The organism is Mesobacillus maritimus (assembly GCF_044803185.1).
Taxonomy (GTDB): Bacteria; Bacillota; Bacilli; order Bacillales; family Cytobacillaceae; genus Mesobacillus_B; species Mesobacillus_B maritimus_B.
Window position 1 is genome coordinate 5,535,666 of record NZ_CP085225.1, and the last position, 115,343, is coordinate 5,651,008.

General features: G+C 41.2%; 98 protein-coding genes and 1 riboswitch (2 of these 99 cut by a window edge). Of the genes, 28 read left to right on the forward strand and 70 right to left on the reverse strand.

The annotated features are described in order from the left end of the window. Both LG336_RS26580 and LG336_RS26585 read right to left on the reverse strand, forming a co-directional pair. Positions 1-705, reverse strand: partial view of a class II fructose-bisphosphate aldolase gene (locus LG336_RS26580; RefSeq protein ID WP_404330477.1) — the 5' portion only. 153 nt of this gene lie to the left of the window's left edge; only the first 705 of its 858 coding nucleotides appear in the window; the start codon lies at positions 703-705; the stop codon falls past the left edge of the window. Between the two features lie 293 nt (positions 706-998). Further along, on the reverse strand, positions 999-1,367 hold the full coding sequence (locus tag LG336_RS26585) for a response regulator (RefSeq protein ID WP_404330478.1): 369 nt from the start codon (positions 1,365-1,367) through the stop codon (positions 999-1,001). A gap of 168 nt (positions 1,368-1,535) precedes the next feature. Here LG336_RS26585 and LG336_RS26590 point away from each other — a divergent pair, with 168 nt between their 5' ends. Further along, the gene (locus LG336_RS26590) at positions 1,536-2,069 is read left to right on the forward strand and encodes a DUF2529 domain-containing protein (protein ID WP_404330479.1); all 534 of its coding nucleotides are present in this window, start codon (positions 1,536-1,538) and stop codon (positions 2,067-2,069) included. A gap of 80 nt (positions 2,070-2,149) precedes the next feature. Here LG336_RS26590 and LG336_RS26595 read toward each other — a convergent pair whose 3' ends face one another. The 11 genes from LG336_RS26595 to LG336_RS26645 all read right to left on the reverse strand — a co-directional run bounded on the left by LG336_RS26595 (position 2,150) and on the right by LG336_RS26645 (position 17,033). Continuing rightward, on the reverse strand, positions 2,150-2,398 hold the full coding sequence (locus LG336_RS26595; protein ID WP_404330480.1) for a hypothetical protein: 249 nt from the start codon (positions 2,396-2,398) through the stop codon (positions 2,150-2,152). A gap of 74 nt (positions 2,399-2,472) precedes the next feature. Continuing rightward, positions 2,473-4,074 (reverse strand): CTP synthase, encoded by a 1,602-nt coding sequence (locus LG336_RS26600; protein ID WP_404330481.1) that lies wholly within the window; start codon positions 4,072-4,074, stop codon positions 2,473-2,475. A gap of 305 nt (positions 4,075-4,379) precedes the next feature. Then, positions 4,380-4,937, reverse strand: coding sequence for a DNA-directed RNA polymerase subunit delta (gene rpoE / locus LG336_RS26605; RefSeq protein WP_404330482.1), 558 nt, complete (start codon positions 4,935-4,937; stop codon positions 4,380-4,382). A gap of 152 nt (positions 4,938-5,089) precedes the next feature. After that, complete coding sequence (locus LG336_RS26610; RefSeq protein WP_404330483.1) at positions 5,090-5,254, reverse strand: hypothetical protein; 165 nt, start codon at positions 5,252-5,254, stop codon at positions 5,090-5,092. A 130-nt stretch (positions 5,255-5,384) separates the two neighbouring features. Beyond that, the gene (icmF, locus tag LG336_RS26615; RefSeq protein WP_404330484.1) at positions 5,385-8,642 is read right to left on the reverse strand and encodes a fused isobutyryl-CoA mutase/GTPase IcmF; all 3,258 of its coding nucleotides are present in this window, start codon (positions 8,640-8,642) and stop codon (positions 5,385-5,387) included. Beyond that, the gene (locus tag LG336_RS26620) at positions 8,639-9,289 is read right to left on the reverse strand and encodes a TetR/AcrR family transcriptional regulator (RefSeq protein ID WP_404330485.1); all 651 of its coding nucleotides are present in this window, start codon (positions 9,287-9,289) and stop codon (positions 8,639-8,641) included. The genes icmF and LG336_RS26620 overlap by 4 nt, the downstream gene beginning before the upstream one ends. 289 nt (positions 9,290-9,578) lie before the next feature. Further along, positions 9,579-10,718 carry an acyl-CoA dehydrogenase gene (locus tag LG336_RS26625; protein WP_404330486.1) on the reverse strand — a complete coding sequence of 380 codons (1,140 nt, stop codon included), beginning with the start codon at positions 10,716-10,718 and terminating at the stop codon, positions 9,579-9,581. Positions 10,719-10,757: 39 nt separating this feature from the next. Then, positions 10,758-11,888, reverse strand: a complete 1,131-nt coding sequence (locus LG336_RS26630; protein WP_404330487.1) for an acyl-CoA dehydrogenase — start codon at positions 11,886-11,888, stop codon at positions 10,758-10,760. A gap of 30 nt (positions 11,889-11,918) precedes the next feature. After that, entirely contained in the window at positions 11,919-12,764 is an 846-nt protein-coding gene (locus LG336_RS26635) for a 3-hydroxybutyryl-CoA dehydrogenase (protein ID WP_404330488.1), read from the reverse strand. A 718-nt stretch (positions 12,765-13,482) separates the two neighbouring features. After that, a complete protein-coding gene (locus tag LG336_RS26640; protein WP_404330489.1) occupies positions 13,483-14,667 on the reverse strand; it encodes an acetyl-CoA C-acetyltransferase in 1,185 nt (394 codons plus the stop codon). Between the two features lie 254 nt (positions 14,668-14,921). Continuing rightward, on the reverse strand, positions 14,922-17,033 hold the full coding sequence (locus tag LG336_RS26645; RefSeq protein WP_404330490.1) for a heterodisulfide reductase-related iron-sulfur binding cluster: 2,112 nt from the start codon (positions 17,031-17,033) through the stop codon (positions 14,922-14,924). Between the two features lie 259 nt (positions 17,034-17,292). Between LG336_RS26645 and cls the strand changes: the two genes are divergently transcribed. Next, positions 17,293-18,492, forward strand: a complete 1,200-nt coding sequence (gene cls / locus LG336_RS26650; protein WP_404330491.1) for a cardiolipin synthase — start codon at positions 17,293-17,295, stop codon at positions 18,490-18,492. Positions 18,493-18,504: 12 nt separating this feature from the next. Further along, a complete protein-coding gene (uvsE, locus tag LG336_RS26655; protein ID WP_404330492.1) occupies positions 18,505-19,461 on the forward strand; it encodes a UV DNA damage repair endonuclease UvsE in 957 nt (318 codons plus the stop codon). A gap of 415 nt (positions 19,462-19,876) precedes the next feature. On the opposite strand, the gene argS is transcribed toward uvsE, so the two are convergent. From argS to speE, 4 genes are all read right to left on the reverse strand, one after another. Further along, entirely contained in the window at positions 19,877-21,547 is a 1,671-nt protein-coding gene (gene argS / locus LG336_RS26660; protein ID WP_404330493.1) for an arginine--tRNA ligase, read from the reverse strand. Continuing rightward, positions 21,544-21,945, reverse strand: a complete 402-nt coding sequence (locus LG336_RS26665; RefSeq protein WP_404330494.1) for a DUF1934 domain-containing protein — start codon at positions 21,943-21,945, stop codon at positions 21,544-21,546. The genes argS and LG336_RS26665 overlap by 4 nt, the downstream gene beginning before the upstream one ends. A gap of 131 nt (positions 21,946-22,076) precedes the next feature. After that, positions 22,077-22,949, reverse strand: coding sequence for an agmatinase (gene speB, locus LG336_RS26670; protein WP_404330495.1), 873 nt, complete (start codon positions 22,947-22,949; stop codon positions 22,077-22,079). A 241-nt stretch (positions 22,950-23,190) separates the two neighbouring features. Continuing rightward, complete coding sequence (gene speE, locus LG336_RS26675; RefSeq protein WP_404330496.1) at positions 23,191-24,018, reverse strand: spermidine synthase; 828 nt, start codon at positions 24,016-24,018, stop codon at positions 23,191-23,193. A 366-nt stretch (positions 24,019-24,384) separates the two neighbouring features. On the opposite strand from speE, the gene LG336_RS26680 reads away from it, so the two are divergent. Next, positions 24,385-26,457: a transglycosylase domain-containing protein gene (locus LG336_RS26680; RefSeq protein ID WP_404330497.1), complete on the forward strand. Its 2,073-nt coding sequence runs from the start codon at positions 24,385-24,387 to the stop codon at positions 26,455-26,457. A gap of 188 nt (positions 26,458-26,645) precedes the next feature. On the opposite strand, the gene LG336_RS26685 is transcribed toward LG336_RS26680, so the two are convergent. Continuing rightward, a complete protein-coding gene (locus LG336_RS26685; RefSeq protein WP_404330498.1) occupies positions 26,646-27,158 on the reverse strand; it encodes a YwhD family protein in 513 nt (170 codons plus the stop codon). Positions 27,159-27,170: 12 nt separating this feature from the next. Continuing rightward, positions 27,171-27,824 (reverse strand): site-2 protease family protein, encoded by a 654-nt coding sequence (locus LG336_RS26690; RefSeq protein WP_404330499.1) that lies wholly within the window; start codon positions 27,822-27,824, stop codon positions 27,171-27,173. Positions 27,825-28,000: 176 nt separating this feature from the next. Between LG336_RS26690 and LG336_RS26695 the strand changes: the two genes are divergently transcribed. Continuing rightward, positions 28,001-28,183, forward strand: a complete 183-nt coding sequence (locus LG336_RS26695) for a 2-hydroxymuconate tautomerase (protein ID WP_404330500.1) — start codon at positions 28,001-28,003, stop codon at positions 28,181-28,183. A gap of 296 nt (positions 28,184-28,479) precedes the next feature. Here the strand turns inward: LG336_RS26695 and LG336_RS26700 are convergent, their stop codons facing one another. From LG336_RS26700 to LG336_RS26710, 3 genes are all read right to left on the reverse strand, one after another. After that, entirely contained in the window at positions 28,480-28,989 is a 510-nt protein-coding gene (locus tag LG336_RS26700; protein ID WP_404330501.1) for a YwgA family protein, read from the reverse strand. A 45-nt stretch (positions 28,990-29,034) separates the two neighbouring features. After that, positions 29,035-30,309, reverse strand: a complete 1,275-nt coding sequence (locus tag LG336_RS26705) for an HD domain-containing protein (RefSeq protein WP_404330502.1) — start codon at positions 30,307-30,309, stop codon at positions 29,035-29,037. A gap of 246 nt (positions 30,310-30,555) precedes the next feature. Further along, positions 30,556-30,777, reverse strand: coding sequence for a DUF1450 domain-containing protein (locus LG336_RS26710; RefSeq protein ID WP_404330503.1), 222 nt, complete (start codon positions 30,775-30,777; stop codon positions 30,556-30,558). 468 nt (positions 30,778-31,245) lie between these two features. Here LG336_RS26710 and LG336_RS26715 point away from each other — a divergent pair, with 468 nt between their 5' ends. Then, entirely contained in the window at positions 31,246-32,226 is a 981-nt protein-coding gene (locus LG336_RS26715; protein ID WP_404330504.1) for an RsfA family transcriptional regulator, read from the forward strand. A gap of 255 nt (positions 32,227-32,481) precedes the next feature. On the opposite strand, the gene LG336_RS26720 is transcribed toward LG336_RS26715, so the two are convergent. After that, the gene (locus tag LG336_RS26720; RefSeq protein WP_404330505.1) at positions 32,482-33,327 is read right to left on the reverse strand and encodes a biotin/lipoate A/B protein ligase family protein; all 846 of its coding nucleotides are present in this window, start codon (positions 33,325-33,327) and stop codon (positions 32,482-32,484) included. A gap of 320 nt (positions 33,328-33,647) precedes the next feature. Next, on the reverse strand, positions 33,648-34,625 hold the full coding sequence (gene pta / locus LG336_RS26725) for a phosphate acetyltransferase (protein WP_404330506.1): 978 nt from the start codon (positions 34,623-34,625) through the stop codon (positions 33,648-33,650). A 276-nt stretch (positions 34,626-34,901) separates the two neighbouring features. Between pta and hemQ the strand changes: the two genes are divergently transcribed. After that, a complete protein-coding gene (gene hemQ / locus LG336_RS26730) occupies positions 34,902-35,651 on the forward strand; it encodes a hydrogen peroxide-dependent heme synthase (RefSeq protein ID WP_404330507.1) in 750 nt (249 codons plus the stop codon). 183 nt (positions 35,652-35,834) lie between these two features. Then, entirely contained in the window at positions 35,835-36,365 is a 531-nt protein-coding gene (gene gerQ, locus LG336_RS26735) for a spore coat protein GerQ (protein WP_404330508.1), read from the forward strand. A gap of 62 nt (positions 36,366-36,427) precedes the next feature. Here gerQ and LG336_RS26740 read toward each other — a convergent pair whose 3' ends face one another. From LG336_RS26740 to fdhD, 14 genes are all read right to left on the reverse strand, one after another. After that, positions 36,428-36,799: a DUF423 domain-containing protein gene (locus tag LG336_RS26740; protein ID WP_404330509.1), complete on the reverse strand. Its 372-nt coding sequence runs from the start codon at positions 36,797-36,799 to the stop codon at positions 36,428-36,430. A 248-nt stretch (positions 36,800-37,047) separates the two neighbouring features. Then, the gene (locus LG336_RS26745) at positions 37,048-37,371 is read right to left on the reverse strand and encodes a YwdI family protein (protein WP_404330510.1); all 324 of its coding nucleotides are present in this window, start codon (positions 37,369-37,371) and stop codon (positions 37,048-37,050) included. A 143-nt stretch (positions 37,372-37,514) separates the two neighbouring features. Next, on the reverse strand, positions 37,515-38,186 hold the full coding sequence (locus LG336_RS26750; RefSeq protein WP_404330511.1) for a uracil-DNA glycosylase: 672 nt from the start codon (positions 38,184-38,186) through the stop codon (positions 37,515-37,517). 709 nt (positions 38,187-38,895) lie between these two features. Then, a complete protein-coding gene (locus tag LG336_RS26755) occupies positions 38,896-39,915 on the reverse strand; it encodes a thiazole biosynthesis adenylyltransferase ThiF (RefSeq protein WP_404330512.1) in 1,020 nt (339 codons plus the stop codon). A gap of 63 nt (positions 39,916-39,978) precedes the next feature. Beyond that, on the reverse strand, positions 39,979-40,212 hold the full coding sequence (gene moaD / locus LG336_RS26760) for a molybdopterin converting factor subunit 1 (protein WP_404330513.1): 234 nt from the start codon (positions 40,210-40,212) through the stop codon (positions 39,979-39,981). Beyond that, positions 40,205-40,669: a molybdenum cofactor biosynthesis protein MoaE gene (locus tag LG336_RS26765; RefSeq protein WP_404330514.1), complete on the reverse strand. Its 465-nt coding sequence runs from the start codon at positions 40,667-40,669 to the stop codon at positions 40,205-40,207. The genes moaD and LG336_RS26765 overlap by 8 nt, the downstream gene beginning before the upstream one ends. 38 nt (positions 40,670-40,707) lie before the next feature. After that, positions 40,708-42,627, reverse strand: a complete 1,920-nt coding sequence (locus LG336_RS26770) for a molybdopterin biosynthesis protein (RefSeq protein ID WP_404330515.1) — start codon at positions 42,625-42,627, stop codon at positions 40,708-40,710. Between the two features lie 15 nt (positions 42,628-42,642). After that, a complete protein-coding gene (gene glp / locus LG336_RS26775) occupies positions 42,643-43,875 on the reverse strand; it encodes a gephyrin-like molybdotransferase Glp (protein ID WP_404330516.1) in 1,233 nt (410 codons plus the stop codon). 42 nt (positions 43,876-43,917) lie between these two features. Then, positions 43,918-44,517, reverse strand: a complete 600-nt coding sequence (locus tag LG336_RS26780) for a molybdenum cofactor guanylyltransferase (RefSeq protein ID WP_404330517.1) — start codon at positions 44,515-44,517, stop codon at positions 43,918-43,920. Positions 44,518-44,734: 217 nt separating this feature from the next. Next, on the reverse strand, positions 44,735-45,544 hold the full coding sequence (locus LG336_RS26785; protein ID WP_404330518.1) for a formate dehydrogenase accessory protein FdhE: 810 nt from the start codon (positions 45,542-45,544) through the stop codon (positions 44,735-44,737). A gap of 214 nt (positions 45,545-45,758) precedes the next feature. Beyond that, positions 45,759-46,463, reverse strand: coding sequence for a formate dehydrogenase subunit gamma (locus LG336_RS26790; RefSeq protein WP_404330519.1), 705 nt, complete (start codon positions 46,461-46,463; stop codon positions 45,759-45,761). Continuing rightward, a complete protein-coding gene (locus LG336_RS26795) occupies positions 46,456-47,289 on the reverse strand; it encodes a 4Fe-4S dicluster domain-containing protein (RefSeq protein ID WP_404330520.1) in 834 nt (277 codons plus the stop codon). The genes LG336_RS26790 and LG336_RS26795 overlap by 8 nt, the downstream gene beginning before the upstream one ends. Further along, positions 47,289-50,258 carry a formate dehydrogenase-N subunit alpha gene (fdnG, locus tag LG336_RS26800; RefSeq protein ID WP_404333295.1) on the reverse strand — a complete coding sequence of 990 codons (2,970 nt, stop codon included), beginning with the start codon at positions 50,256-50,258 and terminating at the stop codon, positions 47,289-47,291. The genes LG336_RS26795 and fdnG overlap by 1 nt, the downstream gene beginning before the upstream one ends. Before the next feature lie 113 nt (positions 50,259-50,371). Beyond that, positions 50,372-51,166 (reverse strand): formate dehydrogenase accessory sulfurtransferase FdhD, encoded by a 795-nt coding sequence (gene fdhD, locus LG336_RS26805; protein ID WP_404330521.1) that lies wholly within the window; start codon positions 51,164-51,166, stop codon positions 50,372-50,374. A gap of 740 nt (positions 51,167-51,906) precedes the next feature. Between fdhD and pdxK the strand changes: the two genes are divergently transcribed. The 10 genes from pdxK to LG336_RS26855 all read left to right on the forward strand — a co-directional run bounded on the left by pdxK (position 51,907) and on the right by LG336_RS26855 (position 61,172). After that, complete coding sequence (gene pdxK, locus LG336_RS26810; RefSeq protein WP_404330522.1) at positions 51,907-52,728, forward strand: pyridoxine/pyridoxal/pyridoxamine kinase; 822 nt, start codon at positions 51,907-51,909, stop codon at positions 52,726-52,728. A gap of 51 nt (positions 52,729-52,779) precedes the next feature. Beyond that, on the forward strand, positions 52,780-53,127 hold the full coding sequence (locus tag LG336_RS26815; RefSeq protein WP_404330523.1) for a YojF family protein: 348 nt from the start codon (positions 52,780-52,782) through the stop codon (positions 53,125-53,127). Positions 53,128-53,195: 68 nt separating this feature from the next. Then, positions 53,196-53,861, forward strand: coding sequence for a bacillithiol biosynthesis deacetylase BshB2 (bshB2, locus tag LG336_RS26820; protein WP_404330524.1), 666 nt, complete (start codon positions 53,196-53,198; stop codon positions 53,859-53,861). A 182-nt stretch (positions 53,862-54,043) separates the two neighbouring features. Beyond that, complete coding sequence (locus tag LG336_RS26825; protein WP_404330525.1) at positions 54,044-54,508, forward strand: c-type cytochrome; 465 nt, start codon at positions 54,044-54,046, stop codon at positions 54,506-54,508. A 61-nt stretch (positions 54,509-54,569) separates the two neighbouring features. Further along, on the forward strand, positions 54,570-56,444 hold the full coding sequence (nosZ, locus tag LG336_RS26830; RefSeq protein WP_404330526.1) for a Sec-dependent nitrous-oxide reductase: 1,875 nt from the start codon (positions 54,570-54,572) through the stop codon (positions 56,442-56,444). Positions 56,445-56,916: 472 nt separating this feature from the next. Continuing rightward, positions 56,917-57,483 carry a hypothetical protein gene (locus LG336_RS26835; RefSeq protein WP_404330527.1) on the forward strand — a complete coding sequence of 189 codons (567 nt, stop codon included), beginning with the start codon at positions 56,917-56,919 and terminating at the stop codon, positions 57,481-57,483. Further along, a complete protein-coding gene (nosD, locus tag LG336_RS26840; RefSeq protein WP_404330528.1) occupies positions 57,480-58,805 on the forward strand; it encodes a nitrous oxide reductase family maturation protein NosD in 1,326 nt (441 codons plus the stop codon). Before LG336_RS26835 ends, nosD begins: the two co-directional genes overlap by 4 nt. Continuing rightward, the gene (locus LG336_RS26845) at positions 58,802-59,599 is read left to right on the forward strand and encodes an ABC transporter permease (protein WP_404330529.1); all 798 of its coding nucleotides are present in this window, start codon (positions 58,802-58,804) and stop codon (positions 59,597-59,599) included. Before nosD ends, LG336_RS26845 begins: the two co-directional genes overlap by 4 nt. Continuing rightward, positions 59,596-60,267, forward strand: coding sequence for an ABC transporter ATP-binding protein (locus LG336_RS26850; RefSeq protein WP_404330530.1), 672 nt, complete (start codon positions 59,596-59,598; stop codon positions 60,265-60,267). The genes LG336_RS26845 and LG336_RS26850 overlap by 4 nt, the downstream gene beginning before the upstream one ends. A gap of 2 nt (positions 60,268-60,269) precedes the next feature. After that, positions 60,270-61,172, forward strand: coding sequence for a FixH family protein (locus LG336_RS26855; protein ID WP_404330531.1), 903 nt, complete (start codon positions 60,270-60,272; stop codon positions 61,170-61,172). A gap of 388 nt (positions 61,173-61,560) precedes the next feature. On the opposite strand, the gene LG336_RS26860 is transcribed toward LG336_RS26855, so the two are convergent. The 3 genes from LG336_RS26860 to LG336_RS26870 form a co-directional block, all read right to left on the reverse strand. Further along, the gene (locus LG336_RS26860) at positions 61,561-62,655 is read right to left on the reverse strand and encodes a PQQ-dependent sugar dehydrogenase (RefSeq protein WP_404333296.1); all 1,095 of its coding nucleotides are present in this window, start codon (positions 62,653-62,655) and stop codon (positions 61,561-61,563) included. A gap of 53 nt (positions 62,656-62,708) precedes the next feature. Next, a complete protein-coding gene (locus LG336_RS26865) occupies positions 62,709-63,563 on the reverse strand; it encodes a Cof-type HAD-IIB family hydrolase (protein WP_404330532.1) in 855 nt (284 codons plus the stop codon). Between the two features lie 111 nt (positions 63,564-63,674). Then, the gene (locus LG336_RS26870; protein WP_404330533.1) at positions 63,675-64,346 is read right to left on the reverse strand and encodes a DNA alkylation repair protein; all 672 of its coding nucleotides are present in this window, start codon (positions 64,344-64,346) and stop codon (positions 63,675-63,677) included. A 459-nt stretch (positions 64,347-64,805) separates the two neighbouring features. On the opposite strand from LG336_RS26870, the gene LG336_RS26875 reads away from it, so the two are divergent. Further along, on the forward strand, positions 64,806-66,167 hold the full coding sequence (locus LG336_RS26875) for a YjiH family protein (RefSeq protein WP_404330534.1): 1,362 nt from the start codon (positions 64,806-64,808) through the stop codon (positions 66,165-66,167). A gap of 39 nt (positions 66,168-66,206) precedes the next feature. Here the strand turns inward: LG336_RS26875 and LG336_RS26880 are convergent, their stop codons facing one another. Together LG336_RS26880 and ybaK are read right to left on the reverse strand one after the other, a co-directional pair. Next, positions 66,207-67,298, reverse strand: a complete 1,092-nt coding sequence (locus LG336_RS26880; RefSeq protein WP_404330535.1) for a PRK06851 family protein — start codon at positions 67,296-67,298, stop codon at positions 66,207-66,209. A 124-nt stretch (positions 67,299-67,422) separates the two neighbouring features. Beyond that, on the reverse strand, positions 67,423-67,899 hold the full coding sequence (gene ybaK / locus LG336_RS26885; RefSeq protein ID WP_404330536.1) for a Cys-tRNA(Pro) deacylase: 477 nt from the start codon (positions 67,897-67,899) through the stop codon (positions 67,423-67,425). Between the two features lie 144 nt (positions 67,900-68,043). On the opposite strand from ybaK, the gene LG336_RS26890 reads away from it, so the two are divergent. Continuing rightward, entirely contained in the window at positions 68,044-69,576 is a 1,533-nt protein-coding gene (locus LG336_RS26890; protein ID WP_404330537.1) for an FAD-dependent oxidoreductase, read from the forward strand. A gap of 537 nt (positions 69,577-70,113) precedes the next feature. On the opposite strand, the gene LG336_RS26895 is transcribed toward LG336_RS26890, so the two are convergent. After that, complete coding sequence (locus LG336_RS26895; protein ID WP_404330538.1) at positions 70,114-71,028, reverse strand: NAD(P)/FAD-dependent oxidoreductase; 915 nt, start codon at positions 71,026-71,028, stop codon at positions 70,114-70,116. Between the two features lie 244 nt (positions 71,029-71,272). Next, positions 71,273-73,417, reverse strand: a complete 2,145-nt coding sequence (locus LG336_RS26900; RefSeq protein ID WP_404330539.1) for a choice-of-anchor J domain-containing protein — start codon at positions 73,415-73,417, stop codon at positions 71,273-71,275. Between the two features lie 362 nt (positions 73,418-73,779). Here LG336_RS26900 and pepT point away from each other — a divergent pair, with 362 nt between their 5' ends. Next, positions 73,780-75,012 carry a peptidase T gene (gene pepT / locus LG336_RS26905; RefSeq protein ID WP_404330540.1) on the forward strand — a complete coding sequence of 411 codons (1,233 nt, stop codon included), beginning with the start codon at positions 73,780-73,782 and terminating at the stop codon, positions 75,010-75,012. Between the two features lie 240 nt (positions 75,013-75,252). On the opposite strand, the gene LG336_RS26910 is transcribed toward pepT, so the two are convergent. The 3 genes from LG336_RS26910 to LG336_RS26920 are packed head-to-tail and all read right to left on the reverse strand — an operon-like array spanning position 75,253 to position 79,012. Further along, on the reverse strand, positions 75,253-76,080 hold the full coding sequence (locus tag LG336_RS26910) for an undecaprenyl-diphosphate phosphatase (protein ID WP_404330541.1): 828 nt from the start codon (positions 76,078-76,080) through the stop codon (positions 75,253-75,255). A gap of 42 nt (positions 76,081-76,122) precedes the next feature. Further along, on the reverse strand, positions 76,123-78,342 hold the full coding sequence (locus LG336_RS26915) for a histidine kinase dimerization/phospho-acceptor domain-containing protein (RefSeq protein WP_404330542.1): 2,220 nt from the start codon (positions 78,340-78,342) through the stop codon (positions 76,123-76,125). Next, positions 78,320-79,012, reverse strand: coding sequence for a response regulator transcription factor (locus LG336_RS26920; protein WP_404330543.1), 693 nt, complete (start codon positions 79,010-79,012; stop codon positions 78,320-78,322). The genes LG336_RS26915 and LG336_RS26920 overlap by 23 nt, the downstream gene beginning before the upstream one ends. 552 nt (positions 79,013-79,564) lie before the next feature. Between LG336_RS26920 and LG336_RS26925 the strand changes: the two genes are divergently transcribed. Then, positions 79,565-80,578, forward strand: coding sequence for a DUF1646 family protein (locus tag LG336_RS26925; RefSeq protein WP_404330544.1), 1,014 nt, complete (start codon positions 79,565-79,567; stop codon positions 80,576-80,578). 102 nt (positions 80,579-80,680) lie between these two features. Here the strand turns inward: LG336_RS26925 and LG336_RS26930 are convergent, their stop codons facing one another. Continuing rightward, entirely contained in the window at positions 80,681-81,595 is a 915-nt protein-coding gene (locus LG336_RS26930) for a LysR family transcriptional regulator (protein WP_404330545.1), read from the reverse strand. A gap of 171 nt (positions 81,596-81,766) precedes the next feature. On the opposite strand from LG336_RS26930, the gene gdhA reads away from it, so the two are divergent. Further along, complete coding sequence (gene gdhA, locus LG336_RS26935) at positions 81,767-83,146, forward strand: NADP-specific glutamate dehydrogenase (RefSeq protein ID WP_404333297.1); 1,380 nt, start codon at positions 81,767-81,769, stop codon at positions 83,144-83,146. 50 nt (positions 83,147-83,196) lie between these two features. Here gdhA and LG336_RS26940 read toward each other — a convergent pair whose 3' ends face one another. The 3 genes from LG336_RS26940 to LG336_RS26950 form a co-directional block, all read right to left on the reverse strand. Further along, positions 83,197-84,387 (reverse strand): class I SAM-dependent rRNA methyltransferase, encoded by a 1,191-nt coding sequence (locus LG336_RS26940; protein WP_404330546.1) that lies wholly within the window; start codon positions 84,385-84,387, stop codon positions 83,197-83,199. 569 nt (positions 84,388-84,956) lie between these two features. Continuing rightward, positions 84,957-85,541 (reverse strand): hypothetical protein, encoded by a 585-nt coding sequence (locus LG336_RS26945; protein WP_404330547.1) that lies wholly within the window; start codon positions 85,539-85,541, stop codon positions 84,957-84,959. 17 nt (positions 85,542-85,558) lie between these two features. Beyond that, complete coding sequence (locus LG336_RS26950; protein ID WP_404330548.1) at positions 85,559-86,746, reverse strand: hypothetical protein; 1,188 nt, start codon at positions 86,744-86,746, stop codon at positions 85,559-85,561. A 488-nt stretch (positions 86,747-87,234) separates the two neighbouring features. On the opposite strand from LG336_RS26950, the gene LG336_RS26955 reads away from it, so the two are divergent. After that, the gene (locus LG336_RS26955; RefSeq protein ID WP_404330549.1) at positions 87,235-87,987 is read left to right on the forward strand and encodes a DUF4230 domain-containing protein; all 753 of its coding nucleotides are present in this window, start codon (positions 87,235-87,237) and stop codon (positions 87,985-87,987) included. Between the two features lie 54 nt (positions 87,988-88,041). On the opposite strand, the gene LG336_RS26960 is transcribed toward LG336_RS26955, so the two are convergent. The 5 genes from LG336_RS26960 to LG336_RS26980 form a co-directional block, all read right to left on the reverse strand. After that, the gene (locus LG336_RS26960; protein WP_404330550.1) at positions 88,042-88,764 is read right to left on the reverse strand and encodes a Crp/Fnr family transcriptional regulator; all 723 of its coding nucleotides are present in this window, start codon (positions 88,762-88,764) and stop codon (positions 88,042-88,044) included. A 163-nt stretch (positions 88,765-88,927) separates the two neighbouring features. After that, a complete protein-coding gene (gene rd / locus LG336_RS26965; protein ID WP_404330551.1) occupies positions 88,928-89,092 on the reverse strand; it encodes a rubredoxin in 165 nt (54 codons plus the stop codon). Positions 89,093-89,110: 18 nt separating this feature from the next. Next, positions 89,111-90,334, reverse strand: coding sequence for an NAD(P)/FAD-dependent oxidoreductase (locus LG336_RS26970; protein ID WP_404330552.1), 1,224 nt, complete (start codon positions 90,332-90,334; stop codon positions 89,111-89,113). 238 nt (positions 90,335-90,572) lie between these two features. After that, positions 90,573-91,802 (reverse strand): FprA family A-type flavoprotein, encoded by a 1,230-nt coding sequence (locus LG336_RS26975; RefSeq protein ID WP_404330553.1) that lies wholly within the window; start codon positions 91,800-91,802, stop codon positions 90,573-90,575. Positions 91,803-92,264: 462 nt separating this feature from the next. Continuing rightward, entirely contained in the window at positions 92,265-93,593 is a 1,329-nt protein-coding gene (locus LG336_RS26980; RefSeq protein ID WP_404330554.1) for a Na+/H+ antiporter NhaC family protein, read from the reverse strand. Positions 93,594-93,898: 305 nt separating this feature from the next. Then, positions 93,899-94,008: riboswitch (SAM riboswitch) on the reverse strand. A gap of 262 nt (positions 94,009-94,270) precedes the next feature. On the opposite strand from LG336_RS26980, the gene LG336_RS26985 reads away from it, so the two are divergent. Then, positions 94,271-95,443, forward strand: coding sequence for an MFS transporter (locus LG336_RS26985; protein ID WP_404330555.1), 1,173 nt, complete (start codon positions 94,271-94,273; stop codon positions 95,441-95,443). A 138-nt stretch (positions 95,444-95,581) separates the two neighbouring features. On the opposite strand, the gene LG336_RS26990 is transcribed toward LG336_RS26985, so the two are convergent. Beyond that, positions 95,582-96,913 (reverse strand): hypothetical protein, encoded by a 1,332-nt coding sequence (locus LG336_RS26990; RefSeq protein WP_404330556.1) that lies wholly within the window; start codon positions 96,911-96,913, stop codon positions 95,582-95,584. A 394-nt stretch (positions 96,914-97,307) separates the two neighbouring features. Between LG336_RS26990 and LG336_RS26995 the strand changes: the two genes are divergently transcribed. Both LG336_RS26995 and LG336_RS27000 read left to right on the forward strand, forming a co-directional pair. Continuing rightward, positions 97,308-98,507: a lysophospholipid acyltransferase family protein gene (locus LG336_RS26995; RefSeq protein ID WP_404330557.1), complete on the forward strand. Its 1,200-nt coding sequence runs from the start codon at positions 97,308-97,310 to the stop codon at positions 98,505-98,507. After that, complete coding sequence (locus tag LG336_RS27000; protein ID WP_404330558.1) at positions 98,500-99,867, forward strand: S-layer homology domain-containing protein; 1,368 nt, start codon at positions 98,500-98,502, stop codon at positions 99,865-99,867. The genes LG336_RS26995 and LG336_RS27000 overlap by 8 nt, the downstream gene beginning before the upstream one ends. A 349-nt stretch (positions 99,868-100,216) precedes the next feature. Here LG336_RS27000 and LG336_RS27005 read toward each other — a convergent pair whose 3' ends face one another. The 7 genes from LG336_RS27005 to LG336_RS27035 form a co-directional block, all read right to left on the reverse strand. After that, positions 100,217-101,890: a transposase gene (locus LG336_RS27005; protein ID WP_404328761.1), complete on the reverse strand. Its 1,674-nt coding sequence runs from the start codon at positions 101,888-101,890 to the stop codon at positions 100,217-100,219. Positions 101,891-102,191: 301 nt separating this feature from the next. After that, entirely contained in the window at positions 102,192-103,364 is a 1,173-nt protein-coding gene (locus tag LG336_RS27010) for a TraB/GumN family protein (RefSeq protein ID WP_404330559.1), read from the reverse strand. Between the two features lie 400 nt (positions 103,365-103,764). Then, on the reverse strand, positions 103,765-104,700 hold the full coding sequence (locus LG336_RS27015) for an ABC transporter ATP-binding protein (protein ID WP_404333298.1): 936 nt from the start codon (positions 104,698-104,700) through the stop codon (positions 103,765-103,767). Beyond that, entirely contained in the window at positions 104,700-105,749 is a 1,050-nt protein-coding gene (locus LG336_RS27020; protein ID WP_404330560.1) for an ABC transporter ATP-binding protein, read from the reverse strand. The genes LG336_RS27015 and LG336_RS27020 overlap by 1 nt, the downstream gene beginning before the upstream one ends. Before the next feature lie 16 nt (positions 105,750-105,765). Next, entirely contained in the window at positions 105,766-106,920 is a 1,155-nt protein-coding gene (gene opp3C / locus LG336_RS27025) for an oligopeptide ABC transporter permease (protein ID WP_404330561.1), read from the reverse strand. Position 106,921: 1 nt separating this feature from the next. Then, entirely contained in the window at positions 106,922-107,851 is a 930-nt protein-coding gene (gene opp3b, locus LG336_RS27030) for an oligopeptide ABC transporter permease (protein WP_404330562.1), read from the reverse strand. 171 nt (positions 107,852-108,022) lie between these two features. After that, positions 108,023-109,702, reverse strand: a complete 1,680-nt coding sequence (locus LG336_RS27035; RefSeq protein ID WP_404330563.1) for an ABC transporter substrate-binding protein — start codon at positions 109,700-109,702, stop codon at positions 108,023-108,025. 344 nt (positions 109,703-110,046) lie between these two features. On the opposite strand from LG336_RS27035, the gene LG336_RS27040 reads away from it, so the two are divergent. Then, positions 110,047-110,418, forward strand: coding sequence for a DUF3899 domain-containing protein (locus tag LG336_RS27040; RefSeq protein ID WP_404330564.1), 372 nt, complete (start codon positions 110,047-110,049; stop codon positions 110,416-110,418). A 139-nt stretch (positions 110,419-110,557) separates the two neighbouring features. On the opposite strand, the gene LG336_RS27045 is transcribed toward LG336_RS27040, so the two are convergent. From LG336_RS27045 to LG336_RS27065, 5 genes are all read right to left on the reverse strand, one after another. Then, positions 110,558-110,959 (reverse strand): ectoine synthase, encoded by a 402-nt coding sequence (locus tag LG336_RS27045; protein ID WP_404330565.1) that lies wholly within the window; start codon positions 110,957-110,959, stop codon positions 110,558-110,560. 13 nt (positions 110,960-110,972) lie between these two features. After that, positions 110,973-112,253 (reverse strand): diaminobutyrate--2-oxoglutarate transaminase, encoded by a 1,281-nt coding sequence (ectB, locus tag LG336_RS27050; RefSeq protein WP_404330566.1) that lies wholly within the window; start codon positions 112,251-112,253, stop codon positions 110,973-110,975. Positions 112,254-112,328: 75 nt separating this feature from the next. Continuing rightward, positions 112,329-112,838, reverse strand: a complete 510-nt coding sequence (gene ectA / locus LG336_RS27055) for a diaminobutyrate acetyltransferase (protein ID WP_404330567.1) — start codon at positions 112,836-112,838, stop codon at positions 112,329-112,331. A 314-nt stretch (positions 112,839-113,152) separates the two neighbouring features. Beyond that, positions 113,153-114,733 carry a BCCT family transporter gene (locus LG336_RS27060; RefSeq protein ID WP_404330568.1) on the reverse strand — a complete coding sequence of 527 codons (1,581 nt, stop codon included), beginning with the start codon at positions 114,731-114,733 and terminating at the stop codon, positions 113,153-113,155. Between the two features lie 103 nt (positions 114,734-114,836). Then, a protein-coding gene (locus LG336_RS27065) for a GNAT family N-acetyltransferase (protein WP_404330569.1) crosses the window boundary here: on the reverse strand, positions 114,837-115,343 show its 3' portion. It continues 177 nt past the right edge of the window; only the last 507 of its 684 coding nucleotides appear in the window; its start codon lies off the right edge, out of view — the gene reads right to left on this strand; the stop codon is at positions 114,837-114,839.

The following is a 115,343-nucleotide window of genomic DNA, read 5'->3' on the forward strand; positions in this document are numbered from 1 at the left end:
TTCAGTGTTTACGTTAATTTTAGCTGTACCGAAAGAAATAGATTTTGTAATATCAGCAGTCGGGATTCCAGTTCCTCCATGAAGAACCAATGGTACACCTGCTACCTTATTAATTTCATCCATTTCTTTGAAGCCAAGGTTTGGTTCACCTTTGTATGGACCATGTACAGAACCAAGTGCAGGAGCAAGGCAATCGATGCCTGTACGTTCTACAAGTTCTTTACATTCGTTAACGTCTGCATAGATAACACCTTCTGCGATAACGTCATCTTCTTGGCCACCAACAGTTCCAAGTTCTGCTTCAACTGAAACACCCTTTGAGTGAGCGTATTCAACAACTTTTTTAGTTGTTTCTACGTTTTGTTCGAAAGGATCATGAGATGCATCAATCATGACAGATGTAAAACCAGCGTCAATTGCTGCCTTACATTTGTCAAAGCTTGAACCATGGTCAAGGTGAATTGCAACTGGAACAGTCACATTGTAATCTTCAAGAAGACCTTCAACCATTTTTACAACGGTTTTAAAACCGCCCATATATCTAGCTGCACCTTCGGATACCCCAAGGATAACTGGAGATTTTTCTTCCTCCGCCGCTTGAAGAATCGCTTGCGTAAATTCAAGGTTATTTAGGTTAAATTGACCAACTGCATAACCTTCCGCATTTGCTTTTTTGAGCATTTCTGTCATTGAAACTAAAGGCATATGATTTTCCTCCTTTATTAGATCGTCTGACTAAGACTACCATTTTAAGGTTACCCTCTATCTTCTTGAATATGTATATGGAGTCGAATGTGTCATGATCTTGTGGAATTCATTAGTTATCATACCAAAACATCATCAGAAATACCATGAAACATGCTGAGTTTTTGCAGGTTTTACAAAAAAGACACAAGCAAGCGCTACCACTATTTTTACTAATCTGACAAAAGGGGCATTTAATCAAAAACCCGCTCATTTATGCTTGAGCGGGTTCTGTTTTTTATGTATGAAAATGATTACTGTGCTACCTGTGCATATTTTTTCACAGCTACACGAATATCATCAATGTCGAATGGCTTGGCAAAATGAGTCAAAGCTCCTAGATCCATCGCTTGCTGGATCATATCCAATTCTCCATACGCTGTCATTATAATGACACGAATGTCTTCATCAATGACTTTCATTCTTTTTAAAATTTCAATTCCATCCATGCCTGGAATTTTCATATCAAGTAAAACAAGATCTGGCGAGTGCTCCTTTACGATTTCAAGCGCTTGTACGCCATTGGCCGCTTGAAATGTATCATAGCCCTCTTTTTGCAGCACTTCGTTAAGCAAGATGCGAATTCCAAACTGATCGTCAACAATCAAGATTTTTTGTTTCATGCCGCTTCCTCCAAGTTCTTTTTAAGTAAGTATGTATTAAAATTTCATAGTTAAAGTATTTATTTCGCTTTCTTTTTTAAAAATCCTTCTCTGTCTCATAAAACTTTCTTGAACTGATTTTACCTTCTGCCCTTTTAAGCTTATAATCACTAGTTGGAGGCGATATTCTTGTTAAAAATGTTTTCAACTCAGCTAAGCGGATTATTCAAGAGGCTTCAGGAGAAAGAAGAATTTTCAATTGAAGACGGTGCAAGACTTCTTGCCCAAGCTGCCGCTGGCGAAGGTGTCATCTATCTTTACGGTGCCGGTGAGATGGGCGCTGTTCCCCTTGAAGCCGTTCATGGTGTCGAACCATTAAAAGGTGCCGCACTCTTACAGGCAAGTCAGATTTCTGAGGTAACCTCAGCTGACAGAGTTTTAATTGTTACGCGTCACTCGAATGATTCAGAAGCCGTTAAACTTGCACAGGACCTTCAAAATCGGGGGCTATCCTTTGTGGCCATCAGCTCAGCCATTAATAGCGGCGATGAACCAGGACTCGACACATTAGCGGATGTGCATATTGATCTTAAAATAACAAAAGGCATGCTGCCAGATGAGTTTGGCAATCGTTTCGGACAACCTACCTCAATGGCCGCCTTATTTGTTTATTATGGCTTAAAGTTTACCATTGATGAGATCATGGCGGAATACGAAGAATGAAGATTACCTCCTTTTTTAGGAGGTTTTTTTTATTGGTCTTCTTGCCTTGCTTCTTAAGTTCGGGCAAATGAGACAGTATCTCAGTTCCCATACTTCCCCTTATTCCTTGAGAATGGGCATTGAAACAGCTGCTCAGTTCCCCATACTTCCCCTTCCACCTTGAGTATGGGCATTGAAACAGCTGCTCTGTTCACATACTTCCCCTTCCACCTTGAGTATGGGCATTGAAACAGCTGCTCAGTTCCCATACTTCCCCTTCCACCTTGAGTATGGGCATTGAAACAGCTACTCAGTCCCCATACTTCCCCTTCCACCTTGAGTATGGGCATCGAAGCACCCTCTCCCCCAAAAAAAAAAAGAAGAACAACCTATCGATCTCGGTCATCCTTCTTTAAACAATTAATTAATGTCTATTTTTAAATGAAGCTTCCACAAAGTCTCTGAATAGCGGCTGTGGACGAGTTGGTCTTGACTTGAATTCTGGGTGGAATTGACAAGCTACGAACCAAGGGTGGTCTTGAATTTCCACAATCTCAACAAGGCGGCCATCTGGGCTTGTCCCTGAGAAAATAAATCCAGCTTCTTCTAGTTGCTCACGATATTCATTATTGAACTCGTAACGGTGACGGTGGCGTTCGTAAACAACCGTTTCACCGTATGCTTGAGCAGCTTTTGAGCCTTCAGTCAATTTACATGGATATAGTCCAAGACGTAATGTTCCGCCTAGGTCTTCGATATCCTTTTGTTCTGGTAAAAGGTCAATCACTGGATAAGGTGTATCTGGTTGGATTTCTGCAGAGTGTGCACCTTCCATTTTTACTGCATTTCGCGCAAATTCAACGGAAGCAAGCTGCATGCCTAGGCAGATACCAAAGAATGGCACCAACTGCTCACGTGCATATTGAGTCGCAAATAATTTCCCGTCAATCCCACGATCACCAAAGCCACCAGGAACAAGAATGCCATCGACGCCTTTCAGCAATTCTCCAACATTTTCAGCTGTTACATCTTCAGAATTAACCCACTTGATATCAATATCGCTATCAAAAGCGTAACCAGCGTGGCGTAATGACTCGACAACAGAAATATACGCATCTTGAAGCTCAACATATTTCCCAACAAGAGCAATCTTAGTTGTATGCTTCAGATTCGTTACCTTCTCAACAAGCTGTTTCCACTCATCCATATCGGCATCTGTGCACTGCAATTGCAAATGATTGCAAACGATTTGGTCTAACCCTTGACTCTGAAGGTCAAGTGGAATGGAGTATAATGTTTCCGCATCTTGACACTCGATTACGGCTTCTTTCTCAATATCGCAGAACAAAGCAATTTTATCTTTCATGTCTTGAGAAATTGGTCTTTCCGTACGTAAAACAATTGCATTTGGTTGAATCCCTAAGCTACGAAGTTCTTTTACACTATGCTGTGTTGGCTTCGTTTTTAACTCACCAGCAGCCTTAATGTAAGGAACAAGCGTACAATGGATGTACATCACATTGCGGTTACCAATATCGCTTTTGATTTGGCGAATCGCTTCAAGGAATGGAAGTGACTCGATGTCCCCAACCGTTCCACCGATTTCTGTGATAACAACATCCGCATGAGTTTCTTTCCCGGCACGGAATACTTTGTCTTTGATTTCATTAGTAATATGAGGAATGACCTGAACCGTTCCTCCTAGATAATCCCCACGACGTTCCTTCTTAAGAACCGTTGAGTACACTTTCCCTGTTGTTACGTTGGAATATTTATTTAAGTTGATATCAATAAAGCGCTCATAATGGCCTAAGTCAAGGTCTGTTTCCGCACCGTCATCCGTTACGAATACTTCCCCATGCTGATAAGGGCTCATTGTTCCTGGATCCACATTGATATATGGATCAAACTTTTGAATCGTTACTTTTAGTCCTCTGTTTTTGAGCAAACGGCCCAGGGAAGCTGCGGTAATCCCTTTCCCTAGTGACGAGACAACCCCGCCTGTTACGAAAATATACTTTGTCATGATGGTCCCCCTCTTTTCCATATAGCTTGCTCTATATGGAGCGATTTCATTGATTTTAGTAGCTAGCAATTCCTATAAAAAATTGGATGAGTATCGTTTTTATCTTCCATAAGGCTCTTTTCATATCCTATTTTGTCCCCAAAAGCAACAAAATTTGAGAAAAGAGCCTCCCATAAAAACAAAAAAAAACGCCCCACATACATAAGTATGGGGAGCGCTTCTTGGCTTAATTAATAAGACCGTTCCTTTTTTAAGGAGCCCAAAAACGATTCTACAGGCGCCTGTAGAAAAAGTCAAGCAGTTCCTTACAGCTTTTCTTCTTCGTCTAGGTCTTCCTCTTCATCGTCATCATCTAGCTCATCTTCATCCAACTCGAGCTCGTCTTCATCCTCAACAATGTCATCATCATCGAAGTCTTCATCGTCGTCATCATCATCATCGTCATCGAAGTCATCGTCATCATCGAGGAGATCATCGTCATCTTCTTCAAAATCATCGAATACATCTTCGTCATCGATTTCATCAAAGCCTTCGACCTCATCGACAGCCGCTTTCTTCGCCTTTTTCTTACGTGGCTTAATCGGAGTTACCGTGTCTTCTTCCGCCTGGTCCACTGGATACCAAACGCGAAGGCCCCAACGGTTATCCCCTATACCTAGGAAACGACCATCCAAATTTAAGTCTGTATAAAATTGAATCATTTTCTCGCTAGATTCTGCTTTATTCAGCTTTAGCATTTTAAGTACATCTGTTACTAATTCCTCGAAAGAAACCGCTTGTTTCTTTTCTTGCAAAAGTTCAAATGCTATTTCAATCCAAGATGTTTCTTTCAATTCATCCATTGTGTACTGATTTAAACTCAACACTTGCACTTCCTTTCTCTATTCATACTCTTACAGAGTTAGAAATCCGAAATATGGAAAATCTCCCAAAAGCATATTCTTCATTATAAACAAATTCATCCTGTTTATGCTAGCTAAATCTATTGTCCTTACGCTTTTTTATGCTGGCCTTTCTATCTTTCCTCTTTGCTTCCCCTTTTTTTAAAAAGAATAACAGATAGAGCGAAACAAAAAATCGACAATAAGAAGAAAGAAATAGCGCCAAGTTGCATCTGATATAAGGTATATAATATGACAATGGCCACAATCGCTCCAATTACGGTTAACAAGACTCTCACAACTTCACTTCCCAATAGGAATTCAAAAATATGTATCGTTTTTATTATATATGATTCACTCTACTTAATTAAGTCAGTTTCCCCTACTCCCTAAAAAAAAGGCCTGTAAGAATCTACAAGCCCATTTCTTTTACATATTTCGACGATATTGACCGCCTACTTCATATAGAGCCCTCGTAATTTGGCCAAGGCTAGCATATTTAACGGTTTCCATTAGCTCAGCAAAAACGTTGCCACCGTTGACCGCCGTTTGCTTTAAGCGATCAAGCGCTTCCTCACTTTGATCCTTATTTTTACCCTTAAACAGATTAAGATTGGAAATTTGCAACTCTTTCTCTTCTTTTGTCGCACGTGCTAGTTCCATATTGTCCACATCTTCCTCAGAAGGAGGATTCGGGTTCAAATATGTGTTCACGCCGATGATTGGAAGTTCCCCTGTATGCTTTTTCATTTCATAAAACATTGACTCATCCTGAATCTTGCCTCGTTGATACTGTGTTTCCATGGCCCCAAGCACACCACCGCGATCATTGATCCGCTCAAACTCTTGAAGGACCGCTTCCTCCACAAGGTCTGTCAGCTCCTCAATGACAAACGACCCTTGCAGTGGATTTTCATTCTTTGTTAATCCATGCTCCTTCGTGATAATCATTTGAATCGCCATCGCGCGACGAACGGAATCTTCCGTTGGCGTGGTAATCGCCTCATCATAAGCATTCGTATGAAGCGAGTTACAATTATCATGCAACGCCATTAACGCCTGCAGCGTAGTACGGATATCATTAAAATCAATTTCCTGAGCATGCAGCGAGCGTCCACTCGTCTGAACATGGTACTTTAACTTTTGACTTCGCTCATTGGCGCCATATTTATTTTTCATCACCGTTGCCCAAATGCGCCGTGCCACCCGGCCAATTACGGTATACTCCGGATCTAGTCCGTTCGAGAAGAAGAAACTTAAATTAGGCGCAAAATCATCAATGTGCATGCCACGACTCAAGTAATACTCAACATAGGTAAATCCATTCGACAACGTAAACGCCAACTGCGAAATCGGATTTGCCCCAGCTTCAGCGATATGGTAGCCAGAAATTGAAACTGAATAATAGTTGCGCACCTTATAATCGATAAAGTACTGCTGGATATCGCCCATCATTCGTAAAGCAAACTCAGTTGAGAAGATACACGTATTTTGGCCTTGGTCTTCTTTTAAAATATCCGCTTGAACCGTCCCACGAACGGTACTCAACGTCCAAGCTTTGACTTCGACATACTCCTCGTCTGTCAGCGACCGGCCAAGTTCGGCCTCCTTTTTATCAACCTGCTGTTGGACGGCAGTATTCATAAACATCGCAAGGATGATCGGCGCCGGGCCATTAATCGTCATCGAAACAGATGTCGACGGTGCACACAAATCAAAGCCATCATACAGCTTTTTCATATCGTCGAGTGTACATACATTCACGCCACTTTCTCCAACTTTGCCATAAATATCTGGGCGATAATCCGGGTCTTCACCATAAAGCGTGACCGAATCAAACGCCGTGCTCAAACGCTTTGCAGAATCATCCTTAGACAGATAGTGAAACCTGCGATTTGTTCTTTCCGGGGTGCCCTCCCCAGCAAATTGCCGCTTCGGGTCTTCCCCTTCACGCTTAAACGGAAACACTCCGGCAGTATATGGGAAGGAACCGGGAACATTTTCAAGATACACCCAGCGTAAAATCTCACCGTAATCCTTATAACGCGGCAGACTCACCTTTGGAATCGATAGCCCCGAGAGACTTGTCGTCCGCAGCTCGGTAACAATTTCCTTATCCCGAATTTTTGTGACAAAACGGTCGGCTGCATACTTTTCTTTTAAAGCAGCCCATCCAGTTAAAATCTTTCTTGATTCAGCTGATAGTTTTTCTTCAAGCCCAGCTTTTATCTGTTCAAGTGAAGCAATTGCGGCCGCATCGGTGCCCTGCTCCTTCATCGCTTCGATGGCCCCTTCGACTTGGAACAGACGGCGAGCAATCTCAGCTTGCTCCGTCGCATGGCGATGGTGACCGCGTACCGCCTCGGTAATCTCTCGTAAATAATAGCGACGATCATTTGGAATAATGATATTTTGCTTTTCTACTAACGCTTTCGTTGTGAAGCTTGTCGTCCAATCGGTTCCGACTGCCTGGTTGATTTTATCAACAAGCGCGGCAAACAAAGCATTCGTACCTGGATCATTGAACTGGCTAGCAATTGTTCCGTAAACCGGCATGCTGTCTAGGTCCTGATTAAATAAGAGATGACTGCGCTGATATTGCTTTTGAACTTGACGCAATGCATCTTCAGAGCCTTTGCGCTCAAACTTATTGATGACAATTAAATCAGCAAAATCAATCATATCAATCTTCTCTAATTGCGATGGAGCACCAAATTCGCTTGTCATTATATACATTGAAACATCGCTAACATCAGTAATGCCCGCGTCCCCTTGCCCAATTCCACTTGTTTCAACAATGATTAGGTCAAACCCAGATGATTTCGTGACCTGAATCGCATCTTGAATTGCGAGCGATAACTCTGACCGTGCTTTCCGCGTTGCCAAGCTGCGCATAAAGACACGTGGTGAGAAAATCGCATTCATCCGGATTCGGTCGCCAAGTAAGGCCCCACCGGTTTTTTGTTTGGTCGGGTCGACCGATAAAATCGCTACTCGTTTTTCAGGAATTTCATTTAGAAACCTTCTGATTAACTCATCCGTAAGCGAACTTTTCCCAGCTCCACCTGTTCCGGTAATCCCAACAACAGGTACGTCCTTGCTGAAGGATTTTACCTTTTCAAGCACAGCTTCGACTGACGCGGCCGTTTCCTTGTTTTCGCCATTCGGTTTCACGCCAACCTGCTGTTCTGCGAGCGTTATCAATTTTGCGACCGTCAAGACATCGCCCTTCGATAATTTGTCTAGCTCTTGAGCAATCTCGGGTCCAACTGTTGGAAAGTCACATTCCTTCAGCATTTGCTGAATCATGCCCTCAAGGCCAAGCAACCGGCCATCCTCTGGAGAAAAAATGCGAGCAATCCCGTAATCATGTAGTTCTTTTATTTCCCTTGGAATGATGACGCCGCCTCCTCCGCCATAAATGCGAATATGGCCAGCACCACGTTCCTGAAGCAAGTCATACATATATTTAAAGTACTCTACATGTCCACCTTGATAAGAGGAAATCGCGATTCCTTGGACATCCTCTTGAATCGCAGCATTCACCACTTCTTCCACTGAGCGGTTATGTCCTAGATGAATAACCTCGGCGCCATTGGCCTGCAGGATACGCCGCATGATATTGATTGACGCATCATGTCCATCAAAAAGACTTGAAGCTGTTACAAAGCGAATATGGTTCTTCATTTCTCTCCCCCTGTTCCTTGATTGACTTTCCCTTGGACCCCGTAAAAGAGCAACTCTAGCTGCAGGTCTATATACTCTTCAAGCGTATATACCTTTTGTAAAGCCCAGCGCCGGAATCCCCACATCTGCCCTTCAACAAAGAGATTATGAGCGAACAGCTTGATTTGTTTTTCATCTAAATCGAGCTCGCCATTTTGCACACAGTTCTCAATAACGTTCTCAAACAGGCCAACCATCTGGATTTCCTTGTTTAACACATAAGGAAGTGCATCCTTGCTGAGCGATTTCGCTTCCTGATACATGACTAGCACTTCCTCTTGCATTTCAGCCATCTCGCGGAAGTAATAGGCAATGCTGAGCTTTAGGCTCTCAACCGTGCCCTGGTTCGTGTCAAGATCTTCTTGTAACCGATCGCGAATTTGGTCATACATTCTGTCAACAACAAGGTAGAGAATATCTTCCTTCTTGCGGATATATTCATAAAGCGTCCCAATGCTAAACCCAGCTGCACGTGCAATCTCCCGCGTCGTCGTCCGGTGAAACCCCTTTTGTTTAAAAAGCGTAACGGCTCCTTTGATCATCTGGTCCCGCCGCTTTTCCACTAGGCGCTCATCTTTTACAGAGGCCTGAACTTCCCTCCGATCCATTTTCTCCCCCCTTGCCTTGCAACCTTGCTTACCCTTTGTTTAAATTACCAATCCCATGAATGGGCGGGATTGGTCACTTTGAACCCGTCAATGTGACCACTTCTTTGATTTCGATTACAGTTTGGTCACATTGAAGGAGTAAATTAGAAAGTACCCACTTAAAAAAGTAGATGAAACCGAATTACCCTAAAAAATCATCCAGATAAAACCAATTTATAAGGCCGTATTTATTTATATTTAATATCGTACATTAACACAGCCTTAAAATAACAAACCGCCGAGCGCAGTTTTACTTCGTCAACATTCTAGAGATAACTAGACGTTGAACTTCCTGTGTGCCTTCATAGATCTGCGTGATTTTAGCATCGCGCATGAAGCGCTCCACTGGGTATTCTTTTGTATAGCCGTAGCCACCGAAGACTTGAACCGCTTCTGTTGTTACCTTCATGGCCGTATCTCCGGCAAGAAGCTTCGACATCGCTGATTCTTTTCCGTATGGAAGCCCCTTAGATTCAAGCCATGCTGCTTGATAAGTCAAAAGTCTTGATGCTTCTACTTGTGTTGCCATATCTGCTAGTTTAAAACCAACTCCCTGTTGCTGGGCAATTGGTTTGCCAAACTGAACGCGTTCCTTCGCATAATCAACCGCTGCATCTAAGGCACCTTGAGCAATTCCAACTGCCTGAGCAGCAATCCCGTTTCGTCCACCATCAAGCGTCATCATGGCAATTTTAAAGCCTTCGCCTTCTTCTCCAAGGACATTCTCCTTCGGCACACGGCAATCTTCGAAAATGATTTCAGTTGTTGGCGAGGAACGAATGCCCATTTTCTTTTCCTTCTTACCTACAGAAAACCCTGGGAAGTCGCTTTCAACGATAAACGCAGTGGTTCCCTTATGCTTGCTTTCAGGATCGGTTAACGCGAACACAACATAGATATCGGCTTCGCCACCATTGGTGATAAAAATTTTCGAGCCATTGAGCACATAATCGTCACCATCACGGCGTGCAATTGTTCTCATCGCTCCAGCATCCGAACCACTACCAGGCTCTGTTAATCCGTATGCGCCCATCTTCTTCCCTTGGGCCATTGGCTTTAAATATTTCTGCTTTTGTTCTTCGTTTCCGAACGTGTAAATCGGCCATCCAGCAAGTGAAGTGTGGGCAGACAGAGTTACGCCTGTTGAAGCACAAACGCGTGAAAGCTCCTCAACTGCGATACAATATGCTAGGTAATCACTACCGATTCCACCGTATTGTTCTGGCCATGGAATCCCTGTTAACCCAAGCTCCGCCATCTTTTCAAAAATTCCGCGATCAAAGCGCTCTTCCTCATCACGCTCCGCTGCCGTAGGGGCAACCTCATTGCGCGCAAAGTCACGTACCATTTTACGAATCATTTCATGTTCTTCTGATAGTTTAAAATTCATGATTATTTCCTCCAATGTGGTCAGTATTATTTTCTAGACTCATAAATGCTTACTAATAACAATCCTCTGTATCTCACTGGTTCCTTCGTAGATTTCGGTTACTTTGGCGTCGCGGAAGTAACGTTCGACTGGGTAGTCTTTTGTGTAGCCGTAGCCGCCAAAGACTTGGATTGCTTCTGTTGTTACGTCAACGCCGGTTTTCGAGGCAAATAGTTTTGCCATAGATGCCTCTTTGCCGCATTTCTCGCCATTCTGACGTAAATGTGCTGCTCGATAGATTAATAGTTTTGAAGCTTCAACAGCCGTGGCCATATCCGCTAGTTTAAAGCCGACTCCCTGGTGCATCGCAATTGGTTTTCCGAATTGCTTTCGTTCCTGGGCATAAGCTGTGGATGCTTCAAGGGCCGCTCCGGCAATCCCCAGTGCCTGGGCCGCAATTCCAATCCGCCCAACATCAAGATTGGCTAACGCAATTTTAAAACCTTCTCCTTCAGCTCCAAGCCTATTTTCTAGTGGAACTCTCATATCTTCAAACGTTAGCTGGACCGTTTTTGACCCATTCAATCCCATCTTATGTTCATTTTTGCCAATCACGAGACCTGGGGTATTTTTATCAACAATAAATGCCGTTATCCCCTTTGAGCCTGCGTTCGGGTTTGTGGAGGCAAAGACGATATAGGTATCCGCTTCTCCCCCATTTGTGATAAACACCTTCGAGCCGTTAAGGATATAGTCCCCGCCCTGTTTGACGGCACGGGTCTTCAGGCTAGCTGCATCTGAACCGGCGCTCGGTTCAGTGAGACAAAAAGCTCCGAGGTACTCCCCACTGGCCAACTTTGGAATGTACTTTTGCTTTTGCTCTTCCGTTCCGAAGTAAAGAATTGGATTGGTGCCAACCGATGTATGAACGGATAAAATCACGCCTAGCGTCGCGCTGACTTTTGAAATCTCTTCAATGGCAATAATATAAGAAGTGAAATCCATTCCTGAACCACCGTACTCTTCAGGAATGGGAATGCCCATTAAACCAAGCTCCCCCATCTTCTGGAGAATGCTTTTAGGGAACTCTCCTGCTTCCATTCGTTCGACAAAGGGAGCAACTTCCTTCTCCGCAAAATCCTGCACCATTTTCCTCATCATCTCTTGCTCTTCAGTAAATCTCAGGTTCATCAAGAACCCCTCCTTGATGTCAACTTTCAGTTATTCGTAAACATAAAAGCCACGACCTGATTTCTTCCCTAGCCAGCCTGCTTTTACATACTTACGAAGCAATGGACATGGTCGGTATTTCGGGTCACCAAAGCCGTCATACAAGGTCTCCATGATATAGAGGCAAGTATCAAGTCCGATAAAATCAGCCAGTGTTAACGGCCCCATCGGATGGTTCATGCCAAGCTTCATCACTTCATCAATCGATTCCTTCGTAGCAACGCCCTCATACAAGGTGTAGATGGCTTCATTGATCATCGGCATTAAAATTCGATTCGCAACGAATCCTGGAAAATCTTCGACCTCTACCGGTACCTTACCAATCTTTTTAGTGATGTCTTCAATCGTTTGATAGACTTCATCAGCTGTCGCCAACCCGCGGATAATTTCCACCAACTTCATCACTGGCACTGGATTCATAAAATGCATGCCAATGACCTTTTCCGGACGATTGGTCGCCGCAGCAATCTCTGTTATCGGCAACGAAGAAGTGTTAGAAGCAAGAATTGTATGTTCCGGTGCAATCGCATCAAGCTGAGCGAAGATTTTTGTTTTGATCTCCATATTCTCAACAGCCGCCTCAATCACAAGGTCCACACCTTCTGCATCCTGAAGCGTAGTAGACCGGGTAATTCTCGCAAGAATCTCATCTTTCTGCTCTGCTGTTAATTTATTTTTATCCACCTGACGCGATAGATTTTTATTAATCACAGCTAGCCCGCGCTCAACAAAATCTGTCTTTAAGTCATTTAATACAATGTTGTACCCAGCTTGTGCACAAACCTGGGCAATCCCTGAACCCATTTGCCCCGCACCAATCACCATAATTTTTTGCATGTACGTACCTCCTGTTTTTTTAATTTCTATTAAACAACTAGTAGGTTCTATTAGTAGAAATACCAAGTCTATTCACGTATTTCTGCCTTCTATTCGCGCATTTCCTACTTCTATTCGCGTAAATCACAGGTCTATTCTCACAATCCTGACTCTATTCACGCGATTTCACACTCTATTCACAGACCCGCATTCTATTCTCGTATTTCTTCCTTTTATTCACGCAAATCACAAGTCTATTCTCACATTCCTTGACTCTATTCACGTGATTTCATACTCTATTCTCAGGCCCGCATTCTATTCACGTATTTTCCACTTCTATTCACGCAAATCACAAGTCTATTCTCACATTCCTTGACTCTATTCACGTGATTTCATACTCTATTCTCAGGCCCGCATTCTATTCACGTATTTTCCACTTCTATTCACGCAAATCACAGGTCTATTCTCACATTCCTTGACTCTATTCACGCGATTTCCCGCTCTATTCTCAGACCCGCATTCTATTCACGTATTTCTCACTTCTATTCACGCAAATCACGGGCCTATTCTCACATTCCTTGACTCTATTCACGCGATTTCCTTCTCTATTCTCAGGCCCGCATTCTATTCTCGTATTTCTCACTTCTATTCACGCAAATCACGGGCCTATTCTCACATTCCTTGACTCTATTCACGCGATTTCCTTCTCTATTCTCAAACCTACTCTAATCCCAACCTCTTACCGGGGAACTTCAATCATCACGGCATCTCCTTGACCGCCGCCTGAGCAGATTGCCGCAATCCCGATTCCGCCACCGCGACGCTTCAGCTCGTTCATGAGAGTTAAAATAATTCTTGTGCCGCTAGCGCCAATTGGATGTCCGAGAGCGACCGCACCCCCATTGACATTTATTTTATCGGCATCTAATCCTGCAATTTGGCTACTTGCTAGCGCCACCGCAGCAAACGCCTCGTTAATTTCAAACAAATCGATTTCCTCGACAGACTTCCCTGACTTCTTCAACAACTCATTGATGACCATTCCAGGTGTTTTCGGGAAGTCCTTTGCTTCCGTTGCAATTGCTGCGTGAGCTAGAATCACCGCATCCGCTTTCCTACCTTCACGAGCCGCACGTTCTTCACTCATCAGCACAAGGGCCGCTGCTCCATCATTGACGCCCGGGGCATTGCCGGCAGTAATCTTTCCCTCATGATTAAAAACAGGCTTCAATTTGCTGAGACCTTCAATCGAAGTATCCCGACGAGGTGCCTCATCTTGATCAACAACAATTGGATTTCCTCTGCGCTGCGGAACCTCAACAGGTACAATTTCTTCTGCCAACGTTCCAGATTCAATCGCAGCAAGCGCCTTTTGGTGGCTTCTCAATGCCCATTGGTCCTGCTCTTCTCGGCTAATCTCCATCTCGGTAGCGACGCCGTTTCCGTAGGTTCCCATGTGAACACCGGTAAACGAACAAGTTAAGCCATCATGAATCATCAAATCCTTGACTTGCCCATCGCCCATCCTTAAGCCCCAACGTGCTTTTGGTAAAATGTATGGGGCATTGCTCATCGATTCCATTCCCCCGGCAACCACGACTTCTTCTTCACCAGAGCGGATCAATAAATCTCCCAATGTAACACTACGCATACCTGAAGCACATACTTTGTTCACGAGTTCGGTTTTAACCTCCCACGGGATCCCTGCGTTTCGAGCAGCTTGACGTGAAGGAAGCTGTCCCTGTCCACCTTGGAGAACATTCCCGAGAATGACTTCTCCCACTTCGTTTGGTTCAACTCCTGCTCGTTTTAATGCTTCTTTGATGGCAAAGCCACCAAGCTCAGATGCTGTAAAGCTACTTAAGCCTCCACCTAATTTGCCAAAAGGTGTTCTTGCTCCTGCCAAAATAACTGTCTTCCCCATCTATCTCGCCCCTTTATTTAAAGTTAGAAACTGTTAAATCAAAAAATAACAAGACAACCGACTGAACGCTCGCTCAAGTCCAGTCCGTACTGAACTTACTCCCATCCCCCAACGGTGTAAGCGCTTTAACCAGAATGATAAAAACAAACACCCATACAATTTTATGAGATTCAGCGACGAAACATTCCGTCGCTGAATTCTTAGCTGTACAGGTGAGTGAATAATCTACGATGATCTTCTATCAAACTAGTATTTTACGATGCTTGTTGCTCCTTTTCCCCAAACACGGATTTTTCAAGGAGTTCCGCTACATCATAAGTTCCAACGGTTTCTTCTACTTCCTTCGCCTTCGTACCATCAGACAACATCGTCAAGCAGTATGGACATCCAGAAGAGATAACCGTTGGATTAACCGCAAGTGCCTGCTCTGTACGGGAAACATTGATGCGGTGGCCTGTTTCTTCTTCCATCCACATTAATCCTCCACCCGCACCACAGCACATTGCGTCTTCACGGTTACGCTCGATTTCCTTCAGGTTCACCCCAGGAATCGCCTTCATGATATCACGCGGTGCATCGTACACTTCGTTGTAACGACCAAGGTAACATGAATCATGGAACGCAATCGTTTCATCGACCGAGTGCTTCGGTACAAGCTTGCCTTCTTTTACAAGCTCAGCCAGTAACTCGGTATGGTGATAAACTTCGGCTTCAAAGCCAAAATCAGGATACTCGTTTTTAAAGATGTTGTACGCATGCGGATCGATTGTGACGATTTTCTTGACTTCGGCCTTTTCAAATTCCGCAATATTATTAGTAGCTAACTCTTGGAACAAGAACTCGTTTCCAAGACGTCTTGGCGTGTCGCCTGAGTTCTTTTCCTTGTTTCCTAAAATCGCAAACTTAACGCCCGCTTCATTTAAAAGCTTCGCAAAGCTGAGCGCAATCTTTTGGCTACGGTTGTCAAAGGCACCCATTGAGCCAACCCAGAATAAGTATTCAAATTCCTCGCCAGATTTCTTCATTTCTTTCACTGTTGGTACGACAACATCGTCGCGAAGGTCGCGCCATTTTTCTTTCTCTTTACGGTTCAAGCCCCATGGATTTCCTTGACGCTCGATGTTTGTCATCGCCCGTTGTGCATCAGCATCCATTTTTCCTTCGGTTAACACTAGGTAACGACGAAGGTCAATAATTTTATCAACATGCTCGTTCATAACCGGACATTGGTCTTCGCAGTTACGGCATGTCGTACAAGCCCAAATTTCTTCCTCAGTGATAACATCGCCAATCAAGCTTGGTGAGTAAGCAAGGCTAGCCGCTGCTTCCTCTGCTCCAGCACCAGTACCTGCAAGTGCAAGCTGATTTCCAGTTGTATTCGAAAACGCAAAAGTCGGTACCCATGGTTGCTTCGAAGTAACCGCTGCCCCATGGTTTGTTAAGTGATCACGCATTTTTAGAATTAAGTCCATTGGCGACAGCATTTTACCTGTGCCTGTTGCCGGACACATATTTGTACATCGCCCACATTCCACACAAGCATAGAAGTCAATCATCTGCTCCTGCGTGAAGTCTGTGATCTTCCCTACCCCAAAGCTTTCTTGTGTTTCATCTTCAAAATCAATCTTACTTGGCTTTGCAGCTGGCCCTACACGTGTAAAATACACGTTCGCTGGTCCAGCAAGTAAGTGAGCGTGCTTTCCTTGTGGTACATAGACTAAGAACGTTAAAAGGAAAAGCAAGTGAGCCCACCATGCAATGTAAAAGATTGCAATGGCACCTGTCTCAGGCAGCCATGAAAACGCAACTGCAATGAGCGATGCCACTGGCTCTGACCATGTTGCTGCATGACCGTGCCAGATTAAGCTCATTCCGTTCCCAAGAAGAACAGAAAGCATTAAGCCTCCGATAAAAATAAGAACAAGACCATTTTTAATTCCGCGCTTCAAGCGGACAAGTTGTTCAATATAACGACGATAATAAGCCCAAACAACGGCCACAAGAATCGTCAGCGTGACAATTTCCTGGAAGAACGTGAACCCAGGATATAGTGGTCCTAGTGGTAGATGTGCTTCCGGCTTAATTCCTTTGATAATAAAATCAATTGCCCCAAACTGGACGAGGATAAAGCCGTAGAAGAACATAACGTGAATAATCCCGCTCTTCTTGTCTTTCATTAATTTCTTCTGGCCAAAGACCATGACCCAAATTCTGTCCCAACGCTCTTTTACGTGATCATTGAACTCAGATTTCTTTCCTAGCTTGATGTACTCAATTCTGGTTTTGACCACATACAGAAACAAGCTGACAGCGTAAGCGATTACAATTATCGTTGCAATCAGGTTAACCCATAATAGACCGTTCATAATTTACTTCTACCCCCTTCAGTAAATTTTTTTAAATGAGCGAGCGCTCATTCGAAGAAAATTTTAAACCGATAAAATTTTCAGAATATACCTGTACCTCCATTATAATATGAGTGAGCATTCAGTCAACGATTTTTCACAAATTTTTTACTTTGTTTGTATATTTGGGAAAAACGTCATAGATATTCTATTTTCGGAAAAACTATAGGGTACTCGCGATAAAGCTTCGCGAAAAATTACATAAAGGAGCCGGATTGTTGTGGAGATTGTTTATTGGATCATTATCCTGTTCATCGGACTTACCCTACTGCTGGCACTGGACTTTTCTATCGGGAGGAAACGGCATTTAGCTCAAATCAATAAGCAAAAATTCCCTATCAGAAAGAGTCAGCTATCGATCTTCACCAATGGGCCCGACTTGTTTGAAGATTATTTTAAACAGCTGAAGCAAGCAAAAAAGCATATCCATGTTCTATTTTACATCGTAAAGGATGACTCCTTTAGTCAGGAGTTTCTTGACATTTTAATAAAAAAAGCACAAGCAGGCGTGGAGGTTCGCCTTCTTGTCGACTGGGTTGGGGGCACCATTTCCCGTAAATATAAGAAGAAGTTAAAAGAAGCAGGTGTCGCGCTAGTCCACAGTCAAACCCCAAAGCTTCCTTTTTTGTTTTACACTTCGCAAGTTAGAAACCACCGGAAAATTTCAGTGATTGATGGGAAAATTGGCTATACGGGTGGCTATAATATCGGGAAGGAATACAACAACCAAGATAAAAAACTGTGTCCCTGGCGTGATTATCATTTGAAAATTTCAGGTGAAGGCGTTCAGGATCTTCAAAGGGAATTTCTTTTAGACTGGAAAAAAGCCGCTAAAATTGACCTATTACAAAACCAAATTTATTTTCCTTCTTTACCAAAAGGGGAAATTTGTCACCAGTTCATCCCGTCAGAAGGCAATCTCCTTGAAGAAACCTTGTATGATTTAATTAACAAGGCAGAGAAATCAATCATCATCGGAACACCGTATTTTATTCCAAGTGAAAGTATCTTTAATCAATTATTAAGGGCGATTGACCGCGGGGTCTCCTTAACCCTTCTTGTTCCCTTCGAAGCGGACCATGCGCTTGTAAAAGAAGCGTCCTTTACGTATTTACGGAAGCTGCTTAAAAAGGGTGCAGAAGTCCATCAATATAAAAAGGGGTTTTATCACGCAAAGGTACTCGTGATTGACGATAAGCTTTGTGATTTAGGAACGGCCAATTTTGATAAGCGCAGCATGTTCCTAAACTTTGAACTCAATTGCTTGATCTACAACCAGGATGTTATCCGCCAGGTGAAAACGATTTTGTCCCAGGACCTACTCGACTCCGAGCAGGTCAGTCTCTCAGACCTTAACAGCTTCAATCCCTTTAGAAGTCTAAAAGAGCGCGCAGCACAAACCGTTTCTTACTTTCTCTGAAAGGAGATTGAGATGATTATACGTTTCGGCTATGTCTCAACAGCCATTTCTCTTTGGGAGGCGTCCCCATCAAGGACCCTTACCTTTACTCGATACAGCAAAATGACGGAAACAGAGCGAATGGACAAGTTAATGTCCCTCACTTACCTAAATTTAGAAAGCACAGAAAGAATGATTCACTATAATATTGCGCATGAAATTCCGTTGTACCGGTTTTCCAGCTCGATTGCCCCACTTGCCACCCATCCTGAAGTTCTTTGGGACTTTGTCACGCCTTTTAAGGAGAAGTGGCAGGAAATTGGGCGGCTTGTAAAGGCGAGGGGCTTACGGACGAGCTTTCATCCGAACCAGTTCACTTTGTTTACCTCCCCTCGCCCTGAGGTTTCCGACAACGCCGTCATTGATATGGAGTACCATTATCGAATGCTTGAAGCGATGGGCTTGGAAAAGGAAGGTGTCATCAATATCCATATTGGTGGCGCCTATGGGAATAAGGAAGAGACCATTGTTCGTTTCCATGAAAATTTGCGCAAGCTTCCCCTTCCTATTAAAAACCGGATGACGCTTGAAAATGATGACAAGACGTACAATACAGAGGAAACGTTGCTCACCTGTCAAAAGGAAGACGTTCCGTTTGTATTTGATTATCATCACCATATGGCGAACCTTTGTGAAAAGCCGCTAGAAGAGCTCCTTCCAGCAGGGTTTGCCACTTGGGAGCGAATCGGCATGAGACCGAAGATTCATATCTCTTCTCCTAAAACGGAAAAGGCTTTTCGTTCCCATGCGGATCATGTTGACTCGGAGTTTATTAAGCCCCTAATCGAAGTGCTGCGCGGGATTGGTCAAGATGTCGATTTCATGATTGAAGCAAAACGAAAAGACCAAGCAGCACTAGCCTTGGTCGAAGATTTAAGTAAAATTCGTGGCGTGAAACGGATCGGTGGGGCGACGTTAGAGTGGAAATGACTTATGGGGGATGATTTATTCCCCAACAGGGAATAAATACCATACCCTGTATGGTAACTGTCTTAAATTCTAATCTGCTTCGACCCTAATTTAACTATAAACCCACAAATAAGCGCCTTTCCGTATCAAAACCTAATGACTTATACTAGAAAAAGACTTTGGGGGTGGGTATTTTCAGTTTAATATCAGCTTTGAATCGTCTTTTAAACGTCTAAATACCCTCACATATGCCGCTTTTCCTGAAAAAAGGTAATTATATTCCCTGTTATGTGCATTATATTCCCCGTTAGAGACGTTTTATTCCCTGTACGGGAATAAATACCACACGGCACCGTATCCACCAACAAAAAAGGTGCCTGACCCCCAGTTCATTAACGCATTACCGTACCGGGGGTCAGGCACCTTTACTATTTTGTTACATTTTTTCCGGAGCAGAAACCCCAATTAAGTCTAACGCATTCTTCAAGCTGATTTGAACGGACTTAATCAGTCCTAAACGTGCTGCTGTACGCTCTTTTTGCTCGGCATCTAATACTTTTTCAGCATTATAGAAGCTGTGGAACGCTGATGCCAATTCAAAGATGTAGTTGGTCACACGATGTGGCACACGTTTTTGTGCTGCTTCGGCAACCGCTTGTGGGAACTCGCCTAATTTCTTCAATAGGTCGACTTCCTTTTCAGCACCAACTAAGCTAAAGTCAGCATTAACGTCGACCGCAAGGCCTTGTTCTTCTGCCTGACGTAAGATACTGCAAATCCGTGCATGGGCATACTGCGCATAATAAACTGGATTATCATTCGACTGAGACACAGCAAGGTCAAGGTCAAAGTCCATATGCGTATCAGAGCTTCTCATCGCAAAGAAGTAACGAGTCGCATCGAGGCCGACCTCATCGATCAAATCACGCATTGTAACAGCCTTCCCTGTCCGTTTGCTCATCTTCATTTTCTCGCCGTTTTTATAAAGCTGAACCATTTGGATAATCTCAACCTCTAGCGTATCCCCTTCATAACCAAGAGCTTGGATTGCCGCTTTCATCCGTGGAATATAGCCATGGTGGTCTGCACCCCAAATGTTAATCAACTTTTCAAAACCACGCTTTAACTTATCCTGGTGGTACGCAATATCCGGCAACAAGTACGTAAATGAACCATCTTGTTTAATTAACACCCGGTCTTTGTCATCGCCAAATGTAGTCGAGCGGAACCAAGTTGCTCCGTCTTCTTCATAGATATGGCCTTTCTCCTTCAACACCTCAAGTGCCTTTTCAATTTTCCCGTTTTGATAAAGCGATGTTTCTGAGAACCAGACATCAAAGCCCACACGGAACGCTGCTAAGTCCTGCTTTAACTTTTCTAACTCATATTCCAAGCCATATTGGCGGAATGCATCAAAGCGCTCTTTGTCGCTCATTTTCGCAAATTTATCGCCATGCTCTTCTGCGAGTTTCTTCCCGATGCCAATGATATCAACACCATGATAACCGTCTGCTGGCATTTCACGCTCTTCCCCAAGTGCTTGGAAATAACGCGCTTCAACCGATAGAGCTAAGTTATTAATCTGGTTTCCAGCATCATTAATGTAATACTCACGAGAGACATCATAGCCTGCTTTAGCTAGTACATTGCTTAACGAGTCACCTACTGCTGCACCACGAGCATGTCCAAGATGCAAATCACCGGTCGGATTGGCTGATACAAACTCAACCTGGACTTTCTCGCCATTGCCAACCGTTGATTCTCCGTAACGATCACCCGCATTAAGGATTGTTGGAATTAAATCGGTTAAATAACTATTATTCATATAAAAATTGATAAAACCTGGTCCGGCAATTTCAATTTTTTCAATTGATGCTTTGTTTTTATCAAAGCTTTCAACGAGTTCTTCCGCAATTTTACGTGGTGCTTTTTTAGCTACACGTGCTAATTGCATCGCCATATTTGTTGCATAGTCGCCATGAGCCTTGTCCTTCGGCAGCTCAAGAACAGCATCAGGAATTTGTGCTTCCTCCGCAAGACCTGCTTTGATAACGGCCGCTTTGATTTCTTCTTTTAATTTGGTTTGAACTTGTTCTACGACGTTCATTCCGATACCTCCTCGTAATTGATGTTCATATGATATGTACCTGCATAGGATCCTTGGATACTAAGATCGTAGCGAACCTCTACTTGGCCTTCACCGATGGTCACGTTCTTCGTATCAGCCTCTGTCAGCATTAAGCCTTGGTCAGTACTGAAGGTCCCAGGTGTTTTTTTATTCGTGATAAAATGAAGCCGCATATCGACCGCGCCTTTTCTAAGAATCAGCACTTCCCCATTCTTAAGCTTTACAGTCGTATGAATAGTCCCTTCAGGCATCATTTCATCGTATTGAAGATATGTACTATCTCCTTTTTCAGAATAGCGGCCAAAAGCCGTCAACTCAAAAGGCTCTTTATTGATCACTGTTTTTACTTTTACCTTAACAGGAATTTGCGCAGACACCGACACCCATCCTTACTTATACTATTATAACTTTCAAGTATAGATATTGTAGGAGAAAATCGCAAGAACTTACCAACCAAAAAAGAGCTGACCAAGCTAGCCAGCTCTCTTTCCTATTTTAGTCAGATTGGTTATTTTACAAACCCTAACATCATTTCGCGAATCAGCTTGCTTGCTGTATTGGCTGTTTGCTCTGAATGATCGTAAATCGGAGCGACTTCGACAAGGTCGGCACCCACTACGTTTACCTCTGAACGAGCAATCTCATGGATTGAAGCGAGTAGCTCTTTGGACGTGATTCCACCAGCATCCACGGTTCCTGTTCCTGGTGCATGAGCGGGGTCCAAAACATCGATATCAATGGTTACATATACGGGACGACCGGCAAGCTTAGGAAGCATTTCCTTTAATGGTTCAAGCACTTCAAACTTGCTAATATGCATGCCAACTTCCTTCGCCCAATCGAACTCTTCCTTCATCCCAGAACGGATTCCAAACGAGTAAACATTTTCCGGTCCGATATGCTCGGCAATTTTACGGATCGGTGTGGAATGAGAAAGTGGCTCGCCTTCATAGTGCTCACGCAAATCGGTGTGGGCATCCATATGGATAATCGCCAGGTCCTTGTATTTTGCCGCCATCGCTTTCATCACTGGCCAGGAAACAAGATGCTCGCCTCCCATGCCAAGTGGGAACTTGTCCTCTGCTAAAAGTTTGCCTACGTATTCTTCAATTAAATCAATGCTCTTTTGCGGATTTCCAAATGGCAATGGAATATCACCAGCATCATAGTATTTCACATCAAATAACTCACGGTCGAGGTACGCACTGTACTCTTCTAGTCCGATCGAGACTTCACGAATTCTTGCCGGACCAAAACGAGACCCCGGACGGTAGCTCACTGTCCAGTCCATCGGCATGCCGTAAAGGACCACTTTACTTTCATTATAATCCGGGTTTGCCCCAATAAACACATTTCCCGAATAAGCTTCATCAAAACGCATGTATAACCCCTCTTTTCTTCTATCTAGGCTCTTTTCTCAAACTTTGTTGCTTGGATACAAAATAGGATGGATTTAGCTTTGTTTCACTGTAAAATAGCTTTTTAATTTTGAGAAAAGAGCTTGCAAACTTACTATAACGTACAAAATAGTTAAAATCGGCTTTAGGTAGTAAAAATCGGCTTTAAGATTTTTACAATTTTAACAACAAACATTACGATTACAGCCTCTATCTGGTAAGCCTTTATTTCACTAAATCGCTAACGAACTTTGGCAGCACGAAAGCGGCTTTGTGTAGTTCTTTTGTATAGTATTTTGTTTCGATCTCATGGAAACGGTCGTCGCTCACTTCAAGTGGGTCATGTTTCTTTGACCCAATCGTGAACGCCCATAGTCCACTTGGATATGTTGGAATGTTTGCCACATAAAGACGAGTGATTGGGAAGATTTCTTTTACATCCTTTTGCACATTGCGAATCAGGTCCGCCTTAAACCATGGGTTATCTGACTGTGCCACAAAGATGCCATCTTCTTTAAGCGCCTTTGAGATGCCTGCATAAAAACCTTTCGTAAACAGGTTTACCGCTGGTCCAACAGGCTCTGTGCTGTCCACCATAATCACATCATACTCATTATCGCTTTCCGCAATATGCATGAACCCGTCGCCAACTTGGACGTCTACGCGTGGGTCGTCTAATTTACCAGCGATTTCAGGTAAAAATTTCTTAGAGTACTCGATCACTTTGCCATCGATATCAACCAGGGTAGCTTTTTTTACCTGTGGGTGCTTAAGGACTTCACGAATGACGCCTCCATCACCACCGCCAACGACTAGGACATTCTCAGGGTTCGGATGCGTGAACAACGGCACATGGGCCACCATTTCATGGTACACGAACTCATCTTTAATGGAGGTCATCACCATGTCATCGAGTAGCAACATATTGCCCCACTCTTCTGTTTCGATCATATCAAGCTTTTGAAAATCGGTTTGCTCTGTATGTAAGGTTCGGTTCACCTTCATTGTAATCCCGAAGTGATCTGTTTGCTTTTCTGTAAACCAAATACCCATATGGTTCATCCTTCCTTTCAATAAAAAATAGCGTAACTAGACATATTTTTTATAATTCCCCAAGAAGCAGGTAAAAACACAAACACCAGAAAAGTATAGTTGAATCTTTCAAAAATGCAAGTAAAATTTGTGTTATTAGCGGGATTGTCAATGTTAACTTTATCCAGTAGGTTTATCTGTACTATTAATTATTAAATAATGGCAGGTATATAGGTTTAAAATGTCTGAAATGATTTCATAATGGTTAATAGAGTAATTTTGGGTTCTGGTAAACATAGATGTTGATTTGCGCTCCAATCAACCTTGGATATAATCAACAACTCCATTTTAACCAAAGACAATATTTAATAAAGGGGGGAACATGCGATGGAGATCATGACTGACCAACGGTTTCGTAAGACGGCAAGGGTTTTTAGAGCGTTTGTTTTTATTGGCATGATTGTGGCGGCCTTCTTATTTCTTATCTATTTTTCGATTATTGGCTATGCCAAGATACTCGGCCCCCCACCACTTGCTGTGCCCCAGTCGACGATCTATATGGCGGATGATGGGACCGTTATCGGTGAAAGCCATACCGGTCAAAAAAGGTACTGGGTCCCACTAAAGGACATCTCGCCAGACCTTGTCAAAGCGACCATTAGCATTGAAGATCGAAATTTTTATGAGCATAGAGGATTCGACTACAAACGAATTGTTGGTGCAGTCCTTGCCGATATAAAAGCCATGGCGAAGGTGCAGGGAGCAAGTACCATCACCCAGCAGTACGCCCGAAACCTATACCTTAGTCACGATAAAACATGGAAGCGCAAGCTAACCGAAGCCTTTTATACGCTTCGACTTGAAATGAATTATAGTAAAAATGAAATTCTTGAAGGCTATTTAAATACGATTTACTACGGCAGTGGCGCTTATGGTGTTCAAACTGCTAGTCAGTATTATTTTGGCAAGGATGCTCGCGACTTAACCCTTGGCGAAGCGTCCATGCTAGCTGGCATTCCGAAGGGCCCAAGCTATTACTCACCATTAGCCAATGAAGAAAGAGCAAATAGCAGGCAGGAAACGATTTTAAGAGCGATGGAAACAAAAGGTTACATTGATAACGCTGAGGCAAAAGAGGCTACTACAGAAAAGCTAACGCTAGTTGGGAAGCACCCTACTGGGTCACTTGGGCAGGCACCTTATTTCCAGGATGCCGTCCAAAACGAGCTAAAATATAGCCTCAATCTAGACGAGCGAACCATCAAGCTTGGCGGATTAAAAGTGTATACGACCCTTGATTTAAAGCAACAGCAACTAGCGGAAGAGATGGTGGCGAAGTACATTGCAGAGGATTCAACGATTCAAACGGGCTTTATCGCCATGGATCCAAAATCTGGCCATGTTAAAGCGATGGTTGGTGGCAGAGATTATGAGCAAAGTCCCTTCAACCGCGCCATTCAAGCGGTAAGGCAGCCTGGTTCCACCATCAAACCGCTTCTCTACTATGCGGCACTTGAGCATGGTTTTACACCGACGACAACGATGAGAAGTGAGCTTACCACTTTCCGGTTTGATGATGGACATTCTGAGTATACACCTCATAATTTTAATAATAAGTATGCGAATGATGAAATTACGATGGCACAAGCTCTCGCAGTATCCGATAATGTCTTTGCCGTAAAAACACACTTGTTTCTTGGACAGGATATTCTTGTTGATACCATGAAAAGGTTCGGCATTTCAACGAAAATGGCCCAGGTCCCTTCCCTTGCCCTTGGAACATCTGGAGTAAGGGTGGTCGAAATGGCCACAGCCTACAGCATGTTTGCGAATGGTGGAAAATATGTCGAGCCTGTGCTCATTGAACGGGTGGAAAGTCATAATGGTGAGGTCATTTATGAGCATGAGGATAAAGGAGAGCAAATTTTAAAACCCGACCTAGCCTCAGTAATGAATCATATGATGACGGGGATGTTTGATCCTAAACTCAATGGCTATACATCCGTAACGGGTAGCACCATGACCGATGAAATTAGTCGACCCTATGCCGGTAAATCCGGGTCAACGAATACTGATAGCTGGATGATTGGGTACACCCCACAACTCGTTTCCGCCGTCTGGACAGGCTACGACAAAGGGAAACCAATCGAAAAGTCTAATGAGAAGGCTTTTAGTAAAAATGTCTGGGTTAACTTTATGGAAAAGGCACATGAGGATGTGCCCGCGACTAATTTTAAAACAGCCAAAGGAACCATTGGGGTGTTTATTAACCCGGAGAATGGTAAAATTGCTACCGCAAACTGCCCGGTAAAACGACTGACTTATTTTAAAGACGGCACCGAGCCTCAGGAATACTGCACCGATCATCTTGATGAAGGCGAGCCGTTGCAAAAACATGAACCCGAACGAGAGGAAAAGTCAGAGAAAAAACCTTGGTATAAGCGAATATTTGGGCTTTAAAATTTGAAGTAGAAACATAGCTCAACCCCTTCATACTTTATTAGCTAAGCAACAAAGTTTGAGAAAAGAGCCTAAAAAGAAAAAACCCCGGAATCAATAAAGATTCCGGGGTTTTTCCTGTCCTAGCAACGTGTGTACAACGTTGAATACTAGTTTACACTGGAATTTTCTAGAACGCAACAAATATATTACGAAGTTTGCAGGTCGGTTTTTAATTTCTCAGGAGACCGCTCCCACATGCCTGGATCATGATTTTTTAAATAATTAGCCAGAATTTGCTTTGAGGTATCATCCATATGATCAACGATTATATGGCGTTTGATTGACTTATCTAAACGGTTCACATGTTCCGGCAAGGATTTGTAACCACGACGAATCTCACGGTTAACCGTCATATCACAAGCTGTCACGCCTGCGTAATAAGGACCTTCTTCTGCGCGGTCCATCGTTACCCAAACAAGCCAATAAAGCTTTGCGTCAGGTACCTCGTCACGGTTTGGCAAGAATTTGATTCCCTTCTCCACCACACTACGCGCATGCATTGCGCCAACATCGACGGTAGCCTCGCCTGCCTCGACATCCACTATCACCGGCGATACATTATCCAAAGTCAAGCTCCCTTTGCCAAACCCTTTATGATTGTCCATCGGATCTGCCTTGATAATATTAAAGCCGATATTTTTCTTCTTCTTTTCTTCCATAAAATTACCCTCCTACCTTAAAAACAATTGTAAAAAGAATTCACTCAATCCACCTAGTATAAACGGAATGACGGTGTTAAACAGTGGTGAAATTGTATACTGATCAAGCGGCGTAATGACCAGGATTAAAAAAATGATAATCCCGTAATTTTCATACTGCGTAAGCTTTGCCCTAACATCCGCAGGTGCCAAATCCTCAATGATTCGGTACCCATCCAGTGGCGGAAATGGAAGCAAGTTAAACACGAATAATACAGTGTTTAAATAAACAAAGATGTTGATGAACTCTGTAGCAACGTCTGGCAAAGTTGGCCCTAAACCTGCAGCAAGTAATCCATACCATATCGCTAAGGCAACAATAACCAACAACAAATTGCTCAGTGGCCCAGCAACCGATACCAAAATCCCTGCCAGCCGTGGATTCTTAAAAAAGAACCGATTCACCGGTACCGGCCTTGCCCAACCAAATCCCGCAATAAAGATAAGAATCGTCCCTAGTGGGTCCAAATGCTTCAGCGGATTCAAGGTTAGCCGTCCCTGCCTTGCTGCCGTTTGATCGCCAAATTTATAGGCCACAAACGCATGAGCAAACTCGTGCAGCGTAAACGCAATCACCAACGTAATCGCAACATAGATAAATTGATCTAATGAATAAGCAAGACCCACATTCTTTAACCCCTTTTTTCGCGATTAATGGTTTTCCCCATTGATGGATTACATATAGTTCAAATAGATGCTTCAAGTATACCTTATTTTTTTATAAAATTAAAAACCCCTGAGCTTGCACATTTAGTGGAATTATGGAAAACTCAAAACATGACTATGTTGAAGGAGGAACGAACATGCCATATGTGACAGTAGAGATGCTACCAGGACGCACCGACGAACAGAAAAAGGCCCTCGTTGAAAAAGTAACAGAAGCCGTCAGCGAAACAACCGGCGCACCAAAAGAAAAAGTCGTCGTTTTTATTGAAGAATTACGCCCTGACCATTACGGCGTAGGCGGAAAACGCTTAAGCGATTAATAGTTGTTTGTATAAATGGATGAAAAGCTGGCCCTTGAGGTCGGTTTTTTATTTTATCGCAAGTAGTGGTCGGTCTATCTACACAAATGGACGGTCTATCTACACGATTTCCATTTCTATCGACAAACTTAAGCTTTCTATCTACAAACACTCCAGTTGCTCCGGCTCTATCTACACAAATAACCTCTCTATCGACAAACTTGGACGGTCTATCTACACGATTTCCATTTCTATCAACAAACTTGCCCCTACTATCTCAACCACCTCAACCCCATAAAAAAACCAGCCCTGTGCACTTAGCACTGACTGGTTCGTTCTTTTAACATCTCAATATATTGATAGGCATTAGCAAATTCGTCGTCGGTGAATTTTTGACTTTTCTTTACTGTTTGGACTTTTTCTTTCACTTCGTCCTTTGGGAGATTATCAAAATATAAAATCGTTGAGACGAGTTCAAGGAATCTGGCATTTTGCGTATTGATGTCCGTCAGACAATCGCCGAGTGTAGGCATGTCCACATTGTTGACACCAAGAAACTCTTTGCCATCCTCCGTTAACGTATAGCGGTACTGGTAATAGCCGCCCTTTTTCTCTTTCACTTCGTTCAGAAAACCCATATTGCACAGTTCTTCCACCCTGAGCGTCAGCTCCTCGGAATATGGCCCGTAAAAATGGAACTGAAACCTTTCCTGAAACGGAAAATTCATCTTTTTCGCAATATAAATCATTTTTTGCAGCTTCTTCCGTCCAATGACTTCCCCAGAAAGCGCAATTGCGTGAATGATTTTTGCATGATCTTTTAACAAAACGATTCAACTCCTGTTTCAAAAGTTCCTTTCTACCAATGGCTATCATTCAAGAAGCTTTAGAATCTCCTCATTCTTCCCAATAAGATCGGCAGGATAATATAATTTATGGTCGGTCCTTCGCTTGCCGGAGATAGCGTCCACAATATCTGACTCCCTTGAAAGCTCCCGAAGCTCGCCACTTTTCATTAATAAATGAATCGGAAGGCGTTCTTCCTCTTCTCCGGGTCGATAAAAATCGTACGGCAAATCAGATGATGAATCGACGACCAAGTAATACTCAGGGTCAATTCCCGCTTCTTCAAAAAGCTGTGATAATTTTGCCAGTTTTTTATATTCCTTGGCTGGGTCAAACTCGACATATTTAAAAAGATTCCGGTTGATGAAACGTGAGCATAGATCTTTCAGGACTTCATCGTCTTCTTCCTGCCACATCTGGAAATAATAGAGAACAATTCCTTCATCTAATTTTAAATAGTCTTCTAGCTTCACATCCTCTTTAAAAAAGGAATAAAAATGGAGCGGCATATGTTTGAAGGCATAGTTTTGCTCATAGAGGTGCTTTGCTCGGTGAAGGATTTTCGTCAAGATGACTTCCGCGCTCCGGGTTACCGGATGGAAATAGACTTGCCAATACATCTGATAGCGACTCATGATGTAATCCTCAACGGCGTGCATGCCGCTTTGCTTAAAGACGACCTGATCCTCTCTAGGCCGCATTACCCTAAGGATCCGCTCCATATCAAAATGTCCATAACTAACTCCAGTATAATAAGCGTCCCTTTGTAGGTAATCCATGCGGTCAGCATCAATCTGACTAGAAATCAAACTCACGACAAGCTTGTTTTCATAGGTCTTATCAATGACCTCCGCCACCTTTTTCGGAAAATCAGGTGAAATCCGTGACAATACTTGATTCACTTCTGTTTTTCCAAGGATAATCGCTTTTGTAAAATCCTCATGATCGAGTTCAAATACTTTTTCAAAGGAATGTGAGTACGGACCATGGCCCAAATCATGAAGAAGTGCGGCGCATAGGCTTAGCATTCTTTCCTCTTGATTCCATTCCGGGCGTCCAACGAACACCGTATCCACGATGCGACGAACAATTTCATAGACGCCAAGCGAGTGGTTAAAACGACTATGCTCGGCACCATGGAAGGTCAAAAAGGTCGTTCCTAATTGCTTAATTCGCCGTAACCGCTGAAATTCCTTTGTCCCAACCAGGTCCCATATGACCTGATCTTGGACATGAATATAGCGGTGGACTGGGTCTTTAAACACTTTTTCTTCGTTTAGTTTCTCCGCCGAATAGTCCATTGCTTCCCTTCTCTCACGAATAACATGTTTCTATTATAGCCCGTTTCCTTCGTCAAATCATCCCAAAATCCTACAAAACCTCACAAATTTCTCCATATTTTGGGCAAATAAACATAAACTAGGTAATAACCTTTGGGAAAAATAAAAATCACCATAATCTATAATTGCTAGACTTAGGTAAAAATAAAAAGTCACCTTTATGCAAATGGCCTAAAGATGACTCTATTACGATGTGATTGCCTTATATCATTTTAATTTTTTATCAATTTTCTCCATTAGTTCATCTTCAGTGAGTGCTGCGACGGGACGATTGTTGACAAAAGCAAAGGTTTTCTTTCGGCCAGGTCCACAATAGGATTGGCACCCAATCTCTATCTTTGCTTCTGGGTCTTTCCCTTTTAATAGAGGGATAAGTGTTTTTAGGTTTACGGCCTGACAATCGTCGCAAACTCGAAATTCGTTTGCCATTGTTGACAACCCTTTCTATATTAGAAGTTCGATTTCCTGTTATTTAAAGAATCTTTTTTATAAAAATAGGAAAGTATAAAAGTTTTAACTTAGGATAGTTGTCCAGCTCCAGCGCCCTAGCGGCTAGTGTCCTTCGCTCTCCGAGTAAAAATCGGCTTTTAGATTTTTACCGCCCTACGATTGCGTCAACATCGAATCACTATCGTTCTTCGTGTTTCCTTTATCTCATTTGGAGCGCTCCAGGCCATACGCCGCTGAACAGGGCGCTTGCGCTTTTCTTTTTTACTAAATGGTATTTTACCTCTTCCCACCCACGATTGCAACTTGGGAAATTTTAACCGTTTCTATGAAAAAATGGAAAAAATCTACTATCCTTTTAATCAGGAATGTATAAACCTTTTAAAAATCGGACATCCTTTGACTAGAAGTGCAATCATTTTAATGATTTTTAAAGGGAGTTGAAGAAATATGAAAGTTCGCCAGGACGCCTGGACGGAGGAAAACGATTTAATGCTTGCTGAAACCGTATTAAGACATGTTCGCGAAGGAAGTACACAGCTGAATGCCTTTGAGGAAGTTGGGGACAAGCTCGACCGTACTTCAGCTGCATGTGGATTTAGGTGGAATGCGGTTGTCCGCCATCAATATGAAAAAGCGTTACAACTCGCAAAAAAGCAGCGTAAACAGCGCCAAAGAATTCTCGGAAAAGATCAGGGTGGCAAGAAAAAACTACTATATTCCCCACCGGTTCCATCTTTTGATGATCTTGGAATCCAAGCTAATATGGAAATGTCTAGTGAAATAACACCTGAGGTGCACACTGCACAAGGAGATTCACCACAACCTTTTAATACGCTAAACACACTAGAAATGCAAGATACCTATGGTTTAGATGGATTACATGATTTGCTTTTAAAAGATTCGGATACTGAAAACACTGAGTCTAAAGGAGTCTCAGAATCTCCTGATTTTAACGAAGAGATTAATCAAACGGATGATACAGAGGCTACACAAGTTGAAACAGTTGGACATGAGGAACCAATAAAGCCAACACAAACCGTGCCACAAACGAACATCCCAGCACAACCAGTCCAACAGCAACAGATGACAAGGCCTACACAATCTGTACCTGCAAATGGACTAACCCTTGGTCATGTTATTGCCTACTTGCAAAATTTAAATAGTACAAACTTTAGCGCTGATATCTATAAGAGCGAGAATGAAAGATTAATGCGTGAAATTATGACGCTTAGGAAAGAAAACGATGAGCTCAAGGGGAAAGTGAAAAAGCTCGAGGCCAATGCGAATACAATGCAGGAAGATTACGAGACACTTATGAAAATCATGAACCGTGCCCGTAAACTCGTCTTATTTGATGAAGATGAAGAACGCCCTGCAACAAAGTTCAAAATGGATCGCAACGGCAATCTTGAAAAAGTCGCTGAATAATCGGGAGTTGAAACAGGCAACAAAATCCTTTCATAAGGCAGGCCGTAAACCAAGAACGTGGTTTACGGCCTGTTTTTATATAAAGATTAGAAAGTATAACAGTCTTAACTTAGAAAATTGTCCAGCTCCAGCGGCTAGCGACTAGTGTCCTTCGCTCTTCTCCCTGCGATAAGTCAACATCGAATCGCTAACGCTCTTCGTGTTTCCTTTATCTCAGTCGAAGGGCTCCAGGCCATACGTCGCTGAACGAGCCGCTTACGCTTTTCTTACAAGAAATTTACCGTTTCGTTCAACGATGCGATCATAATAATGGGTAAATAGTTCAAACTCCTCCGGCTGCAATTGGCCAGTTAGGATTTCATCGCTATTTTGATGTAAAAACGTTAAAAACCGGAGCATAACATCCTGAATCGAAATGGGAAGATCAAGCAATTCAGTAAGTGACGACATCACCTCTGGCTTCACTTCAGGATAAAGGAATTTTGTGTTTTCTCCATTTCTAGCCTGCTCGTAAAAATTCCTGATGACCTCGGCGCGTTCACTGCCACTGCCTGTTACGCAAAGATAAATTTGCACGGCCACCCCTTTTTTCAAACGCCTCTGTGAGATTCCTGCAAACTTCTTGCCCCCAATGCTCAAATCATAACTCCCAGGACAATAGGAGCCTACGATTTCTCGGGCGTCTATTTCTATAGCAAAATCGGAAAACATCTTTTTTATCAACAGCCACATGGCATCGTAGCCACGATTTATATCAATGCCCTTTTCTACTTCCGGTAAAATTAATGAAAGGTTGAGCACACCCTCATCTAATACGACGGCCAATCCACCAGAGTTACGGACGATATATTGATACCCTTGCTCTTCAAGGTAATCTAAACCTTTCTGCAAATACGGGAGCTTTGTATCCTGGATTCCCAGTACCACTGTTTGATGATGTACCCAAGACCTCGCCACTGCTGACGACTTCCCCGTCCCCACCGACTCACAAAGCGTGTCATCCGTTGCAAACGATTGAAGAGCATGAAAATGCGGCCCAATTGCTGACTGGTCAATCAGTCTCCAACGACTTTGACGCAATAATTGAAGCGCCTCATCCATTTGTAATTTCTCCTTTTTTATCAAGGCTGTTTTCGTAAAGAGTGTTGTTAAAATTGTAAAAATCTTAAAACCGATTTTTACTACCTAAAGTCGATTTTAACGCAAGATAAGCCATTTTGTACGTTATAGTCAGTTTGCAAGCTCTTTTCTCATTATTAATTAGCTAATTTGCCAAGAGCAACAAAGTTTGAGAAAAGAGCCATTATCAACATTCACTTGGCTATTATAGCATTTTCTATTGGGTTTGAAATTCCACCAATCATATAAAAAGAACCGGTTTCCCCTAATCATCGAAACCGGCTCGAACAAAGATTTAGTTTTTACTCTGCCAGTGCTTGTCCTGCTGTGATTAAGGCTAGTTTATAAACATCTTCCTCGCTACAGCCGCGGGAAAGATCGTTTACTGGGCGGTTTAAGCCTTGAAGGATTGGTCCCACTGCTTCGAAGTTTCCAAGGCGTTGGGCAATTTTGTAGCCGATATTTCCTGCCTCTAAGCTTGGGAAAACAAATACATTTGCATCGCCTTTGATTACGGAATCTGGGGCCTTTTTCTCTGCTACCGATGGAACGAATGCCGCATCAAACTGAAATTCTCCGTCTAACACAAGCTCAGGTTCACGTTCTTGAGCGACTGCAACCGCTGTTGAAACCTTGTCCGTTTCTGGTGAAACCGCTGAACCCTTTGTAGAAAAGCTTAGCATCGCAACGCGTGGCTCAATATCAAACATTCTTGCTGTTTTCGCACTTTCGATTGCAATTTCTGCAAGATCTTGGCTATCTGGTGCAATGTTAATCGCACAATCAGCAAACACATATTTCTCATCTTCGCGAACCATAATGAAGACACCAGAAGTTTTGCGAACGCCTTCCTTTGTCTTAATGATTTGTAACGCCGGTCTTACTGTGTCGGCAGTCGAGTGTGCGGCTCCACTCACAAGTCCGTCCGCACGATTGGTATGTACAAGCATGGTTCCAAAGTAGTTTTCATCAAGTAGAATTTTACGTGCTTGCTCTTCGGTTGCTTTGCCTTTCCGTCTTTCCACAAAAGAAGCAACAAGCTCATCCATCATTGCAAAATTATTCGGGTCATAGATCTCCACTGAATCAAGAGCTACTCCTAGTCCACTTGCCTTGGATTGAATTTCTTCGATATTTCCTACTAAAATGGGTGTAAGTACTCCATCTGCAGCTAAACGACCGGCTGCTGATAAAATTCTTTCATCTAAACCCTCAGGAAAAACGATGCGTAAATTTTTTCCGCTTAGTCTTTCTTTTAAGCCAGTAAATAAATCGCTCATATGAATCCTCCTCTTTAACCTTTACTTCCCTAGCATACTTTACCCTACTAAAAATTCAAGGATGTTACCGCTTCCAACAAAGAAGTTTCTCTTTTGCCAATTTTTAAATAAAGCTAAGACATAACCATCATCATTATTTGCATCTGCCTGCTAAAATATCCCGACTTTTCCTAGTCTATACCAAAACAAATACTCAGGAAGGTGTTATCCGAGTATTGTATGGCAAAACTGTGATATAGTATTGTTGTAAATTATCGATTTTTAGGAGTGAGATAAATGAGTGAAGCAGCACAAACGCTCGATGGTTGGTATTGCCTACATGATTTCCGCACAATCGATTGGACTACTTGGAAAATGACGCCTAGTGATGAGCGCCAGGCAGCCATTAATGAATTCCACGGACTTGTTGAGAAATGGAACAAGACTCAAGCTGAGCAACAAGGTAGTCATGCCCTTTATACCATTGTCGGACAAAAGGCTGATTTTATGATGATGATTCTTCGCCCAACAATGGAAGAGCTAAATGAAATTGAAACCGAATTCAATAAATCAAAACTAGCTGAATATACAGTTCCAGCTCATTCATATGTTTCGGTTGTTGAATTGAGTAACTATCTTGCTGGTGAAGGTGGAGACCCTTACCAGAATCCACATGTTCGTGCACGTCTATATCCTGAGCTTCCACAGGCAAAGCATGTTTGTTTCTATCCAATGGACAAGCGTCGTCAAGGAAATGATAACTGGTACATGCTTTCAATGGAAGATCGTAAAAAGTTGATGTACAGCCACGGCATGATTGGCCGTCAATATGCAGGTAAAGTGAAGCAAATTATCACGGGATCTGTTGGTTTTGACGATTATGAGTGGGGCGTTACTTTGTTTGCCGATGATGTTCTTCAATTTAAAAAGCTTGTTTATGAAATGCGCTTTGACGAAGTGAGTGCACGTTACGGTGAATTTGGTGCCTTCTTTGTAGGAAATCTTCTTGATATTGATCGTGTTGAATCGTTTCTTGATGTAAAATAAGTACCCTACCCTATAGTGCCCACTATAGGGTATTTTTTTATCATCGGCCCCTACTATTGCAAAAGGCTCGAGAGGATTGTTCTCAATACTTTTTGTCATAAATCCGTCCTCCCCTCATAAAGTTGAAATAGTGAGGCTTCTAAATTTTTTCGTGACTATTATTTTCATTCGGGAGGGAAAAGAATGAGTCAATCGAATTATCCATATTACAATCAAACGTATCCTCAGGCCTATATACCTTACGCAGGGGCAAATGGTCAGAGTCGTCAAGGTTATCCAACACAGGCGAACAACGGTTATCCGTATAGTCAGCCCGGGCAAACAGCACAGCCGCAAATGAACGGTGGCATGGCCGGGGCACAACCGACAACGCCACCACCACAGGGAGTTTTCCCATCAGCCAACGGAACAGGCGTCCAAGTGCCAGGTATGCTTCCAGCTGAGCAATCCTATATTGAAAACATCCTTCGTCTTAATAAAGGAAAGCTCGCAACAGTTTACATGAGCTTTGATGCGAGTCAAGAATGGAATTCCAAGATTTTCAAAGGCATTATCGAAGCTGCCGGAAGAGATCATATCATCCTTAGCGACCCACAAACAGGCATGCGTTTTCTCCTACTAATGGTTTACTTGGATTATATCACGTTTGATGAAGAGCTTGAGTATGACTATCCCTTTGGTGGAGCTGGGTTAGCTGCCTATCCTCCAAGGTAAAAAGAAAAGCAACAATAACTATAAAAGGAGCTCTGCTGATTCATGCAGAGCTCCTTTTTGTTTTACATATATCTAACAGCCGCAATGATGAGCAATACCCAGGCAACAAGGAAGGATACTCCTCCCAAAGGAGTAATGGCGCCAAGAACACTAATTTGCGTTAAGGTTAAGACGTACAAACTACCTGAAAAAAGAATAATCCCGATTAACATCAACCACCCGGACCAGCTAAGCAATGAGGTTGCTGGAATGTTCCCCAGTAAAATTCCAATAATTAGAATTCCCACTGCATGGAACATCTGATAGGTCACACCTGTTTGCCAGGTTTCCAAATATTTTGCTGGTACTTTCCCTTCTAAGCCATGCGCACCAAAAGCTCCCAGTGCAACAGCAAGAAAAGCATTCACTGCTCCAATAATAATAAAGAGTTTCATAATGTTTTCTCCCCTCACATTTTTATTTCTAGGCTCTTTTCTCAAACTTTGTTGCTCTTGAATATAAAATAGGTTGGTTGAAGCTTTGTTTCACTACAGAATAGCCTTTAAATTATGAGAAAAGAGCGTGCAAACTTCCTATAACGTACAAAATAGCTTATCTTGCGTTAAAATCGGCTTTAGGTAGTAAAAATCGGTTTTAAGATTTTTACAATTTTAACAACCATCTTTACGAAAACAGCCTATTTCTAAAAATCTAATAAAGAATCTCCGTTAGCCCCATCATCCATTTCAATTTTTTTTGATTGAGTCGTTGCTTGAGGTTGCGGTTGTTGGTACGGTACATGTGTCGGTGTAACTACGGAACTATGTATTGGCGGCGTAGACATTGTCTGGCTCTGCGGCAGGGTTGGTTGCACTCCTCCCCCATTCCGTGGTTCGTCCAGCACCAACTCGCATAAAGTTTTGAGAGAATGAATTCGCTCTCTCAATGCAGACTCTGCCCCGGCCTCTCTTGCACCTTTTAATTCTGTCTCCATTTTTAAAAGTAATTTTTGTAGCGATATATTCACGTTTTCACCACGCTTTAAAAGTTGTCATTTCTCGATACCATTCTACCTTAGTTCAACGATTTTTACACGAAACATGAAACATTAATTGTCTGTTCCACGTGGAACATGTCGAAGGAAACCTATTATGAAACAGCCTCGGTCGTTTATACCTGCCAATCTATCTCTTTTCCACCTTTGGATCGGAGGTACTCATTGATGTGCGAAAAATGATGATTACCAAAAAAGCCTCTATTAGCAGATAGTGGACTAGGATGCACAGATGTAAGGATGAAATGCCTTTGTTGATCAATCAAGTTCATCTTGGATTGCGCTGGTTTTCCCCAGAGTAGGAAAATAACTGGTTCCTCTCGATCGTTTAATAGCGAAATTATTCTATCTGTTAACACTTCCCAGCCCTGCCTTTTATGAGAGTGGGCTTCCCCTTCTCGTACGGTTAGTACAGTATTTAATAGCAAAACACCTTGGTCTGCCCACTTCGTTAAATAGCCATGATTTGGGATGCTGCAACCAACATCGTTTTGGAGCTCTTTAAAAACATTTCGTAACGAAGGCGGGATTTTGATTCCTGGTTTTACAGAAAAGCTTAATCCATGTGCTTGCCCAGGACCATGGTATGGATCTTGTCCAAGTAGAACAACCTTTACATCGTCATAATCTGTATGAATCAATGCATTAAAAATATCCTCTTTTCTAGGATGAACGGTTTGTTCCGCATACTCCTTGTCGAGAAATTTCTTTAATTGCAGGAAGTAGTCTTTGTTAAACTCGTCCTTAAGGAGCTCGCCCCATTTATTGTGTAATCTTTCTTGGTACATCCCTATCTTCCTTTCAATCTATGATTGCTAGTTGATTTCCGCTATCTTGTTCCAATGGGAACAAGGAATGGTTGATTTCCGTTCCAGGCGCTTGCTTTCCGCGGCTTAATTTAAATCTATTTTAGCAGAATGGCTGTGTTACTTGGGTGTTGATTATCGAAACTCCTCAACAGATAAAAAATACCATATTTAAAAAATAAAGGGTTCTCTTTTACGGTGCCAAACAACAAATTTCACGATAAATATAGTGCTATATCGCAACGATTTTAGCGCTTCATTTTTTGTTGTACTGTCAACATTTAGGGAGAATTAGCATGGCAAATCGGAAGTAAATGCTAAACTGCTAAATTAAGAAGGCTTGTCCTTAATTGAATAACAAGCAAAAGTAAAATAAGCGGAGATTTTTCCGTTATTTGCAGAATGGAGCTCTTTTCGGAGGATATAAGGGGAGATTTTTCCGTTATTCAATTAAAAACCCTCCATTTTCACGTTTTTCGAGTTAATAGCGGGAGTTTCTCCGCTTATTTAAGCTAATTTCAATGCCTTTTACTAAATAAGTGGAATTTTTCCCTCTATTATCGTTGAGTGTCACTGAAGGCAAGTAGGAAAAACGAAAAGAGCAGGGCAAATCCCAATATGGTTGCCCTGCTTTTTTGCTTTTTACACCTCAAATGAGAACACCGTCCATCTTAAATGAGGTATTTACTATTTATCCTAGTAATCGACTATACAAGCTCTTGGCTTGGGCGATGTCTTTTGTTCCATGAATGAGCGCACGGCCATCTTGGAAGAGAACAAAACGGTTGGTATCCATCTCTGCAGATAGTAGGTATGGATTTCCCTTTACTACATATCCTAGTGCTTTTAGTTTCCCAGCCATATCTTTTAAGTCGACCCCTTCTGAATGAGGTGGCCGAATTTGAACGGTGTCTCGTCCGCATAAGACGCTGGTTTTTGTCATATTTTCAGCGTTGAGGTACGGGTATTCCCGATGTTCACCACATGATAGACAGCCAGGGTCCTTAGCGCGTGACATCTTCATACTCGAATATTGATTTCTCCATAAATCAAAACTAACGAACGAAGTTCTCACAGCTTCCCAATCTTCAACAAGGATTTTCAAGGCTTCTGCGGTTTGATGAGCAATCACCATTTGTGCGGCAGGCCCGATAATCCCGCCCGTATCGCAGGTCATTCCTTGTATTGGAATTGCTTTTAACAAGCAATTTAAGCATGGAGTCTGCCCTGGGACAATCGTAAAGCTCATCCCAAAACTAGCTACGCAGGCTCCATAAATCCATGGGATTTCAAACTTTTGAGAAATATCATTAATGGCCATTCTCGTTTCGAAATTGTCTGTTGAGTCGATAATTAAGTCCACATCTCCAGCAAGTTCAGTCAACTTTTCGGGTGTTGCATCCCCAATAATCGAGCGAATTTCGACTCCTGAGTTGATCGCCTTCAATCTTTTTTCTGCGGCAGCAGCTTTCGGAAGCTTTTCCGCCACATCTTCTTCGGTATATAATTGTTGACGCTGAAGATTGCTCGCTTCAACATAATCTCGGTCAACAATCGTCAGCCTTCCAACCCCAGCCCGCGTCATGACTTCGGCATTGCCGGAACCTAAGGCACCAGCACCAATAATCAATACATGCTTGGTACTGATTTTTTCCTGGCCGTTCTTGCCAATCGGAGGAAATAAGGTCTGGCGTGAATATCTATCTGACATCGGAGATTCCTCCCAATTATAAAAGTAATCTAAGCATACTGATAAAGAAAAAACACGGAGACATCAGCCTCCGCTTACTGGTGGAATAAAGGCTATGACGTCTCCATCCTTAATCACTTCATCATTTGGGGCAAATTCTTCATTGATTGCTGTCATCGCGGTATCAAGTTTTTGCACCTTATATTGTTCAGCCACTAGTGTTTTCACTTCTGCTACAGTTTTCCCTGTGGCATCAATTGTGACCGATTCTTCCCCTACTTCATCACGTAAGTGGGCGAAAAACAAAATCTTATTCATTCAAATCACCCTCCTCTGGTTTTCCACTTGGATAGGCCACGGTCTCAAGCTGGTTTCCAATCCATTCTTGTCCGTCTTCCCAATGTTCTTTTTTCCAGATTGGCACGATTTCTTTAATCCGTTCAATTGCATATCGATTGGCTTCATATGAATCCGCACGGTGTGGCGTCGATACGGCAATGACTACTGCAACATCGGTAATATCAAGCTTGCCAACACGGTGAGTGATGGCCACCTCGGCCCCTTCCCAGCGTTCCTTGATTTCCTTGCCAATCTGCTCCAACTTTTTAACGGCCATCGGTTCATAGGCCTCGTAAATGAGATAAAGGGTTTTCTTTCCCTTCGTTAACTCTCTAACCGTTCCAATGAAAGTGTTAATGGCACCGGCTTCTCGTTGAACAACTTTATCAATAACCGATTGAATGTCAATCGGATCTTTTGCGATTTCATACATCATTTTGTTCACCTCAAGGTTCTGATTAAAACATTGCATTGTTACAAAAATACAGATTCGGCGTGACTTACGACTTTGTATCCACCAATTTTATCGACTTCTGCCTTAAAGGCTTCTGATTGAATAACAGCTTGGAGCCAACGCCCTTTCTCGCTCTCGAAAAAGTTCTTCGTCATCAACAGGTCATACGATTCATCGGCTACAGGAATAAACTCAAGGTTCATTGATTTCGCTGCTGGGTAAATCCCTAGCCCCACTGCCCTTTCGTTTCCTTTTACTTCGGCAGCAACACTTAAATGGGAGAACATTTCACGGTCATACCCGTTGATTTGTTCCGGAGTTATCCCTTCTTCTTTTAAAAGTAAATCAAATAAGATCCTCGTTCCTGCACCCTTTTGACGGTTAGCATAATCGGCTTGTGATTCCACTAAGTCGGCAACTCCAGTCACTTCTAAAGGATTCCCCTGAGGCACAATCCATCCTTGAGTCCTTTTTAAAAATGGATACAGGACGACGTCTTGCCCTGCCAGAAGTTTTTTCACATACGAAACATTATATTCCTTTGTTTCAGGGTCTAGCAAATGAATGCCCGCTACGTGAGCTTCCCCTTTTCTAATTGCCATGACACCAGCCATGCTTCCTACATGGGAAGATACAATTTTCATGTCAGTCCGCTCTCTTTTGAGCTGGGAAGAAAGCAAATCAATCGTCATATCATGACTTCCAGAAAAAACAATCGCGCTCTTGATTTCTTCCAATGGACGGAGCAATTCTATTTCTACCGTATCGCCTTGCTCATATCCAAGTAACTCCGGAGGAATCACAAGCAGACCATCTGCTCGTACAAGTGACATAGTTACCCCGGCTGCTCTTGTTAAGGGATTGGCAATAAATTGGCCATTCACATAGCCGATATTCATTCGGATAAAGTCCTCTGCACCCATTGTTGAGACAAGCCGACGACCTAGCTTCACCTCAACGGTTTGCCTTTTCGGAACAGGAACCTGTAAATATTGACAAACAAGTGGTCTAACAAACCATTCAAGAGCCAAATAAGCAGATACTGGATATCCAGGAACGCCAACAACAATTTTTCCATTAATTTCACCAAGAATGACTGGCTTTCCAGGTCTTGTTGCGACTCCATGAGTAAAAACAGTTCCTAGTTCAGCAATAATATGAACGGTATAATCCTTTGACCCTGCGGATGACCCCGCATTTATGACAACGATGTCTGAAGTCTCAACTGCATCTACAAGGGCTTTTTTAATATTTTCAGGCTCATCCCTCACGATTTCTTTTAACTCTGGGTTTCCGCCCCATTCTTTTATATAATTGGCAAATACAGTGCCATTAAATTCAATGATTTTCCCAGCAGCTAACGAGGAGTCTGCTTGAATTAATTCATTTCCAGTTGGAATGATGGTCACCAATGGTTTCTTTGCTACCGGAACCTCTGTAATTTGCGCTGCTAACAGGGCACCTAAATCAGCCGGTCTTAACTTGTGACCCTGAGGGAACAGCATTTCTTCCTGAACAATATCTTCGCCAATCGGACGAATATGCTGCCAAGGTGTTGCCGGTTCGATGATTTCAATCGTATCGTCATCGAGGATCTGGACATTTTCAATCATAATGACTGCATTAAACTGTTGCGGAATCGCATTGCCTGTATCCACATAGACAAATTGCTCTCCTCTTTTTAAGTGAAGCGGTCTCTGTTCATGAGCTTCATACGTTTCTTCCGCATTGACAGCAACCCCATCCATTGCTGAGGCGTGGTAATGTGGCATTGAAACATTTGCAAAGATTGGTTCAGCCGTAATCCTGCCTAAAGCATCGCTTATTGGGATGAGTTCGGTTTCAGGCGACAAGCTTGCATAGTCAAGAATTTCCCGCAACGCCTCGGCCCTTGGCTTGTCCTCCAAGTAAATTTTCCGTTGGTATCTCTTTTCATCCATGATTTAAGCTCCCCCTTATTTCGATGCTAGAACAGGTACGTATTCTCCCTGCGAGATTCCTTCTTTTTCTGAACTAATCTCAACAATTCCGTCGCTTTTAACAAGAGTAGTAATCAACCCAGATTTCCCGATAATTGGCTCTGCCCACCATTCGCCTTCTTTCATAGACAAACGAACACGAATATAATCGGAACGTCCTGGTGAGGAGGCAATGTTTTTTGTAATGCGAGCAAAAATACGCTCTGGCTTCGGTTGTGATTGTTCCCCTTGCAATTTCTTGATGATTTTTTCACCAAACAATCTAAAAATGATCATCGCGGAAGCCGGATGTCCAGGCAGCCCAATAACAGGTTTTCCTTCGGCCACAGCTAAAATTGTCGGTTTCCCAGGTTTGATACTGATTCCATGAACAAACACGCCAGGGTCTCCAAGGGACTGAATCACCTCAGTCGTATAATCCTTCGCTCCGACTGAACTGCCTCCAGATAAAATTAAGATGTCTGCCTGCTCGTAAAGCTCGCGGGCCTTCGCAGCAAACACCTCGTAATCATCAGTGGTAATACCCCCATAGATCACTTCAACGCCCCATTCGCGCGCAAGACCAGAGACAGTCAGGTAATTGATATCGCGAATTTGACCAATCTCCAAACTCTCCGTATCATATGGAACAATTTCATCTCCGGTTGACAGATAAGCTGCTTTGATTGGACGGTATACACTTACCTTCGAAATACCAAGAGAAGCAAGCGCACCAATTTCTTGAGGACGGAGCTTTGTACCTGCTTCAAGCAGTATTTCTCCGGCCTTGATATCCTCCCCAGTGCGAATAACATTTTCACCGGGGGCTATTTGTTTATATGTATTTAATAAGCCACTTATTTCCTCACAATGCTCAATCATTAAAACACTATCACTACCGGGCGGAAGCATTCCTCCTGTAGGGACATAAATTGCTTCTCCACGTGATAGAGGCTTTGTTGCCGCTTCACCCATTTTGACTTCGCCTGTTACCGTTAAAAACCCAGGCATCGACTCAGATGAACCATAAGTATCCTTCGCTACAACTGCATATCCATCGACTGTTGAGCGATCAAATCCAGGAACATTCTCACCCGCTGCCACAGGTTCGGCAAGAATGCAGTGAAGAGCCTCTTTAAGAGCGCAGACGGACACCTCCCTGACCTTAGCTATGTTTTCCTCAATTAAGGCAAAGGTTTCCTCTACTGTTTTCACTTTAAAGAATTGCATCTCCACTCCACCCTTTCTTCTGACGAACCTTGTAGTCTAGTGTTATTCCCCTTTTTCCACTCGTTGTTTTGCTTCTTCGTATTCTTCTGGAACATTCATATTAAAAAAGATTTCTTCCAAGCTTCCATCACTGTAGACTTGTAAATCATTATCGTCTAGGTAGCGGACATTGAGTTTGTCCAATAAATGAATCACGCGCAAGCGGTCTTCCTTTAAACAGGCTTCAATCTCTGGAACAATCCTCTTTTGATAAGCTGCGAATAATGGATGCTGTTTTTCCCCTATCACCGGGATAATCGCATCATAGTGCTTTAAGTTTTGAACAAGCGTGGATGCAAGCTCAGCCGAAACAAAAGGCATGTCGCAGGCAACCACAATATTTTCTTCATAATCCGAGGCCATTAATCCAGCATGAATGCCAGCAAGGGGTCCCTTGCCAGGAAATTCATCTGAAACTGATTTGAGATTTAGAAACTCATAGGATTCTGGATCATTTGTGACTAAAATAATATCATCAAACAGAGATTTCAATTCGTCTCTGATTCTTTCTATATTGGTTTTATCGTTAAATGGAAGAAGTGCTTTGTTCTTCCCCATTCTGCTTGATTTACCGCCTGATAAAATAATGGCTCCGGCTTTCATCAACAGCACCTTCTTTTTGGTAAACTTGGCCGTTGATTTCCGTTCCAGGCACTTCGCTTTCCGCGGGCAGTCCGGGAGCCCCCTCGTCACTATCGCTCCCACGGGGTCTCCCTAGGCCTTGCACTCCCGCAGGAGTCTTCGTGCCTTCCACTCCAATCAACGGGTTGAAAAAATCAAAATATGCTTTACCAAACCCTCTATTTGAAAAGTATTCAATCTAATTAGATTCACTATTCCCTGCTACTGCTTTGTAACCCTTTTCTTGTGCGATGAAGTCAAGATGAATGGTGTTTAAGTCAAGGATAGCAGAAGAAGGCTTAGAAATGAATTGTCTTGTGTCAATTACTTTTAAATAGCCTTGGCATTTATCGCAAACTTGCAGTTGAGAAGTCGCATCTCCTTCGATTGTTAAATAGTGAATGGTGTTTGAATCTTCGTTTCCACAGTGGGAACATTCTACTCTTTTTTCTGGCCAATGAGCATGACAGCGTGGACAATGGATTACTTTTTTGCCGTTCCCTTCTAGTTGAGCTAAGCGAACTGGTTCTCCACAAACTGGGCAGCCTGCACCATGGACCGCATGTGAAATCTCAGGCTGAAGCACTTCTGCTGTTAGCTGCAGGTAAGGGCGTAATGCTGTCTCTGCTAAAAATTGAGGGATCCATTCTTCTACTTCATTCTCTTGTGCAAAACTAACAAAGTAAAATTGATTAAACGAAAATGCTTCATCAATCCATCGAATTGCTGACTCCTCATTTAGTAATTCACTAATCTTAGTCAAGTTTCCTTCTAATTCAGGATTATTCTTTTTAATTAGCTTATTTATCTCATCTATCCACTGTAAGAATAGGGGAATTTCAAAATCAATAGCCGTCAAGGCAGCCGCTGGCACTCCTGCGTTCATTGCAGCCTTATCCAGGTTTGGCTTAATAATATCTGGATTGAGGCTTTGCTTCCACTGTTCCTGTAACTTAACAATTTCTTTCTGTAGGTTTGTATATTCCTTTGAAACAACGGATTTTTTCATTCTTGCTACACCTCTTTCAAATGTAAAAACTATTTATAGTGTTTCTTTTACAATTCTCTTCTTAATAAATTCAATATTTACTATTTCTAGGGTTCGAGTTTCTACCTACTCTATGGATTTCTTTTTAAAGGAATGGCTGTCCTGTTACAGACAGCCATTTTGTTCTATTTGTTTATTGATTATTGCTTTGGCTAGTCGCCTCCGCTTTTCTAGTTTAAGCACCTTTTTTCTTTTTCTTTGGATCATCTAAGTCAGGGAAGTTGCCTTTCTTAACTTCTTCGTCATACCAGTCACCATAGTGGCTCTTTGCCCACCATGCTGGTACCTTTCCTGTAATAACACCAGTGCCGCCAGGTCTTGAGTGCTTATGAATGACACTGAGGTAGATATGTCCAATGATAACGGCAAAGCCTAGTCCAAATCCTACGTTGTGCCCGAAATATGCCCACTGTACGACTGCTTTCGGGAATACATCTGGGAACCACATTGGGAAACCTGATCCAATCAATAGAATCGCACAGAAGATTTGAATTAGTGAGTTAATCTTTTCACCAGCATTGAAGAAAGATTGTTTAACATGGTCAAATTTAAATCCGAATAATTCTTTTACAAAGTTACTGAAAAAAGCAATATCGCGTTTTTTCCATGTAATAAGCTCTCTCATCCAAAGGAAGAACCCTTTATGATCAAAAATCAACCAAATAAAGGTAGGTGTGATAAACATGACAGCTAGAACTCGGTGTGCGAGACGCGCCCCTTCTGGCCCACCCATTAACGGATACATCCAGTTAAAAAAATCTGTATACATCGGCAATGCCGTGATGTATAAGCCAAAGAATGAAATTGCATTAATAGCATGTGCCCAAACAAATGCCTTGGAGAAACGTCTTACTTGAACCTGCTCATTCTTCTTACTCATGGTCTTCACCTCCATCATCATGAGGGCCTACTTTGCCATCTTTGTCGAAAAACTTATTGGCAACAAAGGCACCTGCAAGGGCCATTGTGACACCACCAACCATTAACTTACCAATTGGCTGTGCATAGTCTTTCCAAAGAACTGCAGAAGTTGGTACTTTAGGTTTTTCAGGCATTCCATAAACCGATGGCTTTTCAGCTAATACATAAATGGTATGCGTTCCGCCAACCCCTTGTGGATTATAGACATTTGCATTAGGGTAGCGTTCTTTGATTTCCTTCACACGTTGTTCTGCCTTTTTGATGATTGCATCCTTTTCGCCAAATTCCATTGCACCTGTGTGGCAAGTTGTTACACAAGCTGGCTGTAAGCCTTCATCAATTCGATCTGTACACATCGTACACTTGTGAGCTTTACGGTATTCCTTACCGTTTTCATCCTTATAAGTCTTTAACTGAACAACATCGAATGGACAGTTTTGGACGCAATATCCACAGCCGACACATGTGTCTTGGTCAATAACCACTGCACCAGTGTCCGTGTAGCTAATCGCATTTTCTGGACATACCTTTTCACATGCTGCATCTGCACAATGGTAGCAGGATGAATGACGGAAGAGATAATCTAGGTTGCCTTGTGAATTTTCATGTTCAACAAATGTAAGGACATTCCATGTATCAGCTGATACATTAGCATGAGATTGCATCGTTCCTAAGAAATCCTGTGGTTCTGCCGGAAGGTCATTCCAGTTTTTACAGGCGACCATACAAGCACGACAACCATCACATTTGGTAACATCGACGTATTTTACATATTCAACAGCCATTAGTCAGCCCTCCTTACATTGCAGAGGAATGCCTTATATTCCGGAATGGTTGTGTTTGCATCCCCAATATGAGGTGTTAAGCGGTTTGCTGTATCCCCTGTTGCAAATCCTTTATAACCAAAGTGCCAAGGCATCCCAATATGGTGGACCTTTTGACCCTGGATGGTATAAGGCTTAAAGCGCTTCGTTACCATTGCGTGGGCTTCAATCTCACCACGCGCAGTGCTGACAATGACCATATCCTTATTTTTAATCCCTTTTTCTTTGGCAAGTTCTTCACTTATTTCAACAAACATGTGACCAACTAATTCAGAAAGCCATTCTTGGTTACGAGTCATCGAACCAGATTGCCAGTGCTCACTTACACGATATGTTGTTGCCACAATTGGGAAGTCTTTGTACTCTCCCTTAAGGTTAAAATCACCTTCGTGAATTTCAACTGCTGGGTTTAACTCCACGCTTGAAAATGCATTTGCAACTGGACTTTCAAACGGCTCGTAGTGTTCTGGAAGTGGTCCTTCATTCATACCAGCAAATAATCCACCTACGCCATCTTTAATCATAATGAACGGCTTATTTCCACCCTCATCAGATGGTGCTTTCGTCGGAACAAAGTCAGGTACGTCATAGCCAACCCAGCTCTTTTGTACGGTATCCCACCAGATTACCTTCTTGTCCTCACTCCATGGCTTGCCATTTAAATCAGCAGAAGCACGGTTGTAAAGGATACGGCGGTTTGCAGGCCATGCAAATGACCAGTTTAGGAAGTTTCCGCCACCAGTATCTTTGTTATCACGATTCTTTGAACGGTTCTTCCCTTCCTCTGGATAGAAGCCTGAATAAATCCAGTTACCAGATGCAGTTGTTCCGTCATCTTTAAGAGCACCAAATCCTGGAAGTAGCTTTCCTGTTGCTAAGTCATAGCCATTAATTTCCTTACAAACAAGGTCAATATCTGGATGATCCTTGCCATAATCCCAAGTTAGGGCATTAATAGGCTTAGCGGCAGGAGTATTTTCATTTTTATATAAGTCTTTAATTTCAAGCATTAAATGGTTAATAATTTCGAGGTCAGCAAGGGATTGTCCTTTTGGGTCAATCGCCTTCCAACGATATTGCATCCAGCGTGACGAGTTTGAAACACTTCCTTCTTTTTCATAGGAAGATGCTGCCGGTAAGAAGAATACTTCTGTTCCAATTGTAGAAGGGTCGCTACCTGCCTCTTTTTGCCAGAATGCAGATGACTCTGTCTCCCATAAGTCAACAGCGACTAACCACTTCAAGTTGCCAAGTGCTTCTTTCTCTTTCCCAGCATTCGGTCCACCTACTACAGGGTTTGTTCCAAACAAGAATGCTCCCTCAAGATCGCCATTGTACATCGCTTTAAATAGATTAATATGCGAGTAGTTTTTATTTCCTTTTGGTAGATAGTCATAAAGGAAGTCATTGTCTTTCGTTGCTCTATCGCCGTACCAAGACTTCAGCATGCTGACAAGGAACTTCGGCTTGTTGCTCCAGTATCCTGAAGGTGGTGTTTCGTTTTCATTATAAGCAGCAAGGTCCTTATGCTGATCTTTAGCCACTGGCATACCCACATACCCTGGAAGGATATGATATAAAAGGGCAAAGTCAGTTGACCCCTGTACGTTTGACTCTCCACGCATCGCATTGATTCCGCCACCAGGAAGACCAATATTCCCTAACAACAACTGAATAATACCGAATGCGCGTACATTTTCTGATCCAACTGTATGCTGAGTGGTTCCCATCGCATACATAATCGTCCCTGATTTACCAACCTGCCCTGTCGAACAGAAAGTCTCACAAACTTTCAAGTAGTCTTCTTTTGATGTACCCGTTACACTCGTAACTGTATCAACATCGTAACGCTCATAGTGCTTCTTCATAATTTGGAAGACACAGCGAGGATGCTGTAGTGTTTTATCCTCTTTCGGTGTGCCATCTTCGTTTGTTTCAAATGCCCATGATGCTCTGTCATACTTTCTAGTAGCTTCATCATAGCCGCTGAATAAACCATCATCAAACTTATAATCTTCTTTTACAATGAATGATGCGTTTGTATAGTTAACCACATAATCCTTATGGTAGAGTTCGTTATCCATTGCATATTTGATCATGCCGCCCATAAAGGCAATATCCGTACCTGAACGAAGCTGAGCATAAACATCTGCTTTAGAAGATGTTCTTGTAAAGCGCGGGTCAACAGAAAGAATCTTCGCTCCTCTTTCCTTTGCTTTTGTCAGCCATCTAAAGGAAATAGGATGGTTCTCTGCAGGGTTTCCCCCCATAATTAAAGCGACGTCAGTATTTTGCAAATCGCTCCAATGGTTTGTCATTGCTCCACGTCCCACTGTAGGTGCCAGACCGGCAACCGTAGAACTGTGTCATATTCGTGCCTGATGCTCTAAGTAGGTAACACCAAGCCCTCTCATCATTTTCACGAGTAAATAGCACTCTTCATTATCAAGCGCTGCTCCACCTAAACTAGCAATCTTTTCTGTTTTATTTGTAATGAATCCCGCCTCTTTTTCAATGAACGAGCTATCACGGGTTTCTTTTACACGCTTGGCAATATTTTTATACATCCAGTCCCAATCTTTTTCTTCCCATTTATCGCTTCCTGGGGCACGGTACATTGGCTTTTCAACACGTTTTTCAGATGTGTAAACCTGTCTAATTGTAGTTCCCTTACTACAAAGTGTACCTTCGTTTATTGGACTATCCGGGTCACCTTCTGTATAAACCACGGTTTTGTCGTCTGTGTGTACCAAGATGCCGCATCCTACACCACAAAATGCGCAAATGGTTGGTGTTACTTTTGTTTTAGCAATTTTAAATTCCTTTGTTGAAGCTTTTACTTCTTTTTCATTGAAGCCTAGCTCCACAACGGCTAAAGTTGCTGCTGCTGCACCCGACAATTTTAAAAACTGTCGACGATTCAGGTTGATTTCAACCATTTCTCTCTCTCCTTCCCAAATTTAACTAGAACAGCCCTTATCCCTAGGTATCCCTTAATTTGTTAACGGTCGCGTATTTTCTATAGAACGCTTCCGCTTGTTTCTTAATTGAAAATAGTGAGAACCTCACCCCTTTCAATTGGTTTACTTGTACCAGTTGAACCAGAAACATCGTCATAGACTCTTCCGGTAGATGTATAGACTGTTGCCATTTTGCCTCTTAAATAACCAACAACCTCAATATTGAGGAATCTTGCTAACTGGACTGCTTGCTTAGTAGCCGCTGTCCGAGAACCGATTACAGCGAAACCAAATCTTGCTGTTTTTGAGAGCATTTCATATGAAACCCTACCGGTCGTGAGTAAAACGAGCCGTTCAGGTTGCAAGCGCTTTCTAAGTGCGTGGCCAATAATTTTATCGACAGCGTTATGTCGACCTATGTCTTCACGAACGGATATACTGCCGTCCTCGTGAATGATACAGGCACCATGCATGCCGCCCGTTTCTAAATATAAAGGTGTGTTCTGCGCAAACTCGCTACGCTTTTTTAATAGATAGCTAAGCGCAAATTTCTCATGAGACCTTATCTTTTGAAAGTTTTTTACATCTGTCATTGAAAAGAAGGTTACCCCTCGGCCGCAACCTGCAGTGTAATGCTTCTTTTTAGAAAACATCTGTTCAGGATCAAAATCATTATTCAAAGAAACGTGTATCGTTCCTGTACCTTCCTTCACGATGACAGCATCAACTTCATCTGCACTGTCAATCAATCCCTCCGAAAAGAGATAACCATAAGCCCAATCCTCTAAATCCTGGTTTGTTAACTGAAAAACAGCAATTTCGTACCCATTAACAACAAGTGTAATTGGGTATTCATCAGGACACCCCTTCTTGAGCATTCTCATCACCCCTTAAGATTTGCCTTTTCCTCACAGGATCTGTAAGCCGGTAAACTACATTCCCTTTGTATTTTAGAAACAATGAAGTTTAGAAGCTGTTAAAATTATCACAGTTCCAAAATTTCCTTGATTTAGACCAAAGAAAAAAAGATTCTATTACTCTATAATTCCAATTTACAGGAAATCCAGCTAGAGCCGTTGTCCGAATTGTTACAATCCCATTTCAAAACTTTGTCTTTTCTGTGTAGGTAAATGTTGGATGGCCTTTTGCGGATTCCTTGGAAATTAAGGGGAGAATGTCGAAATACATTGTTTATCGTACTGGAATTACATGAAGTTTTCAGTTACATTTATCACCACCTTTTAAAATATAAGGGGACAACCACCTTGACTTTTTTGACATTTTAGTTCCCTCGTGCAACAAAACCGTCTTTCTTTGTATACAGATAAACGAATGGTATAATCGTAAAATAGAACAACAGGCTATACATATGAAGGCTGTTTTCGTAAAAATTGTTGTTAAAATTGTAAAAATCTTAAAGCCGATTTTTACTACTTAAAGCCGATTTTAACGCAAGATAAGCTATTTCGTACGTAATAGGATGTTTGCAAGCTCTTTTCTCATAATTAAAAGGCTACTTTGTAGTGGAACAAAGCTTAATCCAATCTATTTTGTACCCAAGAGCAACAAAGTTTGAGAAAAGAGCCCATATGAAAGAACTCCAAGGAGGAATAATGGCATGACATTGAAAAAAGTTTTAACCATTGCAGGCTCTGATTCTAGTGGCGGAGCTGGAATTCAAGCTGACCTCAAGACCTTCCAAGAACTTGGTGTATATGGAATGACTGCCTTAACAACAGTTGTGACCATGGATCCAAATGGTTGGCACCATGGTGTCTTCCCTCAATCAGTTGATTTAGTGGAAAAGCAACTTGAAACGATTCTCTCTGTCGGCATCGATTCAATGAAAACAGGGATGCTTGGCTCTGTAGATATTATTGAGTTAACCGCACGCAAAATAGATGAGCATGGGTTGGATAAAGTCGTCATCGACCCAGTAATGGTTTGTAAAGGCGAAGATGAAGTGCTTCAGCCAGAAAATACGGATGCGATGAGAGAACTGCTTCTCCCACGTGCTACTGTTGTAACACCGAACTTATTTGAAGCATGGCAGCTTGCGCAGACTGGTCCAATTAAAACAATCGAAGATATGAAGGAAGCAGCTGCGAAAATTCATGACCTCGGTGCTAAATATGTAATGATCAAAGGCGGTAGCAAGCTACAGCATGAAAAAGCGGTCGATTTAATGTATGACGGGAAAGAATTCCGCTTATTTGAATCCGAGAAATTTGATACCACCTACACACATGGGGCGGGCTGCACATTCGCTGCAGCGATTGCGGCAGGACTTGGAAAAGGTTTGCCGGCTGAAGAAGCATTTACTGTTGCCAAAGACTTTGTTTCGGAAGCCATTAAACATGGCTTCAAGCTGAATGAATACGTCGGTCCAGTTATGCATGGTGCCTATACCCGCTATGGGGCCGGCCGCACGGCGAAGTAGGAAGCATAATACGTAGGCTTTTATTATTGTAGCCGGAAGGAGGAGTGAACGATGGATCCAGTGAATATGAAGACGGTCCAGGATGCTCTTGAAGGCTTTCTGGATACAGAAGTGTATGTCCATCTTGAAACCACAAATGGAGCATATGCATCGCATCATAATGAACAGTTTTTTTCTGCTGGTGCTTATATCCGCAACGCGAAATTAACTTATGAGCGTGCCAAAATCACAGGCGCCGGGCCGTATCGAGTTGGATTAAAGATCCCGTTCGGATGGGTCTATGCAGAAGGCATTACCCATTATGAACAAGATGATAAAGGAAGACTTTTACTTGCAGGCCATGATTATGACGGCAAATTAGCAGTGGCCCTCCAGATTAGCAAAACACCGTTCGAATAAGAAAAGCGCAAGCGTCTCGTTCAGCGGAATGACCTGGTGCATTTAATAAAAAGGAGCGTGGAAAGCAGTTGGAAAAAGAACGACAAGTACTGGTTGTATTTCCTCATCCAGATGATGAGGCATTCGGCGTATCTGGCACGATTGCCTCACACGTCAATATGGGGACACCTGTTACATATGCCTGCCTAACTCTTGGTGAGATGGGTCGAAATATGGGCAACCCACCATTTGCAAATAGAGAGACACTCCCTAGCATTCGTAAGTACGAATTAAAGGAATCTGCCAGAGTCCTAGGAATTTCTGATTTACGTATGCTAGGCTATCGGGACAAAACAATCGAATTTGAAGACCCCGATAAGCTTACAAAAGAAATATCTGACATGATTGAAGAACTCAATCCTTCGCTTATCATCAGCTTCTATCCTGGCTACTCTGTCCATCCGGACCATGATGCAACCGGTGCGGCTGTTGTCAGTGCGGTAGAAAAGCTGCCGGTTGAAAAACGACCAAAGTTACATCTTGTCGCCTTTTCAAATAATTGCGTCGAAGAACTCGGTGAGGCTGACATCGTTCACGATGTCAGTGCAGTTGCAGACCAAAAGTTTGATTCCATTAAAGCCCACCAGTCCCAGACTCAACTCATGATGGCTGGCATGGCTGAAGGGTTAAAAAACCAAGATCCTGAGGTTATGGCTAGACTGAACTACGAGCGTTTTTGGACATATAAATATTAAAAAAAGTGCCTGACCCCGTTGCATTACTGCAACAAAGGGTCAGGCCTTTTTTTGTTTCTCTGTTCTTCTCCTCTTCACAAACCTTTCACAAAACCGCCTTAAAAGTGTGAGGCAAATCACATTTCCACTTCCTTTCCAAGCGTTACGATGAACTTGTAAATTCATCAAAAGGGGGAAAGAGAATGCCAAATTCTGTTGCTAGCTTTATCATTTGTACGATTCTTGGGTTTGGAATTGGATTCGCAGGATTTCAACTGGCTGGAAAAGATGACGTCGCTTCGACCGATACTCGAACTGAAACCGCAACCAATACTGAGTCCACGGACAATACACCTGCAGAAGACGGTTCAGGTGAGGAAGCCGAACAGCCAACTACTGAGTCTGTTGTTTCTGCAAACAGCGAAATCTTAAATACAAAAGGATGCTTATCTTGCCACTCTGTTTCTTCATTAGATTTAGAGGGCGGAGCAACTGGACCAGATTTATCCCAAGCCTTCACCGGTGTTGAAGGAAAACATGGCAAGCCACTTAATGAGTTTTTAAAAGAACCAACCTCAGCCGTTATGTCTAGTGTCATCAGCGGAAGCCCTTTGACAGACGAAGAAATACAACAACTGGTTGATGCACTTCAAGAAGCTGCTGAATAAGGGTTTACTCCTTTTCAACAGCTAAATTATAAAAAACAAAACTAATAAGGTGGTGCAATGTATGAAGAAATGGATTCCTCCCGTTGCTGGGCTCGTAACTGGATTGCTAGCGGCGACTGTCTTTTTTGCCGACTTCTCTCCAGAAAAAACGACACAAGTAACAGCCGACAACGACAGCAATAACAAAAGCAATGCCGAAAAAGTGTATGTCCCTTTTGGGGAAAAAGATGAATACTATTTGATGGCCTCTGGTGGACACTCTGGTCAAATGTTTATATACGGTGTTCCATCGATGCGTCATATTCGTACTGTTCCTGTTTTCTCACCTGACTCTGCGACAGGCTATGGCTTTGACAATCATACTAAAGAGTTAATGGGTGACTTTACATGGGGCGACCTTCATCACCCTGCCCTATCCGAAACAAATGGTGATTATGATGGAAAATACTTATTTGCTACCGATGTTGCGAACAGTCGCGCAGCAGTCATGAATTTAGAAACGTTTACAACAAAAGACATCATTAATGTTCCAAATACTAGTGGGCCACACTGTGCTGCATTTGTAACGGAAAATACTGAGTATATGTTCTTGCCTACTCGTTTTGCCGTTCCAATTGGAAGTGAGTATGCTTCATTAGACGATTATAGTGAACAATACCGCGGAGTTATGTCCGCTGTTACTTTTGATGAAGAAAAAGAAAAATTAAACGTAGCTTACCAGGTTGCCCTTCCACCTTGGTCCTACGACTTATCTGACGCTGGAAAAGGAATATCTAGTGACTGGGCAGTTATTACAACTTATAACACAGAAGAAGCAACAACTAATCTAGAAATCAACGCGTCCCAAGCAGACCGTGACTACATCATTTTAATCAACTGGAAAGAGCTTGAGCAAAAAGTAAAAGATGGCGATTATGATGAAGTAACAGGACAAAAAATGATCTTCCCTGAAAAGCATAAAGGCGGCATTTATCTCATCCCTGTTGCCAAATCTCCTCATGGTGTCGACGTTACTCCGGATGGTTCCCGCTTTATTGCATCTGGAAAACTGGCACCAGCGATGACTGTCTTCTCATTTGAAAAAGCGTTCGAAGCAATTAAAAATCAAGACTTTGCAGGCGAACGCAACGGCATTCCGATTGTAAAATACGAATCCGTTATGGAAAGAGAAGTAAACCCTGAAAATGCTCTTGGACCGCTTCATACCCAATTCGATGACAAAGGAATGGCCTACACAACAATGTTCATTTCTTCTGAAATCGTGAAATGGGATCCGAACACTGGTGAAACATTAGACCGCGTAGCTGTTCAGTATTCTCCTGGGCACGCCGTTGCTGCTGAAGGTGACACCGTCGCACCAGATGGAAAATACATTATTGCCCTTAATAAAATTGCCAAAGATAGTTACCTATCTGTTGGACCATCTCACCCAGAGTCTATGCAGTTGATTGACCTACGTGGCGACAAGATGGAAGTGATTCAATCAGCACCTGTGAACCCAGAGCCACACTATGCCCAGTTAATTAAGGCAGATAAAATTAACACCATCTCTGTCTATGACAAGGATGAAAGCAATCCATATGCTGTTTATAACCAAAAAGACGCTAGAATTGAACGTAAAGGCAATGAAGTTCATGTATACGGAATTGCCATGAGATCTAAGTTCATCTTTGATGCAAAAGCAGAACGTCCTGACGTCATCGAAGTCAATAAAGGCGATAAAGTGTTCATTCACCTTACAAACACTGACTTTGACCAAGATATCACTCATGGTTTTGCGATTAATCAATACGACTTGAATATGGAAGTACAACCGGGCCAAACAAATACCATTGAATTCACTGCAGATAAAGCTGGTACCTTCCCACTTTACTGTACGAACTTCTGCTCTGCCCTGCACCAGGAAATGTCAGGATACTTCCTAGTAAAACCATAAAGACGACTTGAAATAAGTCTGTTTTTGTAAAGGTTATTGTTAAAATCCTAAAGCCGATTTTAACGCGGATAATGCTTTTAGTGCGTTAATAGTAAGTTTGCAAGCTCTTTCTCATAATCTAAAATTTTTTCAGCGAAAACAGGCTAGGACAACTTTTATATTTTCTCCGAAAGAAACAAAGGTTGAGAAAAGAGCCTTGGATAATAAAATGGAGGGGGATCAACAATGTGCTTGATGCCCTCTTCCTTTTAAGAAGGCTGATTTCGTTAAAATTGTTGTTAAAATTGTATAAAATCTTAAAGCCGATTTTAATGCAGAATCACCTATTTTGTGCGACATTACTAAGTTTGCAGCTCTTTTCTCATATGCTAAAGCTACCTTTCAATGAAAAACATGGTATTGGATCTCTATTTAAGTCCTGAAAGCAACAATGCTTGAGAAAAGAGACTTTAGAAAAGAGGCGTATAGAACGATGAAAGGAAAACAACTTTCACTTGTATCTTCAATTTTAATTGTTCTTGCTGCTTTGCTCATCTTCGCTTCCCTTCTCTTCCCATGGTGGAAAATGGAGTTTTGGGCACCACAGTATCCTGAAGGCCTAGATATCATTGTCTATCCAGACAAGCTCGAGGGAGACATTGATAATATAAATGCATTAAATCACTATATTGGCATGAAGAACTTTAGTGAAGAAAACTTTCCAGAATTGCAATTTCTGAAGTATCTCATTGCCGGATTAGCGATCATTGTATTGTCTGCCGCATTCGTACGAAGAAAAGCTTACTTATACGTAGTCCTAGGACTGTTTGTAGTCGGTGGCGCTTTGGGCGTCTGGGACTTAAAACGCTGGCTAAAAGATTTCGGTACCAACTTAGATCCAATGGCACCAATCGAAATGGCTCCTTTTGTTCCACCCATGTTTGGGGAAAATATTGTAGCCAATTTCACTACTTATAGCTCTTTACAGACAGGTTCCTATCTAGTCGTTGCAGCTTTTATCTTAGTACTTATTCCATTATGGAAGGATCGAAAAAGATGAAAAAAATCCTGAGCCTGCTATTTCTGTTTGCCTTCATTCTTGGTCCCTGCAGGCCAGGAGCAACAGAAAACCTACAATCTATCATTGATGAGGCTTCTGCTGGAGCCACCGTTCAACTTGAAAATAAAACCTATGAGGGCAACATCGTCATAGAGAAACCCATTCATCTCATAGGCAAAGCGGGCACCACGATTAAAGGAGACGGCACAGGCAATGTTATCTCCGTTCGAGCAGAGGGTGTAACCCTTGAAAATATGAACGTAGAGAACGGTAGCATGGACCGTAATAGTTCCGAAGAATATGCAGCCGTAAAAGTTTATACCAATGGCAATACTCTTCGACAGCTTACAATAAAAGACTCTTTTCATGGGATTTACTTAAGCAAAGCCCATAATAATACGATTGACCAGGTGCAGGTCCATGGCAAGGGTGATGGAGAAATTGCCGGTCAAGGGAACGGACTGCACATCTATTATTCAAATCAAAATACCATAAGCAATAATGAAATCGAAGGTAACCGTGATGGGATGTTCTTCGATTATGCAGACGGCAATGTGGTGCTAAACAATAAAATTAGTAAAACCAGATACGGTCTACACTTTATGTATTCAAACGAAAATGAATTTAAAAACAACATATTCACCTTTAATACAGGTGGAGCAGCCATCATGCATTCCAGTGGACTTACGCTCGAAGAAAACCAATTTATTTTTAATTATGGCCATCGTTCCTTTGGTCTTCTGCTACTATCCGCGAACGATAATCAAATTGAAAACAACACTTTCTACATGAACCAAAGAGGGTTGTATATAGATCAAGCTACAAGAAACATGATTCGTCATAATAAAATTTATCAAAACCAAATCGGCATTGAACTTTGGGCAAGTTCAAATGACCAGATTTTCACTGAAAATACGATTTCCGAAAATACATTACCCGCCGTCACACTTGGCGGGACTGGGAACAATACTTGGAGCATGGATGGGATTGGCAACGACTGGGGTAGCACCATCCCTATGCTAGACCTTGATCAAAACAGCATTGGAGATCATTCAGCCATTTACCAATCTTCCCTTTACGAGCTGATTGAGGACCAGGAACTTACCTATCTATTTCTAAAAAGCCCGGCGATTACTATCTATGAGAAAATGAATCAACTTCTAAACAATAGTAAAACGATGTTTGAAGACGAGCATCCTTTAATCAGTAGCCAGGAAAAACAAGGATTTCTATGGCCCGTCACCCTCCTACTGTTAGGTATGCTAGTCCTTGTAAAATTTAGATCCCTAAAAAACATCATACAAGGGAGAAATTCACGATGAATTATATATGGAAGGAATGGAAGGAAAGTATACGAAGCAAAGGTCTATGGCTTTCATTGGGAATCATTATCATTGTATCCTTGCTCATGCTATCAAGATCTTCAGGACTCGGTTTTGACCAAGGCTTTTATATTTTACTCATCAATCTGTTTGAGGGGCTAATCTATTTTATCCCCATCCTTTGCCTTTTTCTCGGAGCCTTTTCGATTTTTCAAGAGAAAGAGCAGAAAACCCTTGTGATGCTTTTAACCAGACAAGAAAGCACTCTATCCTTTTTATTAAAAAAGAGTATAGCTATCCAAGCCGTACTCCTTGTGCCTATCTTTATCTGGTTTTTTATCTACCTAATTCCATTAAAAGTAAGCTTTGTCGTTGACTTTAGTCATTATTTTCTATTTGTGGTAGCCTTGATTGGCTTTATGTTGGTATTCACCCAGATCGGTGTGTTCATCGGGAGCATCAGTCGCTCAAGAATGCAAATAACCGGAATTGCGGTAGTGGTTTGGTTTTATTTCTTCTTCCTGCATGATTTTATGCTACTATCCATCCTTCCTACCATTACGCATGACAATGTACAACTATTCTCTGTAGCCTACTTTCTAAACCCGATTCAGGCAGTAAGGATGTTCTTAGAATCAGGGCTTGGTTTGTATTCCTTTGGAAACATGTCCCGACTGCTAGAATCATTCATGTGGTTATCCCCTCCTGTTTTCTTTGGGATCAACCTACTATTTTGGATGGGCATTTCGTTTACTTTAGCAGTACTTCTCCATCGTAAGGAGGGCTTTGAATGATTGACGTTCTTAACTTAACTCAATCTTTTGGTAAAAAAACCGTGTTAAATCAAGTATCCCTTACCGTAAATGAAAATGAGGTTTGTGCACTGGTGGGTCGTAATGGTGCTGGAAAGAGTACCTTCATTAGTAGCCTTCTTGGTCTTTTACCAGTTAAAACAGGCACGATAAAAATAAATGGCAAGGAACGTAGTAAAAAACAGCCGTGGAGGAATGAAATTGCCTATTTACCTGAGAAATTTATGCTTTATCCATCCTTAAGTGGCTATGAAAATATGCTATTTTTTGCTAAAGCTGGCGGCAAAGGGATGGCCGATGACGAAAAGATTCAAGAGCTATTAACATCTGTCCGACTCTGGGATGACAAAGATGCTCAAATTAAAGGCTATTCTAAAGGGATGCTCCAGCGTCTAGGGCTAGCCATTACCCTTTACCAAGATTCAGACATTATTATTCTCGATGAACCAACTAGTGGGATCGATCCAATTGGACGAAATGAAATTCTAGATATTTTAAAGAGTCTTACAAATAAAACCATTCTCTTATCCTCTCACCACCTTGATGAGATTAGACAGCTTTGTACCCATGTAGCTTATTTGGATGAAGGAAAAATCACGAAATATCCAGTTGAAGAATTTGTAAAGCTTCAGCATTTGGGAGGAATATAAACATGAACAAGTGGACAATATTTGGGTTTTTCATGCTAGTTTTACTTCTTTCAGCCTGCAGTAGCAAGCCAAGCTTGGAAGTTGAAGTGACAAAGGAACCAGCGTTTCTAAAGGAAAAAGCGTCTACAATTGAAATACAGATAACAGAAGATGCAGAACCAGTGAAAGGATTAGAAGTGACCGCTGAGTTAGCCATGGTCGAAATGGATCACGGAACATTTAAAGTTACATTAGAGGAAATTGCTGATGGAAAATATGCTGGGTCTGCTGAATTCCCTATGGCTGGCAAGTGGGAATCTGTATTTTTACTAGAAAAGGACGGCCAAGAGACCGAAAAAGTGATTGAGATAGATGTCGAAAAAGCCGCCGGTGTTGCTTCAATTAACGGTGAATGGATAACCGAGGAAGACGTTGAGTTTTACCGTTTTATCAATAACCTCCATATCGAAATGGCACGTGAAACAGATAAACAAAAATACACTGGTACAGAGCTTGAAGAGGCGTTGGCATATTGGGATACACAAGAAGAAATGAATGAAAACCAAAACATGCTGGTTGCGCAAATTATTCGTTTAAGAGCAATGGCCATGCTTGGGGAAGAAAAGGGTCATCAAGCAACTGAAGCCGAAATCAACAATGAAATTGAAAAAGTACGCAGTCAATATGAAAAGTCAGAAGCTGCTAAAAACATGATTGAGGAATACGGTGCAGAAAAGTTCTGGAAATACCAAGAAGCTCAGTACGGAAGAATTGTCCTAACGCAAAAGGTGCAAGCTGATGTGATTGAGTTAGTGAAGAAGGACTCACCAGAAGCAAGTGACCAAGAAGTTCAATTTACGGCAGAAAAAAAGTATGAGGAATTACTTGTTTCACAGGTAGATTCGCTAGAGATTGAGCTTTTATAAGCTGTGGAAGGACAAAAGGCCCCTCTTTATTTAATCTCTATAAATTAAGAAGGCTTTGCTTTATTGGGTAACTAGCGAAAGGCAAATAAGGGGAGTTTTTCCCGTTAAATGCAAAATGGAGTGCATTTCGGGGGAAATAAGGGGAGTTTTTCCACTTATGCATATAAAATCCACCCGTTTTTCTCGTTTTTCGAGTCAATAAGGGGAATTTCTCCCTTTATTTAAGCTATTTTAAATGCTATTTACGAAATAAGGGGAATTCTACCTTTATTATTTTTTAAGTGTCAATGAAGGTAAGCAATAATACCAATAAAAGCAGGGCAAACCCCATATATGGTTGCCCTGCTTTTACTATTTGCACCTCAAAAAATTACCTACACGGCTGCCACTATTCAGCTAATGTTGAAAGTGAAACCTGATACAGCTTATCATCATTTTCCTGAGGTACCCCGCGGCCATCGGTATTATTGCTCACAAAAAACAACTGGTTACCCTCTAAGAAGACATCACGGATCCGTCCTAAACCGGTGACGACTTCCCTTGTTTCCATCGTCTCCAAGTTAAACTCCCGTACCGCATTCCCTCTCAGAGTCGCCACATAGATCTTCCCATTCGAAATGACCATCCCTGATGGAGCCCATGTATCGGTGCCGGAATGAAATAATGGTGATTCCATCCCTTCTTGCTTGTCATCTCCAATAATCACTGGCCATCCATAGTTTTTCCCTGGTTCAATTATATTGATTTCATCATGTGCATTAGGCCCATGCTCACTCGCATACATCGTTCCATCTTTAGACCAATTCAGCCCTTGAGGATTCCGGTGACCATAGCTAAATACATAGGAGTCCTTAAAAGGGTTATCGTTCGGAACCGTGCCATCCTGGTTAAGCCTCAGGATTTTCCCATTTAATTTATCCAAGTCTTGAGCTAGCTCAGGTTCTGCTGCATCCCCCGCGGTTGCATACAACTTCCCATCAGGCCCAAAGGTTAATCTTCCACCGTGATGAACATTTCCACTAGGAATTTTATCTAACAGGAGCTTTGTTTCCCGCCACTGATTACCTTCCAAGGTTAACTCAATGATTCGGTTATACTGCCCATTATCCTGATACGTATAGTAACCAAAGGCTTTTCCTGTTTCTTGAAAATCAGGGGCTAAAACAAACCCGAGTAACCCAGCCTCAGACGCACCGGCAAGTGGCTTTTCAAGAACCACCTCTTGCCTCGTTTGTTTGCCTTCCTCCACTTTTACAATAGATCCCTCTCGTTCACTGATGTAAAAGGTATCATCTGTTTTATTGACTGCCCAAGGAACCTTGAGGTCCTGAGCTATAATCTGCAGCTCCAATTGGCGAGACGCCGTTTCCTTATCCTCAACGGGTTGTGGGTCATCCGGAGAATGGCTTTCATTTTCATTTCCCTCATTTGAACATCCCCATAAGAGGAGCCCTACCAAGAGAAACATTAACCACTTTTTCAACATTTCTACCATCCTTTCCTCACTCGAGGCGAACGGTGTTTACTCTTAAGCTGTTATAGTACTTCCAATATCGCCTGTGCTACGCCACTCTCATCGTTCGTCGCCGTCACGACATCGCACTCCATTTGAATTTCAAATGAAGCGTTGCCCATCGCAACCGCTCTTCCGGCACGAGCAAACATAGACAAATCATTTTCATTATCGCCAATTGCCATTGTCTCAGACATTTCAATGCCTCTTGCTGACGCAAAGGCTTCTAGAGCCACACCCTTTTGAGCCTGTTCACTTGTAATCTCAATATTCATGTAGCCTGATGAACTAACTGCAAGTCCCTCAACCTTCTTAAGGGCTTCTTTCCCACTTGCTTGTTCTTTTTCATTCATAGAAAAAGCTAAAAACTTATAAATTTGATAATCATCCTTTTCAAAGACATGATCATAGCTGTCCACTACATGAACAAGGCCCTTTTCAAATCTTTCCTTTGCCCCACTTACGATTAATTCCATAGGAGCTTCTGGATTTGCGCTAGTAAAAATATCAATAATGGCGGAAATTCCTTTATCCTCGTTATCCGTATAGGTTCCTTGATTGGTGTAAATCTCAAAATAAATCCCTTGGTCTCTTAAAATATGAGCCACTTCTCTAACTAGATCTTTCGATAAAGGGTTTGAGCTAATCAGTTCGCCTTCCTTAGAGCGTACCTCAGCACCATTCACACAGATTACTGGGCATTCAATTTCGGCTTCCTTTAACACAAATTGCGCTTCTGCGTATGAGCGGCCAGTGGCCACCACGAATTCCACTCCCTGCTCCTGAGCTTTTAAAATGGCTGCCTTATTCTCGTCGGTAATCTTTTGATACGCATTCAATAACGTTCCATCCATGTCAGATGCGATGCATTTAATCATATTGCCACCCCTGTCCAATTTCGCTACCTATATAGGTTTATTATGTGTCATTCTACCATGTATTTCTAAGGAAAGCGCAAGCCCCCTGCTCAGCCGCAGTTGGTCTATGGCTTATTTTGGAATGTACTTACTTCCTTCTCGTACACTTAATGGTGCGAGAGAGGTTGATTGGATAAACTGCTTTACAGACTGGGGATCGGTTTTTGAATATTCCCGAAGTGCCCAGCCAATGCCTTTTTGAATGAAAAACTCTTTGCTATCGGCATTTAATTTTATGTACTTATAAAGCAAGTCTTCCTTGGTCTTGTCCTTGTATCTAAGCTGATGGATAATCGCTGTTCTTCTTAACCACATATCCTCTGACACCGCCCACTTGTCTACTAACTCCTCAATGAGCTCAGGGTGATTTGCGATAATCGTTCCAGCTGGATGCTGCGCGAGCATGTCAACCGTGTCCCACCATGATTTTGTGGTAATTAGTTTTTCTATATGGAAAATATGATGCTTCTCCAACTTTTTTAGGAATTTCGCTACATAATCTAATCCGAGCAATTGGAATTCTCTCTCCGGCTGCTCCCATAACGCTAATACAAACTCCTCGTTAAAAGGTTCCCTCAAAATCCCTGTTTCTTGGAAAAACAACTTTTCAATCTCTCTTCTCACAGGTGTTTTTATTCCAAAGAAGCTAAAATGACCCCTTAAGTAGCGACTCATCTGTTCCGCATTTTCAGCATTGGCCTTGTCCGTCAGTCTTTGTCTTAAGTCATTAATAAGAGTTTGCATCCATCTCTTCCTCTAAATTGGTATTTTCTTTCTGTCTTATTTTAGCATTAATGGCACTGATAGGATAAATTATTGTCTTTTTATGGAGATAGTACCGGTAGGAACTTTCGTGTTTGTTTAGCTATTGCAAGTTTGTAGTTAGAATCGGGTTTTGTGTAGATAGAATACAAATTTGTGTAGATAGAATCGGAATTTGCGTAGATGGACCAGCCTTGATTGTAGATAGCGCGACTTTTTATGTAGATATAAACCTAATTTGCGTAGATAGACCAACTGCGCCTATATTTTAGAAAATCATAAAAATATTTCATTGAATTACCTCGTTAAAACCCGTTTATTTCGAATCACCCAGGAAATAATATACGGAATAATCAGTTTGGGAAAACCAGTTGGCAAAACCATAGTAGTGAATTAAAATAAACAAGGTTTAATAAATATGTAATAGAGGATGAGTGAGAATTGGAACAAGCATTACAAAATAAACAATCACGAAAGAACTTTTTAATCTTTTTTCTGCCTTCTCTGCTCGGAATCTTTTTGTTTATGGTTCCGATCTCTTATAAAGACAACATTACCATTCCCATTGCGGTCCTTGCTGGCTGGGTACAAGAACTTCTTGGCGACTTTCTACCACAAATTATGACTGTGATTATTATCTTGACCCTGTTGGGAACGATCTTAGCAAAAACGATTCGACCTGAAATTATGAACCGTAATCTATTTTTAAAAACGCTGTTTGATGTGCCATTAATATGGTTTATCGCACGCATTCTAGGCGCAATCTTCGCCATTTTAGTTTTATTCCAATGGGGACCAGAGGCGATTTGGTCGGAAAATACAGGTGGCTTGCTTTTATATGACCTCCTCCCTGTCCTATTTGCCGTTTTCTTATTTGCTGGCTTATTTTTGCCCCTCTTATTAAACTTCGGTCTTCTTGAACTGTTCGGTACCATGCTTACGAAAGTAATGAGGCCTGTGTTCAAGCTACCTGGGCGCTCGTCAATCGACTGCATTGCGTCATGGCTTGGAGATGGAACAATTGGAGTATTGCTAACAAGCAAACAATATGAAGAGGGTTTTTATACAAAACGGGAAGCAGCGGTTATTGGAACATCCTTTTCCGTCGTCTCAATCACCTTTAGCTTAGTGGTGATTTCACAGGTTGGCCTCGCCCATATGTTTGCCCCTTTCTACCTGACTGTTACTGTTGCTGGTTTCCTTGCAGCCATTATCATCCCAAGAATACCACCACTCTCGCGGAAGCCAGATACGTATTATATTGAGAAATCTGTGCAGTACACGGAAGATAGGCTCCCGCCAGGGTATTCTTCATTTTCTTGGGGCATGACTCAAGCTCTTGAAAAGGCAGGAAAAAGCCGTGGTCTTCGTGATTTCTTCACTTCTGGTGTAAAAAATATTCTCGATATGTGGATGGGCGTTGCACCAATTGTCATGGCGCTTGGAACACTCGCATTAATCGTGGCCGAATACACCCCGTTGTTTCAATGGCTTGGGCTGCCGTTTATTCCGCTTCTCGAGGTAATGCAGGTGCCTGAAGCAAAAGCAGCTTCTGAGACACTTGTTGTTGGCTTTGCGGATATGTTTTTACCATCCGTCATTGGCGCAAGCATTGAAAGTGAAATGACGAGGTTTATCATTGCCTCGGTCTCCGTTACACAGTTGATTTATATGTCTGAGGTAGGCGGTTTGTTGTTAGGGTCAAAGATACCTGTTTCTTTTTGGGAACTATTTATCATTTTCCTACAGCGAACATTAATTACTCTCCCAATTGTTGTTCTAGCAGCACATATCATTTTTTAACCAAAGAGAGCACTCCCGCTGAGTGCTCTCTTCGTTTATTTAGTTTTCAGCTAGCTTTTTGATTTCTTCATTTAACTCCGCTGTAATCTCATCAATCTTTGGATAATCCATTGCTTCAATATAGATTTGCTCTAGTTCATCATGAAGGTTCTTGGCTTGAGCAAGAGATGCAATCGCATGATTCATATAGTCTCGATACCTTTTGGAAACATCCTTAATTTCCGCTTCATATTTCTCATCGGTACCAGGTGCAATAATCGTCCCATACATGTCAATCACTCGGTCATTGACTCTCTCTGGAAAGTATTCATGGGGAGCAGTACTATCAAAAATGGCAAACCCTAGTTCCCTGACAATGATCATATCGAGGCTGTGTGGATCAAATCCACAGTGATAGACTTCCGTATCAAAGCCTCTTCTTTCTGCTTCTGCAGCAATTTTTTTCAGCATTGTTGACTTCCCTGAGCCTGGACGGCCCTTAATTAAGTACCGTACAGCCAAGCCTGAGGTTAGATTTGGAACAAAGTCAACCGCGCCTTTTGGGGTTGCAGCTCCTAGGTAACGATGCCTCACATCGGCTTTTTTATTCAAACTCTTGTCTTCAAAGAGTTTTCCGAGTAACTCCTCTGTAAAGGTATTCGCTTTATCAAAATCCATATTTTCAATATAGATTTTCTCCCACTCATCATGAACCCGAAGTGCTTCACCAAATAACGTATATGCTCCGGTGAATGCGGCGCTCATTTCTGTTGAAATTTTTTCAATCTGTTCTTTTTTTGCTTGTAGCTTTGCTGAATCCCAGGCAACACCGAGGTTTACGTACTCCTCCACCGCTCCCGGTAATTTAGGCTCGATGACATGAGGGGCGGTTCCGTCCACAATACCGAATCCAAGCGACCGAATGATCACACCGTCAATGGAATCATTATCCGACGAGCAGTGTAAATATTCGATATCATAGCCCTTCTCATTCCATTCCTTGCCGAGCTTTTTCATCAACGAAGATTTCCCCGTACCTGGGCCACCCTTTAAAATAAACAAACGCGAGAGTCCTTCTAAATTAGATTCATATAAACTATAAAAGCCGCGGGCCGTGTTCCCTCCAGCATAGTAATTAAGCACCTTTCCCATCTAAACACTCCTTCCGGCAGCAACAAATTTTGCTTTCACATGTAGCCTATGCTTTTTACGTATCTTGGGTGAATGCCTATTGCTTACTAGACAACCACAAACAAGCCCATGTTTTGGGAGGAAGTTACTTTCTTATATCGACAAACCGAGCATCGATTACTAGTTGTAAATCGCTTGGTGCCAACTCAATCTGGTAGCCGATTTTCCCTGCACTCACCACGATTGTTTGAAGGGTTTCTGCTTCGCTGTCAATAAACGTGGGATACTGTTTCTTCATTCCAAGAGGCGAGCACCCACCACGGATATAGCCTGTATACTTTTGGATATCCTTAACGGGCAGCATCTCAACCTTCTTTTCTCCAGAAGCTTTTGCTGCCTTCTTCAAGTCTAGCTCCGCTTCTACCCCGATAATAAAAACGTACAAATCCTTGGAGGTCCCCTGAGCAACCAACGTTTTGTATACTTCCTTCGGCTCCTTGTTGATCTTCGTTGCAACGGAAACCCCGTCAATCTTTCCATCTTTATTGTCATAAGTATGCATGGTATAAGCAATCTTTTTTTGATCAAGAAGCCGCATTGCATTCGTTTTAATTCCTGCCATTTCTGCTTCCTCCAATTGGTATTTCCTTCATTTTACCGATAAGACTTCCCTTCGAGCAACCAATGACTTGTGATGAAAGTCAGGATTATTTTTATTTTAAAGGGAAAAATACGGTTATTATTGTACATTTAGGAGGATTTGCTTATGACGAGTAATTCAATGCCCCAATTTCCTGAAGCATATTGGCTTGGGAGTGCCGAACTTCCAACCTTCCCGAAATTACAGGAGGATATCAGTACAGAGGTTGCGGTTATTGGTGGAGGGATGACTGGGATCACCTCTGCTTATCTCCTCGCCAAGGAGGGAAAGAAAGTGGTCCTCCTTGAAGCTGGACGCATTCTAACTGGAACCACTGGACATACGACCGCAAAGGTGACCGCACAGCATGGAATTGTTTATGATGAACTCCTCAACCACTTTGGCAAAGAGCAGACACAACTTTATTATCAAGCGAATGATGAGGCTCTGCAATTTATTCGAACCCTAGTAAATGAGCAAAAAATTGATTGTGATTTTTCTAATCAAGATGCTTATATCTACACGAATTCTCAACAAGAAATGCAGAAGCTAATCAAAGAATATGATGCCTATGAAAAGTTAGACATTAAGGGTCGTGAATATAAAACGTCAATTCCACTACCGGTCGATCATAAAGCAGCCATCGTGATGAAAAACCAAGCCCAATTCCATCCTTTAAAATATTTAAAACACCTTGTCGAGGAAATTACCAAAATGGGTGGCCAAATTTATGAGAATACGACCGCTGTTGATATTGAAGAAGGAAATGAACCAAAAGTAACAACAAGAGATGGCCATAAGGTCAGCTGTCAGCACATGATTGTTAGCTCTCACTATCCTTTTTATGATATTAAAGGATTTTACTTTTCTAGGCTGTCGATTTCAAGATCCTATATCCTGGCTGTTAAAACTGAGAAGGACTTTCCTGAAGGCATGTACATCACCGCTGAGCAGCCGACCCGGTCTTTACGCTATACCGAAATGAATGGGGAAAAGCTTGTTCTATTCGGAGGAGATCGTCATAAGACGGGTCATGATAAAAACACACACCAGCATTATGAAGCACTTGAAGCATTTGCAGCAGAGAACTTTGGAATAAAAGAAATCCCTTATCGCTGGTCAGCCCAGGATCCTGCAACCTTGGACAAGGTACCATATGTCGGCAACTATTCCGCAACACTATCAAATATCTATGTGGCAACCGGTTATCGTAAATGGGGAATGACCAATAGTACGACTGCTGCACGGTTAATGACCGACTTGATTTTAGAAAGGGATAATCCGTATAAGGATTTGTTCGATCCAAGTCGATTTAAAGCAGATCCGGATGTTAAAAAATTTCTATCTGTTAACAGCCATGTTGCCAAGCATTTCATAAAGGGGAAAATGGAGCAACCCACTACGCAACCTGACGACTTGAAAAACAACGAAGGGGCTACCGTCATGGTCAATGGTGAGCGCGCAGGGGCTTATCGGGATGAACATGGCAAGCTTCACCTTGTCGATACAACCTGTACGCATATGGGCTGTGAGCTTGAATGGAACAATGGCGACCGTTCTTGGGATTGTCCATGCCACGGCTCACGTTTTTCCTACAAAGGCGAAGTCATGGAAGGACCTGCTGAAACACCGTTAAAGCGGATTTCAGAGAATGGGTGATGTTCATCTTTGAGGGAGTCTCTATTTGACCGTTCTGGCCTTTTGGGACAGACTTCGGGCAATTAGAAGCCCTCTATTTGATCGTTCCAGCTTTTCAGGACGGACTTCGGGTAATTAGAAGCCCCCTATTTGACCGTTCTAGCTGTTTGAGACAGACTTCGGGTAATTAGAAGCCCCCTATTTGACCGTTCCAGCTTTTCAGGACGGATTTCGGGTAATTAGAAGCCCTCTATTTGACCGTTCCAGCTTTTCAGGATGGATTTCGGGCAATTAGAAGCCCCCTATTTGACCGTTCTAGCTGTTTGAGACGGACTTCGGGTAATTAGAAGCCCCCTATTTGACCGTTCCAGCTTTTCAGGACGGATTTCGGGTAATTAGAAGCCCTCTATTTGACCGTTCCAGCTTTTCAGGACGGACTTCGGGTAATTAGAAGCCCTCTATTTGACCGTTCCAGCTTTTCGGGACGGACTTCGGGCAATTAGGCTCTTTGCTCTTTCCTTTGGTCTGTCATAATAAAAAAAATCCCGTGATCAGTTATTAACCACGGGATTTTTCCTGTTCTTCCAGTAATGTTTTATGTATCCAAATGGCTGCCTGCGAGCCATCGCCCATTGCGATTGTAACTTGTTCCGAATGAGCTACGACATCTCCTGCCGCCCAGACATGTTCGACATTCGTCATCTTCGTACGGGGATCAACTAAAATATGTTTATTTTCATGAAGTTCAACCCCTAGCTGCCGTGCGAGTTGTGACTTCACCTCATTGCCGCCAAAGGCAACAAAACCACGCTCTGCTTTCAATTGTTCTCCATTCTCTAGCTTAAGCCCTTTGAAGTCTGGACCATCTGTCAAGACGCTTTCAATTGGCGTATTAATAACATCAATCTTATTTTCCTTTAACTCTAATAAGAGTTCCTCATCTACTTCCTTCTGTTCGTGATTCACATAGACAATCTGACTTGTCCAATAGGAAAGTGTCAAAGCCATATTGGCACCCGTATTGCCGGATCCCATTACAATCGTCTTTCGCTCTGAAACTTCATATCCATCACAATCCGGGCAAACATACACACTGATTCCAAGACAAGGGTGAAGTTCGGGAAACGGCGGAATTCGGTCGACAATCCCCGTTGAAAGAAGCAAACGCTTCGCACCAAAATGCTCTCCACTCTCCGTTTTTACCATAAAACCATCTAGAGTCTTTTCAACTGCCACCGCACGGTCAGCCGCAAACTGTACCCCAAGGCTTCTCGCATGCTCTTGACCAATGCGTCGCAACTCTGGGCCACTAACGCCATGGGGATATCCCAAGACATTATGGTAGCTCTGACAAATGGTTGACCGCCCGTCATTTGCATCAATGACAAGAACCCTATGCTTATACCGGCCGAGCTGAATCGCCGCCTGCAGGCCAGCAATTCCACCTCCGATAATGATGCAATCGTAAAGCAAACTAGTCACCTTCCTATTCAATATGCTAGTGTTTACCTTCATTTCAATTATTTTGATTATGATTCGCTTAGTGAGAGGATTTATACAGAATTATTAGGATGAATTTAGATTAAAACTCCTCTTAGTCTTTGTGTATTGCTTTTATTAGACATCAAATCTTACTCACTTTTTTTCAACCATTTTCAATAATTATTTTCATAAAAAAACTGCGTCCCTATTATAGGACGCAGCATATTCTTTCTTATTATTCTTGATTAGGTTTTTGCTTAGCGTTTGTTTCTTTTAATTCCACTTCATAGGTGAAATCAACTGAATTCTTCTGGTCAGCTGGTGCTGCATAAGAAGTAATCATGTAGTTCTTGCCGTCTTGGAAGAGTTGGCGTAGTTGTAGCGCATCCTCTTCTGTTACATCAAATGGGTCCACTGTGATTACCTTATAATTTGTTTTCGCACCTTTCTTATTGCCAACTTCTTTTTCATTGATGAAGGTAACAGTGTACTCAACATACTCACCAAGGACCTCATTCAGCGACTTAAATACTTCTACAGAGCTGCCGTCATTACTATAACCGATTTCTGGAATCTTTATATTATCCACGAACCAGCCTGTATCATTATAGCCCCAGTCCGTTAAGTAACGGAACGAAATGAGTACGTTTTGACCAGCATATTCGCTTAAATCAAAGCTTTCATTACTCCACTCTTTCACATTTCCTGTGAATCCAGGTACATTTTCTTTAATCTTTGGATACCCTTCTTCCACTACATCAGAACGTGTATTTTCATTTTCTAGGCTTGACCAAGTTTGTCCATTATCTGTAGAAACCTGAACTACCCCGAAGTCCCAACTCTCTTCAATATCAAGATAATGATCGAAGTTTAAAGTAGCAGAATCAACATTGCTTAAATCGGCTTCAAGAATTAAATGGTTGTCCGCTTCGTCTCCCGCATTTCCCCATAATACCTTGTTGTTTTCATCTGTAGGGTCTGCAACAGACTCCCACTGAGTTCCTAAGAAATCAACACCATCAAAAGAGATTCCTCTGATTTTATCTTGGAAATCAAGTACCTTGAAGTCACCGCCCCATGCTGGAACGCCCTCTTTTTCAAACTTTAATGCACCCTCAAAGTCTACTGTTTTACCACGGTCTGTAGTTTTTCCATCCACAGTCACAGGAAGTTTCCGTAAATCAACGGTATCAATATCGTATACTCCACCGCCCACACGGTCACTATCAATAGCAAGAGCTGTAATGAAGTTTTGATAAACCTCTGTAAAAGTCATATCAATATTATGCTTGGTAAAAGTTTCTTCAATGCTATCAATACTGTTTGTTTCGTTTAACGCTAAATCACGGATAAACTCTTGACCATATTTATCATTTAGATAAATCGTAAATAATTGAACTTGACCATAGTCAGCAATCGTTTCCGGACCAGTTTTTGCACTGTAATGATCATCCCAAAGTGTTAATGAATTTTCTGGATGATCTAGATAGAAATTAATTGAACGATCATCATATCCGTAACCACCTAAGTACTCAGAGAAAGTTGACATCCCTTCATTAATCCATGTTTCTTCATCTCCATCATTATCCGCATGAATCAAGTGCTGAAGCTCATGAATGGTTGTCCCAAAAAAAGTGCTCTCAAGACGTGTTTCCCAGCTATTTGTGTCAATGGTAATGATGTTACGGTCTGTATAGTTTTCTAGTGTTTGCCAGAAGAACCCGGCTACGAAGAATGGATAACTAGGATCATTATAATTTTCATCTTGAATATTATCTACAAGCATGATGACTTTGTCACTGCCTTCGTAATATCCTTTAGGGACATTTCCCCACTCTGCTAGAAGTGACTGAGAGCCATCTAGTGCATCAGGCGTACCAAAAAATTCTGTTGCTTTAGGATATATATTGCTATCAAACTCATTACGAAGCTTGTCCACCTGTTCTTGAGTGACAACATGTGCTGGTCTGGGATCGCCTTCCTTAAACCCTAAATCATTAGCTACCCAAATCTCAACATTTTCACCAACACTACGTAGGGTAAATGGTTTAAACTTTAAATTTCTATTAAGAAAGGATTTCGTCCCACCATCATATGTAAATGTACTATTAGATGTTTTCGGATCGGTGACTCCCTCTTCACTAAAGTTAATCCCCTTAGCCTGCTCCTTTATTGAAGCCTCAGCCTGCTTCAAAAACTCCTCATCCTGAGCAAGTCGATTCAACTGCCCATCAATATCAACACGATCGCCATATCGCTCAACATCCCAATTTGCTGTTGTTGCTGCCTCTGCTTTTTGAAGAGGTACTACTGTAGGTGCAAGCAAGGATAATGCTAATGCCCCTGTGGAAAGAATGGATAATAATTTCTTTTTGTTCATCGTTGTTCTCCTTTCGAGTTCCGAAGTAAAGTAAACAAATCGTAACATATACAATATTCAGAAAACAGTGACGATATACCTATATTTTTTCCATGTTGATTCTACAAAATCACTAGATTTTCTCCAAAAACCTTCGTTTTACTGTCAGAATTAAGTCCGATTTAACCCTAACAAGGCAACTCGGGATAATTAGAGCAAGTCTTTTGCCCTACACCCTCGACAATCTCCCCTATAACTCATTAAGAAAAGCTCGAAAGATTTATTAAAGAATTTTTTCTGACTGAACCTTACCTTTCCTGTACTGATACAAATGATTTCTTTGTGATAAACTATCCCTATCAATTATTGGGAGTGGATAACGCATGAGAGCAGAAATCATGGAAAGATTTATTTCCTATGTAAAAGTAGATACTCAATCTGATGAAAGCAGCGAGACCTGTCCTTCGACACCAGGTCAGTTGGTCTTAGCGAACCAGTTAGTAGAAGAATTAAAATCCATTGGCATGGAAGATGTCACAATCGATGAAAATGGTTATGTAATGGCTACTCTTCCGGCAAACACTACGAAAGATGTCCCAACTATTGGATTTTTAGCTCATGTTGATACCGCGACAGATTTTACAGGAAAAAACGTCAACCCTCAGACCATAGAGAACTATGATGGAACCGACATTACTCTAAATGAAAGCCAGCAAATCATTCTTTCAACAAAAGAGTTCCCTGAGCTTCCACAATACAAAGGGCATACTCTAATCACGACAGACGGAACAACACTCCTGGGTGCTGACAACAAAGCAGGTGTTGCTGAAATCATGACAGCAATGAACTATTTGATTCAGCATCCCGAAATCAAACATGGCCGCATTCGCGTTGCGTTTACTCCAGATGAGGAAATTGGCAGAGGTCCTCATCGCTTCGATGTTAAAGCCTTTGATGCTACATACGCTTATACAATGGATGGCGGACCGCTTGGGGAGCTTGAATATGAAAGCTTCAATGCTGCAGCTGCCAAAATTACCATAAAGGGAAAAAACGTTCACCCTGGGACAGCAAAGGGCAAAATGGTTAACTCTGCAAAAATTGCGATGGAATTAAACAGTCGTCTACCTGTTGAGGAAGCACCTGAACATACAGAGGGATATGAGGGGTTCTATCATCTCATTTCGTTTCATGGGGATGTTGAAGAAACAAAGTTAGCTTACATCATTCGTGACCATGATCGTGAAAAGTTTGAAGATCGAAAGGCGACCATTGCATCCATTGTGGATGACCTGCAAAAAGTCTATGGTCAAGACCGCATTATTCTTGAAATGAACGATCAATATTACAATATGAAAGATAAAATTGAACCGGTTAAGCATATCGTTGACCTTGCGCATGAGGCAATGGTGAACCTCGGCATTCAACCAATCGTCAAACCAATTCGCGGTGGTACAGACGGTTCCCAGCTTAGCTATATGGGACTACCTACACCGAATGTTTTTACCGGCGGAGAAAACTATCACGGCCGCTACGAATATATTTCCGTTGATAATATGGAAAAGGCGGTTAACGTCATTCTTGAAATTGCCAAGCTATACGAAGCTAAGGCATAAGAAAAGGGCTGGCTCAAATGGAACATAACCATTCGAGTCAGCCTTTTCAATTGGCTGTTTTCGTAAAGATTGTTGTTAAAATCCTAAAGCCGATTTTAACGCAAGATAAGTTATTTTGTACGTTATAGTAAGTATGCAAGCTCTTTTCTCTTATTAAAATGATATTTTTTAGAGAAACAAAGGCTCATCCATCCTATTTTGTATCCAAAAGCAACAAAGTTTGAGAAAAGAGCCTTTCAATTAGAAATAAAAGATATAAATAAGCAAAGCTAGTACGATTCTATATATTGCAAAGGGAATCAGCTTTATTTTATTAATCAACTTTAAAAAGAATCGAATGGAAACCATCGCAAAAACAAAGGCTGTGATAAAACCTACTATAAAGAATGGCAACGCCTCAATCGTAAAGTACTGCCAGTTTTTTAATAGGGATAGGAAGCTTGCCCCAGCCATAATTGGTACCGCCATGATAAAGGTAAAATCTGAAGCCGCACGGTGACTCATTCCAAGCAAGACTCCTCCAGAAATGGTCGAGCCCGATCGGGAAAAGCCCGGCCATAGTGAGAAACACTGGATCAATCCAACAGTAAACGCTTGTTTATAGCTAATCTGATCGACTGTTTCAACGGTTGGGATTTTCTTGCGAAATAAATCAGCAAAAATCATAAAAATTGCCCCAATGACCAATCCTATTATCACCGTAGAAAGAGAGAATAAGTGCTCATCAATATAATCTTCAAATAGCACCCCAAGAATTCCCGCTGGGAGCAACCCTACAATCACTTGGGTTAACTTTAAACGTCCTTCCTTGCACTCTGTCTTTTTTGCACCCAACCCTAACATTTCTATAAATCGTTTTCTAAAAATAATGACGACCGCTAAAATCGAACCTAGTTGGATGACGACCTTGAAGGTATTTGCTGCATATTTCCCAAGGAATTCCTTGGACTGAAGCCACATATCGTCAACAATGATCATATGACCGGTTGAAGAAACCGGGGCAAACTCTGTTAACCCCTCTACCATTCCAAGAATAATGGCTTTTATTATATCTAATAACTCAATCATTAGGCGTTTCTACCTCATTCACTCTATTCTAATGGTGCAAATCTACTGAATGCTTTTTAATATAATCGTCACTTTAAACAAGTCCCCATCAACACCAATGTCCATCTCCCCTTCATGGAGGTCTACAATCGATTTTGCAATCGCCAATCCAAGGCCGGAACCCTCTGTATTCCGGGACTCATCACCACGTTTGAACCGTTCATACAGCTCTTCCACATTCTCACTTAATTCATATTTGGTGACATTTTTAAAAGTAATGCTGGCCTCACCATCATTCTGTTTTAAGGTGATAAAGATACGTGTGTTTTCTAAAGAATACTTGAGTATATTCCCAATAAGATTATCAAACACTCTCCATAGTTTCTGCCCATCTACCATAGCATAAACTGGCTTATCTGGAGTTGCAATACGCAATTGTAATCCTGCGTTCTCAAGTGCTCCATTGTGCTCAGCCAACGCCTGCTGTAGCAATTGAACAAGGTCCACCTTTTCTTTCACAAGTTCTACACTGCCACTCGCCATTTTGGAAGCCTCAAACAAGTCATCAATTAATACCTTCAACCGCTGGGACTTTCGATCAATGATTTCAATATAGGCCGCACGGTCGGCCTCACTCAAATCTGGCGTCTTTAAAAGCTCACTATACGTGATAATCGACGTCAACGGCGTACGCAAATCATGGCTGACGTTTGTGATTAATTCTGTTTTTAATCGTTCACTTTTGGCTTGTTCGGTTTTCGACTTCTTTACCCCATGCTTAAGAATATTGATATTCCCAGCAAGCTTGGCAAGCACAGACTTCCCTTTTACAGGTAGGTCCGCTCCCATTTTACCTCCCGCCAATTCATTGGTATTCTCAACTATTTTATTAAAATAGCCCGTGAATTTTAACAAGGCCATAAGTGAAAAAATGCCTGCTATCACAAGAACGCCAAAGACTAATATAAAAGCGGGTTGAATGATGGTGATAATCGTAGTAGCTCCTAGTAAAAAGACACCACTTAATAGAATAAGCATTTGAACCCCAATGCTGCGGTTTAAAAAGACTTCTTTCAACAGCGAGTAAAGCTTACTTATCAGGCTTTTTTTCCACTCTAATTGAAGCTGTTCTGAATTTTTCCACTGCGGATCTACCCCATCTTGCCAATCTCTTAAAAGCCATTTTCCTTGGAAGAATAATGTAAGCATAAGAAAACTGGCCAATACCATGGCAATGAAAATCTCTCCAAATTTAAAGTAAAGAATCGCGTCATTTATTAAAAAGAAACTTATCAATACAAAAATCGCTGTTAATCCTGTTAAAATGGCTCTGATATCAATAGGAACCCGGCTATAATAGTGGACCAGTTTTCTTTCTAACTCCACCGGCATGCTTGCCCATCCTCTTAAAAACCAGCTTAGTAAAAGCGCAACTAAACTAGTAGCGGCAAATATAAGCATCCCTGTTTGTCGTTGTTCGTAATCTTTAGACCAACTTGTTACAACACTGTTCGCTGTTTTTGATTTTGGTACTCCAATGACACCTTCAAAGGTCTGTCCTTTATATACCTGTAAAATCACATCATTATAATCGCCATACACATAGTGCTCTTCACCAGTTAGATAGCCAGTGTCCTTGCTAGGGTAATACTGAATGAAATTCGTATTTTGTTTATTGAGAAGCCCCTCAACAGGCTTATCCTGCAACCCTGCTAGGTTCGTAATCACTTCTCCACTCTCAGTATTTTTTAAATAATAACGAAATGAGTCCTTGTATTGGAGAAATTGACTACGATACTCTTCTACATTTCGAAAATACTCATCTACTTGCTCTTCCTTCTCTTTTACAATCTTGTCCCGCACATGGTCGTCGTCCTTAAAATTTTCAGTAATGTCGGCGATTTTTTCGTCACGTTCTGCTCGGTAGACATCCGCTAACTCTTCGTTTGCACCTTCTGCTTCTTCAATCTTATAACGATACTGTTCTTCGATATTGACAATCTGGCTAGCTAGGTCCCCATAGCGTGTGCGATGTTCTTCAATCTCTTCGGCACTAACCGTTATCGCTTTTTTCACCTCTTCTTTAGGTAGATTCTTTAATTCAAAGAGAGCTAAGAGGTCGACAAATTGATAATATTCCTGCCGAAACTCGTCGGTATTATAATAATTTTTGAAGTATTTACCACCTGAAACAACCGTCGTAAAAACGCCACTAATCCCATATGTAAACAAGCATACTACCGCAATTAGTTTTAAGATTTTATTTCTCGATTTTGTAGCCAATTCCCCATACCACCTTTAAATACCTTGGATTTTTCGGATCAATTTCGATTTTTTCGCGGATTTTTCGAATATGGACCGCAACCGTGTTTTCTGCATTGATGCCAGGCTCTTTCCATACGCGTTCATAGATTTCATCAATCGAGAACACGCGCCCTGCATTTTTCATTAACAATTCAACGATGCGATATTCAATCGGTGTTAACTTGACCACATCGCCATTGACGGTTATTTCCTTTGCAGTAGGGTCAATCGTCAGTCCGTGTAAATCAATGACCTTGTTGCCCCCTTCAAATGTCCCTAAGGTCACATATCTTCTTAACTGTGACTTTACCCGAGCAATTAATTCAAGTGGATTAAAGGGCTTGGTCACATAATCGTCTGCTCCCACCTGGAGGCCGAGGATTTTATCGGTATCTTCACTTTTGGCACTTAGCATGATGATGGGAATATTTTTTTCTTCGCGAATTTTAAAAGCGGTTGATATCCCGTCCAAACGTGGCATCATGATGTCGAGCACAATCAGATGAATCGTTTGTTCATTTAGAACTTCAATTGCCTCAATCCCATCCTTTGCCTTTACAACTGTGATTCCCTCATTCTTAAGGTAAATCTCAATCGCATCGCGAATTTCCTTATCATCATCCACTACTAGAACCTTATATGTAACCATGTTCCACTCTCCTGTCATCAACCTTGTCTTTATTTTAAACAGTAAATCTTAATGAAAGGTGACCATTTTTCTTAAGACTTTCTTAAGATTGGTAGGTTGTTTTTAAAAGAGGCTGTTGATTTCCGCTCCAGGCACGAGCGGTTTGCGGGCAGTCCGGGAGCCTGGCCAGCTCCAATCAACCTTGTTAAAATCATCAATTTACATTAACACAGCCATTCGAGAATAAAACGATCCAAGGAAATGATTGGTGACCCTTCTCCTTCATTTACACCCTAGATAGGGCTCCAAGAGCACCTATTGGTTACCCTTCTCATGCTTTTCTACCCTAGTTAGAGTTCCAAGACAGCTTATTGGTGACCCTTCTTCCTTGTTTGCACCCCAGTTAGGGTTCCAATGCGCCTGGTCATTCCCACCCTCGTTAGGGCACCAAAAAGCCCAGAAACCAAAAAATCAGCTAAAGGTCCCAATTATTAATTTTCACCCTTTAGAGTGATTTTTTGTACAAGTCTTTAATAGGATAGGTTATACATCAAACTGTAAAGGATTTGGAGCATGATGGGGTTATTAATAATTTTAGTGTTGGTCTTGTTTTTGCCGTTCACTGTACAAAAGGTTGAGCGGAATTTAGAGGTTTTTTTATTTGTTATGGGGGTTGCGGCGGCAACAGTCAGTGGAATTATGGATGCAGATTTAATGAGAAAGGCACTTGTCGATCCTATTAAGATTACCATTGCTGTTTTGATTGCTGGACTCCTCACGAAATGGCTGCATGTCCAGCTTGAAAAATCCATTCAAGCCTTGAACAGGGCATTATCTCCACGCGTTTTTGCTGGCTTAACTGTTATCGTCTTAGGACTTGTATCAAGTTTAATCACGGCCATTATTGCGGCCATTATTTTGGTGATTATCGTAAATGGTCTCCCACTGAATCGTCAATCTCGTGTTCGCTTTACCATCATTGCTTGCTTCTCGATTGGCCTCGGGGCGGCGTTAACGCCGATTGGGGAACCGTTATCGACCATCACTGTCGGAAAACTAAATCAAGACTTCTTTTATTTATTAAAGCTAATCGGTCCAGAGGTCTTCACCGCAATAGTAGTGTTCGGGATTTTAACCATGTTTTTCGTGAATCCTCGGAAGAATGCAAAAGGGTTGGATATGGACCAACACCCGGAAAGTTACAAGCAAATATTATTCCGCTCGATAAAGATTTATCTATTTGTTATGGGGTTAACCTTTCTCGGAAATGGATTTGAGCCTTTTATTACAACCTATATTCTTGATTTGCATCCAACCATCTTATATTGGATCAATATGATTTCGGCCATTTTAGACAATGCCACGCTCGCTGCTGCCGAGATTAGTCCGGCAATGGAGTCAGACACCATTCAAGTGATTTTGCTCGGACTGCTTATTAGTGGCGGAATGCTCATTCCAGGAAACATCCCTAATATCATCGCTGCAGGAAAATTGAATATCACCACTAAAGAATGGGCTCAGTTCGCTGTACCACTTGGCTTAAACACAATGGCCATTTATTTTCTTGTATTATTTGTTTTTTATTAGACGTTATTAAACGAGGCAATTGATTGATTTCCACTCCAGACACTTTGTGTTCTTTAGGACAGTCGGGAGCCCCTCGTTATAAAAAGGGGCTTTACATATCAATCAAAAGAGGTCAATTTGAAATTGGTTTATTTTTGCAAACAACTCCTGAATAAACTCATAAAAAACCACTTCCGTCGGAAGAAGTTTTCGTTCACTCGGAATGATGATTCCAACCGTACGGCTTATATTTGGCTTAACCAACTTTTTCTTCACTGTTAACCGCGGCAAACTATCTATTAAAGTAATTTCCGGGATGAGGGCGATTCCAAGACCTGCAGAAACCAGACCTTTAATTGCATCAATATCCTTCCCCTCAAAGCTTACAGTAGGTTTAAAGCCTTGCTGCTTACAAGCATCCACAATCATATCGTGTAAAATAAATCCTTTAGGAAATAGAATAAATGAATCATTTCGTAGCTGGTTTAACTCGATATGTGGAAGCTCAGCTAAAGGGTGGTTAGTGGGTAGTAGGGCAACGATTTTTTCAGTAAACAATGTCTTCCCCGTGACTTTTTTCTCATGTTTTGGCACTGGACCTATTAGAGCTAAATCAAATTCTCCTTTCACCACACCTTCAACTAACTCATGATAGGAACCTTGATTCAACTCAAATTTTACATTTGGATACTGTTCACGAAAGGCTGAAATAGTGGTCGGTAACGTATATGCAGCTAGACTACTTGGAAAACCTATCCGAATGGTTCCACGCTCAGGGTCAAGATAGTCCTTAATTTCACCCTTGGCATTATCAATAACTTTTTTTGCTTGTTCCATATGCTCCAAAAAACTCCTGCCAATCGCCGTCAAGCGCACATTTCTTCCCTCTCGAATGAATAACTCAACCCCAAGTTCGGCTTCAAGATTAAAGATTTGTCTACTCACCGCAGACTGAGCGACATGTAAATTTAGAGCGGCCTCCGTCACATGCTCACGCTTTGCTACTTCGATAAAATATTCAATTTGTCTTAGCTCCATTTGTTCCCACCTCTCAGCTAATTATCTCACATTGGCATTGTTTTCATCTATTATTTATATTGATTAGGGTAAAAAATAGTTTTATAATTCAGCATATTAAAACACTAAAAAGTTCCCTACTGGATTTCACATATACTTTTTATAAAACAAGGGAGGAAGACCTATATGGCAATGATGATCAACAATACCTCAACACCCGAAATCCTAGCTGCTAAAAATTATGTAAATGAAGTATATGAAGCAGTCAAAAAACGCAACCCTCATGAGTATGAATTCCACCAGGCAGCAAAGGAAATCTTTGATTCACTTATTCCTATTTTCGCCAAATATCCAAAATATATCGAACACAATATTTTAGAAAGAATTTCAGAGCCTGAGCGAATGATTACCTTCCGTGTTCCATGGGTAGATGACCAAGGTAATGTTCAAGTAAACCGTGGTTTTCGTGTGCAATTCAGCAGTTCCATTGGACCCTATAAAGGCGGCCTACGCTTTCACCCCTCTGTTAATGCCAGTATCATTAAATTCCTAGGATTTGAACAGGTCTTTAAAAACTCTTTAACAGGCTTGCCAATTGGCGGCGGAAAAGGTGGCTCTGACTTTGACCCGAAAGGCAAATCTGATGGAGAAGTCATGCGCTTTACCCAAAGCTTTATGAGCGAACTATATCGCCACATTGGCCAAGATATCGATGTTCCTGCAGGAGATATCGGTGTTGGTGCGCGTGAAATCGGCTACCTATTTGGTCAATACAAGAAAATTCGTGGTGGCTATGAAGCTGGAATTTTAACAGGTAAAGCACCTATTTACGGCGGTAGCCCAGCACGTCCTGAAGCTACTGGCTACGGTACTGTTTATTTTGTTGAAGAGATGCTTGCTGATAAAGGCGTGGGCTTTAAGGACAGCACAGTCGTCGTTTCCGGTTCTGGAAATGTCTCTATCTATGCGATCGAAAAGGCCTATCAATTAGGAGCAAAGGTTATCGCTTGTAGTGACTCAAATGGCTATGTGTACGATCCTAATGGCATCAAACTTGATACTGTTAAGCGATTAAAGGAAATTGAAAGAAGACGTATTAGTGACTACGTACTCGAGCACCCAGAGGCAGAGTATTATGAAGGTTGCACCGGAATCTGGTCTATCCCTTGCGATATCGCCTTACCATGTGCGACGCAAAATGAAATTGACGAAGCTTCCGCTAAGACATTAGTTGAAAATGGTGTAAAAGCGATTGGTGAGGGCGCTAATATGCCGTCAACTTTGGAAGCGATTGATGTATTCCTTGATAACAAAGTACTATTCGGACCAGCCAAAGCTGCGAATGCTGGTGGTGTAGCTGTTTCAGCACTTGAGATGTCACAGAATAGCATGAGAATGACTTGGACATTCGAAGAAGTCGATGAAAAGCTACAGAGCATCATGAAAAACATTTACCAAAACAGCGTGCAAGCTGCTGAAGAGTTTGGCCAACCTGATAACCTTGTAATGGGTGCAAATATCGCTGGTTTCATCAAAGTAGCTGACGCTATGATCGCTCAAGGAGTTATTTAAATTTAAAAAATAAAGGGTGGAATCCAATCGGATTCCACCTTTTTGCTTTCTTATCCATGTTTCTTAATAAAACAGACCTTTAAATAATCCCCTTCAGGAAAGGCGTTAATCGTCCTAAAATCATCTGGTAGGGAAAACTCCTCTACGAGACTATACTGTTCATTGCTTTCTTTAAAGGCCGTTTTAATAAAACCTTTAAACTTCTTCATATCGAAGTTACTAGCATTGGTAGAAGCAACTATGACGCCGTTTTTCTCCGTAATCGCAATCGCCTCTTTTAGCAAGTCTTTATAGTCCTTCTCAGCACTAAAAACAAATTTCTTTGAGCGCGCAAAGCTTGGCGGATCAAGAATAACCATATCAAACTTAAGATTTTTCTTTGAGGCATATTTAAAGTATTTGAAAACATCCATGACAAGGATATCGTGTTTCTGGTCATCCAATCCATTGATTTGGAACTGTTCTTGCGTTTTTGGAAGGCTGCGATTGGCCAGGTCTACACTTGTTGTTTTTGCGGCACCGCCTAAGGATGCAGCGACCGAGAAGGCGCCCGTATAGGAGAAGGTATTAAGCACCGTCTTCCCCTTGGCATATTGGTCACGAATCGTCCTTCTAACGTCCCTCTGGTCCAGGAAGACGCCCACCATAGCACTTTCATTTAGATAAACCGCATAGTTGATCCCATTTTCCTTTACAATGACAGGGAATTCTCCTCGCTCACCAGTAACAAAGTCATCTTCTTCAATGTATTGACCTTTCGTATCAAAGCGTTTTTTCTGATAAATCGCTTTAAATTCCACTAATTCTTTTAATGCATCAATAATTGAATCCTTAAAGCTGTAAATCCCTTGGCTGTACCAATGAATCAGATAATAGCCAGCGAAGTTTTCAATGGTAACTCCACCAATGCCATCGCCTTCTCCATTAAAAATTCGAAAAGCCGTTGTATCTGGATTATCGTACAAATGCTGTCTCCGTTTAATCGCTTCTTGAAGCTTTTGCTTAAAGAAATGCCGATCAAACTGATCCTGTTCATTTCTACTTAATACCCAGCCAAAGCCTTTATTTTGTTTCCCGTAATAGCCTTTGGCTAAAAACTGCTTCCGTTCATCAACTAGCCTCACGATTGACCCTTCTTCTTGCACATCACTTAAATTTAGTATGGCATCCTTAAAAATGAGCGGATATCCATTTTTGAATCTGTTCACATATTTTGATTTAACTGTTAAACGATATTCCATTTGTTCCGTCCAATCTTATAGATTTTACTTGCCATTATACCGCTTTAAGAGGATATCTCCAACTTCGGCAGTTGTTCAAAAATCGACCACCTATTTTAAAACTAACGGGTTCAGATTTCGAATAAAATGATATTTTACTAGCAGGGGGTCTGAGAGGCAAATAAATGAAGCAGACAGTCTTTCTTATCCTTAATTGAGTTACCTCTGATTGTTTAATAAGGGGAGTTTTTCCCGTTAACCTGCAAAATAGAGCTTGGTTCGGGGGATATAAGGGGAGTTTTTCCCGCTAAAGCAAGGTAAGAGGGTCCATTTTCATGTTTTTCAAGTACATAGGGGGAATTTTTCCCGCTATTTACTCTATTTTTCGTGCTATTTCGTCGATAACGGGAATTTCTCCCCTTATTTTTAGTAGTTTATTTGCTGGCAATTCCTGAAGGTTAGGAAATCGCTAACCGGTGCTGATCTTGGAATAAAAAATGCTTGGAGCCAATGTCTCCAAGCATTTTTCTTTTCTGATTTACTTGCCAGATTGCTTTTTAACTTTGGTGCGAATTACTATGCGAATAATCCTACTTATTCATATTTGCCAAAAAACCACCAAGGAGGTCATCGGCGTCTTCGTCCTCTTGATTGGATTCATCTACTGAAGATGCTTGTTCTTGTAACGCTGACTCCCAATCAAAGTCCATCAGATCGTCCTCAAAGGTATCTGGCTTGGTCTCAACTGTTTTGGATACTTCTTCTACCTCAGCAGGCACCTGCTCCTCCTGGAACTCCTCCTGAAGGTATAAGGCCTCATCTATGTCGAGCGCCTTACTATTCAAAGTAGCAAGGATTGCAGCCGCCCTTACTGGGTCAGCAAGCAGTTGATAGACAATCGTGCCTAACATCGCTTCAGAATGGGAATGCTTCAGCCAGTTTCGTTGTTCCTTACTTAGTTGCTTTGGAAGGGGAATCGTAACGGTTTCTTTTTCTTTAGCAATGGTGTTTCCGACGCCTTCAATAGCAAATTCAGCTATCTTACTAGAAAAGTTTCTCTTTTCCTTTTCCTTAAGCCTCTGTAACTGCTTTAAGATGTGGTCAGGGGTATCGGAAGGGAGGCGGAAAGTAATCGCCTGCCCCCTCTGGATGTTTGTCATTCCCTTTTTATCCATGAAATCACCTTATCATCTTACTTATTTGAAGATTGCTTTACAGGTTCTTTGGCTGGCTTATTTGCCTTCTCTGTTTTACGGACAAAATCAGAGATTAATTTGTAGTAAGCATTTGCCATCATCCAAATGCTTTCCTTCTCATCTTCAAAGAACTCAATGTTGTAGCCATCTAGATTATTATTAAGCGTCTTGAGGTACTCCTTAAGGACCATAGAACCGCCGCCAACAAAGTAGCAAATCTCTGTTTGTGAGTTCTTTTGCCAAACATTTCGTAAATGACGGTATTGCTTCTTCGCCAAGTCTACTAAAATCCGATCAGTAATGTCATGAACACTTGTGCGGCTACCTCTTACCATAATATGGTTGCGGTCATTCTTCCTTGTGATAATGTCAACAACGTCACGACGGCTATCTAACTCAACCCCATGCTTTGATCTAATTTCTTCTCTAATCGCCTCTAAAGCCTCAGCTACACCAAGGTTAAAGCCCTGTGCTTTATCATCATCCACATTACGACTTTTAATGACAGCGATATCTGTAGATAATCCACCAATATCCTGAATAAGTATGTTTTTATCAATTAAATCACGGTTAATGATGTTTAAATCATTGTCCATTACTAGATTAATATAAGCAGCAAAACCCTCTGGGTAGACTTTTACTTGGTCAAACTTAATATTTACCTTTAAACCTTGATATTTAGGGGTAACTAGAAACTCTACCTGATGGACAGATCCTAGAAGCTGCGAACGGTAGCCCACATCTTTTCCTTCTTTGACTTCACGTAATGGAAGACCTGTTCCTAATGTATAGTTCGCATCTACTACATTATTATTTCTTTTAAAAATAGAAGCATTTTCTTCGCGAACAGCATCCAGTGCTAGAGTGGCAAAAAGCATAACAAGCGTTTGGTCTTCTTCGGACTTACTGCTTCCTGGATCTAGTTCACTAGCATTATCACTTTTCGTAGCCAAGTCCCCTACACGGTAAATGACGTTGTTATCCATTAGGGCAGGGGAGTGTACTCTTATATGAATTCCGTCAAGTGGATTCTTCTCATTTAAATCTTCAATTCCAATAACTGGACGGTCTGCAGTATCTCTCGCAATCACATTCGGTATGTAAAGCTCATAATCTAATTTTCCAAACACTGCTTTAACAGCATCATTTCCAACGTCAACAGCACAAATTCTACTAGTACTCATTTTATCAATCCTCTCAAAATATTAATTTCTAATATTTACAGATTATAGCAAGATATCCAATTGGTCAATCCTACTTTAGTTGTATACATTTTTGTATACAATTAGTACAAAAGTGTATACATGTACACAAAAGTGTACACATCCCTGTATAACAACATGTATACACTTTTGTATACTTGTAAACATCATTGTATACACAATGTTTACATTTTGTTTACAAGTATACATTATTGTTTACATCTTCATTTTTTCCTATTTATTTACATATCCCTCCTCTGTAGTCCCCTCCCCTACTTCCCACTATAACCGGACCGAATCACCAAAAAACAGTTTCTTTACACGGCATTACTTACTTATAGTAATAGCTCTGTTCATATAATAGATTACCCTTAAAGAACTCCACTCCTCTTTCTATAATTGATTAGGGTTTTTTATCGAATCTTTTGTTATGATGTCTATATAAGTCGTTTTATTGGGGGACCTACATCATGAGCAATAAAAAAGAGTTTAGGAGAGCCACTCGATTATCAGAACATGAGGCTCAGAAGGGCATTCATGAAACGGCCGCTACTATAGCACTGGAGAATAATAGAAAGCGCCCTCCCCTCTTCCTCTTCTTTAGGCTAAAACTGATTATACGTATGGTCTCCATTGTGATGATTCTTTTACTTATTAGTGGTATAGGAGTTTTTACATACACAAAGCTCTTTGCGGGAAGTACCCTTAAGACTGAAAGCTTTAGCATGATTGAAAGTGTCCGAGATTTAGCTACACTCGCTACTGCTGAGGCACAAGTTACAACTGTCCTTAAAGTAGAAGATAATAAGATATTTAATAAAGAGATCAGTGTTAATATACCCGGAACGAAGCGGACACTACTGCTAATCGTCCCTGCTACTGTATTAGCCGGTGTAGATTTGCAGCAGCTGTCTGCCAAAAATATAGTTATAAATGAGGAAGCTAAAGAAATCTCCCTGAAAATTCCTCATGCCCAATTTATACAAGAGCCCACCATACAGATGGACAAGGTTCAAACCTACTCGGAAGAAGGGCTCTTTCGAAGTGAAGTTCAGTGGGATGAGGGCTTTGACCTTGCTGCAAAAGCCAAACAACAAATAGAGCTAGAGGCAATCGATTTAGGAGTATTAACTAGAGCAGAGGAAAGTGCGGTTCAAGTACTCAGCTCCTTCTTTGAACAACTAGGTTATCGCTCTATTATAGAATTCGATAGACTTCCATAAAAAAGACAAGCAGTCCCCTATCAATCAGGAAACTACTTGTCTTTTTCATTATGTCTATTTGATATATTCCATTAAAGAATACTCGTCTCTTACAAGGATTTGTTTATTTCCCACTATGGAGATTAACTCTAAGTCTTCGAATTTACTGAGTTTACGACTAATTGTTTCCCTCGTAACCCCTACATAGCTAGCAATTTCCTCACGTGTTATTGGTAACTGAATCAGTATTCCTTCTTTATCCTTTACGCCAAACTTTTGGCAGTACTCCAAAATCATTTGTGCAATCCGAACTTCTGGATCCTTTGTAGCTAAGTTTTGCGCCAAATTTTCTGTATGTGCTAGTCTTTTTGTTACTTCTTTTAGTAATTTTATGGCAATATCGGGATGTGCGGCCATAATCCGATCAATATCCTCTTTCGTTAACACACATATTTCTGTCTCCTCGATGGCGTATGCCGTAAAATTATTGGCTTCCTCCGCATTGAAAAGGTTCATTTCTCCGAAGAAATCCCCACAAGTCATGATATCAAGGATTTGTTCTTTCCCATTCACCGTGAATTTTGACCTTTTTACCTGGCCTTTATTAATAATAAATAGTTTGTCTGACTTTGCCCCTTCGTGTATGAGTGCTTGGCCCTTCTTAAACTGTCTATGGCTGATCATCTTTGTTACTTTTAAAATTTCTTTACCAGATAACGAAGCAAAAATAGGTACCTTCTTAGCACAAGGCCCACTATCACTATATTGATCACATCGTGTACAACTATGCTCTGTCATTTTTATCACCCAATAAGAAATTATTTTTTTGTATTAGTTTCCTTACTAAAAATATAGCATTGTGCACGGTGGTCTGGAGTGACTTAAATCACCTCAGCTACATGCACATCCCTTCAGCAAACAAAGAAGTGCTAAACCGTTAAGTTCAGCACTTCTACATCCTTTATTCTTTTACTTTTTCAAAGTGAGTGGTATCTTCGCCGCACATTGGGCAAACCCAGTCTTCTGGCAGGTCTTCAAATGCTGTGCCCGCTTCTACATCTTCATCAGGGTCTCCGATTGCTGGGTCATAGATATAGCCGCATGGTTTACAAATGTATTTTTTCATTTTCATTTCCTCCTAAAATTATGCTAATACTGATTGTCTTTCTTTCACTTCTGTCATTAATTCTGCGATTGATCGGTTGTTCAAGTCGATTCCCTCTATAGATACCTCGTTTTCAATAGCATTTTTATATGGCATAGAAGCAACAACTCCTTCGAAAGAAATGACTCCGACGATTTTGTTGTCTTTAATAAAGAGTCTTGTATACCTTTCAGTTCCCTCTTCTTCTACCATGCTTGTATCACATTGTTCTTCATCTACTAAACCGATTGAGAACAAAGGCAAATCGAAGGCATTGAAAACAGTTAGGGGAATGGTTTTTTGGTATGCTATAGACTCAGTTGAAGCCATATTGTTTCCTGCTGCTTTCCCCTGATCCATCGCTCTGCCCCAAAGACCTTCTACTTCCCCATTTAGCTCAGTTACATCCCCTGCGGCAAAAACATTTGGAACACTTGTTTCCATTTTGTCATTCACGATAATTCCGCGATTTGTTTCCATTTCCGTATCCTTCACCAAATCAAGATTCGGAATCACACCGATTGAGTAAATGACACTATCACATGCAATTGTTGTTTCACCAGCGATCGCACCCTCTACCTTCTCTTCACCTATGATTTGATCTATCCCTGTCCCTAAATAGACTTTGATGCCAAGTTCTTCAATTCGATTTTTTAACAACTGGCTAGTCTTTTCATCTAGCTGTCTAGCCATTAACCTTGGCGCAGCTTCAACAATTGTTACTTTCTTCCCAGCTTGATGGAGAGACCAAGCGGTTTCTAACCCTTGTATCCCGCCCCCAATATTAACAACGCTTTCCTTGTCAGAGATGAACGTTTTGAAGGCTTCTGCCTCTTGCATTTCACGGATGGTAAACACGCCAGGCTTGTCTACCCCTTCAATCGGTAGTTTCCTATTCTTTGCCCCGGTACAGATAAGAAGCTTATCGTATGCAAAAATATCTCCATCTGCAGTCGTAATGACATAGTCGTCGGTATCTATTTTTACAATCGCCTTATTTAATAGCTCAATCTGTTGTGTCACATACCATTTTTCCTTTTTAAGCAACACCTTTGGGCTTGTTAAGTCAGAAAATAAGTCTTTTGATAGTTTAATTCTGTTATAAGGCATAGAGGATTCTGATCCAAAGATTAGAATCTTCCCTTCCTTGTCGTGGTCACGAATCGCCTTTGCTGCATTTACTGCGGCGACACCGGAGCCTATTATACAGTACGTTTTTGCCATTTCTCGCATCTCCTTCTATTAAGGCTGTTTTCGTAAAGTTTGTTGTTAAAATTGTAAAAATCTTAAAACCGATTATTACTACCTAAAGCCGATTTTAACGCAAGGAAAGCTATTCTGTGCTTCACACCTTAGTTTGCAGCTCTTTTCTCAAACCCTAAAACTATTTTTTAATGAAGAACATGGCATTAAAGTTCTATTTAAGCTCTGTAAACAACAAGGTTTGAGAAAATAGCCTTTATTAAACAGCACTTAGTAATAAATCAGCGACAAAGGTTGCAGAATGCTCAATTTTCTTAAGTTGCTCATCTTTAGGTGAGAAACGAACGCGAACTGGGAATTCTACATGTGTCATACCGGTTGTTTTAATGACATGAGAAGTGCTCTGCACATTCATATTTGTTTGCATGAGATAGTCTTGGATGACTTCAATTGCTTCACCACTCCAGCCATATGAACCAAAGGCTGCACCAATTTTCCCCTCAAGATCCATCTCAACCAGGTCTTTTAGGACCTCTTCTAAGTTACCGATCATGTCAGCATATTTTGTGGAACTTCCGATAAAGACTGCATCTGCTTCTTTAATGCTCGCGAGTATGTCGCTTTTTTCACATTTATCAGCATTAAAAACGGTTGCTTGTATATTATTTTCCTCAAAAATACGTTGAAGGTGATTTGCAACCTTTTTCGTATTGCTTCTGATGGTTGTATAAACAATTGTTACTTTTTTATCGTTCACATTGTCGGCACTCATCGTTGCATAAAGACCGATATACTTTTGAATTTCATCACGTAAAATATAACCGTGTGATGGAGCAATCATTTGAACATCTAAGCCTTCTAAAGCATTAATTAGTGTTCTTACATATCTACGGTGTGGGTGAATAATCGCATTGTAGTAGCCGATAAAGTCATCGGTAATATCAAAGCCAGCTTGGTCAGCAAAAATTTCTGTATTTGCCACATGCGTACTGAAAATATCACATGGGAAAAGAATTTTATCTTCTACGCAATAGGTAATCATCGTTTCTTCCGTATGGAGATAGGGTGTTTCCTTAAACAATAAGGTTTTCCCACCGATATCAAGGGTATCTCCGTCTTTTACTACAAGAAACTCACGGTTATGCATTTTGTACATTTCTTTCAGTTCCCCAACAGCTGGCTCTGTGCAGACGATAATGGCATTTGTAGCTCTTCCTGCAAGTGCAGCCATACCGCCTGAATGGTCAGGCTCTGTGTGGTTTATGACGATATAGTGGAGCTCAGTTGGATCAATGAGTTCGCTTAAATGCTCAACAAATTCACGGCCAAATTCCATATCCACTGTATCAATTAAGGTTGGTTTTTCTGTTTTTAGTAAATACGCATTATAGGTAGTACCTTTTGCTAAAATTAGTCGGTGGAAAGGAACTTCACGGGTATCGTTTTTTCCTACTAAGTACGTATTTTCAGCTAGTGTAATGTGGTTCATCTATTTTTTCCTCCAGTTGATTGGTTATATGTTTTTTCCATCTGAGACCATCCTATAACATCCGCTACATTCAAATAAGGATTTGAATCACAGTTTAAAAAAAGATTAGCTTTGAAAAGGGAGTTGATTTCCGCTCCAGGCACGAGCGGTTCGCGGGCAGTCCGGAAGCCTGGCCAGCTCCAGCGCCTAGCCCCTCGAGTCGCTTCGGTCCGTCAGTTGAAGTCAAAGAACGACTTCATCTGCCGGCCCTCCAGCGCTTGTCGGGGCTGAACAGGGCGCTTCCGCTTTTCTATCTCCTCGTCGCTTCGCTCCTGCGGAGTCTCCCTTGGCCTTGCACTCCCGCAGGAGTCTTCGTGCCTTCCGCTCCAATCAACAGTTTGCCAATCAACTTCTTTTTATTTAAACAATAGAAAAAGTAAAAAAACACCTGACCATCATTAAAGATGATCAGGTGTTTTTTGGTTAGGACACTTGAGAATTTAGAGATTTAGCCTGTTTAGCAGTTTTACTAGTAAATTTCGGATACCCTATTAAGATAGCAATGATTCCACATATTCCGATTAAGATTGGATAGTAGGAGTATTGTAAAACTGCGATTGGTGAGATTCCGGCAACCGCAGTGGCCGCAAGGATTTGACCTCCATAAGGAATCAACCCTTGTACACTACATGAAAAGATATCTAAAATACTTGATGATTTGCGGGGGTCAATATCGTATCGGTCCGCAATATCCTTTGCTAAGGGACCAGTAATGATAATCGCAATTGTGTTATTAGCCGTAGATAAATCTGTTAGACCAACTAAGCCAGCAATCCCGAACTCTGCCCCTTTTTTTGTTTTAATTTTACTTGTTGCTAGATGTAGCAAGTAATCGATGCCGCCATTATGCTTAATCACTTCAACCATTCCAGCAATGAGGATCGCAAGAAAGGCAATCTCATACATCCCTGCCATTCCATCCCCAATACTTTGAACAACGCCCATCAGCTTATAGCTACCATCCACTAATCCTACAGCTCCCGCAAATACAATCCCTAATGCAAGAACAAGAAAGACGTTGATTCCAATCAGCGCTGTCACAATCACCAATAAATACGGCAAAATCTTTACCCAGCTAAACTCATACTGGGCAATTTGAGCACTTTCGCCCATTGTTAATACACCTAAAAGCACACAAGTAATGACGGCTGCAGGTAAAACAATCCAAAAATTGACTTTAAATTTATCCTTCATCTGCGTATTTTGCGAACGCACAGCAGAAATGGTTGTATCGGAAATAAACGATAGATTATCTCCAAACATTGCTCCCCCAATTACTGCTGCCATTGAAAGCGCCAAGGAAATATCCGTTTGTTCGCTAATCCCGACACCAATCGGGGCCAGAGCCACAATCGTTCCCATAGATGTTCCCATTGATAAAGAAATAAAGCAGGCTATCACGAACATTCCGACCATAAGTAAATTTTGTGGCACAACGGATAATGCTAAGTTAACAGTCGAATCCACTGCACCCATTCCTTTAGCTGTTGCTGAAAAGGCTCCGGCTAATAAGAATATAACAACCATTAGCATCACATTACCGTTCCCGGCACCTCGACAAAAGATATCTACTTTATGCGCAAAAGACTCTTTCGGGTTCATAGCAAGAGCAACTGCCGCTGAAATCGCAATGGCTACAATCACAGGAAATGCATAAAAGTCCCCTGTTACCAATCCTGTTCCAATAAATAAAACTAAAAAGACCGCAAACGGCAGTAACGCCCATGCATTTCCTTTTCTCTCCACTCCCATGATGATTCCTCCTAGTATTGACTTATGATAGTGGCCTTTATATAAGGCTGTTTTCGTAAAGATTGTTGTTAAAATTGTAAAAATCTTAAAGCCGATTTTAACGCAAGATAAGCTATTTGGTACGTGATAAGAAGTTTGCGCGCTCTTTTCTCATTATTAAAAGGGTACTTTGTAGTGAAACAAATCTTAATCTAACCGAATTTGTATCCGAGAGCAACAAAGTTTGAGAAAAGAGCCTTATAAAGCAAAAAGACCCCTTCCTAAAACAGACAAGAAGAGGTCTTAATCATATCGATTAAACACTCTTCTTATCTTTCAAACATTTCTGCTTGCTGGATTTGGCACAGCAACTCAACACTTGAGTTCCGCTGCCGAGATATCATAGGGCCAGTCCCTCCATCTCTCTGGATAAGAAGATTATTAGATTATTATGGTTATTGAACATTTGATAGATTACCGTATTTTTGCTAGGAAAGCAAGCAAAACTTTACCACAGGTAAAAACCAATTTTTAGGAACTCCTGATTTTTTTCAGCTTAATGCTCGGTATAAGCAACCTTAGTTGTGTATAATGAAGTTCATAAAGCATTCTTTTAACATACAGCTATTATTGCTTATTGTAAAAAAATAGAGTGACTATTAAATGATATCGTTAGATAAACTGGAGTGAATGTACATATGGAAACAAAAAAGACATTACCCATTCTTTTCGCGGTTATGTTTCTTGTCATGGTTGGTTTTGGAATTATCATCCCAGTACTTCCATTTTATGCTGAGGAGATCGGGGCTTCTCCCACACAATTGGGTTTATTAATGGCGGTTTATTCCATCATGCAGCTTCTATTTGCGCCTGTTTGGGGAAGAATCTCTGATAAGATTGGCCGGAAGCCTGTGATTATGATCGGGATACTTGGTCTTTCTCTTTCCTTCTTTATGATGGCTTTTTCCACAGAGCTATGGATGCTCTTTGCGGCAAGGATCATTGGTGGAATCTTGTCCTCAGCAAATATGCCGACCGTCATGGCCTATGTAGCAGATGTAACCTCGCTAGAAGACCGTGGAAAAGGGATGGGGATCATAGGGGCGGCAACAGGGCTTGGATTTATTTTCGGACCAGCTATTGGGGGTATATTCTCAGAACAAAGTTTACATATTCCCTTTTATCTTGCTGGTGGCTCATCCTTACTAACGTTCTTCTTTGTGATGTTCGTTTTAAAAGAATCCTTGACGTCAGAACAGCGGAAAGCCCATGAAACAAATAAAAGGCAATCTATTACCGCAGCTTTAAAGGGGCCGAATTCCATTTTGTTTTTCCTGCAATTATTTGTAACACTATCTTTAGCAGGCCTTGAAGCCACATATGCTTACTTTGCTGCCGCAACAGCGGGGCTAGAAGCCGTACAGCTTGGTTATATTTTTATGATTATGGGATTAGCTCAGGCAGTTGTCCAAGGTGGTTTAGTTGGCAAACTGACGAAGAGATTTGGGGAAGGCTTTGTCATTCAGTTAGGAATCTTTATTTCGGCCGTAGGCTTTAGTCTTATTTTATTTACAAAAAACTTTTTTACTGCTGCTCTCTTCTTAACGATATTTGGGATTGGGAATGGGCTTATTCGCCCTGGTGTCTCTTCCCTTCTAACTAAAACATCCTCTGCGGGACATGGCAGTGTAACAGGACTTCTGTCCTCATTCGATTCGCTTGGTCGAATCATTGGTCCTCCGCTTGGAGGCTTACTCTTTTCTATCACGATAGGTTTACCTTATTTGATCGGAATGTTTTTATCCATTGTTGCTTTCTTGTTCTATCAAATATACAAAGTTCGGATAAGAAATGTTCAAGTTGAGAATTAGGAAAAGGAAGCAGGTTTGAGTCTGCTTCCTTTTTTATATATGGTTATGGAATTTGCCCGTAAAACCACGTGGGCTTGCCCCGTGGAGTAAGTCAGGTAAAACGTGATTATTGGTAAACAACAATAGCCATTAAGAAATCTATGCAATAAAGGATATAAACGCGATTCCGATAATAGCTATAATGGATAGATGGAGTCCGTTCGTATTGATTCCTAAGCGAAACCCAGATATCCCCGAAAAGCGACTTATCATCAGGTTTAAACCTGAGAACGGGCTTAAAGCTGCTGAAAGGACCCAAGTAAGCAATAAGAGCATCACTAAGCTTATATCCGTCATTCCTAGCTCCTCTGCCTTTAACTGCATCGCTAACGCGCCAATGACGGCAATCTGGTGAATCCCGATATACGTTATGCTAAGAACAATCAGCAGAACAGCACCCGCAAATAAAAAGAAAGACTCGTTCGCAAGGCCAGTAAGAAGGGAGCTCACTTTATTTGCAAAACTTGTGCCTTGTAAAGCAAATGCCAACATCCCTGCGCTCATAAAAAGGGTAATTTCATTATTCATTATTGGGACGGTACGATCGCGAAAATCGATTAATAGGGGACGCATTTTCTTTCGATTCACGGGTTTCAACGCATTTACAACTGGAACCGTTACGGAAATGAGACAAACAATGACGATCATTGACCAGCTCGTTAACTTTTCAATCGTCAAACAAATACTCATAAGCAGGATAACGAAAAGACCCAGCTTAACCAAACGATTCTGGTGTTGCCTATCTATTGTCCCACCGGAACTTGCTTCGTAATCGATTGGATTCCGTTTCTCCCATAAGGCAAATAGAAGATTCCCGACAACTAACAACATGATTGACAAACCTAATCCGTACAAAATATATTCACTAAAAGGCACATTTAAATAATGGAGGACCAACGAAACAGAGGCAAAATAAGGTGACCACGTCAATGCAGTGGTAAAACCAACAAGATAGCCTTTTGCAGACATTGCTGATGGAAGCTTTAGTTCTTCGATAAACTCATTTAGAATCCTGACAGAGGCAAGGTTCAAGATAGGACTCAGAAAGAACAAGGTTCCAGTCATCCCCGCGTATAGTTTTCTTGGTTGATGCAAAAATCGGTGCAGCAAACTTGAGACAGCCTCAAAATACCCACCAGTTTTAAGCGGAATGGATAATAGCGGTGCTAATGTAATTAAACAAATTAGCGGGAGAATCAAAAAGATTCCTTGATTAACCCCACCAAAACCAGTTCCTTTACTCCACTCCATAATAAGCCCTGTGGTCATCATCAAGATTCCTAATAACCGTGGAAAACGGTCGGCATTAACGGCACTCCCAATAAAGGCTAGCAAAGCCATTATGAACACAACATATTGTAGCCACTGTACTTGAGCAAAATATTGTATGATGAATAAGGCACACATCCCCAAAATCAAGTAACTTCTCATCTCACTTCTCCTCCAAAAACCCACCTTAATCTCTTTATATTCATCGTAAGTCCAAAACCTAAGCTTTACAATTGATTTGTTTAAAAAAGGCTGTTTTCGTAAAGATTGTTGTTAAAATTGTAAAAATTTTAAAGTCGATTTTTACTACCTAATGCCGATTTTAACGCAAGATAAGCTATTTCGTACGTTATAGGTAAGTTTCCACGCTCTTTTCTCATTATTAAAAGGCTAATTTGTAGTGAACCAAGTTAAATCCAACCTATTTTTATCCAAGAGCAACAAAGTTTGAGAAAAGAGCCTAAAAAAACACTAAAACAAAAACCGCCCTCATAGATGGCTGTCTTTATGGTATAACTAAGGTATTCATGAAATTTTTTATACTAGGAGTGCAATCATGAGCATTGAACAAAAGCCGGGTAAAATGATGACTTCCTTCCTGTTATCCATGATTCGTACCTACCTCAATCGTCGTTCGAAGATTGTCATTGAGCGCAACGATACGATAAATTTACAACCACCCTATATCATTCTGTCAAATCATGTAACCAACTGGGATCCACTTTATCTTAATTTGTTTGTAAAAGAACCTATATCCTTTGTTGCGGGTGATTCCTTGTTTCGGAACCCCCTATTAAAAAGAGTATTGGATTATACAGGGGCCATTCCTAAAACGAAGTTTAAAAGCGATACACGGACAATTCGTAGTATGAGGAAGGCGGTAAAACATAATCGGGTAATCGGGCTGTTTCCTGAGGGAAACAGGAATTGGGATGGCAACACTGAACCCCTCACGCCTGCAACCGCAAAGTTAATTAAAATGTTGAATGTTCCTGTTATCATTGCGACCATTTCTGGCGGGCATCTTAGCCATCCTAGATGGGCTGTTGATCATCGTAAGGGTCTAATATCCATTTCATTCGTTAAGAAGTGGGATAAAGTAGAACTAACCAATGAAACTCCTGAGACCATTCACCAGATGCTTACAGAAGCACTTGCCCATGATGAAATGAAATGGCAGGCAGAAAAACAGATTCCTTTTATTGGAGCTAATCTAGCACACTATTTAGAACGTTATCTATTTGTTTGCCCGCATTGTGAGCATCTAGGTCAACTTGAGTCTAACAATCAACTGTTTCACTGTAAAAACTGTGAATATACTGTTCGTTATACTCCCTTTGGGACCTTTGAAGAGGGAAAGCACCCTTTGCATTTTCTCACTCCATCTGCATGGAATAAATGGCAATTAGAGTGGCTAGAGGCTAGGATGTCTGAATCGACCTATACGTTTTCCTTAAAAGACCATGTAAAACTCTTTTCAGCGGATACTGACCAACCTTTCGCTTTTATCTGCCAAGGAAACCTGAATTGGACTGAAGGTGGGATGACCCTTGTCTCAGATGAAGGCAAATCGTATTCCTTTGCTTTTAAGGATCTTGAGGGAGTGAATATTCATCTCCACCATCATCTTGAGTTTTTTACTGATCATAAGCAATATCAAATTGAATTCTATCAGCCTAGAACGTCAGCCTATAAATGGCTTCAAGTCATAAAGACCTCAATACTATTAGATATTAGGAGCGCTAATAATGAATGATACATGGGCCATTATTTTGGATTTTTCTCTATTATCCTTGTTGATGGTCATTGCTGCTATTTTAAAAGCAAGGATACCCTTTTTAAGAAAACTTATTGTTCCTACCTCGATGATTGCCGGCTTCCTCGGCTTAATGTTAGGCTCAGAAATCCTAGGATGGATTTCCTTTGATGTAGATTTGTTAGGAAACTTAGTCTATCACTTAATGGGCATCGGCTTTATCGCTCTTTCTTTAAAAGAACGCAATGTTCAAAGTAGTCCTGCCATTATGAACTCTGGAATGCTAATCGTTTCCACTTATTTGATTCAAGGCTTAGTTGGCTTTGGTCTCTTATTGTTATTAGGGATCTCTCTTTACCCTGAATTATTTCCAGGCGTGGGCTTGCTTCTGCCACTTGGGTTTGGTCAAGGTCCAGGGCAGGCTTACTCCATTGGAACTCAGTGGGAAAAACTTGGACTTGAGGGTGGGGGGAATCTTGGATTAACCATTGCGGGTATCGGTTTCATATGGGCAACTGTTGTAGGAATCATTCTTATGAACTTTTTAGTTCGAGGAGGAAAATTCAAACAAGAGTTTGCTAGACCTAATAAAGAGAATCAACTCTTATTAGAAAAAATGGAGCCGGATGAAATTCCTTTGAGCGATGCCATTGATAAACTTACCTATCAAATTGCCTTAATAGGTACCATCTATCTTGTCACTTACTTAACGCTATTTGGTGTAGAAAAAATCCTGACCCCTTTAGGAACCTACGGGGTTACATTGGCTCAACTGCTTATTGGTTTCCACTTCATCATCGGCAGCCTATATGCCGTCCTTTTTAGGATGATTCTTAATAAATGGCAAGCTGCTGGATTTACATTAGAGCATTCTCCTAATAATCATTTATTACAACGGATTTCAGGTTTTTCCTTTGACTATATGATTGCTGCATCTATTTCAGCGATTTCTATCTATGCTCTTGGTGAATATTTAGTACCTATTTTACTGTTAACAACTGCGGGTGGTGTCATAACGATTGGCTTTTTACTGTGGATTGTTCCCCGCGTGTTTCCTGAGGACAGGTTGACAAATGTACTTGGCTTTTATGGAATGCTCACAGGAACCATTTCAACAGGCCTAGCCCTTGTAAAAGCTGTAGACCCGAAATTTCAATCCAATACAACGGAAAACTTGGTGACCGGTAGTGCATCCGCCATTCTGTTTGGCTTTGTTTTATTATTGATATTGAATATTCCTGTTGTCGGTTTTATCCAAAACGAACCGATAATGTATGTTTATACCTTCTTCATATTGCTCGTTTACTTTCTTCTTCTCCTTGCTTTATTGCTTTATAGAACTAGGATGAAGGCAGGATGAGCATATGAACTAATGCCTTTTCTTTTAAGGGGAACAGGTAAAATAGCATAGCAATTCACATAAGAAAAAGCAGGGCAACCATATTGGAATTTGCCCTGCTTTTAACGTTCTTCCTACTTTCCTTCTTTGACTCTTAACAATAATAGGGGGAAGAATTCCCCTTAATTAGTTAATTTCCTTAAAAATAACTTAAATAAAGGGAGATATGAGACCGTCGATTAAGTTGTAGTTTATATCGCTTCTAACCCTTATTTCACATACTTTGTGAATTTCAATGGATTTTTTCACAAACTTTCATTGATTTTTATGTATTATTCCTTTCAAAGGCCTTCTACTTGTCCTGATTTTCCTAATTTGGGCAGACGGAGGCCTTCGCCCGTTTTTCGTATTTTTTGTAACGATAAATGGGCTGGATGGGTTCAGCTATTTTCTTTACCATAATTTTCACATTGATCACCATCGCCGTTAATTTGGACGTGATCCTTAATGATTCTCGCCCTCTTGTTCTTGGTTTCCTGAGTCCATGATGGTTGGCAGCTTCATGATTCGTTCTTTCCACATCGTATCGAGCCCTTAATGCACTCTTTCCAGCTTCGGTTAGATTATAGGATTTTCCTTGTTCCATGATTTCATAAAAATCACTGATAAAGACGGTTCGACCTTTTTTATTGGTCGTACATTGTTCAAATAGTGGGCAAGTTTGACAAGTTTTCTCTTCGAATTTGAATTGATGGCCTTGACTAGGGTTATTTCGCACTTTTATAGAAGTCGAGTACCCTTGAGGACAGGTGACCTCGTCCAATTTTGCATCATAAACAAACCAATCGCTTTCTAACAAACCCGTTGGGTTTGTATATTTTTGTATAGGAGCGGTCAGTAAAATCTGCATCTCTTGTATTTTCTGACGATTTTCACCTGTGCCATAGGACGTATCACCGATAAGTTGTTTTGGTACTATCCCGTGATAATCGATCACTTCCTCCACCATCGGGGCAAGACGTTCTCCATCCCACTCGTTCCCTGGAATGGGTTCAGTATTCAAGATTAATCCGTTCTCTCTTGACTCTATGACTTGGACTTTATCTCCGGTAAATTTCAAGGATCTTGATTTGTATCCACTCCGGACATCTGGATCATAGGCACTTCGGATCCGATCTTGTGGTTTTTCTTTTTTGGATAATTCTTGGTATTGAAGTGGTTCCTGTTCGGCACCTTCGGGCTTATCTGGATCAATCGGTTTGGTGTTCTCTTGTAAAATTTGATAGAGGATGGCTTGAAGCTCCAAACAACGAAGCTGCTGTTTTGCATTCCCCCATGTCCAGAATAAAGGTTTTACCTTTTCGCTTTCTAGCCAATGTAACAGACTATAGGCTTCCACCACCAGGCGGCTAAATAAGACCAATCGATCCTTTTCAGGAGTTCGCTCGGAGAGTCGTTTCAGAAAGCTGTTGAGCGCACAGTCTTGTAAAAGTGAGGTATACAATTTCGGATATGTACGTTTGATGTGTTGAACAAGTTGAAGGATTCCTTGTTGGATTAAACGGTAAGCCCCCACCTTCGCAATGTTCGCATACGTATGGAAGGAATCAATAAGCCAGCGATCATTTTCTTTCCCCCATAGCCCTTTGGCCAAAGCTTGGGAAAGAACATGGTGATGACAGGCATCAAAAATGGCAGAACCCATACGATCTCGGTCGAGTCCTAAAGTACTATGATCGAATCCGTTAAAAGATACAGGTACTCCCAAAAAACGTTTTAAATGGAGATGATAAAGTATGGCCTCTTCCATTTCACGATCAGAGTAATTGTGATAGCGTTGCGCAAAATGAATCTTTAATTTTAAGGAAGGAGCATAAGGACGTTGTCCTTGGGGGGAATACAAGGGTGCACAGAGTTGATCTGCAAAGGAAAAGTCAACCACTTGTTCGACTCTGCTCCAGAAAGGATGTGGAGGAACTGAAGAGAAGACTTCATAATCTGAAAAGGTTAACTGACCAAATGTTTTATATTGAATGTGCGCCATCACGATCACTCCATACATAAGATATATCTAAATTTTACCGTACATATGGAATGAGGTGATGAGTAAATTAAAGGATTTTGAAAAAGTTTGTGAAGAAGGAGATTTTTTTAGTTAATCGACGGTCTCGATATTCCCCCTATTCACTCAAAAAACGAGAAAAAGGGGGGATTTTTATATCATAAGCGGAAAAACTCCCCTTATTTCCCCTAAAACGAACTCCATTTTGCATTTAACGGGAGAATCTCCACTTATTTTACTTTTGCTAGTTATTCAATCAGCATCTAAAAAATCAGCCTTGAGATTATAGGTTTTCAAAAAACAGACGAATAACATCTGCTCCCCCAATAAAGGTACCTAATGAACTTCCTAGGTTTGCAAGAACAACTACAAGTAACACACGTGTGACTTTGTTTTGCCAAAATCCCTTCACGCTAAAGACATCCTCCGTAAGGGTTTCAAAATCTTTAACACTCGGACGACGCATATAGGCTTGGACAGCACCAGCAAACCAGCCTGCTGCGAGCAAAGGGTTTAAGGAGGTAATCGGCGCAGCAATAAAGGCTGTTAAAACCGCTAACGGGTGACCAAAGGCAATAGCGGTCCCAATGGCTGATAACGATCCATTCCATATTAACCAGCTAATCGCCTGTTGGTAGCCTGCAGATGGGTTCGCAATAAACGTATAGGCAATGATAAGCAAAATCAAAATAGGAATCGACCATCCTATGATTTTCGGTGCTTTTGACTTTGGTGGTAGCTTTGTTAAGCTAGCTAAGTCATGGTCTTTCTTAATTTCCTCTTTGATGCCAGGAACATGTGCAGCCCCTAAAACGGCAACTATCTTTTCGCCTGGAGCTTCCTTTATTTTCTGTGCGAGATATTGATCTCTCTCGTCGATTAGTGGCTTTTTCAACCTCGGGAAACTCTCGGTGAATTCCTGAAGCATTGAATCTAGCATATCCTGCGATTTCATTTTTTCAAGCTCTTCTTCCGATATACTCTCATTGCTAAAAATTCCATAGACGATTTGGCTAAGTAGGAGAGCCTTTCCTTTTAGCCCAAGGTTGCCCCAAATGCGTGAGAAGGTTACCTGGATATTCCGGTCAGCTAAAACGAGCTTGGCACCGTTCTCCTTCGCTGATTCAATCCCTTGAATCATCTCTTGACCTGCCTGCACACCTAGTTGTTTGGCCATTCGCTTTTGGAAGGAAGAGATAGCCAAGTTCATTAAAAGCAATGAGGCCTTCTTTTCTTTAATCACTTTAAAGATGTCCATTTCCTTCCACTTGTTTCCCTCGTTAATGGACTTGTATCTTTGTTGATCTAGTTCAATACAAACAGAATCTGGTTTTTCGGTATCAATCACTTCTTTTACAAGCTCTGCACTTTTCTTCGAAACATGGGCTGTTCCAATCAAGATATACTCTTTACCATCTAGATGAATCCTTGAAATATTATCACTTTCATAAGGCATATATGTACCTTCCTTTTATCAGCAGTCTATAAGTACTTTTATAAAGGCTGTTTTCGTAAAGATTGTTGTTAAAATTGTAAAAATCTTAAAGCCAATTTTTACTACCTAAAGCCGATTTTAACGCAAGATAAGCTATTTGGTACGTGATAAGAAGTTTGCGCGCTCTTTTCACATTATTAAAAGGGTACTTTGTAGTGAAACAAAGCTTAATCTAATCGAATTTGTATCCAAGAGCAACAAAGTTTGAGAAAAGAGCCTTTATAAAGAATTATCCTTCTTCCCATTATACAATACTCGTCTAGTAAACCTAAATGAAAGTTTATCTCAACACTCGATTCTGGTACGTCTGTTCTACACAAAAAACCTCATTGTTGCCTAAACAACAATGAGGTTTTTCAACTTACTTTTTAGCAAGTTCTTTTTTATATTGTTCGAATTCCTTCGTCGTACAACGAACCCAGTGATTTGGTCTGATTTCCCTAAATTCAGGTTCTTCACTCGCATCATGGGCCATCGGGTCATAGGCAATCCGTTGACGCTCACGCTCATAGCGTGGATCTGGCAATGGAATCGCAGATAATAACGACTTAGTATAGGGGTGAACGGGATTATCATATAGTTCATCACTATCTGCTAGTTCCACTAGGTTCCCCATATACATTACGCCAATTCGATCACTAATATATTTTACCATTGAAAGGTCATGGGCAATGAACAAATAAGTTAGTCCCATTTCCTTCTGTAATTTTTTAAGAAGGTTGACTACTTGTGCCTGAATGGATACGTCTAGAGCAGAGATTGGCTCATCCGCAATAATAAATTCTGGTTCAACGGCAAGGGCACGGGCAATCCCAATCCTTTGCCTTTGACCACCACTGAATTCATGTGGGAAACGAGTGGCATGCTCTTTATTTAAACCAACTACTTCTAATAGTTCTTCTACTCTCTTTTTCCGTTCTGCATCATTCTTTGCAAGTTTATGAACGTCGATACCTTCGGCAATAATATCAAGAACAGTCATTCTCGGATTTAGTGATGATGATGGATCCTGGAAAATCATTTGCATTTTACGATTAAATTTTCGTAGTTGCTCTCGGTTTTTTTGACCATGAACATCCTCACCATTAAATTTAACTTCCCCACTTGTTGCATCGTAAAGACGAATGATGGTTCTACCCGCAGTTGACTTTCCGCTACCAGATTCACCAACCAAGCCAAAGGTTTCCCCTTTAAAGATATCAAAAGTAATTCCATCTACCGCTTTAATTACTTTATTTTTACCTGCTGAAAAGTGTTTTTTTAAGTCTTTTACTTCTAACACTTTTTCTCTTGTCATCACTTTTCACCATCCTTGCGACCTGTATTAGCAAACCCTAGCATTCTCTGCTTGACAGATTCAGGTGGTTCAATATTAGGTGCATCAGGATGCAATAACCAAGTAGCCGCATAATGTGTATCAGACACTTTAAACATTGGTGGCTCCATCTGCGTATCAATTTCCAAGGCAAATTGATTTCTTGGAGCGAATGCATCTCCTTTAGGCGGTTTAAGCATATTCGGAGGCGTTCCAGGAATCGCATATAATTCTTCATCCGTGCTATCCAATGTAGGCATTGAACCTAATAATCCCCATGTGTAAGGATGTTTAGGGTTATAGAAAATATCATCCACTGTACCCATTTCAACAATTTTTCCTGCATACATAACTGCTACCTTATCGGCAATATTGGCTACTACACCAAGGTCATGGGTAATGAAAATGATTGCACTGTCTGTTTCCTTTTGAATATCTTTCATCAATTCCAGGATTTGCGCTTGAATCGTAACATCAAGTGCCGTTGTTGGTTCATCTGCAATGAGAACCTTAGGATTACAAGCAAGGGCAATCGCAATGACAACACGCTGACGCATTCCGCCAGAGAATTGGTGTGGGTATTGATTAATACGTACCTCTGGTTGCGGAATTCCTACTTGGTTAAGAAGCTCAAGAGCTCTCTTCTTAGCACTTTCACGGCTCATATTTTGATGCTTAATAAGCCCCTCCATGATTTGGTTTCCAATCTTCATTGTCGGATTTAGAGATGACATTGGATCCTGGAAAACCATAGAGATGTCTTTCCCACGAATTTTCTGCATTTCTTTTACAGATTTCTTTACTAGATCTTCTCCTTCTAAAAGGATCTGACCATCCTTAATATATCCTTGTCCAGCAAGGAGTTGCATTAAAGCCATTGATGTAACGGATTTACCTGATCCTGACTCCCCAACAATAGCTAATGTTTCACCTTTATTTAAATCAAAGCTAACACCTCGAACAGCCTGCACTTCACCGTTGTAGGTGTCAAATGAAACTTTCAAATCTTTAACTTCTAATAATTTACTCATTATAAACACCTACCTTTTATTTATGCATTTTAGGGTCAAATGCATCACGCAGACCGTCCCCAACAATATTGAACGCAATCATAATTACTGAAATTAAGACTGCAGGAAATACAAGTAGATACGGATAAAGTCTTAAGTTATCAAATCCAATATCAATTAACGAACCTAGGGATGCATTTGGAGGAACAATCCCTAAACCGATAAAGCTCAAGAAGGCTTCAAAAAAGATAGCGCCTGGAATCGTAAACATTGTGTTTATGATAATGATTCCACTAATATTAGGAACCAAGTGTTTTCGAATGATTGTCCCGTTTGGCGTTCCTAAAGTACGGGCTGCAAGAACAAATTCTTGGTTTTTAACTTTTAAGACTTCTCCCCTTACTATTCGGGCCATGCCTGTCCAACCGGTTATCGTTAAGGCGATAACAATTGAAACAATTCCCGGCTGTAAAACTAACATCATCAGTAGGATAATAACTAAGTTTGGTATACCAACTAGAATTTCAACAATTCTTTGTAAATAGTTATCGACTTTCCCACCATAGAATCCAGAAATACCACCATAGGCAACACCAATAACAAGGTCAATAATGGCTGCCACAAAAGCGATGATTAATGATACCCTTGTACCTAACCAAAGACGTGTCCATTGGTCACGACCTAAAGTATCAGTTCCAATCCAAAAGTACGTATCTTGTAAATCCTTTGCTTCATAGATATGGTAAACAGCTTTTACCTCAGCAGAGTTCTTGCTGCCATCTCCTTGTTTAAGGACCTCAATATCAATAAAGTCCTCATCATTTCCATATCTAGCAACGGCTTTTCTAGTAGCATCTTCAGCATCTTTACCCTTGTAAGTCCCTTTTAAAGTACCATCAAACCCTAACCAAGAGATGTTTTCCAGCACGGGAACACGTGGTGGCATCTTTGCTCTCGACAAATCTTGGTCATCATTACCGTATTCATTAAATATAGGTGCTACAATACTCATAACAATGATGAAAACAAGCACGAAAATACTGAACATCGCCATTTTATTAGCAAGCAATGTTCTTCTAGCATCTTGCCAAAAGGTCCTGCTAGGACTTGAAATCCTTTCGCTTGTATCCTCTTCACGAACAAGCGGCTTAAAAAGTTCCTTCGGTATATTGTTTTGATTTTTGTTATCCATGTTATTTATTTCCTCCTGCAAGTCTAATTCTAGGATCAATTAATCCATAAAGGAGGTCGACTACTAAGATAATCGCAACAAATAAGAAAGCAAACATCAACGTAGTTCCCATAATGATTGGATAGTCATTTACCATTACAGACTTTACAAACTGCTCCCCGATACCAGGAATCGCAAAGATCTGCTCAATTACCATTGAACCAGTCATTAAACTAACGGCCATTGGGCCAATTACTGTAACAAGTGGAATCAAGGCATTACGAAGTCCGTGTTTCCAAATGATGCCAGACTCATTCACACCTTTGGCACGTGCCGTTGTGATGTAGTTTGAATGAAGAACTTCAACCATCTCAGTTCGTGTAAAACGAGCAGCCGTAGCCATTGGATGAATCGCTAGTGCAATCGTAGGAAGAATCGTATGTTCAAAGCTTCCCCACAGTGCTACAGGGAATAACCCTAACTTCACGGCAAAAACATATTGCAATAAACCAGCAAATACAAAGGATGGGATAGATGTTCCTAATACAGCAATAATTGTCGATGAGTAATCAAGAGGCCCATTACGGAAGATTGAGGCAGTTAATCCTAAGAGGATACCGACTATTGTTCCTATAATTAATGCTTGGAAACCTAATAACGCTGAAGGCCCTATTCTATCCCCTAATATTTTTGAAACAGGTGTATTATCAAATGCAAATGAAATTCCTAAATCCCCTTGAACAAGCCCACCAATGTACTTAACATACTGAACTGGAACAGGATCATTAAGACCATACTTTTCTAAAACAATAGCTTTTTGCTGTTCACTTAATTTATCTTCAGCATTCAATGGACTACCTGGTAGCAACTTCATGAGGAAGAATGAAACCGAGGCAATGATGAATAATGTAATGAACATGTACCATAAACGACGCAGAATATAGCGAGTCATTCCTGCACCCCCTAATTTACTTCAAGATTTTTTTATATTACCCTAAACAATTTTTATTATTATCTGATTTCTCTCCCTCAAAAAGGAGAAAAGAGAGTATATGCCATAAAAGCACACACTCTCTTGGTCTTATTACTTGCTAGGAATATTCTTTAGAAAACACCAACCTGCTTATTCAGCAGATCCTACTGTAGCCCATTTGTACTCATAAGTTGCTCCAAACGGGTTCACGAACACACCCTCAACTTTTGGAGAAATCAATTGTGCCATTGCACGTTGATATACAGGAGCAATTGCTGCATCTTCAAAAAGAATCTTTTCCGCTTCTAAGAAGTTTTCATAACGAGCTTCGTTGTCACGAGCAAGTGTAGTTGCGGCTTCTTTTAGTAACTCATCATACTTAGCGTTTGAATAACCCATTTTGTTGTTACCACCATCAGTAATCCATAGGCTTAGGAAGGTGTAAGGATCTAGGTAGTCAGGACCCCATCCAGCAAATTGAAGGTCATAATCTTGCTTAGTATCTAAGTCAAGACGTTGTTCGAAAGGAACTTGCTTCAATGTTACTGTTAAACCTGGAAGATTTGTTTCAAGTTGATTTTTAAGGTATTCGTTCATTACCTTAGATGTTTCAGTATCTCCACCAAGGAATTCAAGTGAAACTGAATCCGTTCCTAATTCTTCTAAACCTTTTTCCCAGAATTCTTTCGCTGCTTCAACATCGTATGTTACAAGGTCACCACTTACTTCACGGAAATCATTTTCAGTGCCTGGAATCGTAACGAAGTCTTTAGGAATAAGACCGTTTGCAACGATTGAACCATTGTTAAGAATTTCATTTACTAAATCTTCTTTGTTAAACGCTCTGCTTAGTGCAGCACGGATATTTACGTTTGCAAGAGCTTCGTTTCTAGTTTGGTTCATCTTAAAGTAGAAAACAGAAGTCTCAGGAGTGATAGCATAGTCATCATGTGTTGCATATTGGTCAACTAGGTCAGACGATAAACCTGCGCGATCAACTGTACCTTCTTCATATAAATCTACACCTACTTGAGGGTCTTTTACAACTACATAAGTCATCTTATCTAACTGTACAGTGTCTGCATCCCAGTAAGTATCGTTTTTAACTAATTCCCATTCATTAGAAGTACTTTCCCAGTTAGCTAACTTGTATGGTCCATTAGCTAATAAAGTTTCAGTACTTGTTGCGAATTTATCGCCTTGTTCTTCAACAAATTTTTGGTTCAAAGGTAAGAATGTTCCAAAAGTTGTTAAAGAATGGAAATAAGGAGTTGGGTTTTCAAGCTCAACAACTAATGTATAGTCGCCATCTGCTTTAACACCAAGCTCTGCAACTTCTGCTTCCCCTGTGCTTACAGCTTCAGCATTCTTAATTACGCCAGCCATCATGTATGGGCCATATTCAGATCCAGTATCAGGGTTAACAGCACGCTGCCAAGCATAAACGAAATCGTTTGCTGTTACAGGGTCACCATTTTCCCACTTAGCATCTTCACGTAACTTGAAAGTCCAAGTAAGACCATCTTCGCTTGTCTCATGGCTTACTGCAATACCTTCAACAGGTTGAGCATTTTCGTCTAAACGATAAAGCCCTTCCATTGTAGCGCCCAAGAATTGGAAGCCGTACTCATCAGTTGCCATTGATGGGTCCATCGATGGAATGGTATCTCCATTAATAAAGTTAAGAACCTTTTCTCCTGTTTCTTCAGCAGCTTGATCGGAATCGTCCGCTGGTTCTTCTGTAGTATCGTTTCCGCCGCCTGAACAAGCAGCTAAGAACATACTAAGTACTAGGCCAAGTGATAACAGCCATGCAAATTTACGCTTCATTTGTTTATGCCCCCTTATTTATTTTTATTTTCTGGCAATTCTAGCTATTAAACAGAAGCTAAGGAAAGTATATCCCGATTTTAGTATTTTTGTAAAGCTTAAATAAATAAAAAAATCAAAAAATACTATATTATAATAAAATCAAATCATGGAAATCCCGCCTTTGTCAGTATTTCTTACAATGATGGCGGGTATTTATCAGTGTGTATGTATAATTATTCCATTTTGTTAGGATAATATGTATTCAGTATTTCCTATGTAGTTTAAATTATATATAGTATAATTTGAACGGTCCTACATTCATTCACTGCCTTTTCTAAAAATTAACTATAAAGGTGACGACAATGCTCAAAAATAAATGGTTTCTATTTTTATTCAATTTATTATTATCACTTATTCTTTATCTGATTATTGCTGATGAATATAACCTTCTTCACTATATCAATATTCTCTTCTATATTGGTTTCATTTATGCACTCATTTTTATGATTCAATATACAATGAAAGGTGGATTTTTTGACGGAATAACATTTGGATTTAGAAGGTTTCATCATAATCTTTTTAATCGAGATGATTATTTGGAAGAATGGCGCGAGAAACCACTACCTTCCGAAAAGGTCCAACCGAGTGTTTATCATTTAATCATTTTCCAAAGTGTAAGCTTGATTTTGGTACTAGTCCTTTTGCTGATTATCTATTACTTCATACTTCACTAAACGTAACAAGAAGAAAGTGCCCTTACTACTTAGGGGCACTTTCTTCTATTATATGTGGCGCTCATTTTTCATTACTAGGTACTAGTATCTTCTATTATATAGGTGCACGTTTATCACTACTAGGTACTAATATCTTCTATTATAAGTTAGCTTCTTCTTTTGGAAGTGCATAAGCACCTTCTTCGTCATGTGTTTCTTTTCCTGTACATGGTGGGTTAAACACACATACCATTCTCATGTTGCCCTTCGTCGCACGAAGCAGATGTTTTTCATGTCCTACTAGCGCATACAAAGTTCCAGGTTTAATTGGATGAATCTCTCCTGTCCCTAGATCCTCAATTTCTCCTTCTCCTTCAACACAATAAACCGCTTCTTGATGGTATTTATACCAAAACATTGACTCTGTTCCTTCATAAATAATCGTATCATGTACAGAAAAACCCATACCGGCATCTTTCAAGATGATTCTTCTACTTTCCCATGTTTCTCCCTTTACATGATCTTCTGATCCTATAACTTCGTCTAAATTTTTTACGATCACGGTGATTCCTCCTTTAGTTGGTGAGACTGTTCTTTACACTATCTTCTATTATGGCAAAACCTTGCTTTAAGGTTTCACAATCAATGGTTAAGGCTGGCATGATTTTAAACACTTCGCTATTTGGCCCGGAAGTTTCCATAATGAGACCTCTTTCAAATGCTTGGGCACAGATCTTATCAGCCAATCCTTCAACGCCACAAGCAATTCCTCTAAAGAGCCCTTTCCCACGAACTTCGCCCTCTAATTCTGGATACTTTGATACAAGCCCTTTTAAGAACTCATCCACCAGTAGCCCTTTATCGATAATTTCCTTCGTAAAATCGTCATTTTCCCAATAATTTAAGGCCTCGATGGCTGTAATGAAGGCTAGATTATGTCCACGGAAGGTTCCATTGTGTTCGCCTGGTGCCCAGATATCGTATTCTGGCTTGATGAGTGTTAAAGCCATTGGGGTTCCATAACCACTTATGGATTTAGATAAACAGACGATATCAGGGTCAATTCCAGCCTGCTCGAAGCTAAAGAAGGTACCAGTACGTCCACAACCAGCTTGAACATCATCAACGATTAATAGAATATCCCATCTACGACAGATTTCTTCTACTCGTTTCAGCCAGTCTGCGTTCGCAACATTCAAGCCGCCTTCTCCTTGAACAGTCTCAAGGATAATCGCTGCTGGTAAAGCAACACCGCTTCCACTGTCCTCAAGAAAACGTTCTAAGTAATCAACGGTATCTACATCTTCACCTAAATATTGATCAAAGGGCATTGCCATACTATGATTTAGTGAAACACCTGCACCATGACGCTTAAAAGAATTACCTGTAATGGATAAAGAGCCGAGTGTCATTCCATGAAAGCCGTTAGTGAAGCTGATGACTAATTCACGTCCAGTAACCTTACGAGCTAGCTTCAAGGCACTTTCCACTGTGTTCGTTCCAGTTGGCCCTGGGAACATCACTTTATATTCTAGGTTCCGAGGTTTTAATATCTTTTCATTAAAATTAGTCAGAAAGGTTGCTTTTGCTTTTGTACCCATATCTAAACTATGGGTAATCCCGTCCTCCGCAATGTAGCTGATTAGCTTTTCTTTCATTTTTTGATTGTTATGTCCATAATTCAATGCACCAGCACCTGCAAAGAAATCAATATAGGACTTTCCATTTACATCCCACATTGTTGACCCTTTTGCTTTAACAAACGTCGTTGGAAAACTTCGTATATATCCACGCACTTCAGATTCAAGCGTTTCAAAAACGGTTAATTGGGAATCTAATACTTTTGTAGCTTGCATTTACACACAACCTTTCGGAATATTCAGTCTAAATTAGCTGTAATCTACCGTGGCAAATGAGTTTTTATTATCTGATTAAAAGGGACCAATTCGATATGTTTGCTCAGCTTCATGTCCGGGTTCCGGAAACATCTCTTCAGTAAAGCATTCTGAAACTTCACAGGGACAATTCATCCGTTTTGCTAGGCCTTTAAAGAGGGATTGTGATGGCAGGTTGGAAGGAGATACAGTTGCCTCTAGGTAGTGAACATTTTCACATGCTTCTCTGCTCAACAACTCATTTAAAAGCTTATTCCCTATTCCTTTCCCCCTATACGATTCGTTTACAGCTACTTGCCAAACAAAGATCGTATCAGGAGATGCAGGCGGACGGAAAGCGGACACAAAGCCGATAATTTCATCCTTATCTTCTGCTAGTACACACGTATCGCCAAAGTAATTACTAAACATAAGATAAGAATAGGCTGAGTTTAAATCCATATTACTGGTATTTTTAATCAGCTCCCACATTTTTGCCCCATCTTCTTTAGTAGGATTTCGATAAGAATACGAGGTCAATTTATCTAACTCTGATGTTTTAATCATCTATTGTTTTTGAATCCTCCTTTGTTCGTTTGTCTAACATTATTTATCATAACGGGAATAAAAAATGGCGTCAAAGCGCTTATTCTACGGTTAATCTATATAATCAAGGCTAAATTGTTGTAAGGTATACTCAGCTTGTTCTGATATCAAAATCCCCCCGTTTCCTCCTGAATACTCCCAATCGACAAAATATTTTAAATTTTTTACGAAAACTTTTTCAGCTCTGTTTAATACGTAAAAACCCAATGATGACAACAAAAAAGACCGAGTCAGGATCTGAAAAACAAATCATTTCCTCGGTCTTTATATTTTACTTACTTATTTCTCTTTTTTTCCTTTTTTCCAGCTTCCTGTGCCTTATTGGCTGCTTCCTCAAGTCTGCGGAAGCGTCTTAAATCGGCCTTTCTAATCGGCAAAGGTTCTTTTGCCAGTAATTTTGCAATGGCAAACATAAGGAGCATTAAGATAATGGTGAACGGCAATGCTGCAATCAGTGAGGCTGTCTGTAAAGCTTCAAGCCCCCCTGCATATAGAAGAACTGCCGCGATGGCTGACATTAGTACCCCCCAGACTACCTTCGCATATTGCGGTGGGTTCAAGCTACCAAACATCGTCATACTAGCTAGAATATAAGTAGCGGAATCTGCTGAGGTGACTAGAAAAGTAAAAATCAGCAAAATAGATAATATAGATAGAATCGTTTTAAACGGTAAGTATTCATACGTCTGGAATAGTGCCGTGGTCAAATCAGCATTAACTGCTTCAGCAATATTCGTCCCATTGACTAAGTCATTCCACAATCCGGTACCACCAAATGTTGCAATCCAGACGCAAGCAATAAGGGGTGGAATGATCATGACACCAATAATGTATTCGCGTATGGTTCTTCCTCTAGAAACCCGGGCCACAAATGCACCAACATATGGAGACCAAGCAATGGCCCAAGCCCAATAAAAAATTGTCCAATCGCGCACCCAGGTTCCGCCTCTGTATGGCTGTAATCTCAGGCTATACTGGACAAAATTAGTTAAATAGTCTCCCAAACCCAAAGTAAAAGACTCTAAGATAAACACTGTCGGTCCAGTAAAAAAGACAAATAATAAAAGGACAATGGCTAGGCCTAAATTCAGATTACTTAAGTATTTTATTCCTTTTTCCAATCCCGTTGAGGAAGATAACATATATGCAATGAAAATAACGATAATAATGATCATTTGGACGCCGACTGAATTATTCATTCCAAAGACCACATTTAACCCACCATTCATTTGCAAAACCCCTAGACCAATTGAGGTTGCAATCCCCATAACGGTTGCAATAACAGCTAAGGAATCAATGGTTTTTTTTACTGCGGGTTTGTCTCCTGTGACCGGCTCTAATGCAGTGGAGACTAGGCCATCCTTCTGTTTTCGAAATTGTAAAAAACCAATTACGAGTCCAACAATTGCAAATACCGACCACTGGCTAACACCCCAGTGAAAAAAGGAATACCCCATTGCAAGACGCGCAGCCTCAACCGTTTGGGGATCTGTCCCATGTGTCGGTGGCGAGAAAAAATGACTCATCGGCTCTGCAACTCCCCAGAAAACTAACCCTGCCCCAAAGCCAGCAGAGAACAACATCCCAATCCAAGTAAAAAAGTTAAACTCAGGACGTTCTTTTTCTCCCCCTAAACGGATTGCTCCATATTTACTGATGGCAAGACCGACTAGGAAAATAATCAGAATAAAAACGGCTAATAGGTAAAACCATCCAAAATTTATGGTTGTAAAACTAAACAGCTTCCCTGCTACTTCACCAAATCGTTTTGGAACTAGAGCTCCTAATACAACGAGTATCGATATCACGATGGCCGACACTAAAAATACAGTGTTCTTCCAGCTATTGTTATTCATGTCAGTCCCCCCAAAAAATCTCTCGTTTATTATTACCCTATTTTTTGAGTTTTAAAGGGAAGGAATCCAGGTTATTGAAAAAAGAGAGGGCTCAGACCTCTCTCTAAACATCACTTTTTAATGAGTGAAATGGGTTTTTCCACTCCATAAGCGTAGCAAAGCCTTTTGATTCTTCATCTTCTAGGTAATTTCCAATTATCCCAAGCGGTGTGCGTCCACAGCGAAGCAAAAATGTGAGCACAGGATCCTTCAGTTCTCCTTTAACGATTGCCTCTAAATATTGCTCTGCACTCATTTCCTTTGCTACCTTAGCGTAGCCAGGCATTCTACCTCCACCAAGTAGTCGTTCCACACCTTTATGAACGACTACTTCATACATCGACTGCATTAGCCACTTCCCTAAATCCATTTTTCGGTAGTACGGGCGGACACAAATATCTACTACATATAAGGTATTCCCCTTGGGATCATGGTTCCGGATGTAGCCATTATCGGTCATTTCCTCCCAAGTATGGTGCGGTTCAGCTGGATTAAAATGAACCAATAAACCCGTCATCGATCCAGCCAATACCCCATCCACTTCTACGCACAAGGCCCCTTCTTGAAACAA

Excerpts from the sequence above, each read along its gene's own strand:
- LG336_RS26585 (WP_404330478.1), bottom strand. The coding sequence starts at position 1,367 with ATGAAACAAAAAATCTTGATTGTTGACGATCAGTTTGGAATTCGCATC.
- LG336_RS26595 (WP_404330480.1), bottom strand. The coding sequence starts at position 2,398 with ATGCCCATACTCAAGGTGGAAGGGGAAGTATGGGGACTGAGTAGCTGT.
- LG336_RS26600 (WP_404330481.1), bottom strand. The coding sequence starts at position 4,074 with ATGACAAAGTATATTTTCGTAACAGGCGGGGTTGTCTCGTCACTAGGG.
- icmF (WP_404330484.1), bottom strand. The coding sequence starts at position 8,642 with ATGAAGAACCATATTCGCTTTGTAACAGCTTCAAGTCTTTTTGATGGA.
- LG336_RS26620 (WP_404330485.1), bottom strand. The coding sequence starts at position 9,289 with ATGGATCGGAGGGAAGTTCAGGCCTCTGTAAAAGATGAGCGCCTAGTG.
- LG336_RS26625 (WP_404330486.1), bottom strand. The coding sequence starts at position 10,718 with ATGAATTTTAAACTATCAGAAGAACATGAAATGATTCGTAAAATGGTA.
- LG336_RS26630 (WP_404330487.1), bottom strand. The coding sequence starts at position 11,888 with ATGAACCTGAGATTTACTGAAGAGCAAGAGATGATGAGGAAAATGGTG.
- LG336_RS26635 (WP_404330488.1), bottom strand. The coding sequence starts at position 12,764 with ATGCAAAAAATTATGGTGATTGGTGCGGGGCAAATGGGTTCAGGGATT.
- LG336_RS26640 (WP_404330489.1), bottom strand. The coding sequence starts at position 14,667 with ATGGGGAAGACAGTTATTTTGGCAGGAGCAAGAACACCTTTTGGCAAA.
- LG336_RS26645 (WP_404330490.1), bottom strand. The coding sequence starts at position 17,033 with ATGAACGGTCTATTATGGGTTAACCTGATTGCAACGATAATTGTAATC.
- uvsE (WP_404330492.1), top strand. The coding sequence starts at position 18,505 with ATGATTATACGTTTCGGCTATGTCTCAACAGCCATTTCTCTTTGGGAG.
- argS (WP_404330493.1), bottom strand. The coding sequence starts at position 21,547 with ATGAACGTCGTAGAACAAGTTCAAACCAAATTAAAAGAAGAAATCAAA.
- speB (WP_404330495.1), bottom strand. The coding sequence starts at position 22,949 with ATGCGTTTTGATGAAGCTTATTCGGGAAATGTGTTTATTGGGGCAAAC.
- speE (WP_404330496.1), bottom strand. The coding sequence starts at position 24,018 with ATGGGTATTTGGTTTACAGAAAAGCAAACAGATCACTTCGGGATTACA.
- LG336_RS26680 (WP_404330497.1), top strand. The coding sequence starts at position 24,385 with ATGGAGATCATGACTGACCAACGGTTTCGTAAGACGGCAAGGGTTTTT.
- LG336_RS26685 (WP_404330498.1), bottom strand. The coding sequence starts at position 27,158 with ATGGAAGAAAAGAAGAAGAAAAATATCGGCTTTAATATTATCAAGGCA.
- LG336_RS26695 (WP_404330500.1), top strand. The coding sequence starts at position 28,001 with ATGCCATATGTGACAGTAGAGATGCTACCAGGACGCACCGACGAACAG.
- LG336_RS26705 (WP_404330502.1), bottom strand. The coding sequence starts at position 30,309 with ATGGACTATTCGGCGGAGAAACTAAACGAAGAAAAAGTGTTTAAAGAC.
- LG336_RS26710 (WP_404330503.1), bottom strand. The coding sequence starts at position 30,777 with ATGGCAAACGAATTTCGAGTTTGCGACGATTGTCAGGCCGTAAACCTA.
- LG336_RS26715 (WP_404330504.1), top strand. The coding sequence starts at position 31,246 with ATGAAAGTTCGCCAGGACGCCTGGACGGAGGAAAACGATTTAATGCTT.
- LG336_RS26720 (WP_404330505.1), bottom strand. The coding sequence starts at position 33,327 with ATGGATGAGGCGCTTCAATTATTGCGTCAAAGTCGTTGGAGACTGATT.
- pta (WP_404330506.1), bottom strand. The coding sequence starts at position 34,625 with ATGAGCGATTTATTTACTGGCTTAAAAGAAAGACTAAGCGGAAAAAAT.
- hemQ (WP_404330507.1), top strand. The coding sequence starts at position 34,902 with ATGAGTGAAGCAGCACAAACGCTCGATGGTTGGTATTGCCTACATGAT.
- gerQ (WP_404330508.1), top strand. The coding sequence starts at position 35,835 with ATGAGTCAATCGAATTATCCATATTACAATCAAACGTATCCTCAGGCC.
- LG336_RS26740 (WP_404330509.1), bottom strand. The coding sequence starts at position 36,799 with ATGAAACTCTTTATTATTATTGGAGCAGTGAATGCTTTTCTTGCTGTT.
- LG336_RS26750 (WP_404330511.1), bottom strand. The coding sequence starts at position 38,186 with ATGTACCAAGAAAGATTACACAATAAATGGGGCGAGCTCCTTAAGGAC.
- LG336_RS26755 (WP_404330512.1), bottom strand. The coding sequence starts at position 39,915 with ATGTCAGATAGATATTCACGCCAGACCTTATTTCCTCCGATTGGCAAG.
- moaD (WP_404330513.1), bottom strand. The coding sequence starts at position 40,212 with ATGAATAAGATTTTGTTTTTCGCCCACTTACGTGATGAAGTAGGGGAA.
- LG336_RS26765 (WP_404330514.1), bottom strand. The coding sequence starts at position 40,669 with ATGATGTATGAAATCGCAAAAGATCCGATTGACATTCAATCGGTTATT.
- LG336_RS26770 (WP_404330515.1), bottom strand. The coding sequence starts at position 42,627 with ATGGATGAAAAGAGATACCAACGGAAAATTTACTTGGAGGACAAGCCA.
- glp (WP_404330516.1), bottom strand. The coding sequence starts at position 43,875 with ATGCAATTCTTTAAAGTGAAAACAGTAGAGGAAACCTTTGCCTTAATT.
- LG336_RS26780 (WP_404330517.1), bottom strand. The coding sequence starts at position 44,517 with ATGAAAGCCGGAGCCATTATTTTATCAGGCGGTAAATCAAGCAGAATG.
- LG336_RS26785 (WP_404330518.1), bottom strand. The coding sequence starts at position 45,544 with ATGAAAAAATCCGTTGTTTCAAAGGAATATACAAACCTACAGAAAGAA.
- LG336_RS26790 (WP_404330519.1), bottom strand. The coding sequence starts at position 46,463 with ATGAGTAAGAAGAATGAGCAGGTTCAAGTAAGACGTTTCTCCAAGGCA.
- LG336_RS26795 (WP_404330520.1), bottom strand. The coding sequence starts at position 47,289 with ATGGCTGTTGAATATGTAAAATACGTCGATGTTACCAAATGTGATGGT.
- fdhD (WP_404330521.1), bottom strand. The coding sequence starts at position 51,166 with ATGCTCAAGAAGGGGTGTCCTGATGAATACCCAATTACACTTGTTGTT.
- pdxK (WP_404330522.1), top strand. The coding sequence starts at position 51,907 with ATGACATTGAAAAAAGTTTTAACCATTGCAGGCTCTGATTCTAGTGGC.
- LG336_RS26815 (WP_404330523.1), top strand. The coding sequence starts at position 52,780 with ATGGATCCAGTGAATATGAAGACGGTCCAGGATGCTCTTGAAGGCTTT.
- LG336_RS26825 (WP_404330525.1), top strand. The coding sequence starts at position 54,044 with ATGCCAAATTCTGTTGCTAGCTTTATCATTTGTACGATTCTTGGGTTT.
- nosZ (WP_404330526.1), top strand. The coding sequence starts at position 54,570 with ATGAAGAAATGGATTCCTCCCGTTGCTGGGCTCGTAACTGGATTGCTA.
- LG336_RS26835 (WP_404330527.1), top strand. The coding sequence starts at position 56,917 with ATGAAAGGAAAACAACTTTCACTTGTATCTTCAATTTTAATTGTTCTT.
- nosD (WP_404330528.1), top strand. The coding sequence starts at position 57,480 with ATGAAAAAAATCCTGAGCCTGCTATTTCTGTTTGCCTTCATTCTTGGT.
- LG336_RS26845 (WP_404330529.1), top strand. The coding sequence starts at position 58,802 with ATGAATTATATATGGAAGGAATGGAAGGAAAGTATACGAAGCAAAGGT.
- LG336_RS26850 (WP_404330530.1), top strand. The coding sequence starts at position 59,596 with ATGATTGACGTTCTTAACTTAACTCAATCTTTTGGTAAAAAAACCGTG.
- LG336_RS26855 (WP_404330531.1), top strand. The coding sequence starts at position 60,270 with ATGAACAAGTGGACAATATTTGGGTTTTTCATGCTAGTTTTACTTCTT.
- LG336_RS26865 (WP_404330532.1), bottom strand. The coding sequence starts at position 63,563 with ATGATTAAATGCATCGCATCTGACATGGATGGAACGTTATTGAATGCG.
- LG336_RS26870 (WP_404330533.1), bottom strand. The coding sequence starts at position 64,346 with ATGCAAACTCTTATTAATGACTTAAGACAAAGACTGACGGACAAGGCC.
- LG336_RS26880 (WP_404330535.1), bottom strand. The coding sequence starts at position 67,298 with ATGGGAAAGGTGCTTAATTACTATGCTGGAGGGAACACGGCCCGCGGC.
- ybaK (WP_404330536.1), bottom strand. The coding sequence starts at position 67,899 with ATGGCAGGAATTAAAACGAATGCAATGCGGCTTCTTGATCAAAAAAAG.
- LG336_RS26890 (WP_404330537.1), top strand. The coding sequence starts at position 68,044 with ATGACGAGTAATTCAATGCCCCAATTTCCTGAAGCATATTGGCTTGGG.
- LG336_RS26900 (WP_404330539.1), bottom strand. The coding sequence starts at position 73,417 with ATGAACAAAAAGAAATTATTATCCATTCTTTCCACAGGGGCATTAGCA.
- pepT (WP_404330540.1), top strand. The coding sequence starts at position 73,780 with ATGAGAGCAGAAATCATGGAAAGATTTATTTCCTATGTAAAAGTAGAT.
- LG336_RS26910 (WP_404330541.1), bottom strand. The coding sequence starts at position 76,080 with ATGATTGAGTTATTAGATATAATAAAAGCCATTATTCTTGGAATGGTA.
- LG336_RS26920 (WP_404330543.1), bottom strand. The coding sequence starts at position 79,012 with ATGGTTACATATAAGGTTCTAGTAGTGGATGATGATAAGGAAATTCGC.
- LG336_RS26925 (WP_404330544.1), top strand. The coding sequence starts at position 79,565 with ATGATGGGGTTATTAATAATTTTAGTGTTGGTCTTGTTTTTGCCGTTC.
- LG336_RS26930 (WP_404330545.1), bottom strand. The coding sequence starts at position 81,595 with ATGGAGCTAAGACAAATTGAATATTTTATCGAAGTAGCAAAGCGTGAG.
- gdhA (WP_404333297.1), top strand. The coding sequence starts at position 81,767 with ATGATGATCAACAATACCTCAACACCCGAAATCCTAGCTGCTAAAAAT.
- LG336_RS26940 (WP_404330546.1), bottom strand. The coding sequence starts at position 84,387 with ATGGAATATCGTTTAACAGTTAAATCAAAATATGTGAACAGATTCAAA.
- LG336_RS26945 (WP_404330547.1), bottom strand. The coding sequence starts at position 85,541 with ATGGATAAAAAGGGAATGACAAACATCCAGAGGGGGCAGGCGATTACT.
- LG336_RS26950 (WP_404330548.1), bottom strand. The coding sequence starts at position 86,746 with ATGAGTACTAGTAGAATTTGTGCTGTTGACGTTGGAAATGATGCTGTT.
- LG336_RS26955 (WP_404330549.1), top strand. The coding sequence starts at position 87,235 with ATGAGCAATAAAAAAGAGTTTAGGAGAGCCACTCGATTATCAGAACAT.
- LG336_RS26960 (WP_404330550.1), bottom strand. The coding sequence starts at position 88,764 with ATGACAGAGCATAGTTGTACACGATGTGATCAATATAGTGATAGTGGG.
- rd (WP_404330551.1), bottom strand. The coding sequence starts at position 89,092 with ATGAAAAAATACATTTGTAAACCATGCGGCTATATCTATGACCCAGCA.
- LG336_RS26970 (WP_404330552.1), bottom strand. The coding sequence starts at position 90,334 with ATGGCAAAAACGTACTGTATAATAGGCTCCGGTGTCGCCGCAGTAAAT.
- LG336_RS26975 (WP_404330553.1), bottom strand. The coding sequence starts at position 91,802 with ATGAACCACATTACACTAGCTGAAAATACGTACTTAGTAGGAAAAAAC.
- LG336_RS26980 (WP_404330554.1), bottom strand. The coding sequence starts at position 93,593 with ATGGGAGTGGAGAGAAAAGGAAATGCATGGGCGTTACTGCCGTTTGCG.
- LG336_RS26985 (WP_404330555.1), top strand. The coding sequence starts at position 94,271 with ATGGAAACAAAAAAGACATTACCCATTCTTTTCGCGGTTATGTTTCTT.
- LG336_RS26990 (WP_404330556.1), bottom strand. The coding sequence starts at position 96,913 with ATGAGAAGTTACTTGATTTTGGGGATGTGTGCCTTATTCATCATACAA.
- LG336_RS26995 (WP_404330557.1), top strand. The coding sequence starts at position 97,308 with ATGAGCATTGAACAAAAGCCGGGTAAAATGATGACTTCCTTCCTGTTA.
- LG336_RS27000 (WP_404330558.1), top strand. The coding sequence starts at position 98,500 with ATGAATGATACATGGGCCATTATTTTGGATTTTTCTCTATTATCCTTG.
- LG336_RS27005 (WP_404328761.1), bottom strand. The coding sequence starts at position 101,890 with ATGGCGCACATTCAATATAAAACATTTGGTCAGTTAACCTTTTCAGAT.
- LG336_RS27010 (WP_404330559.1), bottom strand. The coding sequence starts at position 103,364 with ATGCCTTATGAAAGTGATAATATTTCAAGGATTCATCTAGATGGTAAA.
- LG336_RS27015 (WP_404333298.1), bottom strand. The coding sequence starts at position 104,700 with ATGACAAGAGAAAAAGTGTTAGAAGTAAAAGACTTAAAAAAACACTTT.
- LG336_RS27020 (WP_404330560.1), bottom strand. The coding sequence starts at position 105,749 with ATGAGTAAATTATTAGAAGTTAAAGATTTGAAAGTTTCATTTGACACC.
- opp3C (WP_404330561.1), bottom strand. The coding sequence starts at position 106,920 with ATGGATAACAAAAATCAAAACAATATACCGAAGGAACTTTTTAAGCCG.
- opp3b (WP_404330562.1), bottom strand. The coding sequence starts at position 107,851 with ATGACTCGCTATATTCTGCGTCGTTTATGGTACATGTTCATTACATTA.
- LG336_RS27035 (WP_404330563.1), bottom strand. The coding sequence starts at position 109,702 with ATGAAGCGTAAATTTGCATGGCTGTTATCACTTGGCCTAGTACTTAGT.
- LG336_RS27040 (WP_404330564.1), top strand. The coding sequence starts at position 110,047 with ATGCTCAAAAATAAATGGTTTCTATTTTTATTCAATTTATTATTATCA.
- ectB (WP_404330566.1), bottom strand. The coding sequence starts at position 112,253 with ATGCAAGCTACAAAAGTATTAGATTCCCAATTAACCGTTTTTGAAACG.
- ectA (WP_404330567.1), bottom strand. The coding sequence starts at position 112,838 with ATGATTAAAACATCAGAGTTAGATAAATTGACCTCGTATTCTTATCGA.
- LG336_RS27060 (WP_404330568.1), bottom strand. The coding sequence starts at position 114,733 with ATGAATAACAATAGCTGGAAGAACACTGTATTTTTAGTGTCGGCCATC.